The sequence below is a fragment of the Methyloversatilis universalis EHg5 genome (assembly GCF_000378945.1).
Lineage (GTDB): Bacteria > Pseudomonadota > Gammaproteobacteria > Burkholderiales > Rhodocyclaceae > Methyloversatilis > Methyloversatilis universalis_A.
Genome location: NZ_KB900539.1, coordinates 3,223,025 through 3,336,801, shown reverse-complemented (window position 1 = coordinate 3,336,801; position 113,777 = coordinate 3,223,025). Strand labels below are relative to the sequence as shown.

The 113,777-nt window shown below is 67.2% G+C and carries 96 protein-coding genes and 1 pseudogene (2 of these 97 running past the window's edge); 37 read left to right on the top strand and 60 right to left on the bottom strand.

Going from position 1 to position 113,777, the window contains the following annotated elements; genetic code table 11:
- The 3 genes in view from METUNV2_RS0115280 to METUNV2_RS0115270 are tightly spaced (at most 14 nt apart) and all read right to left on the bottom strand, a layout consistent with a single transcriptional unit that may run on beyond the window.
- Positions 1-414, bottom strand: the 5' end (the start) of a protein-coding gene (locus tag METUNV2_RS0115280) for a hypothetical protein (RefSeq protein ID WP_018230345.1). It extends 639 nt beyond the left edge of the window; the window shows 414 of its 1,053 coding nt (coding positions 1-414); it begins with the start codon at positions 412-414; the stop codon falls past the left edge of the window.
- Position 415: 1 nt separating this feature from the next.
- On the bottom strand, positions 416-1,267 hold the full coding sequence (locus METUNV2_RS0115275) for a DUF58 domain-containing protein (protein WP_018230344.1): 852 nt from the start codon (positions 1,265-1,267) through the stop codon (positions 416-418).
- A 14-nt stretch (positions 1,268-1,281) separates the two neighbouring features.
- Positions 1,282-2,301: an AAA family ATPase gene (locus METUNV2_RS0115270; RefSeq protein WP_018230343.1), complete on the bottom strand. Its 1,020-nt coding sequence runs from the start codon at positions 2,299-2,301 to the stop codon at positions 1,282-1,284.
- A gap of 382 nt (positions 2,302-2,683) precedes the next feature.
- On the opposite strand from METUNV2_RS0115270, the gene METUNV2_RS0115265 reads away from it, so the two are divergent.
- From METUNV2_RS0115265 to METUNV2_RS0115240, 6 genes are all read left to right on the top strand, one after another.
- Positions 2,684-3,358, top strand: coding sequence for an FKBP-type peptidyl-prolyl cis-trans isomerase (locus tag METUNV2_RS0115265; protein ID WP_018230342.1), 675 nt, complete (start codon positions 2,684-2,686; stop codon positions 3,356-3,358).
- On the top strand, positions 3,359-5,167 hold the full coding sequence (locus METUNV2_RS0115260) for an autotransporter assembly complex protein TamA (RefSeq protein WP_018230341.1): 1,809 nt from the start codon (positions 3,359-3,361) through the stop codon (positions 5,165-5,167).
- Positions 5,168-5,335: 168 nt separating this feature from the next.
- On the top strand, positions 5,336-7,051 hold the full coding sequence (locus METUNV2_RS0115255) for a type I secretion system permease/ATPase (protein WP_018230340.1): 1,716 nt from the start codon (positions 5,336-5,338) through the stop codon (positions 7,049-7,051).
- On the top strand, positions 7,035-8,333 hold the full coding sequence (locus METUNV2_RS0115250) for an HlyD family type I secretion periplasmic adaptor subunit (protein WP_018230339.1): 1,299 nt from the start codon (positions 7,035-7,037) through the stop codon (positions 8,331-8,333). The genes METUNV2_RS0115255 and METUNV2_RS0115250 overlap by 17 nt, the downstream gene beginning before the upstream one ends.
- Positions 8,334-8,400: 67 nt before the next feature.
- Positions 8,401-12,450 (top strand): translocation/assembly module TamB domain-containing protein, encoded by a 4,050-nt coding sequence (locus METUNV2_RS0115245; RefSeq protein WP_018230338.1) that lies wholly within the window; start codon positions 8,401-8,403, stop codon positions 12,448-12,450.
- Positions 12,451-12,692: 242 nt separating this feature from the next.
- A complete protein-coding gene (locus METUNV2_RS0115240; protein WP_157281435.1) occupies positions 12,693-13,154 on the top strand; it encodes a hypothetical protein in 462 nt (153 codons plus the stop codon).
- Positions 13,155-13,233: 79 nt separating this feature from the next.
- Here the strand turns inward: METUNV2_RS0115240 and METUNV2_RS0115235 are convergent, their stop codons facing one another.
- Positions 13,234-14,223: an IS5 family transposase gene (locus tag METUNV2_RS0115235; protein WP_018230336.1), complete on the bottom strand. Its 990-nt coding sequence runs from the start codon at positions 14,221-14,223 to the stop codon at positions 13,234-13,236.
- Positions 14,224-14,668: 445 nt separating this feature from the next.
- On the opposite strand from METUNV2_RS0115235, the gene METUNV2_RS0115230 reads away from it, so the two are divergent.
- Positions 14,669-14,968 carry a hypothetical protein gene (locus tag METUNV2_RS0115230; RefSeq protein ID WP_018230335.1) on the top strand — a complete coding sequence of 100 codons (300 nt, stop codon included), beginning with the start codon at positions 14,669-14,671 and terminating at the stop codon, positions 14,966-14,968.
- Positions 14,969-15,526: 558 nt separating this feature from the next.
- On the opposite strand, the gene METUNV2_RS0115225 is transcribed toward METUNV2_RS0115230, so the two are convergent.
- A complete protein-coding gene (locus METUNV2_RS0115225) occupies positions 15,527-16,612 on the bottom strand; it encodes an IS110 family transposase (protein WP_026188204.1) in 1,086 nt (361 codons plus the stop codon).
- 146 nt (positions 16,613-16,758) lie between these two features.
- Between METUNV2_RS0115225 and METUNV2_RS19695 the strand changes: the two genes are divergently transcribed.
- The 8 genes and pseudogenes from METUNV2_RS19695 to METUNV2_RS0115185 all read left to right on the top strand — a co-directional run bounded on the left by METUNV2_RS19695 (position 16,759) and on the right by METUNV2_RS0115185 (position 22,991).
- Positions 16,759-17,142, top strand: a complete 384-nt coding sequence (locus tag METUNV2_RS19695) for a DUF5071 domain-containing protein (protein WP_157281432.1) — start codon at positions 16,759-16,761, stop codon at positions 17,140-17,142.
- 71 nt (positions 17,143-17,213) lie between these two features.
- Complete coding sequence (locus METUNV2_RS20370; protein ID WP_026188203.1) at positions 17,214-17,507, top strand: DUF7684 family protein; 294 nt, start codon at positions 17,214-17,216, stop codon at positions 17,505-17,507.
- A gap of 552 nt (positions 17,508-18,059) precedes the next feature.
- A pseudogene (locus tag METUNV2_RS0115210) lies at positions 18,060-18,608 on the top strand (transposase); the annotation flags it as partial.
- A 279-nt stretch (positions 18,609-18,887) separates the two neighbouring features.
- On the top strand, positions 18,888-19,763 hold the full coding sequence (locus tag METUNV2_RS0115205) for a toll/interleukin-1 receptor domain-containing protein (RefSeq protein WP_018230330.1): 876 nt from the start codon (positions 18,888-18,890) through the stop codon (positions 19,761-19,763).
- A gap of 373 nt (positions 19,764-20,136) precedes the next feature.
- Positions 20,137-20,730, top strand: coding sequence for a hypothetical protein (locus METUNV2_RS0115200; RefSeq protein ID WP_018230329.1), 594 nt, complete (start codon positions 20,137-20,139; stop codon positions 20,728-20,730).
- Positions 20,731-20,763: 33 nt separating this feature from the next.
- Positions 20,764-21,591 (top strand): DUF817 domain-containing protein, encoded by an 828-nt coding sequence (locus METUNV2_RS0115195; protein WP_026188201.1) that lies wholly within the window; start codon positions 20,764-20,766, stop codon positions 21,589-21,591.
- Between the two features lie 192 nt (positions 21,592-21,783).
- The gene (locus METUNV2_RS0115190) at positions 21,784-22,374 is read left to right on the top strand and encodes a hypothetical protein (protein ID WP_018230327.1); all 591 of its coding nucleotides are present in this window, start codon (positions 21,784-21,786) and stop codon (positions 22,372-22,374) included.
- Positions 22,368-22,991: a hypothetical protein gene (locus METUNV2_RS0115185; RefSeq protein ID WP_036271213.1), complete on the top strand. Its 624-nt coding sequence runs from the start codon at positions 22,368-22,370 to the stop codon at positions 22,989-22,991. The genes METUNV2_RS0115190 and METUNV2_RS0115185 overlap by 7 nt, the downstream gene beginning before the upstream one ends.
- Before the next feature lie 11 nt (positions 22,992-23,002).
- On the opposite strand, the gene METUNV2_RS0115180 is transcribed toward METUNV2_RS0115185, so the two are convergent.
- Positions 23,003-23,452, bottom strand: a complete 450-nt coding sequence (locus METUNV2_RS0115180; protein WP_018230325.1) for a hypothetical protein — start codon at positions 23,450-23,452, stop codon at positions 23,003-23,005.
- Between the two features lie 67 nt (positions 23,453-23,519).
- Positions 23,520-24,722: an MFS transporter gene (locus METUNV2_RS0115175; RefSeq protein ID WP_018230324.1), complete on the bottom strand. Its 1,203-nt coding sequence runs from the start codon at positions 24,720-24,722 to the stop codon at positions 23,520-23,522.
- Positions 24,723-24,871: 149 nt separating this feature from the next.
- Here METUNV2_RS0115175 and METUNV2_RS0115170 point away from each other — a divergent pair, with 149 nt between their 5' ends.
- Both METUNV2_RS0115170 and METUNV2_RS0115165 read left to right on the top strand, forming a co-directional pair.
- Complete coding sequence (locus METUNV2_RS0115170; RefSeq protein ID WP_026188200.1) at positions 24,872-25,201, top strand: YnfA family protein; 330 nt, start codon at positions 24,872-24,874, stop codon at positions 25,199-25,201.
- A 90-nt stretch (positions 25,202-25,291) separates the two neighbouring features.
- Positions 25,292-26,071 (top strand): SDR family NAD(P)-dependent oxidoreductase, encoded by a 780-nt coding sequence (locus METUNV2_RS0115165; RefSeq protein ID WP_018230322.1) that lies wholly within the window; start codon positions 25,292-25,294, stop codon positions 26,069-26,071.
- A 140-nt stretch (positions 26,072-26,211) separates the two neighbouring features.
- On the opposite strand, the gene METUNV2_RS0115160 is transcribed toward METUNV2_RS0115165, so the two are convergent.
- The 13 genes from METUNV2_RS0115160 to METUNV2_RS0115100 form a co-directional block, all read right to left on the bottom strand.
- A complete protein-coding gene (locus tag METUNV2_RS0115160) occupies positions 26,212-27,375 on the bottom strand; it encodes an OpgC family protein (RefSeq protein WP_018230321.1) in 1,164 nt (387 codons plus the stop codon).
- A gap of 160 nt (positions 27,376-27,535) precedes the next feature.
- Positions 27,536-28,051 carry a Csu type fimbrial protein gene (locus tag METUNV2_RS0115155; RefSeq protein WP_018230320.1) on the bottom strand — a complete coding sequence of 172 codons (516 nt, stop codon included), beginning with the start codon at positions 28,049-28,051 and terminating at the stop codon, positions 27,536-27,538.
- Entirely contained in the window at positions 28,048-30,372 is a 2,325-nt protein-coding gene (locus METUNV2_RS0115150) for a fimbria/pilus outer membrane usher protein (protein WP_018230319.1), read from the bottom strand. The genes METUNV2_RS0115155 and METUNV2_RS0115150 overlap by 4 nt, the downstream gene beginning before the upstream one ends.
- 10 nt (positions 30,373-30,382) lie before the next feature.
- A complete protein-coding gene (locus tag METUNV2_RS19215; protein WP_018230318.1) occupies positions 30,383-31,153 on the bottom strand; it encodes a fimbrial biogenesis chaperone in 771 nt (256 codons plus the stop codon).
- A 1-nt stretch (position 31,154) separates the two neighbouring features.
- Positions 31,155-31,697, bottom strand: coding sequence for a Csu type fimbrial protein (locus tag METUNV2_RS19395; protein ID WP_018230317.1), 543 nt, complete (start codon positions 31,695-31,697; stop codon positions 31,155-31,157).
- A 260-nt stretch (positions 31,698-31,957) separates the two neighbouring features.
- Positions 31,958-32,890, bottom strand: a complete 933-nt coding sequence (locus METUNV2_RS0115135; RefSeq protein WP_026188198.1) for a VWA domain-containing protein — start codon at positions 32,888-32,890, stop codon at positions 31,958-31,960.
- Positions 32,891-32,900: 10 nt separating this feature from the next.
- A complete protein-coding gene (locus tag METUNV2_RS0115130) occupies positions 32,901-33,437 on the bottom strand; it encodes a hypothetical protein (protein ID WP_018230315.1) in 537 nt (178 codons plus the stop codon).
- Positions 33,434-34,516, bottom strand: a complete 1,083-nt coding sequence (locus METUNV2_RS0115125; RefSeq protein ID WP_018230314.1) for a vWA domain-containing protein — start codon at positions 34,514-34,516, stop codon at positions 33,434-33,436. The genes METUNV2_RS0115130 and METUNV2_RS0115125 overlap by 4 nt, the downstream gene beginning before the upstream one ends.
- On the bottom strand, positions 34,513-35,511 hold the full coding sequence (locus METUNV2_RS0115120) for a hypothetical protein (RefSeq protein ID WP_018230313.1): 999 nt from the start codon (positions 35,509-35,511) through the stop codon (positions 34,513-34,515). Before METUNV2_RS0115120 ends, METUNV2_RS0115125 begins: the two co-directional genes overlap by 4 nt.
- 53 nt (positions 35,512-35,564) lie before the next feature.
- Positions 35,565-36,428, bottom strand: a complete 864-nt coding sequence (locus METUNV2_RS0115115; protein ID WP_018230312.1) for a DUF58 domain-containing protein — start codon at positions 36,426-36,428, stop codon at positions 35,565-35,567.
- Positions 36,425-37,447, bottom strand: a complete 1,023-nt coding sequence (locus METUNV2_RS0115110) for an AAA family ATPase (RefSeq protein WP_018230311.1) — start codon at positions 37,445-37,447, stop codon at positions 36,425-36,427. The genes METUNV2_RS0115115 and METUNV2_RS0115110 overlap by 4 nt, the downstream gene beginning before the upstream one ends.
- A 112-nt stretch (positions 37,448-37,559) precedes the next feature.
- On the bottom strand, positions 37,560-38,096 hold the full coding sequence (locus METUNV2_RS0115105) for a DUF1097 domain-containing protein (RefSeq protein WP_018230310.1): 537 nt from the start codon (positions 38,094-38,096) through the stop codon (positions 37,560-37,562).
- A gap of 99 nt (positions 38,097-38,195) precedes the next feature.
- Positions 38,196-38,861: a pyridoxamine 5'-phosphate oxidase family protein gene (locus METUNV2_RS0115100; RefSeq protein ID WP_018230309.1), complete on the bottom strand. Its 666-nt coding sequence runs from the start codon at positions 38,859-38,861 to the stop codon at positions 38,196-38,198.
- 174 nt (positions 38,862-39,035) lie between these two features.
- Here METUNV2_RS0115100 and METUNV2_RS0115095 point away from each other — a divergent pair, with 174 nt between their 5' ends.
- Positions 39,036-39,869: an IclR family transcriptional regulator gene (locus METUNV2_RS0115095; protein ID WP_018230308.1), complete on the top strand. Its 834-nt coding sequence runs from the start codon at positions 39,036-39,038 to the stop codon at positions 39,867-39,869.
- On the opposite strand, the gene METUNV2_RS0115090 is transcribed toward METUNV2_RS0115095, so the two are convergent.
- On the bottom strand, positions 39,859-40,068 hold the full coding sequence (locus tag METUNV2_RS0115090) for a DUF2970 domain-containing protein (protein WP_026188197.1): 210 nt from the start codon (positions 40,066-40,068) through the stop codon (positions 39,859-39,861). The genes METUNV2_RS0115095 and METUNV2_RS0115090 overlap by 11 nt on opposite strands.
- A gap of 129 nt (positions 40,069-40,197) precedes the next feature.
- Here METUNV2_RS0115090 and METUNV2_RS0115085 point away from each other — a divergent pair, with 129 nt between their 5' ends.
- From METUNV2_RS0115085 to METUNV2_RS0115075, 3 genes are all read left to right on the top strand, one after another.
- On the top strand, positions 40,198-41,691 hold the full coding sequence (locus tag METUNV2_RS0115085; RefSeq protein WP_018230306.1) for a sensor histidine kinase: 1,494 nt from the start codon (positions 40,198-40,200) through the stop codon (positions 41,689-41,691).
- A complete protein-coding gene (locus METUNV2_RS0115080) occupies positions 41,688-42,353 on the top strand; it encodes a response regulator (protein WP_018230305.1) in 666 nt (221 codons plus the stop codon). The genes METUNV2_RS0115085 and METUNV2_RS0115080 overlap by 4 nt, the downstream gene beginning before the upstream one ends.
- Positions 42,354-42,958: 605 nt before the next feature.
- Entirely contained in the window at positions 42,959-43,933 is a 975-nt protein-coding gene (locus METUNV2_RS0115075) for an IS110 family transposase (protein ID WP_018230304.1), read from the top strand.
- A gap of 177 nt (positions 43,934-44,110) precedes the next feature.
- On the opposite strand, the gene uvrA is transcribed toward METUNV2_RS0115075, so the two are convergent.
- Positions 44,111-46,951, bottom strand: a complete 2,841-nt coding sequence (gene uvrA, locus METUNV2_RS0115070; RefSeq protein WP_018230303.1) for an excinuclease ABC subunit UvrA — start codon at positions 46,949-46,951, stop codon at positions 44,111-44,113.
- 92 nt (positions 46,952-47,043) lie between these two features.
- Entirely contained in the window at positions 47,044-47,469 is a 426-nt protein-coding gene (gene trxC / locus METUNV2_RS0115065) for a thioredoxin TrxC (RefSeq protein ID WP_018230302.1), read from the bottom strand.
- Between the two features lie 143 nt (positions 47,470-47,612).
- On the opposite strand from trxC, the gene METUNV2_RS0115060 reads away from it, so the two are divergent.
- The 3 genes from METUNV2_RS0115060 (at position 47,613) to METUNV2_RS0115050 (ending at position 50,892) form a co-directional block, all read left to right on the top strand.
- A complete protein-coding gene (locus tag METUNV2_RS0115060) occupies positions 47,613-49,064 on the top strand; it encodes an amidase (RefSeq protein ID WP_018230301.1) in 1,452 nt (483 codons plus the stop codon).
- A 156-nt stretch (positions 49,065-49,220) separates the two neighbouring features.
- Positions 49,221-50,030, top strand: a complete 810-nt coding sequence (locus tag METUNV2_RS0115055) for a LamG-like jellyroll fold domain-containing protein (protein ID WP_157281429.1) — start codon at positions 49,221-49,223, stop codon at positions 50,028-50,030.
- An 85-nt stretch (positions 50,031-50,115) separates the two neighbouring features.
- Positions 50,116-50,892 (top strand): hypothetical protein, encoded by a 777-nt coding sequence (locus METUNV2_RS0115050; RefSeq protein WP_018230299.1) that lies wholly within the window; start codon positions 50,116-50,118, stop codon positions 50,890-50,892.
- A 12-nt stretch (positions 50,893-50,904) separates the two neighbouring features.
- Here METUNV2_RS0115050 and METUNV2_RS0115045 read toward each other — a convergent pair whose 3' ends face one another.
- From METUNV2_RS0115045 to ytfE, 11 genes are all read right to left on the bottom strand, one after another.
- The gene (locus METUNV2_RS0115045; RefSeq protein ID WP_018230298.1) at positions 50,905-51,327 is read right to left on the bottom strand and encodes a BLUF domain-containing protein; all 423 of its coding nucleotides are present in this window, start codon (positions 51,325-51,327) and stop codon (positions 50,905-50,907) included.
- Positions 51,328-51,358: 31 nt separating this feature from the next.
- A complete protein-coding gene (locus METUNV2_RS0115040) occupies positions 51,359-51,799 on the bottom strand; it encodes a hypothetical protein (protein ID WP_026188195.1) in 441 nt (146 codons plus the stop codon).
- Positions 51,793-52,488: a carbonic anhydrase gene (locus tag METUNV2_RS0115035; protein ID WP_018230296.1), complete on the bottom strand. Its 696-nt coding sequence runs from the start codon at positions 52,486-52,488 to the stop codon at positions 51,793-51,795. Before METUNV2_RS0115035 ends, METUNV2_RS0115040 begins: the two co-directional genes overlap by 7 nt.
- A gap of 85 nt (positions 52,489-52,573) precedes the next feature.
- Complete coding sequence (locus METUNV2_RS0115030; protein WP_018230295.1) at positions 52,574-53,353, bottom strand: peptidylprolyl isomerase; 780 nt, start codon at positions 53,351-53,353, stop codon at positions 52,574-52,576.
- Between the two features lie 95 nt (positions 53,354-53,448).
- Entirely contained in the window at positions 53,449-54,186 is a 738-nt protein-coding gene (gene narI / locus METUNV2_RS0115025) for a respiratory nitrate reductase subunit gamma (RefSeq protein WP_018230294.1), read from the bottom strand.
- Entirely contained in the window at positions 54,183-54,881 is a 699-nt protein-coding gene (gene narJ, locus METUNV2_RS0115020; protein ID WP_232415685.1) for a nitrate reductase molybdenum cofactor assembly chaperone, read from the bottom strand. Before narJ ends, narI begins: the two co-directional genes overlap by 4 nt.
- 164 nt (positions 54,882-55,045) lie before the next feature.
- Positions 55,046-56,569, bottom strand: coding sequence for a nitrate reductase subunit beta (gene narH, locus METUNV2_RS0115015; protein ID WP_018230292.1), 1,524 nt, complete (start codon positions 56,567-56,569; stop codon positions 55,046-55,048).
- Between the two features lie 11 nt (positions 56,570-56,580).
- Entirely contained in the window at positions 56,581-60,369 is a 3,789-nt protein-coding gene (locus METUNV2_RS0115010) for a nitrate reductase subunit alpha (RefSeq protein ID WP_018230291.1), read from the bottom strand.
- Between the two features lie 99 nt (positions 60,370-60,468).
- On the bottom strand, positions 60,469-62,127 hold the full coding sequence (locus tag METUNV2_RS20245; RefSeq protein WP_018230290.1) for an MFS transporter: 1,659 nt from the start codon (positions 62,125-62,127) through the stop codon (positions 60,469-60,471).
- Between the two features lie 22 nt (positions 62,128-62,149).
- Positions 62,150-63,397 (bottom strand): MFS transporter, encoded by a 1,248-nt coding sequence (locus METUNV2_RS20240; RefSeq protein WP_018230289.1) that lies wholly within the window; start codon positions 63,395-63,397, stop codon positions 62,150-62,152.
- A gap of 292 nt (positions 63,398-63,689) precedes the next feature.
- A complete protein-coding gene (gene ytfE / locus METUNV2_RS0114995) occupies positions 63,690-64,361 on the bottom strand; it encodes an iron-sulfur cluster repair protein YtfE (RefSeq protein WP_018230288.1) in 672 nt (223 codons plus the stop codon).
- A 204-nt stretch (positions 64,362-64,565) separates the two neighbouring features.
- Between ytfE and norR the strand changes: the two genes are divergently transcribed.
- A complete protein-coding gene (norR, locus tag METUNV2_RS0114990) occupies positions 64,566-66,095 on the top strand; it encodes a nitric oxide reductase transcriptional regulator NorR (protein WP_018230287.1) in 1,530 nt (509 codons plus the stop codon).
- A gap of 24 nt (positions 66,096-66,119) precedes the next feature.
- Here norR and METUNV2_RS0114985 read toward each other — a convergent pair whose 3' ends face one another.
- Together METUNV2_RS0114985 and METUNV2_RS0114980 are read right to left on the bottom strand one after the other, a co-directional pair.
- Positions 66,120-66,800, bottom strand: a complete 681-nt coding sequence (locus METUNV2_RS0114985) for a response regulator (RefSeq protein ID WP_018230286.1) — start codon at positions 66,798-66,800, stop codon at positions 66,120-66,122.
- A complete protein-coding gene (locus tag METUNV2_RS0114980; RefSeq protein WP_018230285.1) occupies positions 66,797-68,704 on the bottom strand; it encodes a type IV pili methyl-accepting chemotaxis transducer N-terminal domain-containing protein in 1,908 nt (635 codons plus the stop codon). The genes METUNV2_RS0114985 and METUNV2_RS0114980 overlap by 4 nt, the downstream gene beginning before the upstream one ends.
- Positions 68,705-68,956: 252 nt before the next feature.
- On the opposite strand from METUNV2_RS0114980, the gene METUNV2_RS0114975 reads away from it, so the two are divergent.
- Positions 68,957-71,662 carry an ATP-binding protein gene (locus METUNV2_RS0114975; RefSeq protein WP_018230284.1) on the top strand — a complete coding sequence of 902 codons (2,706 nt, stop codon included), beginning with the start codon at positions 68,957-68,959 and terminating at the stop codon, positions 71,660-71,662.
- Positions 71,663-71,730: 68 nt separating this feature from the next.
- On the opposite strand, the gene METUNV2_RS0114970 is transcribed toward METUNV2_RS0114975, so the two are convergent.
- From METUNV2_RS0114970 to METUNV2_RS0114935, 8 genes are all read right to left on the bottom strand, one after another.
- Complete coding sequence (locus METUNV2_RS0114970; protein WP_018230283.1) at positions 71,731-72,612, bottom strand: phosphoribosylaminoimidazolesuccinocarboxamide synthase; 882 nt, start codon at positions 72,610-72,612, stop codon at positions 71,731-71,733.
- A gap of 41 nt (positions 72,613-72,653) precedes the next feature.
- Complete coding sequence (gene fba / locus METUNV2_RS0114965; protein ID WP_018230282.1) at positions 72,654-73,718, bottom strand: class II fructose-bisphosphate aldolase; 1,065 nt, start codon at positions 73,716-73,718, stop codon at positions 72,654-72,656.
- Between the two features lie 17 nt (positions 73,719-73,735).
- On the bottom strand, positions 73,736-75,184 hold the full coding sequence (pyk, locus tag METUNV2_RS0114960; protein ID WP_018230281.1) for a pyruvate kinase: 1,449 nt from the start codon (positions 75,182-75,184) through the stop codon (positions 73,736-73,738).
- 45 nt (positions 75,185-75,229) lie between these two features.
- Positions 75,230-76,396: a phosphoglycerate kinase gene (locus METUNV2_RS0114955; RefSeq protein WP_018230280.1), complete on the bottom strand. Its 1,167-nt coding sequence runs from the start codon at positions 76,394-76,396 to the stop codon at positions 75,230-75,232.
- 115 nt (positions 76,397-76,511) lie between these two features.
- Positions 76,512-77,528 (bottom strand): type I glyceraldehyde-3-phosphate dehydrogenase, encoded by a 1,017-nt coding sequence (gene gap, locus METUNV2_RS0114950; RefSeq protein WP_018230279.1) that lies wholly within the window; start codon positions 77,526-77,528, stop codon positions 76,512-76,514.
- A 141-nt stretch (positions 77,529-77,669) separates the two neighbouring features.
- On the bottom strand, positions 77,670-79,691 hold the full coding sequence (tkt, locus tag METUNV2_RS0114945; protein ID WP_018230278.1) for a transketolase: 2,022 nt from the start codon (positions 79,689-79,691) through the stop codon (positions 77,670-77,672).
- A 154-nt stretch (positions 79,692-79,845) separates the two neighbouring features.
- Complete coding sequence (locus METUNV2_RS0114940) at positions 79,846-80,730, bottom strand: phosphoribulokinase (protein ID WP_018230277.1); 885 nt, start codon at positions 80,728-80,730, stop codon at positions 79,846-79,848.
- Between the two features lie 34 nt (positions 80,731-80,764).
- On the bottom strand, positions 80,765-81,859 hold the full coding sequence (locus METUNV2_RS0114935; RefSeq protein WP_018230276.1) for a class 1 fructose-bisphosphatase: 1,095 nt from the start codon (positions 81,857-81,859) through the stop codon (positions 80,765-80,767).
- A 415-nt stretch (positions 81,860-82,274) separates the two neighbouring features.
- Between METUNV2_RS0114935 and METUNV2_RS0114930 the strand changes: the two genes are divergently transcribed.
- Positions 82,275-83,237 (top strand): LysR family transcriptional regulator, encoded by a 963-nt coding sequence (locus METUNV2_RS0114930; protein ID WP_081618549.1) that lies wholly within the window; start codon positions 82,275-82,277, stop codon positions 83,235-83,237.
- Between the two features lie 21 nt (positions 83,238-83,258).
- Here the strand turns inward: METUNV2_RS0114930 and METUNV2_RS0114925 are convergent, their stop codons facing one another.
- Positions 83,259-84,059 carry an inositol monophosphatase family protein gene (locus tag METUNV2_RS0114925; protein WP_018230274.1) on the bottom strand — a complete coding sequence of 267 codons (801 nt, stop codon included), beginning with the start codon at positions 84,057-84,059 and terminating at the stop codon, positions 83,259-83,261.
- A gap of 194 nt (positions 84,060-84,253) precedes the next feature.
- Between METUNV2_RS0114925 and METUNV2_RS0114920 the strand changes: the two genes are divergently transcribed.
- The 6 genes from METUNV2_RS0114920 (at position 84,254) to METUNV2_RS0114895 (ending at position 91,230) form a co-directional block, all read left to right on the top strand.
- Positions 84,254-84,976, top strand: coding sequence for a 16S rRNA (uracil(1498)-N(3))-methyltransferase (locus METUNV2_RS0114920; protein ID WP_081618548.1), 723 nt, complete (start codon positions 84,254-84,256; stop codon positions 84,974-84,976).
- Positions 84,976-86,454, top strand: a complete 1,479-nt coding sequence (gene pap / locus METUNV2_RS0114915; protein WP_018230272.1) for a polyphosphate:AMP phosphotransferase — start codon at positions 84,976-84,978, stop codon at positions 86,452-86,454. Before METUNV2_RS0114920 ends, pap begins: the two co-directional genes overlap by 1 nt.
- Before the next feature lie 70 nt (positions 86,455-86,524).
- A complete protein-coding gene (gene argA, locus METUNV2_RS0114910) occupies positions 86,525-87,847 on the top strand; it encodes an amino-acid N-acetyltransferase (protein ID WP_018230271.1) in 1,323 nt (440 codons plus the stop codon).
- A 19-nt stretch (positions 87,848-87,866) separates the two neighbouring features.
- Positions 87,867-89,930, top strand: a complete 2,064-nt coding sequence (locus tag METUNV2_RS0114905) for a diguanylate cyclase domain-containing protein (RefSeq protein WP_018230270.1) — start codon at positions 87,867-87,869, stop codon at positions 89,928-89,930.
- Positions 89,931-90,015: 85 nt separating this feature from the next.
- Positions 90,016-90,288 carry an oxidative damage protection protein gene (locus tag METUNV2_RS0114900; protein ID WP_018230269.1) on the top strand — a complete coding sequence of 91 codons (273 nt, stop codon included), beginning with the start codon at positions 90,016-90,018 and terminating at the stop codon, positions 90,286-90,288.
- Positions 90,289-90,339: 51 nt separating this feature from the next.
- A complete protein-coding gene (locus METUNV2_RS0114895) occupies positions 90,340-91,230 on the top strand; it encodes a tetratricopeptide repeat protein (RefSeq protein ID WP_018230268.1) in 891 nt (296 codons plus the stop codon).
- Positions 91,231-91,240: 10 nt separating this feature from the next.
- Here the strand turns inward: METUNV2_RS0114895 and phoU are convergent, their stop codons facing one another.
- The 14 genes from phoU to METUNV2_RS0114825 form a co-directional block, all read right to left on the bottom strand.
- The gene (gene phoU / locus METUNV2_RS0114890) at positions 91,241-91,942 is read right to left on the bottom strand and encodes a phosphate signaling complex protein PhoU (protein ID WP_018230267.1); all 702 of its coding nucleotides are present in this window, start codon (positions 91,940-91,942) and stop codon (positions 91,241-91,243) included.
- 56 nt (positions 91,943-91,998) lie between these two features.
- Entirely contained in the window at positions 91,999-92,670 is a 672-nt protein-coding gene (rpiA, locus tag METUNV2_RS0114885) for a ribose-5-phosphate isomerase RpiA (RefSeq protein WP_018230266.1), read from the bottom strand.
- A 16-nt stretch (positions 92,671-92,686) separates the two neighbouring features.
- A complete protein-coding gene (locus METUNV2_RS0114880; protein WP_018230265.1) occupies positions 92,687-93,781 on the bottom strand; it encodes a nucleotidyltransferase domain-containing protein in 1,095 nt (364 codons plus the stop codon).
- A 37-nt stretch (positions 93,782-93,818) separates the two neighbouring features.
- Positions 93,819-94,745, bottom strand: a complete 927-nt coding sequence (locus tag METUNV2_RS0114875; protein ID WP_018230264.1) for an HprK-related kinase A — start codon at positions 94,743-94,745, stop codon at positions 93,819-93,821.
- Between the two features lie 3 nt (positions 94,746-94,748).
- Positions 94,749-95,012: an HPr-rel-A system PqqD family peptide chaperone gene (locus METUNV2_RS0114870; RefSeq protein WP_018230263.1), complete on the bottom strand. Its 264-nt coding sequence runs from the start codon at positions 95,010-95,012 to the stop codon at positions 94,749-94,751.
- Complete coding sequence (locus METUNV2_RS0114865; protein WP_018230262.1) at positions 95,009-95,686, bottom strand: hypothetical protein; 678 nt, start codon at positions 95,684-95,686, stop codon at positions 95,009-95,011. Before METUNV2_RS0114865 ends, METUNV2_RS0114870 begins: the two co-directional genes overlap by 4 nt.
- A 305-nt stretch (positions 95,687-95,991) precedes the next feature.
- The gene (lpdA, locus tag METUNV2_RS0114860) at positions 95,992-97,758 is read right to left on the bottom strand and encodes a dihydrolipoyl dehydrogenase (protein ID WP_018230261.1); all 1,767 of its coding nucleotides are present in this window, start codon (positions 97,756-97,758) and stop codon (positions 95,992-95,994) included.
- Between the two features lie 10 nt (positions 97,759-97,768).
- Positions 97,769-99,175, bottom strand: a complete 1,407-nt coding sequence (aceF, locus tag METUNV2_RS19205; protein ID WP_018230260.1) for a dihydrolipoyllysine-residue acetyltransferase — start codon at positions 99,173-99,175, stop codon at positions 97,769-97,771.
- A gap of 199 nt (positions 99,176-99,374) precedes the next feature.
- Entirely contained in the window at positions 99,375-102,050 is a 2,676-nt protein-coding gene (gene aceE / locus METUNV2_RS0114850) for a pyruvate dehydrogenase (acetyl-transferring), homodimeric type (RefSeq protein ID WP_018230259.1), read from the bottom strand.
- A gap of 409 nt (positions 102,051-102,459) precedes the next feature.
- A complete protein-coding gene (aldA, locus tag METUNV2_RS0114845; RefSeq protein WP_018230258.1) occupies positions 102,460-103,896 on the bottom strand; it encodes an aldehyde dehydrogenase in 1,437 nt (478 codons plus the stop codon).
- Positions 103,897-103,955: 59 nt separating this feature from the next.
- On the bottom strand, positions 103,956-104,423 hold the full coding sequence (locus METUNV2_RS0114840; RefSeq protein WP_018230257.1) for a DUF1097 domain-containing protein: 468 nt from the start codon (positions 104,421-104,423) through the stop codon (positions 103,956-103,958).
- 56 nt (positions 104,424-104,479) lie between these two features.
- Positions 104,480-105,355 (bottom strand): transporter, encoded by an 876-nt coding sequence (locus tag METUNV2_RS0114835; RefSeq protein WP_018230256.1) that lies wholly within the window; start codon positions 105,353-105,355, stop codon positions 104,480-104,482.
- A 62-nt stretch (positions 105,356-105,417) separates the two neighbouring features.
- Positions 105,418-107,130: a methanol/ethanol family PQQ-dependent dehydrogenase gene (locus tag METUNV2_RS0114830; RefSeq protein WP_018230255.1), complete on the bottom strand. Its 1,713-nt coding sequence runs from the start codon at positions 107,128-107,130 to the stop codon at positions 105,418-105,420.
- Between the two features lie 126 nt (positions 107,131-107,256).
- Positions 107,257-107,793: a QcrA and Rieske domain-containing protein gene (locus METUNV2_RS0114825; RefSeq protein WP_018230254.1), complete on the bottom strand. Its 537-nt coding sequence runs from the start codon at positions 107,791-107,793 to the stop codon at positions 107,257-107,259.
- 458 nt (positions 107,794-108,251) lie between these two features.
- On the opposite strand from METUNV2_RS0114825, the gene METUNV2_RS0114820 reads away from it, so the two are divergent.
- A complete protein-coding gene (locus tag METUNV2_RS0114820; protein ID WP_018230253.1) occupies positions 108,252-110,180 on the top strand; it encodes a sigma-54-dependent Fis family transcriptional regulator in 1,929 nt (642 codons plus the stop codon).
- A gap of 149 nt (positions 110,181-110,329) precedes the next feature.
- Here the strand turns inward: METUNV2_RS0114820 and METUNV2_RS0114815 are convergent, their stop codons facing one another.
- Positions 110,330-111,040 (bottom strand): FadR/GntR family transcriptional regulator, encoded by a 711-nt coding sequence (locus tag METUNV2_RS0114815; RefSeq protein ID WP_018230252.1) that lies wholly within the window; start codon positions 111,038-111,040, stop codon positions 110,330-110,332.
- A 109-nt stretch (positions 111,041-111,149) separates the two neighbouring features.
- On the opposite strand from METUNV2_RS0114815, the gene METUNV2_RS0114810 reads away from it, so the two are divergent.
- The 3 genes in view from METUNV2_RS0114810 to METUNV2_RS0114800 are tightly spaced (each overlapping or abutting the next) and all read left to right on the top strand, a layout consistent with a single transcriptional unit that may run on beyond the window.
- Positions 111,150-111,911, top strand: a complete 762-nt coding sequence (locus METUNV2_RS0114810; RefSeq protein ID WP_018230251.1) for a (Fe-S)-binding protein — start codon at positions 111,150-111,152, stop codon at positions 111,909-111,911.
- A complete protein-coding gene (locus METUNV2_RS0114805; protein ID WP_018230250.1) occupies positions 111,908-112,573 on the top strand; it encodes a LutC/YkgG family protein in 666 nt (221 codons plus the stop codon). Before METUNV2_RS0114810 ends, METUNV2_RS0114805 begins: the two co-directional genes overlap by 4 nt.
- A protein-coding gene (locus METUNV2_RS0114800) for a LutB/LldF family L-lactate oxidation iron-sulfur protein (RefSeq protein WP_018230249.1) crosses the window boundary here: on the top strand, positions 112,570-113,777 show its 5' portion. It continues 247 nt past the right edge of the window; 1,208 of the gene's 1,455 nt are visible here — the first part of the coding sequence; the start codon lies at positions 112,570-112,572; its stop codon lies beyond the right edge, outside the window. The genes METUNV2_RS0114805 and METUNV2_RS0114800 overlap by 4 nt, the downstream gene beginning before the upstream one ends.

The window sequence follows — 113,777 nt, the reverse complement described above, 5'->3', positions numbered from 1 at the left end:
TGCGTCGCGCCGCTCGAACCAGTTGCCGGCGCGTTCGAGCGGCGGCAGCGTGGCCGGTTCGATCGGTGCGCCATCATGGTCGAGGGCGATGCGCTGCTCCACCATGTCGCCGATCACGTAGCCGAACGGGCGCGGTGCGATCACCTCCGGCGTGATCGCCGCCAGCACCGGTGTGGCCGGCGCGACGGGCATGTCCGGTGTGGCTGGCGCGGCGGCGGGCGCTTCGTCGCTGGAGCCGGCCGGCTTGCTCAGATCGGTCTGCGGCGGAATGACCGGGCCGGTGGGCTGGGGCGGTGCATCAGCGACTGGAGCGGGGGCGGCATCGGCCGGTCTGGTGTCCTGGGCGCCGGCCGGCAGCGTGCAGGCCAGCGCCAGCAGCGTGCCCAGAAGCCGGAGTGCGGGCAGCGGTTTCATGTCAGACAGCCTCGAAAAAATAGCGTGACAGCGCGTCGGCATCGAAGCGGCCGGTCATGTAGAAGGGGCGGGTACCGCGCGCCGAAAACATCTTGTCCAGCGCTTCGCGCCGCTGCGCGAACGCGTCCTCCCACCGGCGGCGGATCTGCGGCCGCAGCCACAGGCCGCGCCGGCGGCCGGTTTCGATGTCGCGCAGCGCGAGCAGACCTTCGCCATCGGGGGCGCGCGGTTCGGCTTCGTCCCAGATCACCATGGGCACGACATAGGCGTGCGACAGCAGATCGAGTGCGGCCGAGGTCTGGGCCAGCGGCGCGTGGAAGTCTGAGGCGAGGAACACCAGCGCCTGCTTGCCGGCGATGCGGGCACACGCTTCAAGCACACCGTCGGTCGAGGCCTGGTCGGCGCGGGCGCGGCCGAGCGCTTCGGACATCATGACGCCGGCACCGCGCGAATGCATGGGCGCCAGCATGAGGTCGGTGCGCTCCCTGCCGTCGTAGCCCAGCATGCCCAGCGCGTCGCCGGTGCGGAACACCGAATCGCCCAGCGACAGCGCGAACTGCGCCAGCCGCGCCAGCTTGGTGTCGGACGAACCGAAAGCCATCGAGGCCGACACGTCGGCCACCAGATAGACCGGAATGCCGGCGCGCTGCCGGTTCACCCGCACCAGCCAGCGGCCTTCCGGGTCGCGGATGCTGGCGCGCAGGTCGAGCCGGCGCGGGTCCGGCCGGTCGAACAGCGTCTGGTGGGCAATGAATTCCTGGCCGCTGCCGGTGGTCGAGCTGCGGTGGGCGCCCGGGCGCTGGCCGCCGACCCGCATCGGAATGCGGTAATGGAAATCGCGCTGGAAGCTCATGGCGGCAGCCGTGTTCAGGGCGTGGCGACCCGCTCCAGCATCTGTTCGATCAGCGCGTCGGCCAGTTCGGCGCGGCGCAGTTCGTAGACCGGCGTGAAGAACACGCGATGCACCAGCGTCGAGGGCAGTACCGCGCGGATGTCTTCCGGCGTCAGGTAATCGCGGCCGCTGAACCAGGCCACCACGCGTGCGGCGCGCATCAGCATGCCCATGCCGCGCGGGCTGGCGCCAGCGAGGATGAGGCGCGACATGTCGACGCCCTCGATCTGCAGGCCGTATTTCAACGGATTGCTGGTGGCGGCCCAGATGTCCATCGCGTAGCGCTGCAGCGCGTCCGACGCGCTGACCGCGCGCTGGATGGCGGCGCCTATGGTGTTCATCTGCAACCAGTCGACCACGCCCGGCGTCACGGTGTCGATCAGCGCGTCGGTGTCGTGGAAGCGCGGGTCGAACACCAGCGCGCGACGGGTGTCGTCGTCCGACGGCGTCAGCATGCGCAGTTCGAACATGAAGCGGTCGCGCGCGGCGGAAGCCAGTTCGAAGGTTTCTTCCTTCTCCACCCGGTTGCGGTCGGCGAACACAGTCATGTGCGGGAAGCTGTATTCGCGGTTGAAGGCCGACAGCGTGCGTTCGGCCATCGCGCGCAGCAGCAGCGACTGCACCTGCGGGCGGGCGCGGTTGATTTCGTTGAAGAAGAAGGTGGTGAGCCGCTCGCCATGGCGCAGCAGCGGGCCCGGCTCGATGCGCGGCTTGCCCTCGCTGTCTACATAGGTGTGATAGACGAGGTCATTCGGCATCAGGTCCACCGTGCCTTCGACGCGCTCGAAGTCACCGCCGATGGCGCGCGCGAAGGCGCGCAGCACCGTGGTCTTGCCGACGCCGACATCGCCTTCGAGCAGCACGTGGCCGCGGGCGAACAGCGCGACATTGATCAGGCGCAGCGTGTCGTCCTGACCGACGACGGCGCGGCGCACTTCTTCTTCCACGCGCAGCGCGAGGCTGCGCCAGTCCTGGAGGGCTTCCTGGGAGAGCATTAGCGAAGATTCCGGCACGGTTTATGGGACGGGAAAACGCGTCGCAAGATACAAGGTTTGCGCCCCGCCTGCATGTTGCAGTGCGAGTCATCTGTCTCATCGGTAAAGCCGTCCGGCGACCGCCCTGCATATCCTTACGACATGGCCTGCGGGCGTGCCCCGCGCCGCGGCGCGCAGTTGGCGCGGCCGGCCCTTTCCGTATCGCGGCCACCGCCCGTCCACACGCCCTCGGCTTGCCCGGATCCGCCCGCCGGTGCGCGTGGAAAATGCCCGTGGCCGGCGCCGCGTCCGGGCCGCCGGATGCGCTGTTTGTCCTGCAAGAGCGTCCAGACCGCCTGTGGCTGGGTAAACTGCCGACCTTTAACCTCAACAGGTCTGAACCATGACTGCCATCACCACCGAAAGCGGCCTCGTCTACGAAGACACCACGCCGGGCACCGGCCACGAAGCGGCCGCGGGCCAGGAAGTCAGCGTCCATTACACCGGCTGGCTGACCGACGGCCGCAAGTTCGATTCGAGCAAGGACCGCAACGACCCCTTCAGCTTCCAGCTCGGCGCCGGGCAGGTGATCCGCGGCTGGGACGAAGGCGTGGCCGGCATGAAGGAAGGCGGCGTGCGCAAGCTCACCATTCCGCCGCAGCTGGGTTATGGCGAGCGCGGTGCCGGCGGCGTCATTCCGCCGAATGCCACGCTGGTGTTCGAGGTTGAGCTGCTGGCGGTGGTGCGCAACGACGGCGAACTGGTGATCGAGGACGTAACCCCGGGCACTGGCAAGGAAGCGCAGCCGGGTCAGCGCGTTACGGTGCATTACACCGGCTGGCTGACCGACGGCCGCAAGTTCGATTCGAGCAAGGACCGCAAGCAGCCCTTCAGCTTCCACCTCGGTGGCGGTCAGGTCATCCGCGGCTGGGACGAAGGCGTGGTCGGCATGAAGGAAGGTGGCGTGCGCAAGCTCACCATTCCGGCCCACCTGGGCTACGGCCGTCGCGGTGCAGGCGGTGTCATTCCGCCGAACGCGACGCTGGTGTTCGAGGTCGAGCTGCTGAGCGCGGGCTGATTGCGCCCGACGCTGCTCCCTCTCCTGCTGGCCTGCCTGCTGGGTGCCGGACTGCCGGCGCACGGGCAGGAGGCGGTCGACCCTGAAGACGTCCCCGACGCAGCCGACAGCGGCGATCTGCCGCTGCCGGAGGCGCCGCTGGCGGTCGATCACGGCCGGCTGGTGATCGAGGCACCGGACCTGCCCGGTCCGGTGCTCGAAATGCTGGAGCGCCACGCCCGTTCGCTTGAACTGCGCGAGCCGCTGGACGACGAGCGCGCCGAGCGGCGAACGCTGCGCCGGGTGCGCCGCGAAATCACCGAACTGCTGGCGACCGAAGGCTGGTTCAGCCCGCAGTTCGACGTCGTCGGCACGCCACCCGTGCTGCGCATCGAGCCGGGCGTGCGCACCACCATCGCCGCAGTAAATATCGAATTCAGCGGCGAACTGGCCGGCGAGCGGCGCGAACAGGCCGAACGGCGCGAGGCCCTGCGAGCGGGCTGGCGGCTGCCGGCCGGCGAGCCCTTCCGTCAGGCCGACTGGTCCGCCGCCAAACAGGTGCTGCTGGAAGAGCTGACCGCGCGCGACTACGCCTCTGGCGTGATCGCCGACAGCCGGGCCGACATCGACCCGGACAGCGCCCGCGCCGAACTGACGGTGGCGCTGGACAGCGGCCCGGCCTTCCGTTTCGGCGACATCGAAGCCACCGGGCTGGCGCTGCACGACCTCGACCTGGTGAAGCGCTACGCCACGATCCGGGCCGGCGATCCGTATTCGACCGAAGCGGTGCTGGCTTTCGAGCGCGCGCTGCTGGCGTCGCCCTATTTCAGTTCGGTGCAGATTCTGGCCGACCCGGACCCGACGCGCGCCGGCGCCACGCCGGTGCGGGTGGCGGTGACCGAGGCGCCGTCGCGCCGGCTGTCTTTCGGCGCCGGCCTGAGCAGCAATACCGGCTATCGCGGCGAGGTCGGCTGGTCCGACAACAATCTGTTCGGCCAGTCCTGGCTGCTGAACAGTGCGGTGCGGCTGGAACAGCTGCGCCAGATCGCCTTTGCCGACGTGATGCTGCCGCCGCACGCCGATGGCTACCGCGACAGCTTCGGCGTGCTGGCCGAGAACGCCGACATCCAGGACCTGATTACCAAGCGCGTCGGCGTTGGCGTGGTGCGCGCGCGGCTGCGCGGCGACATCGAAATCCGCCACTCGCTGTCGCTGCAGCGCGAACAGCGTGAGATCGACGGGCTGGTGCAGAGCACCCAGCAGTCGCTGGCCGCCAACACCTCCTGGACCTGGCGGCGGGTGGATGACCTGTTCAATCCGCACGACGGCTGGGTGCTCAATGCCCAGATCGGCGGTGGCCTCAAGGGCGTGCTGTCCGACGCCAACTTCCTGCGCGGCTATCTGAAGGCGCAGTGGTTCATTCCGGTCGGCCGGCGCGACCAGCTCATCCTGCGCGGCGAAGCCGGCCTGACCGGCGGCGCCACCGGATCACTGCCGCAGGACTTCCTGTTCCGCACCGGCGGCGCGACCACGGTGCGTGGCTACGACTACCTCGAACTGGGCGTGCGTCAGGGCAGTGCCATCGTCGGTGGCCGCGCGCTCGGCGTGGCCAGCGTCGAATACGTGCACTGGGGCTGGGATCAGTGGGGTGCGGCGGTGTTCGTCGATGCCGGCGATGCCGCCGACAGCCGCAAGGACTTCAATCCGGCCTGGGGCGCCGGCGCCGGCGTGCGCTGGCGCTCGCCGGCCGGCCCGATCGCCTTCGATCTGGCCTACGGCGAGCGCGAACGGCAGTGGCGGCCGCATTTTTCGCTGTCGATCGCGTTCTGATCCCTTTCATGAGCCCCCGCATGCGCCTTCTCCGCCCCGCTTTCGCGCTGACTTCGGGACGGATTGCTTGATGCAATCCGGGCAAGCAGTGCGAAGATGGCAGCCCCGAGAACCGGTGGCAGTCCCTCCCTGCCAGCCCCATTCCTGCGACATGCCCGAGATCACCGCATGAACGCCTTCATTCAGGCCTGCCGCCGCCATCTGTTCTGGGCGGCCGTGTTCAGTCTGGTGCTGAACGTGCTCGTGCTGGCGCTGCCCTTCTACACGCTGGAAGTGTTCGACCGCGTGTTCGCCAGCCACAGCGTGCCCACGCTGGTCATGCTCACGCTGGTCACCACCATCGCGCTGGTCGGCATGACCCTGCTCGATCAGGTGCGGGCGCGCCTGCTCATGTCCTGCGCCTTCGGGCTGGACCGCGCGCTCGGCCCGCAGGTGGTGACCCGGCTGTTCGCGGTGGCCGGTTCGCCCGGCCATGCGGCGCAGACCCAGTGCATCCGCGACGTCGCTACGGTGCGCGGCTTCCTCACCGGCCCTGGCGTCATCGCGCTGTTCGATGCACCGTGGGCGCCGCTCTTCCTGCTGCTCATCTTCGTGTTCCACCCGCTGCTGGGCGTGCTGGCCACCGCCGGCGCGCTGGTGCTGCTGGCCTGTGCCTGGCTCAACAGCCGGGTCACCCGTCACTACAACGAGGTGTCGGCGCGGGCCGGTCGCGCGTCGTCGCAGTTCATGGACGCCTCGGTGCGCAATGCCGACGCGGTGCGCGCCATGGGCATGTCGGCCGACCTCGGCCGCCGCTGGAGCGCACTGAACGACCAGGTGCTGCGCACCGCTGCCGCCTCGCAGGCGGCCGGCGCCCCCTGGACCGGCCTCACCCGTTTCGTGCGGCAGTACCTGCAGGTGCTCATGCTGGGCTGCGGTGCCTGGCTGGTGGTGACCGGCGACCTCGGCTCCGGCGTCATGATGGCCGGCACCCTGGTGCTGGCGCGCGCGCTGGCGCCGGTCGAAGCCATCGTGTCGAGCTGGCGCGGTCTGTTCGAATTCATCGAGGCGGTGGACCGCCTGTCCGTGCTGCTCGACGGCAGCGATCAGGTGCGCGAGCCGCATCCGCTGCCGAAACCGACCGGCCGGCTGGAGGTCGAGGCGCTGTCCATGACCGCCGGTCCGCGCGTGCTGCTGCGCGGCGTGAATTGCGCGCTGCAGCCCGGCCAGCAGATGGCGGTGATCGGCCCCAGCGGCGCCGGCAAGACCGCGCTGCTGCGTCTGCTGGCCGGTATCTGGACACCGGCCGGCGGCGCGGTGCGGCTCGACGGAGCGCGCCTGCAGGACTACCCGGCCGACACGCTGGGTGCCGCCATCGGCTACCTGCCGCAGAACGTCGAACTGTTCCCCGGCACGGTGGCCGAGAACATCGCGCGCATGCAGCCGCAGCCGGACGCCGACGCGGTGATCGCCGCCGCCCAGCTGTGCGGCGCGCACGATCTCATCCTGCGTCTGCCGCAGGGCTACGACACCGAGGTGGGTGAGGGCGGCGCCCAGCTGTCCGCCGGCCAGCGCGCCCGGGTGGGCATCGCTCGGGCGCTGTACGGCCAGCCGGCGCTGGTGCTGCTGGACGAACCGAACGCCAACCTCGACGCCGAAGGCGAAGACGCGCTGGTCGACATGCTGGCGCGGCTGCGCGAGCGCGGCCTCACCGTGGTGGTGGTCGCGCACCGGCCGCGCATGCTGCAGGGCATGGACAAGCTGCTGGTGCTGCGCGAGGGCATGGTCGAACAGTTCGGCGACTACGCCGACATCGCCGCCCGTTTCGCCCGCGGTGCCAAGGTTGCTGCGGTGGGCGAGCGGCCGGCTCAGATCGGAGGAGGCGGCCATGGCCATCGAGCTTGATGCGGGTCTGCCCGGCCTGGCCCGCGAGCGCGTGGTGCGCGCCGGCCTGTGGGTGATCGCCGGCACGCTGGCTGCCATGCTGGTCTGGGCCGAACTGGCGCCGGTGTCCGGTGCGGTGGTGGCGGCCGGCGAGGTGAGGGTGTCGGGCGAGCGCAAGACCGTCCAGCACCTCGAAGGCGGCATCGTGGCCGAACTTAAGGTGGCCGACGGCGACGTGGTGCAGGCCGGTCAGGTGCTGCTGGTGCTGGGCGACGCCCGGGTGGACGCCTCGGTCGATGCGCTGCAGAACGAAATCGTGGCCGAGCGCCTGACGCTGGCGCGGCTGGAATCGGAAAAGCGCGAACTGCCCGCGCTCGCGTTGCCGCAGGACCTCACCGCGCAGGCGGCATCGCCGCGCTACCGCAGCCTGATCGAGGGCGAACAGCGGCTGTTCCAGACCCGCCGCAGCAATCTGCGCGAACAGCTTTCGCTGCTCGAAGCCCAGGCCGGCGAAGCCGAGCGCGAAGCGGGCGAGGTACAGCGCCAGGTCGAGGCCGACCAGCGCGCGGTGGCCGCGCTGCGCGAACAGCTGCAGGCGTCGGAAAAGCTGGCCGAGCAGAAATTCATCCAGCACACCCGGCTGCTTGAACTGCGCAGCAACCTCGCGGTGCGCGAAGCCGACATGGCCGAGCATCAGGCCATGCTGTCACGCACGCGGCAGAACATCGGTGACTTCCGGCTGCGCCGCACCCAGGTGCGCGCCGAATTCGTGCAGCGCGCCACCGACGAAGCTCAGCTGTCCGGCCGCAAGCTGCTCGATCTGCAGGCGCGCCTGCATCCGGCGCAGGACAGCCAGCGGCGCAAGGAGGTGGTGGCGCCGGTGGCCGGCCGCGCGGTGAATCTGCAGGTGCACACGGTCGGTGGCGTGGTGAGGCCGGGCGAACCCATCGTGGACATCGTGCCCGAGGCCGGCGCCCTCATCGTCGAGCTGCGCGTTGCGCCGCAGGACGTGGAAGAGGTGCATGCCGGCCAGCCGGCCGAAGTGCGGCTGTCCGCCTACAACGCGCGCACCACGCCGCTCATGCCCGGGCGGGTCATCTACGTGTCGGCCGACCGGCTGGTCGATTCCGCTCGTGGCATGCCCTATTACGTCGTGCATGTGCAGCTCGATCGCAAGCCGGTCGAGCGGGTGGAGCCGGGCATGCCGGTCGAGGCCTTTCTGCGCACCCGCGAGCGCGGCATGCTCGACTATCTGCTCGATCCGGTCATCAACGTCACCCGCCGCTCGATGCGCGAAAGCTGAGGTGGCGAACCCACCGGCCCGGAGGTGGTCAGCCTCCGGGTATCCGCTGGACTCCGTTTCATGACCGATGACTGAACCGCTTCCGCCCACCTCACTGCCCAGCTCACCGCCCGAACCGCCGGCTGCCCCGTCTCCCGCATCGCCGGACGCCGCGAAGCGCCGGCGGCCCCGGCTGTTCGGGCTCGCGCTGACCGATCTGGCGCTGCTCGCGCTGCCTTTTGCCGCGGGCTGGGGGCTGCTCGCCACCGAAACCGGTCTGCGTACGGTGGCGGCGGTGGCCGGGCGCGCGGTGAGCGGCCTGCAGATCGAGGTCGCCTCCGGCAGCCTGCTGTCATCGCCGCGCCTGTCGCGCGTGCTGCATGACGACGGCAGCACCCGCATCGAACTGAGCGCGCTGGCGCTCGACTGGCAACCGTCCGCACTGCTGCGCGGCCGGCTGGTGATCGACCGGCTGGCGGCGGATGTGCTGCGCGTCGCCACATCGCCCAGCGACGCGCCGCCGACCACGCCGGCCAGCCTCGAACTGCCGCTGGCGCTGCAGGCCCGGATCGATGTCGGCCGCATCGAGGTTGGCAGTTACGGTGCGCCGGCCGCCGAGGCGCTGAAGCTCGGCCCGCTGCAGCTCTCTGTCGATTCCGACGGCAGCGCTCACCGCGTCGGCGAACTGTCGCTCGCCACGCCCTGGGGCGCATTGAGTGGCGAAGCAGGCCTCAAGGGCAGCGCGCCCTTCCCGCTGCAGGGCCGGCTGGCGCTGAAGGCCGAGCAGTACGCGGTCGAGGCGGTGCTGGGCGGCACGCTGGCCGAGCGCACCGACGTCGCGCTCACCGCGCAGGGCCACGGTCTGAGTGGCAGCGCCCGGGTGGCGGCGCGACCCTTTGCCGTTCAGCCGCTGCAATCGGCTGCGCTGGCGCTCGACGCCTTCGACCCGCACAGCCTGCACCCGGCGGCGCCGGCCGGCCGCTGGACGGTGAATGCCGAGCTCGCGCCGCGCGGCGACACGCCCACGCCGCTGGTCGGCCGTATCGAGGCACGCAACGCCGAGCCCGGCCGCATCGACCAGGGCCGGGCGCCGGTCACCTCGGTCGCCGCCGACATCGAAGCCGCACCGGAGGCGGTCGACCTGCGCGGACTGGCGATCGCGCTCGCCGGCGGGGGCGGCATCCGGGGTGATGTGGGCTGGCGGCGCGCCGGCACGCTGCCGCTCGAAGCGCTGCTCACGCTGCACGACATCGACACCGCCGCGCTGCACCGGCAGGGCCTGCGCACCCGCATCGGTGGCAAGGTGGCGGTGCAGGCGTCGGACACCCGGCAGCAGTTCGAACTCACGCTGGACGACCGCGGCAGCAGCCGGCTCGCACTGAAGGCCGAGGGCGCGGTGGACGGCAGCCAGCTCACGCTGGCGTCGGCCCGGCTGGCCGCCCGGGGCGCCGAAGCCACCCTGAGCGGCACGCTGGCGCTGGACGACACGCTGGCGTTCAAGGCCGAAGGCCGGCTGCAGCAGTTCGATCCGTCCGCCTTCGTGAAGGCGCCGGCCGCGAAGCTGTCGGCCCGCTTCGACGCCGCCGGCCGCCTGCGCCCGCAGCCCGATCTGCAGGCCGCGGTCGACATCGAACCCAGCGTGCTGGCGGGTGAGCCGCTGGCCGGCCGCGCTCGCGCGCGGCTGCAGGGGCAGCGGCTGTCCGGCGTCGACATCGCGCTGGACTGGGGCGGCAACACGCTGACCGCGCAGGGCGCGTTTGGTGGGAGCAATGGCGGAAACAAGTCGGGTGGCGCACAGGACGCGCTGGACTGGACGCTCGACGCCCGCCGCCTCGGCGCGCTCAAATCATTCACCGGGCAGACGCTGGCCGGCAGCCTCAGCGGCAGCGGCCGGCTCGAAGGCACGCTGGCTGCACCCAATGGCCGCATGACGCTCGCCGCGCGCGCGCTTTCGCTGGGCAGCCTCGGCAGTGTGGCCAGCGCAGACCTGGCCGCCGAACTGGCGCCGGGCGCCGAGGGCCGCATGACGCTGTCGCTCGACGCGGCCGATCTGCGCGCGCCGCAGCTGCCGCAGTCGGTCGAGCGCCTGAAGGCCGACCTCACCGGCACCCGCGCCGCCCATGCGCTCACGCTGGATGTGCTGGCCGCCGCACCGCCGGCCGAGCGCGGCGACACGCCGGTCAAGCCCTCGCTGAAACTCGCCGCCCGCGGCGGGCTGTCTGCAGGCAGCGACGCCACCGGCCCGGCGTGGTCCGGCACGCTGGACCGGCTGGCGCTGGTACTGTCGTCCGAACTGAGTGCCACGCTGGGCGCACCGGCGCGGCTCGCGGCTTCGCCGCAGGCGGTCACGCTGGAAGGCGCCGGCTTCGCGCTGACCGGCGGCGGCGAACTGACGCTGGCGCGCACCGCCTGGACACCCGAGCGCATCGAAGCCGTCGGCCGTGCCCGCGGCGTGCCGCTGCGGCTGGTGTGGCGCGACCGCGCCGCCGGCATCGCGGTGCGTGCGCCGCTGAAGCTCGGCGCCGACTGGTCGCTGTCCGCACTGCTGGCCGGCGACGAGCGGGTGGAGGGCACGCTGGCGCTGTTCCGCGAGGCCGGTGACGTGGTGGTGTCCGGCGACACCCGGGCGGAGCTGGCGCTGTCGGCGGCACGGGTCGATGCACGGCTGGCCGGTCGCGGTGCGAATGTGCAGGCGGTGCTGGCCGGGCCGGACATCGGCGAAATGAAGGCGGAAATTGCCTTGCCGCTGCGCCGTGAAGGCAGCCTGTGGCTGCCCGACCTCGACGCACCGGTGGGTGGCAAGGCCACGCTGGCCGTGCCTTCGCTGGCCTGGATAGGCCGCACGCTGCGGCTGGACATGAGCACCGCCGGCCGCATGAATGGCGACGTCACGCTGGCCGGCACGCTGCGCACGCCGCGCCTGTCCGGCCGGGTCGATGGCGACGCGCTCGCCTTCGCGCTGGTCGACGCCGGCGTGCGGCTGGAGCGCGGCAGCCTGCGCGCCCAGTTCGACGGCGACCGGCTCACGCTGCAGTCGCTCAGCTTCGAAAGCGACAACCGCCGTCCGCCGCCCGACGCGCGACTCGGCGGCAGCGCGCTCACGCGCCAACCGGGCCGGCTGTCGGCCCGGGGCAGTGTCGCGCTCGCCACCACCGCCGCCGACATCGAACTGGACATCCGCCGCTTCGTGCCGCTGCAGGGCGGCGAACAGTGGCTCATGCTGTCCGGCGACGGCCGGCTGCGCGGCTCGGCGAAGGACGGGCTGAAGCTGCAGCTCGGGCTCAAGGCCGACGCCGGCCTCTTTACCGTGCCCGAACAGTCCGCCCCTGCGCTGGGGGATGACGTGGTGGTCAAGGGCCGCACGGTCGACGAGCCGGCCGGCCCGCCGCTCGGGCTGGCCATCGACATCGACCTCGGCGAGCGGCTCTACTTCAAGGGGCGCGGGCTGGACACCCGGCTCGCCGGCCAGCTCGCCCTGCGCGATGAAGGCCGAGGCCTGCGCGCCACCGGCAACATCCGCACCGCCGACGGCCGCTACCGCGCCTACGGGCAGGACCTGGTGATCGAACGCGGCATCATCAGCTTCCAGGGCTCGGTGTCCAACCCTGGCCTCAATGTGCGCGCCATTCGGCCCAATCTGCCGGTGCAGGCCGGCGTCGAGGTCAGCGGCACCGTGCAGAAGCCGCGCGTGCGGCTGGTGTCCGACTCCGCCATGCCGGACAGCGAAAAGCTGTCGTGGATCGTGCTCGGCCGAGGTCAGGACCGCGCCGGCGGCTCCGACCTGTCGCTGCTCGCCACCGCCGCCAGCGCGCTGCTCGGCGGCGAGGGCGAAGGCGTCACCGGCTCGCTCGCCCAGGCCCTGGGCCTGGACCAGATCGCGCTCACCCAGAGCAGCACCAGCACCGGTCCGCGCAGCCAGGTGGTCAGTTCATCCAGCAGCACCAGCACCGTCGGCGGCCAGGTCGTCAGCGTCGGCAAGCGCCTGTCATCGAACGCCCTGCTCACCTACGAACAGGGCGTGGCCGGCGCCACCAGCATCGTCAAGCTCACCTGGAACCTCACCCGCCACCTCGCGCTGATCGGCAGCACCGGCACCGAACAGGCGGTGGATGTGCGGTACGTGTTCTCGTTCAAGTAGGGCGTCTGCGCCACCGCCGCTTGCTTATACATTCCGTGCATAATTGAATGGAATTTCCTGGGGCTGCGGGCGCCGGTGGGCGGGTGTCCGGTTTCAGTGCTTTTTTCGTAGCGTGAGTAAACGTCGTGTCGAGCGGAGCTCGTTGAAATGCATGTGAAATCCGTTTTCCGGTTTGTTCGCTTATCCGGACAGCGTCCGTCTTATTGGACGAATATGTCGTCCACCTCACGTTAGAGATACCCATGGCACGTCCACATCAACAACAGCGTACAAACCCAACTGACAATCAGGAGTCGCCAGCTAAATCCGAAAATGTTTCTGCTGGCGATTCAATTTGGAAGCAACTACTTATCGCATTGTTTGGCGGCTTCATCGCGGCTGGTACAACCCTTCTCGGGTCCAAGCTTGCGGCAACACAGCAGGAAATTGCCTTCAAGAGTGAGAAGTACTTTGGAGTTCAAAAGGACCTATTGGACAAGCGATTCACGTTGATGGAGCGTTTCATCCAAATCAGCCAAAAAGACATCATCCTGAACTCCCTTGATATGAATGAGCAGCTTCATCTCCTTGACCTTCAAAATTCCGTTAAGACGAAAAATGCTGCTGAAGCTACGAAGAAGATTGCTAGGGAAACGCTGATCAAAGCCACCCTTCCGGGATTTTTCGTCCGTGAGGCAGCAACTCCGAAATTCGCATCGTCATGACATCGAATTTCGGCTCTTTTTCAGCCCCGAATCATCGACCCGAGGCCCTTTCGGGGTTCATCGCCCCGATTTCTCGCCCTCAGGACGCACCTGTCCTGTAGGGCGCGCACAGACTTCTCTGCGACAGCACCAGATTCGCCATCGCGAACAGCACATGCAACTGCGCCGCGTTCTTCGCCAGACCCTTGTAGCGGCACTTGCGATGCCGGAACAGGTTCTTCACCACATGGAACGCGTGCTCGACCTTCGAGCGGATGCTCGCCTTGGCGTGCTCCGCCTGCTCGATGAGTTGGCGTCTCGGGTCCGTCTTGTCCAGCCTCTTGTAAGTCGTACGCCGGCGTGCGATCACGAATTCGGCCGGGCAGTCTTTCAGTTCGGGACGCTTGCCTGCACCCTGGTAACCAGCGTCGGCATGCACGTGCTTCTCCTCACCATGCAGCAGCTTGTGCGTCTGGCTCACGTCGGACGCGTTCGCCGCCGTGGCGGCAAGCGAATGAACGATGCCGGTGTGCGCATCCGTACCGATATGCGCTTTCATGCCGAAATACCACTGCTTGCCCTTCTTCGTCTGGTGCATGTCGGGGTCGCGCTCGCCCTCCTTGTTCTTCGTCGAGGGGGGCGCAGCGATCAAGGTGGCGTCGACGATCGTGCCTTCGCGCAGGATCAGCCCTTGCTGACCGAGCTGTTCGCGGATCAGCGCGAAGATGCGCACCGGCATCTCGTGACGTTCGAGCAGGCGGCGAAATTTCAGCAGCGTGGTGGCATCGGGTGCCTGACGCTCGATCAGGTCGATGCCCACGAAGCGACGCACCGCGATGCTGTCGACGATGGCATCTTCAATTCCTTCGTCCGACAGGCCCAGGCAGTTCTGGCACAGATACATGCGCAGCATCGTTTCCAGCCCGACCGGCGGACGACCGCGCTCGCCGCGGTAGTAGTGCGGCTCGATCAATGCCACCAGCTGCGACCACGGCACCAGACGATCCAGGTCGGTCAGAAACTTCTCCCGCCGCGTCGGCTTGCGGCGCGCCGAGTACTCGAGATCGGCGAAGCTGGTTTGCTGTTTCATCGGGAGGGTTGAGCGTATCGGGATGACTTGGGCATTCTACGGGGACGGGGTTAAATCAGTGTTTCCCTAGCGGAATTCAAGAAACTGAGAAATACAGCGCGCTTAAGGCCGAGTACATCACTGTTATTACGATGGCAAAGGCAATCTTCGGCCCGGAAACCAGGAAGGCAATCGATGCGCTCCTTTCTGCAAGTAATCCAAAGGTATGGAAAGCAGACGCCAAATATGTCGAAAACGTAGCACTCGCGATGTCTAGCGAACTTACATATGGGCTATCTTCCGTGCCAGCCAGTACCCATGCGGAATAGTATCTCTAACCCTGCGTTCGAGGCGACCTGCGCGAAAAGCCGCGCAGGCGCCTCAACTCTACGTTAGAGCTCACATGCCCAACAATTGGCCACGCGCAAGCTATTTCAACTCGGGCACTGCCGCGGCGAGAAATGTCATGCGCGAGCTCGAGCTCGTCGATCGCAAGAATTGGTATGAGCTGTATCGCCGGGTCGAGGACGGAACACACTGGCGCCTTGACGCTGAAGACAAGTTCCAACAGCGCTACCTCGTCCAAATCGATGAACTTGGTGGCTGGGAGTCATTCGACTCTTCGGCGCTAGAGAAGCAGCTTCTGCTGGAGAGTCGAACTGGTCTTGGGTCCGATGAGTGCATCTGCGCCGGCTGCGTCAGTTTGGCCCTTCTTGGGTCAGCCTTTTGCCTCAATCACACCTATGAGCGTGGGGTGCGAAAGTGAGCTCTAACCAGTCGTATATGGACTCCCCCCAAAATCAAGACTGACCGATAGTCTGGTTTTCCCGGGTAGATCACTGGCAGTCGTATATCCGGCATCCGTAGTGGGTTCTGAGTGACCCGTGCCGACATGGAATCTGCGCGGGGCGCGCCAATCGATACAAACGGCACGCATTTCGCTGCCGGAAGAGTTATCGGCGTTCGTCCCCATGGGTGTGACCCGGTTGGCCATGATGGGCGATCTGTCTCGTGGCAAGCGGTGGCGGGAGGGGGTGACTCTGCTCAGGGAGCCACAGCGTATATGGACTCCCCCCAAAATCAAGACTGACCGATAGTCTGGTTTTCCCGGGTAGATCACTTGCAGTCGTATATCCGGCATCCGTAGTGGGTTCTGAGTGACCCGTGCCGACATGGAATCTGCGCGGGGCGCGCCAATCGATACAAACGGCACGCATTTCGCTGCCGGAAGAGTTATCGGCGTTCGTCCCCGTGGGTGTGACCCGGTTGGCCATGATGGGCGATCTGTCTCGTGGCAAGCGGTGGCGGGAGGGGGTGACTCTGCTCAGGGAGCCACAGCGAACGAAGCCCGGTCTGCCTTTCTTGCCAGCCGGGGTTGCGGTTCACCGTAGGCGGTGGCATCGCGCAGCACGCTGTAGCAGATGCGTGCGAGCTTGTTGGCCAGCGCGCATGCGGCCTTGTTGTGGTGGGTACGCGCCTGGATATTCACCGCCCACTGGCGCAGCGCGTCCAGGTGACGGTCGGCCCTGGCGGCGAGCGTGGCGGCTCTGAGGCAGGCACGCGCGCCGTGCGTGAGCAGCATGCGCAGATATTTGTCGCCCTGCTTCGAGATGCGTCCGAGCTTGCGGGTCAATCCCGACGAGTGTTCGCGTGGCGTGAGCCCGAACCAGCTCGCGAAGTGGCGGGCATCCCTGAAGTGACTGACCGAGCCGCCGGTGGCCGCGACCATCGCGGTGGCAGTGAGCAGCCCGATGCCGGGAATGGTGAGCAGCCGGGTGCAGGCTGCGCTCTGCCGCGCGAGCTGCGACAGTTCCTGTTCCAGTCGCGCGATGCGTGCTTCGAGCAGACGGATCTCGTCAAGCAGCAGTTTCATCGATTCGCGGATGAGCGCCGGCAGGGCGCTGTCCGGGTCGGCCAGCAGCCGGCCCATCGTCTCCAGCCCGGTACGGGCGCCGACCGGCACGATGAGGCCGAACTCCCGGCAGAAGCCCCGCAGCGCATTGATGCGCGAAGTGCGCGTGCTCATCCACAGCGAACGGATGCGGTGCAGGCCCTGCAGCGCCTGCTGCTCGACCGACTTCACTCGCACGGGAGTGATGTCGGCATTGCGGGCGGCTTCGAGCAGCGCGAGCGCATCGGCGGCGTCGGTCTTGTTGCGCCGGACGTAGGCGCGCACATAGGCCGCGGGCAGCAGGCGAACCTCGATGCCGCGCGCCCCGAGCCAGCGCGCCCAGTGGTGCGCCGAGCCGCAGGCTTCCATGATGACGAGCGAGACGGCGCGGTTGTTGAAGAAGGCTTCGAACTGGCGACGGTTCAGCCGATGAGATTCGACCGGTTTCCAATCGTCATGGGCAACGACAAGTTGAAATACACTCTTGGCCAGATCCACTGCAACGGTCGTAGCATTCATGAATGGACTCCTCCGTGTGAAGGCCGATCCCCGTTCCCGCGAGCACCGGCTGCGCACATTGGGCGCGCAAAGAACGGGGGAGTCCATCCCATCAATCGAGCGGACATGCCCCGGCAAGCCGGGTCGGGCCTCTCATGTCAAACGCTATGCGTCCTGATTCCGCATTCATTCCACACGACAAGTTTGATCTAGTGGCAGCGAACGCTGCTGCCGGGGCAGACTGGTCGCAGATTGAGCAGGTCGCAGAGCAACTCTTGCAGTGGGTTCAGGACGTCAATTGGCCTGTGGCGAGAGTCTTGGCCCCATTCCTAGCGGGCATCGGTGCACCGCTCGCTCCTCACATCCGTCGAGTATTGGCGGGTGACGACGAAGTGTGGAAATACAGCCTCATTGGATCGGTCGTGGCGCACTCACAAGACCTAGTTCTGGCTCTCCGCTCAGAACTCGAACGCATCGCGTATGAACCAACACCATCCGAGCGTGCTGAAGAAGTTTCCAACATCGCCCGCGAAGCGCTGGGCCAACAGTGAACCAGCCGCATAACCTGTCATTCAAGCGGACCGCCTGCGGCGGCCGCCCAATTTCACGTTAGACCGCAGCAATGCACCATCCTGGAAAGGTTGTCCTCGTATCTACCACCGGGTACTCGCCGGAACGCGGGGATCCTGTGCTGGCCGAACTCGTGGCGAGCAAAGTCAGTTTGGTCTGTGCGGTCGGTCGCGATGCGCCTGCATGGGAAGAGGCTCTGGACTGGCTCTGCACTGATGAACTGCGAAGGTCGAACCATTTGATCGTCACCACTTCCCACCCGGGCGAAACACTGGAAGAGGTGTTGGCGTTCGCGGAGGCGTTCCACACAGAGCAAACGCACGAGGTTGAGGTCTTGTATGTCTAAGCTGGTCTTGGTTGCGCAAAGGCTGTGGTCTAACCAGTTGCTCGAGCCGACTCGCGTCGGCAGGCCGCCGCTCGTGGCTCAGCTTCAACGTTAGACGTCGTGGCTGCCCTCCCGTATCAGCGCCCTGTCTCGGAGGGTGTCTGTTCCTATGACGGAGCGGCTGAGTACCCTGTCTTCGTCATCGAGCAGAACTACGACTACTTTCACGCCATGTACGAGGCTGACGGCATGCTCGAGAGTGGAGAGATGCCTCAACTTAACTCCGAGGGCAAGGCTTACTACTTGCTCTTTGGCGCACTGCCGCAGACTAGGCCCTTTGGCGTTAGCAGCATGGGAACCTTCGCGTCGCTCGCCGAAGCCAAAGGTTGGGCGCAAGAGCACCTCTCGTACTTTGTGCGTTGGCTCTAGTGATGCCGTCTAACCAATCTTTCCAGCGGACTGCCTTCGGCGGCCGTTGAACTCAAACGTTGAGGCTGTAGAAAAAACCCACCCATCCCGCCGCCGTTCACATGCCGTCGTTATGATTGCGCATCGCCTCTCCGGAGCCCTGCGATGCCGCGATTCAAGACGCCCGACTACGGCCTGAAGCTCATCCCGGTCGACTTCGCGCAGCAGGTGCTGCCCGGCACCTTCGAGTTCGCGCTCTGCCATCTGGTGGACAACGACCTCGATCTCTCCACGCTCCGCGCCCGCTATGCCAACGACGCGGGCGGTGCCCCGGCTTTCGATCCGGCAGTGCTGCTCAAGATCGTGCTGCTCGGCTACTCGCGCGGGCTGATCAGTTCGCGCGTCATCGCCACCGCCTGCCGCCACAACGTGCTGTTCATGGCCGTCTCCGGCGACAGCGCGCCCCACTTCACCACCGTCGCCCACTTCGTCAGCCATCTGGGCGATGAGGCCCGGGCGCTCTTCACCCAGGTACTGCTGGTGTGCGACCGCCAGGGGCTGATCGGGCGACAGCTCTTCGCCATCGACGGCGTCAAGCTGCCGTCGAATGCATCCAAGGCGAAGAGCGGCACGCGTGCCGACTTCGAGCGCGAAGCCGCGAAGATGGAAGCGGCCGTGCAGCGCATGATCGGTGAGCAGAATGCGCGCGATGCCGCCGGCTTCGCCACCGTCGAGCCGGTGTTCGGCAATTTGCTGCACAACATCGAAAAGCTCGGGCACCAGGGCTATGCAAATTATGTAAGCTCGCGGGCAGGCCACGACGGCAGCATCGCGCTGGTCACAGGCCACGGCTGAGGTCAGGAGACGACGATGAAACTAAGGTCGGCAGGCTGAAATGATGATGAACGATTTCTATCCGGCCAAGGCCGGCAGCAACCGCTTGCCCCGAGATGGGGATTTCTACAGCGTCGTTAGGTTAGCGGACTTACGCCCATGAAGACCTGCATCTTTCTAAGCCACAACTCTGCCGACAAACCCTTCGCACGCCGCCTTGCGTCAGACTTGGAGGCGCAGGGAGTCGGGTACTGGCTGGATGAAGCCGAGATCAAGGTCGGAGAATCGCTGATCGAGAGGATTCGGGAGGGCATTGATGACGCTGCCTATGTGGCTGTGATCCTCTCGCCCGACTCAGTGAAATCGCTCTGGGTGCAGCGAGAAGTTGACGTGGCAATTAACCAAGAGATTCAAGGGCGCCGCGTCAAGGTGCTGCCGGTCATGTACCGCATGTGCGATCTTCCCGGCTTTCTTCTGGGCAAGAAGTACGCAGACTTTACCGATCCAACCCGATATGAAGCTGCGCTTAAAGAACTCGTGCACAGCGTTGGCGTTGTCTTCAGACGAAATGCGCTCTCGACGACTCGCCCGGCACACAACATTGGAAGCGCTATCGATCAAGCGTGGTCAGTTGGACTGCCCATGCTGTCTCGCCCCTTTCACCGCCCATTTCAGTATATGGGTATGACGGTTACGGCCGTGGCTGCCGCGGTCGGCAGCGAGCCCAATCGTGTTGGAAATATCATTGTCGACTCCGATGAGTGCCACATGCTGCTCGAAGCAGAAGGCAACTTCATCAACTACGTGAGTGTCGATTTAAAGCGTTCTGCGCCACAGTATCGGGATCGTCCGTTCGATCCCGTACCCGCTCTTGGCGCGCTTAGCGTCAACCCGGCCGAACTTGAGCTCGTGAGGTCTGCGACTCACTATCATCACTACAGCGACCATCGCAGGAAGTTGAAGGTTAGTGTCTCTTGTCTGGAGGACGGTGGACCGTTGATGGTCGGGTTCAGCAGTAAGTACTACGGCATGTGAACTAACCTATGACTGGAGGCCGCGGGCGCGACCCTTATTCCTCGCTAGGCTCGAACGTCCTGCGGCGTCTACATCAATGGCGTGCAGGAGGGAATTCCTGCGGTCATTCTGCCCAAAGGCTGTTACCTGGGCTGGCAGCCGTCGTACTCGGGCAACATGTGTTGGCGAATTGGGTAATCTCTCGGGCGGAACGGCCACCGCCGCAAGGGCGCCCAGCGTCAGCCACTGCGCACGTTAGAGGACGACGATGACGCGAAGGTCGGAAGGCTGACGTAATGATGAACGACTTTGAGCCGGCGAAGGACGGAAGTAAGCGCTTGCCCCGAAATGGGGGCTACAGCGTCGTTAGCCCCCTTGATAGGAAGTTCACACAATGTTCGGTCGCCTGTTCAACAAGAAAAAGACTCCGCCCGCTGGCCAGTTTCTCGTCGTACGTTTGAACGCGAGACTTCAGCCGACGCATCGCGGTGAGTTCTTCGAAGATCCACTCGACGCGGTGTTGAAGAAGCACGGGGTCGGTGAAGTTTGCGGTGGCGGAACGATGCAGGCCAAGAGCGGCGAAATTGAGTACTGCGACATCGAGATTCAATTTCCAGCCTCTTCCTCCGATGTGGCTTCTCTGGTTGCATCCACCGTGGAAGCACTGGGCGCGCCGAAGGGATCAAAACTCACGATTGAAGCTTCTGGCGAAGAGTTCGCCTTCGGTGCAACAGAAGGACTGGCCGTCTACCTGAACGGCACTGATCTCCCTGCCGAGACATATCGCGACTGCGACTCAAACCACGTCTATGCCGAGTTTGGTCGGCTCCTGGAGGGCGAAGGCCGTGTCTTGAGCTATTGGCAAGGCCCGCGAGAGACTGCCCTTTACATGTATGGCCGGTCGTTCGACGAAATGAAGGGCCGGCTTTCCGAATTCATCGCGACTTACCCTCTGTGCGAGCAGTGCCGCGTTGAGCAAATTGCATGACCGCGGGCGCTAACCATCGTTCGGCACGGACTGATGCCTGAAGCCTCATTTTCACCTGCCACGGATGCGCGAGCGCGCATCGTCGGGATAGGCGTCGAGTTCCTGCAGTTCACCTGGAAGGAGGCTCAGGCATGCTTGTTTGCCGGGCTGTTCTTTGTCGCGGTTTTCTGCGTTCCGCGGACTGGCGTGCTGGGGCTGCCGCGTTACGATCTGCTGCTGCTGATCGCGCTGGTGATTCAGGGGTGGATGCTCTGGAGCGGCCGCGAAACGCTCGATGAACTGAAGGCCATCTGTCTGTTCCATCTGCTTGGCTTCGCACTCGAGGTATTCAAGACGTCCAGCGGCATCCGTTCGTGGTCCTATCCGGACTTCGCGTACACGAAGCTCCTGGGCGTTCCGCTGTTTTCCGGCTTCATGTACGCGGCGGTGGGTAGCTACATCATCCAGGCGTGGCGGCTGCTGAAGCTGCGGGTCGAACATCACCCGCCGTACTGGATGGCCGGGCTGGTGGCGACTGCGCTGTACCTGAACTTCTTCACCCACCACTTCATCGGTGATTACCGGTGGTACCTGGCCGCCGCTGCGCTGGGACTGTACGCACGGGCGCAGGTGGTCTTCCGGCCGCACCGCGTCGATCGCCGCATGCCGCTGTCACTGGCGCTGGTGCTGATCGGGTTCTTCATCTGGCTCGCCGAGAACATCGGCACCTTCTTCGGTCTGTGGGCGTATCCGCATCAGCTCGGTGCGTGGGCGGCCGTTCATGTGACCAAGTGGAGCGCCTGGTCATTGCTGGTGCTCATGAGCTTCACCATCGTTACAAATCTGAAGCACATCAAGGCTACCGTGCATGTGCCGGCGTGAGTTGGGCCCGAGCGTTTGGCACTTTGCGCTCGTGGGTATGCTTTTTTGATAACCGCCGCCGCCTTCGTCTTGGATGGATGTGGCTTGCCCCCGGGTTTCGCTCCGTATCAATCAATGCGCTCACTTCTCATCGCCGCTGCTTTCCTTGTCTCCCTCAGCGCCTCTGCCCAGACTTCTTTCCCGGAATGGCGCGTGCTGGTGCCCGGCGAATACCACGGCGACGAAGCGCCGGCGCGACCCGGGCCGGGGTGGCTGGCGCTGGTTCCGGTCGGTGGGGTGTGGCGGCTCGAACCCGCGATCGTGCGGGCGACGCGGGTGCATGACCCGGTGCTGGATGCCGAGGGCGACCGGACCGGCATTGCGCTGACCTCCAGTCGCAGCGATACCCTGGTGCTGCTGCGTCTTCCGGATCTGCAGCCGGGCAAGGTCGATACGCCGGCGATGAAGTTCAGTGGCGGTGCCCGGCTCATTTCGCTCGGTGAGGCGCCGCTGAAGCTGCAGTTCAGATCGGACGAGTACGTGATCGAGGGCCGGAAGGCGGGTATCGAGGTGCGTACCGGTGCGATGCGCGCCGTGCTGTCCGATCTTGCCGCCGCGCGGCCGGACAGCGAAGACGCGGCGTCGCTGCTGTGGGCGGGCGATCTGGACCGCGACGGCCGGCTCGATCTGCTGTTTTCCTACAGCGGCTACAACCGGGGCGGCGTGTGTCTTTACCTTTCGTCAGGCGCACCGGCCGGCACGCCGGTCCGGCTGGCGGGCTGCCACGGCGGTGTCGGATGCTGAACCATGGGTTGATGCGCCGGCTCGCGCTCGCACTGCTGGTGTGCGCGGCGTCGTGCGGCCGGTTTGCGGCGGCGGAGGCCACGGTCGATCAGGTGCTCAGCGAACGCGCCGCGGTCGGCGCGCAGCCCCGGGTGTTCCATGCGAGCACACCGGACGGCGATCTCGTGCTGGGCGCGGTGCTGGGCCGCGAGTCGGGACGGCTGCTGGTGCTGCGCAGGAGCACCGCCGGGCGCTACGAGGTCGAGGCAGCCAGCGCCCCCTTCCGCAACGATTTCGGCAGCGGCTATGACCTTGAAGTTGTCGAGCACAACGGCCGGGGACGGTTTTCGATGGACGTGGCGGCGCACTCGACCTGCGGCGTACGGGTGGACACTTTCCGCTTCTACCGCGCGTCCGGGCAGTGGCGCGTGTCCGGCTACGACCGCGAAGATCCTGACGTGCAGAGCTGCGATGTCAATTTTCGCGCCCGGACCTATTCGGCCAATCTGCTGACCGGCCAAGTGGTGGTGACCACATTGCGCCAGGGCAAGGTGGTGGCCGTGAACAAGCGCAAGGCGCGCATCGATGCGCCGCGGCTGGAGGACTTCTCCTTCTCCATCTTCGCGGACGAACCCTGACGCCCTGAAGCCTACTGCACCACGCGCTGTTCGCCCGGCGTGCCCAGTGCGCGATCCAGCTTGTCTTCCACTTCGCCGATGGCGGCGGCCAGCGAGTTCGACGATTCGTTCGACACCTTCTGCAGTTCGACCCGCAGGTCGGCGAACTCCTTGTGCATGGCGCTGCTCAGTTCGGTGAAGCGCGAGGCTTCGGCCTGATCGGCGAGCAGACGCTGTTCGCGCAGTTCCTTCGCATGCCGGCGCGATTCGAGCAGGGTGGAGGTGTGCAGGCTCAGCGTGTAGGCGGCGAGCAGCACCAGCAGCAGCGCAGTGCCGCCGAGCAGGATGATGCCGGCCGGTGCCTGGATGGTGGCCACCAGCAGCGACACTTCGACCGGCATGGCGAGCACATGCCAGTTGGCAATGACGAATGCGGCCAGCAGGCCGAGTACCAGAATGCCCAGTGCGCCGAGTGTTCTCATGGTGTTCTCCTCGTGGGGTGTCGCGTGATTGTCACCCTGGCCGGTGCAGCGCGCTACCGGCGCTGTCCTACGCGGTGGCGGGGGCGGTGCGCACCACCGGCGCTTCGCGTATCGGCAGGTTCACCAGTGCGGCGGCGGCGGCCAGTGCAGCGTCGGCGTACCACATCCACTGGTAGCTGCCGCTGTGCTCCAGCGCCAGCCCGCCCAGCCAGGCGCCGAAGAAGCCGCCGGTCTGGTGCGACAGCAGCGTGAGGCCGAACAGCGTGGCCAGATAACGGGTGCCGAACAGCTTGCCGACCACGCCGGCGGTCGGCGGCACGGTGGCCAGCCAGGTCACGCCGAGGCCGATGGCGAACAGGTAGAAGGTGAGGTCGGTGCGCGGCGACGCGAGGTAGACGAGCACCAGCACCGCGCGCGAGGCGTACATCCAGAACAGGATCACCTTGCTGCGCCAGCGCCCGGTGGCCCAGCCGGCGAACAGGCTGCCGAAGATGTTGGACAGGCCGATCAGCGCCAGCGCGCCGCTGGCCACTTCGGCCGGCAGGCCGCACAGGCCGACCTCGCCCGGCAGATGGGTGATCAGGAAGGCGATGTGGAAGCCGCAGGTGAAGAAGCCCGCGTGCAGCAGCAGATAGCTGCGGTCGCGCATCGCGTCGGCGATGGCGCGGCGCACGCCGCCGTCGGTCGCGCTGTCGGCGTGCTGCGGATGCGGTTCGCGTGCCCGCAGCGCGCGCGCCAGCGGCAGCGCGGCCAGTGCGGCGACGGCCATGGCGTACATCGCGCCCATCCAGCCGACGGTGGTGATGAGCTTCTGCGCGAGCGGTGCGAACACGAACTGGCCGAGCGAGCCGCCCGCGTTGATGATGCCGGCCGCCTGACCGCGCTGTGCGTTGTCGAGCCGGCGCGACACCGCGCCGATCAGCACCGAAAAACTCCCGGCGCCCGATCCGGCCGCGGCCAGCACGCCCAGCGTCACCGTCATGCCGAAGCGGCTGTCCATGAAAGGCGTGAGCGCGCAGCCGGCGGCCAGCACCAGCAGGCCGATGGCCAGGACGCGGCCCGGCCCCCAGCGGTCGGCCACCGCGCCGGCGACCGGCTGTACGGCGCCCCACATGAACTGGCCGATGGCCAGTGCGAAGCTCAGACTGACCACGCCCAGTCCGGTGCTGGTGTTGATCGGCGAAATGAAAAGGCCGGTGGACTGACGCACGCCCATGCTGACCATCAGCAGCAGGGCGGCGCACAGCACGGCGGACAGGGCAGCAGGCATCGGACGACGGGGTGCAGCGAACACCGTTCAGGGAACACCGCCGCACGTTACAAGGAATCGCGCCATGCGCGAAATCCACTGTGCGGTGCAGTTTCGTCCGGCTTTTCTTGTACCTTGCCGACTGAACCGCACAGCCCGGGTACCGCATCTTGAATTTCGTCACGACGACCGCATTGTTTGCAGCAACCGCGGTGGCCGAAATCGTCGGCTGCTATCTGCCCTGGCTATGGATGAAGGAGCGCGCCCCCGCATGGGTGCTGCTGCCGGCCGCCGCTTCGCTGGTGGCTTTCGTGTGGCTGCTGTCGCTGCATCCGACCGCGGCCGGCCGGGTGTATGCGGCCTATGGCGGCGTGTATGTCGGCGTGGCGGTGCTCTGGCTGTGGCTGGTCGATGGCGAACGCCCGCATCTGTGGGACCTCGTCGGCGTGTCGGTGGCGTTGACCGGCATGGCGATCATCATGTTCGCGCCGCGGGGCTGACGCTGCTGCGAGCCCGTGCCGGCGCGGTGCGCCGCGCATCCTGAATCCTGAAGGCGCCGACCGTGGCGCCACGCTTACCAAGGAGTGTCCATGGACCTGCAATTGAACAACCGTCTTGCGCTGGTGTCCGGCAGTACTGCCGGCATCGGCTATTCCATCGCCGAAGCGCTGCTGCGCGAAGGCGCGCGCGTCATCGTCAATGGCCGCTCGCAGGCTTCGGTCGACGCCGCGGTGGCGAAGCTGGGCGCGGGGGCCATCGGCTTTGCCGGCGACCTGGCTACCGCGGCGGCGGCCGAGGCGCTGGCCGCGGCCTACCCGGACATCGACATCCTGGTGAATAACCTCGGCATTTTCGAACCCAAGGCCTTTGAGGACATTCCGGATGCTGACTGGATGCGTTTCTTCGAAGTGAACGTGCTGAGCGGCGCGCGTCTGGCGCGGCTGGTGCTGCCCGGCATGAAGCGGCGCAACTGGGGCCGCATCGTGTTCATTTCGAGCGAGAGCGGCCTGCAGATTCCGGCCGAGATGGTGCATTACGGCATGACCAAGTCGGCCCAGATCGCCATCGCGCGCGGCATCGCCGAAACCGTGGCCGGCAGCGGCATCACCGTGAACAGCGTGCTGCCGGGCCCGACCCGCTCGCGCGGCGTCGAGGATTTCGTGCAGGCGCTGGCCGGCGACAGCGGCCAGACCTTCGAGCAGTTCGAGCAGGAATTCTTCGAGAAGGTGCGCCCGACCTCGCTGATCAAGCGCTTCGCCACGACCGAAGAGGTCGCCGCCATGGTGACCTATCTGTGCAGCCCGCTGGCATCGGCCACCACCGGCGCCGCGCTGCGGGTGGATGGCGGCACGGTGAAGAGCGCGTTCTGATTGCGCGTCGTCGGCTGCCCGGGGCCGCATCGCGGCGGGGCGCCGCTCCCACAAAGAACTCGCGCAGTCCTTTGCCGGAGACCCGTGGGAGCGGCGCCCCCGCCGCGATGGGGCGGTAGCAGTGAAGCGCCCCGTATTCTCTACACCCGGACCGTCGCCACAGCGCCGCCTTGCAGCGAAGCGGTGCGCTGCGGGTTGCGCACCGCGTCCAGCCACCCGGCCAGGGTCAGCATCAGCAGCACGCCGGTCATGCCGGCGCCCAGCTGCACCAGCGGCAGATCGAAGGCGAGCGCGCTGGCGGCATCAGCCAGCGGCGCGAGCAGTACGCTGAGGCAGAACACTTCGAGCGAGTGCCGGCCCATGCAGCGCAGTGCACGCGCCGGTGCGGCTTCAAGCCAGCGCCCCGGACGCAGCAGTGTGGTGGCCACCCAGGCCAGCACCAGGAAGTGGGTGACCCGCAGCAGGTCGAGGTCGGTCTTGCTGATCGGATAGATGAGCGTGGCCACCGACTGCGGCACCACCGCGTCGTGAATGTCCGGCCAGCGCCACGACAGGCTGAGCAGGAAGCAGGCCGAGAGGAAGGTGAGCGCCACCGGCATCACGATGTTGCGGCCGATGCGCCGCTCCAGCGGCCTCAGCCGCAGCAGCGAGCGCGGCCGTGCGCAGCAGGCGCCGATCACGAACAGGAACTGCCAGGCCAGCGGATTGAAGAACCACACGCCCTCGGGTGCGGCCGGCAGGTTGAGGCCGGTGTGCTTTTCCAGCAGCCACAGCAGCCCGGACGGGATGAGCACCCACAGCGGCCGGCGCACCAGCAGCGGCAGCAGACCGGCCATCAGCGTCATCAGCACCACATACAGCGGCAGCGGGTCCATCAGCACCGGCTTGAACTGCATCAGGATGCCGGCCAGCAGCGCCGACTGCGGCTGGTCGAGGAAGTAGCCCAGCCCCATTTCGGTGATGAAGTCGCGGGTTTCCACATGCTCGTTGGCGACGAACACCAGCGTCATCAGCTGGGCCAGCAGGAACACGTGGGCCACGTACAGCACCCAGGCCCGGCGCAGCACGCGCACCGCGGCCGGGAAGAAGCCGTCGAGTTCGTAGCGTCGGCCATAGGCCAGCATGGCGCCGTAGCCGGCGAGGAACACGAACAGTTCGGCCGCGTCGCTGAGGCCGAAATTGCGCAGCGTGGCGTAGCCGAGCGGATTGCCCGGCAGGTGGTCCCAGAACATGCAGACCAGCGCGATGCCGCGGAAGAAGTCGACGCGCAGGTCGCGCGCCGGGGGTACGGAGTGGCGGGCCATCGGAACGGTCTCCGTGGGAGCGGCCGGGGCTGAGCCCGGGCCGGCGGATTCGGTCGAGCAGGAGGTCTGCCCGCGGCGCGTGCGGGGCAGGGCGACGCGGCAGGGTAGCCGAGCCGTGCCGGTTCCTGTGACGCTGTCAGCGGACGCCGACAGGCCACCGTCAGTAACTGACGGTCACCACCACCGTGTCGGCATAGCTGCCCACCCGCACGTCCTGCCGTGCCGGAATGCGGGCGTACACGGTCAGCGGCACCGCCAGCGTACCCGGGCACAGCGGATTGGCGATCACCGTGTTGCCGACGCAGCCCAGACCGCCGGCGGTGACCGTGCCGCCGCTGCCGTCGCCCCATACCAGCAGTCGCACCGACGTCGTGTACAGGTTGTAGCCCATCCGTGCCAGACCGTTGGCCATGCGGCGTTCGCTGAAGCTGCCGTAAGTGCCGCTGCCTATCGCCACTGTGTAGCTGAAGCTGTCCACCGATCCGGTGCCGCCGGTCTGGTTGCAGGTGAGCGTGATCGTGCCGCTGCTGTCGTTCGGCAGCAGCGAGAACACGTCGTAATTGCCGAAGCCGACCGCCGCCCCCGACAGCGCACAGCTCACGCCGGCCCATGCCGGGCCACAGGCCAGATGACAAAGCAGGGCGGGCAGCAGGCAGGCCCGGACGGGAAAGCTCATTCGATCTCCGTGCAGATGAGTACGGTGGCATCGCTGCCGGTGGTGGGGCCGGGAATGTCGGCGCGGCAGCGCCTGCCTTCGCTGTGCACGATGGCACGGCGCGGGCCGTCGATGTCCACGATGAAGGACATGCCGTTGAAACCGACCGGAAAGCGGCTGTCCTCGCCTTCCAGCATCAGCACCGCGCCGGCCGGCACCGCCGACCCGTCGGCACGCCGCAGATACACGGTGGCGCTGCGGCCGCTGCTGACCGCGAAGCGTACCAGCACGCCGCTGCGGAAGCCCGGCGCGGTGTCCATGCGCAGCTGCGTGAACAGCGCGTCCAGCGGCAGCGCGTCGGCATCGATGGAAATGCGGTTGCCCTCGTAGGCACGCAGCCGCGGAATCAGCGCGTAGCCGCGTTCGTCGGTACGCGCCACCAGCTGGTTGTCGACCCGAACGCCGACACCGGCATGGCCGTCCACGCTGACCAGCGCGAAGCTGTCGGTGATGCGCCGACTGGCGAACACGTGGTCGCCGACGAAGCCGAAGCCGCCGGTCAGCCCGAGCCGCAGGCCCGAAGTGCCGCCGGCTTCGGCCAGTTCCACGGTGCCGGCCATGCGCTCGGTCTGCAGCGTCAGCGCGGCGCCGTAATTGCCCTGATCGCTGGCATTGATCCGGTATGCGACGCCGGGGCCGACCGGCAGGCTGCGCTGCAGGCTGGCCGTGGTTTCGACGCTGTGCCGGCCGGCATCGTCCCGCCGGTGGGCGGTGGTGATGCTGGCGTGCACCTGGGTGTCGAGCGGCACCGTGAGCACCGCAAATACCGACAGTTCGCTGACCGGCGACAGCGTGCCGATCACGCTGACCGACAGCGCGGCGCGCCGGCCCATCAACTGCGACCAGGTGGCCGACACCAGTTCGTTGGCCGGGCCCTGCTGCAGCTGCTGGAATACATAGCCGGCGCCGATGCTGCCGTGCTCGCCCAGCGGCAGGCTGGCGCTGGCGGTGGTGCGCCTGCGCAGCGCGTCGCTGGCGTCGTCGGCCAGACCGAGCTGGCGGAAGGCGGTCGACCCGCGTTCGGTCTGCAGCGAGAACGACAGCCCGCTGCGCACGCGCCGCTCGAAACGCGCACCGGTCAGCACGCCGGTTCCGGCGGACGAGTGGCTGCCGGCCACGGTCAGGCCGGCGCTGGCCCAGTCGCCGATCACGCCATCCACGCCGACGCCGATCGCGCCCAGCCCCTGGCCCAGTTCGCCGCGCAGTTCTCCGGTCAGGCCGGACGGCAGGCCGCGCCGGTAGGTGGCGCTGGCCACCGGGTCGTCATAGCGGCTGTCTGTGCGGCCGTAGTTGCGGCGCAGCGCACCGGCTTCGAAGGAGAAATCGTCCAGCCCCGGGCGCAGCAGCAGCGGCGCGGAATAGAAGGTCTGGCTGACCAGCCGTTCGCGTCCCAGCACGTCGCGCACGATGAACTGCATCTGGTTGAGGCCGCTGATGACCGGCACATTGGTCAGTGCGAACGGCCCGGGCGGCACGCTCTGCTGGGCCCGGCGGGCGCTGTTGATGAGCAGGTCAACGGTCGAGGGAACGGCTGCCTCGCCGTGCAGCGTGGGCAGCGGAAAGGTGATGAAGCCGGGCTGGGTCGCGAAATTGGTCGCGTACTGCAGGCCGCCGAAGCGGGCAGCCCGGCCCCAGCTGCCGGCACGCGTGATGGCGTCGCCCACGCGCAGCGAGCGCATGTCGTCCGGCCGGTCCAGCGTCCAGGTGGTGTCCAGGCGCACGGTCTGGCTGCCGAAGGGCGTATGGCTCGCGAACCCGCTACCCACCAGCGCGCCCCAGGGGCCGGAGATGCCGGCTTCCACCACCGCGGCCTGCTGCGTGCTGCCGCCGACATGGCTGCTGCTCAGGTCGTAATTGACGAAGCCGCTGAGCGTGGTCGACAGGCGCAGCGGGTGATCGCGCGCCGAAGCGTTGATGCGGATGGGCTGCAGCGCATCCGCCGGCACATCGATGAACAGGATCTGCCGCGCTTCGTCCAGGCGCAGGCTGGCGCCTTCGATCGCGTGCAGCGGCAGGTAGTCCGTACCGTCCTGGGTGCGGCCGGTGGCCGAGGCCGGCCGCTGCAGTCGCCACTGCGCGAACCGTGCAGCCGGCGCCCACCACTGGTCGCCGTCACCCGCGAGCAGCCAGACCGCGTCGTCGTCGCGTGTGCCATTCACATCGACCAGCAGCAGCTGGGGCGAGGGGTCGGCTGCGTACACGCTGCCGCACAGCCACAGCATGCAGAGCAGCCGCTTCAGTCCGATCCGGCGCAGCGACGCAACGCGATCGGCCAGTCGCATGACATGCCGGTCAGCGCGCCGGGGCACCGATCGTCAGATCGGCTTCCAGCGTGGTCTGGCCAGCCAGCGCCTTCAGCTTCAGCCTTTCGCCGGCGGCCGGCAGCGTCTGGCCATCGGTGGCCTCGATGCGCCAGCTGCGCAGCGCGCCCGGCAATACATAGCGCGGCGTGAAGCGCAGTGGCAGCACGCCGCCATCGCGGGTCTGCCGCAGTTCGAGGCCGTCCAGTCTGAGATGCCGGCTCCCGCTGTTGCGCGCCGACAGCGACAGCGCGCTGCCGTCGTGTTCGAGCGACCACTCGATGTGGCCCGAGGCGGACGCGTCGGCGGGCAGGACGAACACCGGAATGCTGAAGCGCAGCAGCACCTGCAGCCCGGCGGATGAGGACGGTGCCTGCTGCGGCACCTGCTGCACGATGAGGCGATAGCTGGTTTCGACCGCCGATGTGCGCACGCCGCCGGGCAGGCCGATGCGCACGATCTGTTCGCCGCCCGGCGGCAGCGTGAACAGTGGCGGGGTGGCTTTCAGTTCGGCGGCCGGTTCCAGCGTGTCGGTCTGGCTGTCGGCCTGCGTCCAGCGGTGGCTGTCCACCTGCAGTACTGCCGGCGGGCTGCCCGCCGGGTCGTTGTTGCGCAGCGTGAGCGTGGCCGAGGGCTGGGCCGCGCTCAGTTCGATGCGTATCGGATTGATCTGGATGCTGCCCGCCGCCGCCCCTGCGCACTGCAGGCACAGTGCGACAAAAGTCAGCAGCCTGCGCGCTCGGGCGGGTGTTCCGTCGATCACGCTAGAAGGTGACGGTCGCGGTGACCGTGTCGCTGTAGAGCACGTCGGCCGGCACGTCCTGACCCGGGCTGGCGATGCCGCATACGGTGAAGCTCACGGCCGTGATGCTCAGGATGCTGCCGACGGTCAGTATCTGGCCGCCGCCACTGCCCCAGCGCGTGGCATGGGTGGCGCAGCCGGTGCCGCCGGATGCGGCGACAGAATCCGGCTGATACAGGTCGTAGCTCAGGTAGTTGGCTGACAGCGAGGCCTTCATCCGGCGCTGGCCGCCATTCGCGTACAGCCCGTCGTTCAGCGTGACAGTGGGCGTGGAGCCGCTGGTGCAGACCAGCGTGACCGAGCCGGCGGCGGTGGAGGCACCGGCGGACGCCGGGTTGTAGACGCCGAAAGCGACCGGCGTGGTCGCGATTGCGCAGGTGGGCAGCACCGTGGCGCTGACGGCTATCGTTGCGGACGCGTTGCCTGCAGCCATGCAGGCGGGGGCCGCGGACAGCGCGCTGATCAGCAGCAGCGACCTCAGGGGCAGGTGTTTCAGGGTAACCATCTGACGACCTCCATGCGGCAGGCATCTTCCTGCATGTTAGGCGTATACGGTCGTGAACACCAAGCCTGCATATGCCGTCAGCGAATTCATGAAAACCGGGAGGTCCGGTTCGCTGCGCTGCAGCGGCGCTGCCAGGACAGGGCGTGCGGCCGCCCTGTCCGTGTTCTATTTGTATTCGGATCAATGGTTTGCGGTCTTTTTTCGGCGCAAACCGGCTTCGGGCGGCACCCGCGCAAACGGGTGCGTGGCGCCGCTGCTGCTCAGGCCGCCGCTCGGCGGACGCGTTCCGGCCGGAAGCGGATCAGTAGCAGGATGAGTGCCAGCAGCGCCGGCAGCCAGTTCAGGTCGGTCGGCACCGGTCGGCGCAGGGCTGCGCCGTCGTGCTTCATCGCGCGGGCGAGCACGCCGGCATCGTCCAGCGAGGCGTAATCGAAGCCCACCTGCTGGGCGAGGGCGCGCAGGTGAGGCTCGCGCCGTGACGACAGGTGTTCGGCGCCGGGCACGCGGCGACCGTCCGGCAGCACCGCGTCGCGCTGTATCACTTCGCCGGCCTTCCACACGCCTACAGTGCGGCCGTCTTCGTCGCTCTTCGGGATGGGCTGGGGCGCGTCGCCGCCGGCACCCAGTATCCAGCCGCGCACCTCGCCCGGCTTGATGTCCTCGAAGCCCGGCTTGTCGCCGTCGCGCAGCGGCGGTGCTTCCTGGCCGTCGCTGATGAACACCACCTGGGTGCCTTCGCCCAGTTCCTTTGCCGCGCGCACCGACCAGAACACGCCCTTGGCCACCTCGCTGGAATTGCCCCAGCGCATGCGGCCGTCGATATTGTCGAGCGCGGCGACCAGATCGCCGTAGTAGGCGCATACCTCGACCGGTGCGAGCAGCAGCAGGGTGCGGTATTCGGCGAAGCCGGCCCAGCCCACGCGCGAGCCGCAGGGCAGTTCGCGCAGCGCACGCTTCGCCGCCTCGCGCGCGAAGGCGAGCCGGCTGACCGGCTGGCCGTTCACGTCGTAGTCCTCCACGTTCATGCTCTGGGTCAGGTCGAACACGACCACCGTGTCCCAGCTGTCGCGCTTCAGGTCCAGCGGTGGCAGCAGCGCGGCGGTCAGCAGCAGCACCGCCGCCAGCACCAGCGTGCGCGCTTCGCGCTCGGCCAGGCTGCTGAGCAGCCGGCGCAGGAAGGTGGCCATCCTCATCGCACGGCCCTCACGGCAGATCCAGCCGCACGCCCTGCAGCGTGGTGACCACCCGTTCGCGCGGCGCCTGCGAGTCCTCGTCCTCGGCCACCGCTGCGGATTCGATTTCCGGTGCCAGCCACAGTGCGCGTTCCAGGTTGTAGCGCGCCTCCCAGTCGTCCGGCCGGTCGCGCAGCGCATCGCGGTAGCGCTGTTTGGCCAGTTCGATCAGCGGCAGCGCGTCCGACACATTGTTCTCGCCCTGCGCCAGCGCTTCGCGCAGGTGCAGGTTGCCGAGGTTGTAGCGCGCCGCCTGCCGCAGGTCGGCGCGTTCGCCAGCGATCAGCGCCTTCCAGGCGCGGGTGGCGGTTTCGCTGTCGCCACCGCGGTTCAGCGACAGCGCATGCGCGAAGCGCGCTTCGGGCAGTGCGGCTTCCGGCGCGCCGCCGGAGGTGATGGCGGCATTCACGCGCTCGGCCTCCTGCAGCGCATTCAGTGAGTGCAGGGCGAACGCGGCGCACACCAGCGCGGTACCGCCGAACAGGGCATGCAGGGTCAGTCTTTTCACAGCCAGCTCCGCAACAGCAGGGATCGATGGACCAGCAGCAGCGCGCAGCACAGCGCAGCCACCGCGAAGAGGGCGCGGCTGTGATCCTGCCGCGGAATGCGCTCGTCGTAGTCGAGCGGGAAGTTCTGCTGGCGGCCGACTTCGGCCACCGCCTTCGCCAGGTCGTCCGGGTTGTCCGCCTGATAGAGGCGGTAGGTCACCGGCAGCGACTGGAAGAAGCGGTGCAGCGACACTTCGGGCACCGACTCCTGCGCGTAGTAGGCGTTGCGCGTCTCGATCGCCTCGGGGCTGTCGCCGTCGGCGGCCGGCGGCGGTGCGCTTTCTTCGGCACCCAGTTCCGGCGCGTTGAGCGTGCGCAGGTAGAGCCAGTGCAGCGCGATGCGATGCGCTTTCAGCCCCTCGCGGATGTGCTTGCGCGTGGGTTCATCGAGGTGGGCGCCGCCGTCGGTCACCAGCAGGATGATGCGGCTGCCGGTGTAGGCGCGCTGTTCGAAACTGTCGATCGCGCCAGTGAGCGCGCGGCCGACATTGGTGTCGGACAGGCCGCGGCCCATGCCGCCGGCGCGGATGCCGGCCTGCACCACCTCGTCATGCTGGGTGAAGGGCACCACGTGCATCGGGCCGGCGCTGAAGAACATGAGCGAGAAGCGGTCGTCCGGCCGCCGGCCGACGAAGGCCGACAGCAGGTCGCGCGCCACCGCGGACTTCGGTTCGCCACGCGAATCCACCTGATAGAGCAGCGAGTGCGGATCGATGGTGCGCCAGTCGCTCGGCTTCATCTTGGCGTCCATGCTGCGGCTGCGGTCCATCAGAATCATGATTTCGGCGCCGCGGCCAGTGCGCATGACCGTGGTTTCCGGCGTTCCGGGCCCGGCCAGCGCCAGCACCGTGGTGGCGAGGGCCAGCACCGCCAGTGCGCGCCCGGCAAAGCCGGCGATGCGGCCGGCGCGGTCGGCCGGCAGCCAGTCCAGCGTCGGGAAAGCCAGCGTGTCGCGGCGGCGGCGCAGCAGCGGCAGCACCGCGAGCGGCAACAGCAGCAGTGCCCAGGGCTGGGCGAAGTCGACACCGGCGAAGGTCATGATTCGTGCCGCCGTTCGATGCGGGCGAGCGTACGTACCAGCGCGCGCGGCGAACCTGCGGCAGCGCCGCCGTCACCGAAGAAGCGCGCGGCCGAGTCGGCATAGAAGCGTTCGATGTCGGCGCGCAGCGGCGCGAAGTGCGGCGCGCGTTCGAACAGCCGGTGCAGCGAGGCGGGCTGCAGGCTGGCGCCGGCGGTGCGGTCGAAGGCGCGGTGCAGCGCCTGCCAGGCTTCCGGCGCATCGTCCTTCAGCCCGCGCAGCGTGCGCTGCGCCTGGGCGAAGGGCTGGGCGCGGGCGCTGCGCACATTGCGCCAGACCAGCCAGCCGCCCCACGCCAGCAGCAGCGCGCCGGTGAGGCCGCTCCACAGCAGCAGCCGGTGACGCAGCGGCGCGGTGTCGACCGCGGGCGCGCCGCGGTCAGGCTGCAGCGCGTCCAGCCCGTTGCCGGCGAAGGCGGTGCGCGGCGTGAGCGGCGCTGCGCTGAAAGTCCAGGCCGGCACCTGCAGCGGCCCGTCGTCGGTGCGCAGTTCGAAGGCGGGCACCGTGATCGCGGTCAGCGTCTGCGGTGCGTTGATGAGCTGGTAATCCAGCACCAGCCAGCGCCGGCCGTCGGTATCGGTGTCCAGACGCGCCGGGCGGCGCTCCAGCCACACGCCGATGCGGCCCGGGTCCGGCAGCCTGGGCAGGCCGGTGGCGCGGCCGTCGATGGCCAGCAGCACCCGCTGCGTGAGCAGATCACCGACGCTGTGGCCCCAGGCGCGCGGCGGCTGCACCTGAGCGACCGGCCCGGCCGGTGCCGCGGGCGCAGCCTCGACGACCTCCGGAGCAGGGACGGCGCTGTCGGCCAGCGTTTCGGTCGCGGAGGGGGCTTCGGGGGCGGGTGCGGTGGCGCCTTCCACCGGCGCGGCCGCCTGTTCAGCCGTTTGTTCTGCGTTCGCGAGCGGGGTCAGCTGCAGCAGGCTGGCGCACAGCAGTGCGCGGATCAGCGGATTCATGACCGGGGACATTCCGTGGCGTGGATCTGCAGTGCGGTCTGCGCGGGACGTCGTCATGCGCAGGCCTCCATGAAGTAGTCGGACAGGGCGTCGGCGTCGAAGCGGCCGGTCAGCCAGAACGGCCGCAGGTCGTGCGCGGCGAACAGCGCGTTCAGCGCCTCTCTGCGGTCGGCCACCGCGTCGCGCCACTGGCTGCGCAGTTTCGGCCGCAGCAGCAGCGTGCGCCGGACATTGGTTTCGGCGTCGCGCAGCGGCGCGATTGCGTCGATGTGCGGCGGCTCGGTTTCGGCGGCGTCCCACAGCACCATGGGCACGACGAAGGCGTGCGACAGCAGGTCGAGCACCGCGCCCAGGCGGTCCAACGGCCAGTGGAAGTCGCTCACGATGAACACCAGCGCCTCGCGCCCCACCATCTGCTGCACCACGTCTTCCAGCCCTTCGATGCCGCCGGGGGCGGTGTCGCACTGGCGCAGGCTGTCCGCCATCACGTTGCCGAGGCCGCGGCTGAGCGTGGCCGGTATCGTGAGGTCGGCACGCTCTGCATGGTCGAAAGCGCGCAGGCCCAGCGCGTCACCGACGCGGAAGGCGCTGTGCGCCAGCGATTCGACGAAGTCGGCGGCGAGGTCGATCTTGCGCCGGCGTGCGCCGAAGGCCATCGACGCCGATACGTCGACCAGCGCCTGCACCGCTACGCCCACCTTCTGCCGGTTCACCCGCACCAGCCAGTCGCCGGTGATGCTGCGCAGGCTGGCGCGCAGGTCGAGCCGGCGCGGGTCCGGCCGGTCGTGCAGATTCATGTGCGACACGAATTCCTGACCTGCGCCCAGGCTGCTGCCCGGGTGCGAACCCGGCCGCGCGCCGGCGCTGCGGTGCGGCAGCCGGTAGTGGAATTCCTGCACCTGCTCCGCGTGCGTCATCGCGGCGTGGCGATCTTGTCGATGATCTGCGCGATCAGCGCGTCGGCGATCTGCGCGCGACGCATCTCGTAGACCGGCGTGAAGAACACGCGGTGACCCAGCGTGGAGGGCAGGATGGCGCGCACGTCGTCAGGCTGCAGATGGCTGCGGCCGTCCAGCCAGGCCACCACGCGCGCGGCGCGCAGCAGCGCGCTCATGCCGCGCGGGCTGGCGCCGGCGAGGATGAGGCGCTTCATGTCTACGCCGTCGATGCGGATGTCGAAGGCGGCCGGGTTCTGGCTCGCGTCCCACAGGTCCATCACGTAGCGCTCCATCGCCTCGCTGGCGCTCACGCTGCGCTGGATGTGGGCGGCGATGGCATTGAGCTGGAAGGCGTCGATCAGGCCGGGCGACACGGTGTCGATCAGCGCGTCCACGTCGTGATAGGCGGTGTCGAACACCAGCGCGCGGCGCACCGACGGATCGCGCGGCGTTTCCATGCGCAGTTCGAACATGAAGCGGTCGCGCGCGGCCGAGGCGAGTTCGAAGGTTTCTTCCTTCTCGACCTTGTTGCGGTCGGCGAACACCGTCATGTGCGGAAAACTGTAGTCGCGGTTGAAGGCCGACACCGTGCGTTCGGCCATCGCGCGCAGCAGCAGCGACTGCACCTGCGGCCGGGCGCGGTTGATTTCGTTGAAGAAGAAGGTGGTGAGCCGTTCGCCATGGCGCAGCAGCGGACCGGGCTCGATGCGCGGCTTGCCGTCGGCATCGACATAGGTGTGATAGACGAGGTCGTTCGGCATCAGGTCCACCGTGCCCTCGACGCGCTCGAAATCACCGCCGATGGCGCGCGCGAAGGCGCGCAGCACCGTGGTCTTGCCAACGCCGACATCGCCTTCGAGCAGCACGTGGCCGCGTGCGAACAGCGCGACATTGATCAGCCGCACGATGCCGTCCTGGCCAATCACGGCCTTGCGGATCTCGTTCTCGATGCGCAGCGCGGCGTCGCGCCAGTCCTGCAGTTGCTCCTGACTGCTCATGCTGTCTCCCCGGTGTGGAATCGATGTGCGTGTCCGGCGCTGACCGGCCGGCTGCGGGCTGTCGCGCAGTCTAGGCAGTCGCGCACGGGCAAGTTGCCCTGCATGCGCGCGGTCACGCGGTCCGTCCGCTGTCGGCGGCGGGCGCGGACAGCCGCACGATCAGCCGTGCGTTGGCCCAGCCGAACAGGCCGCCGATCAGCAGCGCCGGCGGCAGCGCGACCAGCACGTTGTCGGCGCGCAGCGCGGTCAGCACCGCCGGGTCGAAGCGGCCGGGCACGTCGAGGAAGGCCCAGTTCGCGGCGAAGCCGTAGACGCACACCGGCAGCACCGCCAGCCGCGACCAGCCGGACGCTGCGCTCATCAGGCCGACCGCGGCGCCCACCACCAGCGGCACCCAGACGGTGCCGGGCAGCGCGGTCGGATTGGCCAGGATGGCGAGCGCGGCCAGCCAGCCGGCGAGCACGCCGAATACCGCGTGAGCCAGCACCGCCAGCAGCGCCGACGGCGCATGCTGCATGCCGCCCAGATGGAAGAAGGCCGCCCAGGCGATCACCATGGACCACATCGGCAGCGGTGCGGACTGCATCGAGAAGGTCATCGCGATCGCCAGCATCACGTTGGCGCAGACCAGTGCGGAAAGGGGTTTCATGTGCGGACTCCTTCGGTGGGCGCGCGCCGGCCCCTGCGGCCCTGAGCGGGCTGCATGCGATGGCGTGCGGAAAGGGCGGCGGCGAGGGGCCGCCGCGGTTCAGGTGCGGCCCTGCTGCACCAGTTCGGCGTAGGCGTCCGGCGAAATGACGCCCAGTTCGTCCGCGATGTGGCGGTCGCGTTCGGGCAGCACGTCCTGCAGCCCGTCGATGCGCTTCCACTGCGCCGGCGGCGTCGGGCAGCCCGGCTGCGGCACGTGCTTCGCGTCCTCGACGCGGCGGTAGCGGTGGATGTAGCGCGGGCAGTTGATGAAGATTTCCGCCAGCTTCACCCGCACCACGCATTCGGCGCCGTGAAAGGCGGGCAGCTGCTCCTGCAGCAGCGGATCGTCGCGGCTCACCGTGGCGTCGCCATGCACCCGCACCCGGTGCGGCGTTTCGAAATCGATGAACAGCAGGCCGATCTTCGGGTGGGCGGTGATGTTGCCGATGGACAGGAACATGCCGTTGCCGTCGAAGCTCGGGAATGCGAGCGTGCGGTCGTCGATCACCCGCACGAAGCCGGGCGCGCCACCCTTGTGCGACACCGTAGGGTAGCCGCGGTGGTCGACCGTGGTGAGGAAGAAGAAGTCGCGCGATTCGATGAAGGCGCGGTGTTCCGGCTGTATTGCCGGATGCACGATGAATTCGGCCACCCGGTCAGCCAGCGGCTGCATGCCGTGTTCATCCTGCAGTGCGCGATGCTGCGCCCCGTAGAGCTGGCTCATGTCTCCTCCTGAGTCACGAAAGCTGTCCGATGGTCGGACAAGCGGTTTGTTCAGGCTCTTGTTGTTTGAAGCGGATGCTAGTGTTCATGTCTGTGAGCGGCAACAGGCCGTGGGTACATAGGTGTCCGGATAGCGGACACCCGCTTGCGACGCAGAGCGCACGGAGCACGGAGCATGGCGGAGGCGGACAGCCGGACGAAGCAGGGACGCAGCGCGCAGCATGCGGATGCGGGCGAGGTGCCGGCCGGCAGCCTGCACCGCGCGCGCCTGCTGCTCACCACGCTCGCGCGCGGTTCGCGCCGGGGCAGCGCGCTGACCGAACTGGTGGCGCGCACCGGCCTGCCGCGGGCGACCATCCATCGCGTGCTCGACATGCTGATGGACATGGGCTGGGTCGAACGCGATCCGCTGACCCAGCGCTTCAACCTCGGCCGCGACCTTGCGGCGCTCGGCTATTCGGCGATCAGCCGGCAGCCAGTGGAACGGGCGGCGGCGACCGAACTGAGCGCGCTGGCGGAGGAACTGGGTCAGGTGGTGTTCCTGAACCTGCGCAGCGGGCTGGACAGCGTGTGCATCGGTCGCTACGACCCGCGCTCCGACATACAGATCGGTCGCGGCGATGCCGGCCTGCGCACCGCCTTTGGCGTCACCCAGAGCTGCATCGCCATGATGTCGCGGCTGCCCGAGGACGAGGTGTGGGAGGTGGTGCGCATCAACCTGCCGCGCTACCACCGGGTCGAACGCTATGACGAACTGCGGCACCGCGAAGCCATCGCCCGCGCATTGCGCGAGGGCTGGAGCTGTTTCGACGGCATGGTGCTGGACCGCAGCACCGGCGGCATGGGCGTGCCGGTGTGCGACGCCGCCGGCTACCCGGTGGCCGGCATCGGCACCACCTTCATCAGTGCCTGGCTGGACGAGGCGGGCCGTGCCGACTGCCGCGCACGCATGGAGCGGGCGGCTGCCCGTATTGCGGCGCGCCTGTTCGACCTGCCGCTCAGCGGGTGATGAAGTGCACCGCGGTGAGCAGCGTGCCCACGAACAGCGCGGCGCCGATCACCGCACCGCAGGCGATCTGCAGCGGCGTGAGCTGCACCGTGTCCTGGTCGTGGCCACTGCGCTTGCGCACGCCGAAGAAACTCCAGAACACGGTGGTGGCGATGCGCCAGGGGGTCGGGCGAGCCGGGTCGGGGTGGGTGTGGGTCATGGTGCAGTCCTCCTTCAGCATGGATACACCGTAGCGCAGCGCCGGCTGCCGGCACAGTGACAGACGGCATTCCGTCCGACCGGCACAGATCGGGCAAGTTGCCCCGCGTGCGCGGATAGAATCGGGCACATGAAGCGCGGCACCAATCTCAAACTGACCCTCATGGTGCGCATCACGCTGCTCGCGGTGGTGATCGGCGTGCTGGCGTCGGCTGCGCTGATCTGGCGCACCACCACGCGGCTGCAGGCGGAGGCGGTGCGCAATGCCGATCTGGTGTCGCGGCTCATCACCGACCAGATGTCGCGCCAGTTGAGCGGCCTCGAACTGAACATCGGCAAGCCCGACCTGTCGCGCTTTGCCGAGTTTTCCGAAGTGACCCGGCTGTGCGTGCAGTACTTCGATCTCGAAGGCCGGCTGTCGGCCAACAGCTGTACCGCGGACAGCACGCGGCATCACGCCTACGCGCCCGAGTGGTTCCGCGAACTGATCCGCTACATGCTGAACCGGCGCATCGAGCGCGGTGCCGCCATCGAACAGGATGTGGCAGGCGAACCGGGCGTGCGCGTCGGCCGGCGCGTGCTGTGGTACCAGCCCTACGGCGTCGGTCTGGACGTGGGCCGCGCGCCCGGCCTCAAGATGGGCGAAGTGCTGATCCGGGTCGATGCCGACCGCGAGAGCGGCGCGGTGTGGCAGGAAATCCTGCGTCTGCTGGCCGGTGCTGCGGTAGCGGTACTGGCGTTCAACCTGCTCATTTACCTGTCGATCAGCCGTGCGCTGCGGCCGGCGTCGGCGGTGCTGGACGGCCTCGGCAAGCTTGAACGCGGCGATCTCGATGCGCGCCTGCCGGCTTTCGAACTGGCGGAGTTCGACCGCATCGGCTCGGTGTTCAACACGATGGCGGAAAACCTGCAGCAGAAGACGCGCGACCAGCAGCGTCTGGCGCAGATGCTGCTCACGGTGCAGGAGGGCGAGCGGCGCCGGCTGGCGCGCGAACTGCACGACGAATTCGGGCAGAGTCTGGCGTCCATCAGCGCCGAAGCGGCCTGCGTCGTGAACGAAGCCGACCGGCCTGCGCCGCAGCCGGAGGCGCTGCGCGACAGCGGTGAAACGGTGATGCGCACGGTGAGCCGCATGATGGAATCGCTGCACGGCATCCTGCGCCAGCTGCGCCCGGTCGGTCTGGACGAGTACGGCCTGATCGCCGGGCTGGACCGCATGGTGCGCATGTGGGACGCGCAGGCGCGTGGCCGCTGCCGCTACACGCTGGAGGTCGATGGCGATTTCGCCGATCTGCCGGACGACATCGCGATCAACCTCTACCGCATCGTGCAGGAATGTCTGACCAACGCGGCCAAACACTCGGGGGCCACCGCGGTCGAGGTGAGGCTGGAGCGGCGGCCGGCGCGCGACGACATCCGGCTGCGGGTGATCGATGACGGTGTGGTGCGCGGCCCGGTGCTGGCGGTGACGCAGACCGAGTCCGGCGGCTTCGGCCTGATCGGCGTGAATGAACGCGTGGTGGCGCTGGGCGGCCGCGTGCTGCTGTCGGTGCGCGAACCGCAGGGGCTTGTGGTGGATATCGAAGTGCCGTGGCGACTGGGCACGCAGGTGGAGGCGGCATGAACGGGTTTGCACCGCTGGTTGACGCGCCGGTCGGCATCCTGCTGGTGGATGACCACGCGGTGGTACGCGAAGGCTACCGCCGGCTGATCGAACGTCACCCGCCGCTGCACATCGTGGCCGAAGCCGGGTCCGGCGAGGAGGCCTACCGCCTGTACACCGAACTCGCACCGGATCTGGTGGTGATGGACATCACGCTGCCCGGTGCCAGCGGCATACAGACGCTGCAACGCATCCTGGCGCGCGACCGTGATGCGCGGGTGCTGGTGTTCACCATGCACCGCGACGCCACCTTCGTCGAAAAAGCGCTGGAATCCGGCGCGCTCGGCTATGTCACCAAAAGTTCGCCGCCGGATCTGCTGGTGCAGGCGATACGCGCAGTGCACGCGCGCCGGCAGACGCTGAGTCCGGACGTGCAGGAAGAACTGGCGGCGCTGCGCCGTGCCGGCGTTTCGGGTCGCAATGCACTGGCCGCGCTGAGCGCACGCGAATTCGAAATCCTGCGCATGCTGGTCGCCGCCAAGTCGCGTGAGGACATCGCGGACACGCTGCACCTCAGCCTGAAGACCGTGCTCAACATCCACTACCAGATCAAGTCCAAGCTCGGTGTGTCGACCGATATCGAACTCATGCACGCGGCGCGGCAGCTCGGGCTGATCGACTGAGCGCGTCTGCGGGGCGCTGCTCCCACAAGAACCTCGCACAGTCGGTAGCCCGAGACCCGTTGGAGCGGCGCCTCGCCGCGATAGGGCGTCCGATCAGACACTGTCTTCATGCACGGGCCGCAATCGCGGCGAGGGCGCCGCTCCCACAAGAACTTCGCGCAGACGGTGGCCCGAGGCCCGTGGAAGCGGCGCCTCGCCGCGATGGGGCGTCCGATCAGACACTGTCTTCATGCACGGGCCGCAATCGCGGCGGGGGCGCCGCTCCCACAAGAACTTCGCGCAGTCGGTGGGTCGAGACCCGTGGGAGCGGCGCCTCGCCGCGATAGGGCGTCCGATCAGACGCTGTCTTCATGCCCGGGCCGCAATCGCGGCGAGGGCGCCGCTTGTATGTTCATCTACGGCAAGCGTAGTAGTGGACGCTTGTCGGGCGGAGGGACGAGCGCCGCATCTGACGGCAAGCACGTACAGACAGTGGGAGAGATGTCCCGCCTTCACCCCCGAGCACTGATGAGGAATCCTTCGGACCGCGTCTGACCCGGTACCGACCATATCCTGCAAGCCTGTGCCCAGGTGACCCCGACAAGCCCTTCAACCATAGTCCGGAGGTGCTCATCGTGACAAGTCAGACCGAATCCCCCCGCTTTGGCATCGACGTCTCCAAGCGCTGGCTGGACATCGCCGAGTACGGCCGCTCGCCGGTGCTGCACATCGACAACACCGCCCAGGCCATCCGCGGCTGGCTGCGCACCTTGCCCCCGGGCGTCTGCCACATCGCCTGCGAATCCACCGGCACCTACCACCGCGTGCTGGTCGAGCTGCTCATCGGCGCCGGTCATCAGGTCTATCTGATCGACGGCTACACGCTGTCCAGATACCGCGACACGCTGGGCCAGCGCGCCAAGACCGATCGGCACGACGCGGGGCTGATCGCCCGCTATCTCGCCCACGAAGGGGCGCGTCTGCGCCCGTTCTCGCTGCCGCCCCGTGCGGTGACCGAACTGCGCGCCCTGTTGCGCCGTCGCGCCACCCTGGTGCGTTGCCTGGGCCGCATGCGTCAGAGCATGGAGGAGCTGCCCGGCTTCGCCCGCCAGGTGCGGGCCGTCACCGAGCGGATCCAGGCGCTGATCAAACGACTGGAGCAGCGCATCGCCGCGCTGATCGGCACCAGCGGCTGGGGCGACCCGTATCGACGCATCCTGAAAGTTGAAGGCATCGGCACACTCACCGCCGCCGGTCTGTGCGCCACCTTCCACCGCGCCCCATTCGGCCGGGCCGATGCCTTCATCGCCTTCCTCGGCCTGGATGTGACCGTGCGTCAGTCGGGCACCCAGCGCGCACGCGGGGTGCTCAGCAAGAAGGGCGATGCCGAGATGCGCCGACTCCTCTACAACGCCGCCATGGCCGCCAGCCGATCCAGTACCTGGCAGCCCTTCTACCAGCGCATGCTCCAGCGCGGATTCAGCCGCACGCAAGCGCTGGTCGCGCTGGCCAGAAAGCTCGCACGCATCGCCTTCTCGCTAATGAAGAACGCCTCCGACTACGTCCCTCAACAACACGAAAACGCTTGCGCTCAAACATAGAATCTCCCACAAGAACCTCGCACAGTCGGTAGCCCGAGACCCGTTGGAGCGGCGCCTCGCCGCGATGGGGCCTCCGATCAGACGCCTTCTCCATGCCTGGGCCGCAATCGCGGCGAGGGCGCCGCTCCCACGAAATACGCGCGCTGTCCGTGGCCCGGGATCTGTGGGCGCGGCGCCTTACTTCTTCCGCGTCGTCGCCTTGCGCGGCTTCAGTAGCGGCGCGAGGTAGTGGCCGGTGTGCGAGCGCTCGACCGCGGCCACCTGTTCCGGCGTGCCGCTGGCGATGATTTCTCCGCCGCCGGCACCGCCCTCGGGGCCGAGGTCGATGATCCAGTCCGCGGTCTTGATCACGTCGAGGTTGTGCTCGATCACGACGATGGTGTTGCCGGCGTCGCGCAGCCGGTAGAGCACGCCCAGCAGCATGTCCACGTCGTGGAAGTGCAGGCCGGTGGTCGGTTCGTCGAGGATGTAGAGCGTGCGGCCGGTGTCGCGCTTGCTCAGTTCCAGCGCCAGCTTCACCCGCTGCGCCTCGCCGCCGGACAGCGTGGTGGCGCTCTGGCCCAGACCGATGTAGCCGAGGCCGACCTCGACCAGGGTTTCCAGCTTGCGCGCGACGGTGGGCACCGCATCGAAGAACTCGCGCGCCTCGTTCACCGTCATGCCCAGCACTTCGTGGATGGTGCGGCCCTTGTAGCGGATGTCCAGCGTTTCGCGGTTGTAGCGCTTGCCGTTGCACACGTCGCAGGGTACGAACACGTCCGGCAGGAAGTGCATTTCCACCCGCACCAGGCCGTCGCCCTGGCAGGCTTCGCAGCGGCCGCCCTTCACGTTGAATGAGAAGCGGCCGGGGCCGTAGCCGCGCGAGCGCGCTTCCGGCGTGCCGGCGAATAGTTCGCGTATCGGCGTCAGCAGGCCGGTGTAGGTGGCCGGGTTGGAGCGCGGCGTGCGGCCGATCGGCGACTGGTCGACATTGATCACCTTGTCGAACTGTTCCAGCCCCTCGATCGCGTCGTGCGCTGCCGGCAGCGCGGCCGAGCCGTACAGGTGATGGGCGGCCGCGGTGTACAGCGTGTCATTGATCAGCGTGGACTTGCCGGAGCCGGACACGCCGGTCACGCAGGTGATGAGGCCGAGCGGAATCGACGCGTCGGCGCCGCGCAGATTGTTGCCACGCGCGCCGCGCACGTGCAGCCAGGCGTCAGTCGGCTGGGTGCGCTTCTTCGGCACCTCGATCTGTTTGCGGCCGGACAGGTAGGCGCCGGTCAGGCTGTCTTCTGACGCCTCGATGTCGGCCGGCGTGCCCTGGGCGATCACCTGGCCGCCGTGCTGGCCGGCACCCGGGCCCATGTCGACCACGTGGTCGGCCATTTCGATCGCTTCCTGGTCGTGCTCGACCACCACCACCGTATTGCCAAGGTCGCGCAGCGTGTTCAGCGTGCCGAGCAGCCGCGCGTTGTCGCGCTGGTGCAGGCCGATCGACGGCTCGTCGAGCACATACATGACACCGGTCAGGCCGGAGCCGATCTGGCTGGCCAGACGGATGCGCTGGGCCTCGCCGCCGGACAGCGTTTCGGCTGAGCGGTCCAGGCTCAGGTAGTCGAGGCCGACGTCGATCAGGAAACCGAGCCGCGCCGCGATCTCGCGCATGATGCGGGCGGCGATGGCGGCGCGTGCGCCGTCCAGCTCCAGCGCCTCGAAAAGCTGCTGGCAGGCGCGCAGCGGCAGCCCTGCAAGTTGCGGCAGCGTGTGGCCGCCCACCTTCACGTGGCGTGCGTCCGAGCGCAGCCGCGTGCCCTGGCAGTCCGGGCATACCTTGGTATTGCGGTACTTGCCCAGTTCCTCGCGCACCACCACCGAATCGGTTTCGCGGTAGCGCCGCTCAAGGTTGGGCACAACGCCCTCGAAGGTGTGCTCGCGCACCGTGGTGCGGCCGGATTCCGACAGGTAGCGGAAGGGGATGCGGTCCTGGCCGGAGCCGTTCAGCACCGTGTGCTGAAGCTTCGTGTCCAGCTGGTCCCAGGGCGTATCGACGTCGAACTTGTAGAAGGTGGCCAGACTGGCCAGCAGCTGGAAGTAGAACTGGTTGCGCCGGTCCCAGCCGCGGATGGCGCCGGAAGCCAGCGACAGGTGCGGGTGGGCGACGATGCGGGCCGGGTCGAAGAAGGTGACCATGCCCAGGCCGTCGCAGCTGTGGCAGGCGCCGGCCGGGTTGTTGAACGAGAACAGCCGCGGCTCCAGTTCGGCCACGCTGTGGCCGCACACCGGGCAGGCGAAACGGGCGGAAAACAGCTGTTCGGCGCCGCTGTCCATGTCCAGCGCGATGGCCCGGCCTTCCGCCTGCTGCAGCGCGGTTTCGATCGATTCGGCCAGCCGCTGGCGCGCGTCGGCGCGCACTTTAAGGCGGTCGACCACCACGTCGATCGAGTGCTTGATGTTCTTGTCCAGCTTGGGCAGCTGGTCGATGTCCATCAGCTTGCCGTCCAGCCGCACCCGCACGAAGCCGCGCGAGCGCAGGTCGGCGATCAGTTCGGTCTGTTCGCCTTTGCGCTCGCTCACCACCGGCGCAAGGATGGCCACCCGGCTTTCTTCCGGCATGGCGAGCACCGCATCCACCATCTGCGACACGCTCTGCGCGGCCAGCGGCGCGCCGTGTTCCGGGCAGTGCGGCGTGCCGACCCGGGCGAACAGCAGGCGCAGGTAGTCGTGGATTTCGGTCACCGTGCCCACGGTGGAGCGCGGATTGTGGCTGGTGGCCTTCTGTTCGATCGAGATCGCCGGCGACAGGCCCTCGATCAGGTCAACGTCCGGCTTTTCCATCAGCTGCAGGAACTGGCGCGCGTAGGCCGACAGCGACTCGACATAGCGGCGCTGGCCTTCGGCGTACAGCGTGTCGAAGGCGAGCGAGCTCTTGCCTGAGCCGGACAGCCCGGTGATCACCGTCAGGCGGTCACGCGGGATGTCGATGTTTACGTTCTTCAGATTGTGGGTGCGCGCACCGCGGATGCGTATCCAGTCCATGTTCCGGCCGGGGGCAGGGCAAACCGGGTATGAGAACCCATTTCGACGGGAAAGGCGAGCGGCCCGGAGCGCCCGGGGCGTGCGCGGCTGTTTCAGTTGCGCAGGTGCGACCGCACCCAGCGCACGATGTCGGCCGTGCTCATTGCGCCGGCCTGGCGGGCCACTTCCGCGCCGCCCTTGAACAGCATCAGCGTCGGAATGCTGCGGATGCCGAAGCGGGCGGCGGTCTGTCGTGCCGCCTCGGTGTCGACCTTGGCCAGGCGTACCCGCGGCAACTGGCGGGCAGCGGCTTCGAACTGTGGCGCCATCGCGCGGCAGGGGCCGCACCAGGCCGCCCAGAAATCCACCAGCACCGGCAGTTCGGTGCGACCGACGTAGGTGTCGAACTGCACGTCGTCGAGCGCAAAGGGTTCGGCCGCCAGCAGCGGCGTCTTGCAGCGGGCGCACACCGGGGCGTCGTCCAGACGGTCGTCCGGAACGCGATTGGTGGCAGAACAGCGGGGGCAGGCGATGTGCATGGAGGTGTCCGTATCCGGGGTGACGGCCTGTCACCCATATGAGGGTGGGGGCGGCGAAATCCAGACCCACGGCGCCTGCACGTGCGCGGCCTGCCGGGCGCGCCATCTAGAATGCATTCCGTCGTCTTTCACGTCCGTACCCGATGACCGATACCGCCCTTGATGTCGCCGCCCGCATCGCGCGCGGTGAAACGTCGGCTTCCGACGAACTGGAGCGCTGTCTGGCGCGCATCCGCGACCACAACCCGGACATCAACGCCGTGGTGACGCTGGACGAGGCCGGCGCGCGGGCCGCGGCGGACGCAGCCGACCGGCGGCGCGCCGAGGGTGGCGTACTGCCGCCACTGCTGGGCGTGCCGGTCACGGTGAAGGATTCGTTCGAAACCGCCGGCCTGCTCACCACCAGCAGCCATCCGCCGCTGGCGCGGCATGTGCCGGCGCGCGACGCGGCAGTGGTGGCGCGGCTGCGGGCGGCCGGCGCGGTCATCGTGGGCAAGACCAATCTGCCGGAACTGGCCGGTACGCCGCAATGCTGGAGCCCGCTGTTCGGGCCGACGCGCAATCCCTGGGACCTGGCGCTCACGCCCGGCGGCAGTTCCGGCGGCAGTGCAGCGGCGGTGGCGATGGGTTTCTCGTATCTCGATCCGGGCAGTGACATCGGCGGTTCCATCCGCATTCCGGCCGCCTACTGCGGCGTGGCCGGGCTGAAGGCGACCGAGAACCGCATTCCGCGCAGCGGCCATATTCCGCATCTGCCGGGCGGCCGGCGCAGCGTGCGCCACATGCTGTCCTTCGGCGCACTCGCTCCTTCGGTGGCCGATCTGCAGTGCGCGCTCGGTCTGATGGCCGGCCCGGACGATCTGGACACCGAAGTGCCGCGGGTGCCGGTGCAGCCGGTGGTGCTGCCTGCGCGGCCGCTGCGCGTGGCCTGGTGGGACGACTTCGGCGGTCTGCCGCTGTGCCGGCGCACGAAGGCCGGCTTGACCCGCACCGTGGCCGCGCTGGAGGCCGCTGGCTGCGTGGTGGAACGGCGGCAGCCGGAGGGTTTCGACACGCTCAAGGCGTGGCAGGCCTACGGCTGGCTGGCGGGCACCGAGATCGGTCTCGGCATGCCGGCGCTGGCGCGCAGGCTGCTCTCGGTGACCGGGCGCTTCATCAGCCGGGACCAGCCGCTTGCGCATGCCTTCGTGCAGGGGCTGGCGCTGGATGCGCAGCGCTACAACCGTGCGCTGAACATGCGTGACCGCCTCATCCGCGCGCTCGAGCGCTTTCTGGGCGAATGGGATGTGTGGCTGTGCCCGGTCGCCCCGTCGGTCGCCTATCCGCAGACCCGGCTGGTGTGGTGGAAGCGGCCGCCTGACATTGCGGTCGATGACGCGCGCCTGCCCTTTGTCGAAGGGGCCATCGGGCTGGTGACGCCGTTCTCGCTGACCGGGCATCCGGTGGTGGTGCTGCCGGCCGGCGTCGAGGACGGCCTGCCGGTCGGCGTCCAGCTGGTTGGCAGGCGCTGGCAGGACGAGGCGCTGCTGGCCTGCTGCGGGCAGCTGGAGCCGCTGTTCGGTGGCATGCCCAGGCCGCCGCGACGCGGCGTCTGACGCATGCGGGCCGGACAGTGGCCGCCTCTGCATGTCGATCTTTCTGACACTGCCTGCGATGCGCGCACGCATTCCCCCGAATAATCAGTGTCATGTCACTGTGGTACCGATCTTGCTGTGGCCGCTGTCGTCGATATTCACAGAAAGATCTGGATGATGAGCTTCCGCAGAAGTGTGCTGTCCGTCCTGTCCGTCGCCTCGCTGGGCGTGGCGTCCGCCGCGGTCGCGGCCGATCCGCTGCCGGTCGCGACCTGGCGCTTTGACCAGACGCTGGCCGCCGATCAGGCGGGCGTGCCCGCACTGGGCGTGATCGATCCGCTGGGCCTGAGCGGTTTCGTGCAGGACACGGTGTTCGGCGAAACCCGCTGGGTGTGGCGTTTTGACGGCAACAGCACGCCCAGCCAGCAGGCCGGTCTGCTGGTGAACAGCAGCGGGCTGCTGAACGATGACGACGCCTATTCGATCGACATCGTGTTCAAGTTCGAACCGAACACTTCGAGCTGGGAGAACATATTCGGTGTGTCGAACCGGCAGAGCGACAACGCGCTGTACATCGACCCGGACAACCGGCTGGAAGTGTGGCCGAGCGGCGATGGGCCGACCCGCTTCACGGTCGGCGAATATCACCGCGTGACGCTGACCAATCGCGGCAACAGTACGGTGACCGCCTATATGGACGGCATCTTCCAGTTCGACCTCACCACCACCTCGCTGAACTTCAGTGCCTATGCGTCTGCCAACCCGCAGCGCCTCATCCATTTCTTTGCCGACAATGTGGTGGGCGGCGGCCAGGGCGAATTCGCCGATGGCGCGGTGGCGTCGATACGCCTGTACGACGTCGAGCTGAATGCGGATCAGGTCGGCGGTCTGCCGCCGCTGCCCGCGGTGCCGGAGCCGGCATCCGCGCTGATGATGCTGGCCGGCGCGGCCGTGGTGGCCGGGGCCGCACGCCGCCGTCGCCTGTAAGCGGCGTCGACACCCCTGTCCGCGGGGTACAAGGGCGGCGCGCCGGGACTTACCTTCGGGTCATCACTCACCGATGGAGGTTCCGATGCGCGCTCTTGTCCTGACCGGTCTGCTGGCAGCCCTGCCGGTTCACGCGGAAACCCTGATCGACCTGACGCCGGAGGGCGTCACTGCGCCGAATCACGTGCGCTATCGCGCGCAGTGCTGCGTGGTGTCGGACCGCCCGGATTTCACGCCGCCGATCTCGGGCAGCATGGGCGTGACCTTCAGGCCTTCAGGCGGTGACCTGTGGCTGGAGGACTTCAGCCTCTTCCTGCGCCAGCGCACCGACATCACCGGCCAGCTGAGTGGCTATACCAACAGCGGCGGCACGATGAACTTCCGCGCCTTCATCGGCACCTGGGGCTACCGGGCCGGCCTGCCCGCAGGCTCGTCCGGCGATCTGATCGAGCTGCTGTGGAGCAGTGCGGTCACCACCACCGCACACAACGGTGACATCCAGAAATTCACCTTCGAGCCGGGCCTGCAGCTCGCGGCCAACCAGTGGTATTTCGCCTTCATCAGCCCGGAAGGCCTGCCGCTGCAGCCGCTGCGTACCTATGAAATGCCGGTTTCGTATGACGGCAATCCGGCGGTCACCACCTCGCCCAATCTGTGGATGTACACCTCGCCGAACGACTTCAATACCTTGCTGACCGGCAACTGGACCGCGGGCTGGGGACCGGCCTGGTTCGAAGCCACGCTGCAGGCGGGACCGCCCGCGGTGATGCCTACCGTGCCCGAGGCCGATGGCCGGGCCATGCTGCTGGTGGGTCTGGGCGTGCTGGCGGTGATGTCGCGCCGACGTCTGGCGCGCGCCTGAGGCTGCTTGCGTTCAGCGCATGTTGCGGCTGAACAGTGCCAGCATTTCGCGCGCCAGCCCAGGGCGCGCGCTCAGTATGTGCTGGTCGAATCCGCCCCGGAAAAGCGCATGCGAAGCACCAGGTGGCGACATGTCTTCCGGCCGCAGGCCGCGCACGCCCATGCTCCACCGGCCGAATTCCCGGCTGCTCACCGTTTCCTGCGACAGTTCGATCAACCCCTTGTGGCGGGGGTCTTCGCAGATGCGCGCGTAGCGCGCCTGCAGCACGCCGGCTTCGCCCTCGATCACCTGCAGCACGTTGCCTGCCGAGTGCAGCAGCATGCCGGTGATGTCATCGCGAGCATTGTTGCGCACGCTGGTTTCCAGGATGGCGGACAGCACGGCGGCGCCGTCGGTCACCAGCGTGCTGGTGTAGATGATCTGCAGCAGGGACATCGGAGGCGGAAGAAAGCCGAGAGGCGGTGTATCAGTGACGGTCGTCCGCCTGTGCGGAGAAAGGGCGGATGTGGCGGAAGCCCGCTGGCGCGTGCGACACCACCGAAGAGGCGATCAGCAGCAGCCAGAACAGGCCGGCCGACGACTGCGGCAGCACGATCATGGCGGCAACGCCGACCAGCTTGAGCGGGATGAACAGGCCGGCCAGTTCAACCGCGTGGCGCGGCTTGCTCCATACCTCCAGCCCGTACATGCCCAGACCGGTGGCCAGCATGAGCAGCGCGGCCGCGCGCCGGTATTCGTCGTGACCGGTCAGCAGTGCGCTGCCCACCAGTACCACGCCCACCAGATGCAGCGAGCGCAGCGTGACCATGGCCCAGCGCCGGCCGCGGAAATCGCGGCGGTTGGGCGAGGTGTCGAGGGTGGAGGCGTGCCGGTCGTGCGCGTGCATCGCTGCAGTATGGCTCACCATGCGTCGATCGGGCTCGGTTCGTCGCCGGCAAAGGGCAGGAAGGGGCCGGTGCCGCTGTGTTCGGCGCTGGAGGCGGGCACGAAGGCGCCGCGATGTACGTCGAACACGTGCACTTCGCCGTCCTCGATCACGTAGTGCCAGCCGTGCAGCGCGATGCGGCCGGCGTCCACGCCGGTGCGCACCATCGGGTAATCCATCAGCCGCTCCAGCTGCAGCACGACTGCGCGCTGTTCGGTGCGGCGCAGTGCCTCGTCGGTGAGCTGCACCGGCAGCACCGCCTCGCGGCCGAGGTCCAGCCAGGCATTCAGATTGGGCGCCTCCGCGCTCACGCCTTCGTACAGCGCGCGCACGCCGCCGCAGTGGCTGTGGCCGCACACCACGATGTGAGCCACTTTCAGATTCAGCACCGCGTACTCGATGGCGGCCGAGGTGCCGTGAAAGCCTGCCAGCTGGCCCTGCCGGGTGCTGCCGTCATAGGGCGGCACGAAGGCACCGACATTGCGCACGATGAACAGCTCGCCCGGGCCGGTGCCGGTCAGCAGATAGGGCACCAGCCGGGAGTCGGAACAGCCGATGAACAGGATGGTCGGGTGCTGGCCGTCGCGCACCAGGTGCTGGAAGCGGTCCTGTACGCCGGGAAACGTGTGGTCGTGGAAGCGGCGCAGCCGGGTCAGCAGTTCGTCGGGCATGGTGAATTCCGCTCAGGCGGGGCAGGTCAGCGCAGCGGCGCCCGCACGGGGACTGAAGGGGCGCGCTGCATGACTCATCGCGTGCTCACTGCACCAGCGGCGTGTCGGCCATGTCCATATCCACGCCTTCAAGCCGGGCCTGACCGGCCAGCAGCGCCACGTACTGGCGCAGCGCGGTGGCGAAGCTCTGCTGGCGCAGCGATGCGGCCACCGTGCCCCGCACCTCGTCGAAAGGCTGCACCGTGCCGGCTTCGCGCTCCTGCACGTCGATCACGTGGAAGCCGAAGCGGCTGTGCACCAGACGCGGCAGCACGCCGATGTCCGGCTGGCCGAAGATGGCGCGGGCGAATTCCGGCACCACCTCTTCCGGCGCCAGCCAGCCGAGGTCGCCACCGCGTTCGCTGCTCGGGCAGTTGGAGCACTGGCGGGCGGCTTCAGGGAAGGGGTCTTCGCCGTCGGCGTGCGCGCGCACCTCGATCAGCACCGCTTCGGCGCGGCTGCGCAGCGCGTTCACGTCAACGCCCTGGGTGACCGCGAACAGGATGTGGCGCATGCGCGCGCGCTGGCCCACGGTGTAGCGGCCGATATGGGCGGCATGATGGCGTCGGCAGGCCTCTTCCGACGGCTCCGGCACCTGCACCGCCTGGCCGATCAGCGTGTCGATGGCGACCGCGGCCTCTTCCGAAATCAGACCGTCGGCCGACTGGGTGTCGTCCGCCGACAGCAGGCCGGCCTTCTGGGCGGCCTGGCGCAGCAGTTCGGTGCAGGCGCGGTTGCGCAGCTCGTCCGGCGGCAGGTCTTCGTCGGCGCCGCTGATCGCGATGCCGTTGACCCGGGCGATGCGGCTGTCTTGCGTGGACTGCATGGTGTCTCCTCGTGGTGTCCGTTCTGTCGTGGGCGGCCGCACGGGCCGCTGCACGACTGTCTACCAGATATGCCGTGCCCGCGGCATGCGCGTGGTCAGATGCCGGCGCCCGGCTGGCGCGGCTGGTTGTGGCCGGCCGGCAGGTTGAGCCGGCGTGCGCGCACCACCTGATACGGCCGGAACACGTAGAACACCGACGCGAAGCCGCTCCATACATGCACCAGACGGGTGAATGGGAACACCAGGAAAATGCTCATGCCGAGGAACATGTGGGTCTTGAACACCCAGCCGGCTTCGGCCAGCAGTTCCGGTGCGCCGGCGCGGAAAGTGACGATGCGCTGCGCCCATTCGGCCAGCCGCAGCATCATGCCGCCGTCCAGATGCTGTGCCGACAGCGGGATGGTGGCCAGACCCAGCAGCAGCTGCACCCACAGCAGCAGCGCGATCACGATGTCGCTGGTTTTCGAGGTGGCGCGGATGCGCGGCTCGGTCAGCCGGCGATGCAGCAGCAGCGTGAGGCCGATGAAGCCCAGCGTGCCCGCGATGCCGCCGCTCACCATGGCCACCAGCTGCTTGGCACCGGCGCCGATGAAGTGCTCATAGACGAAGTGCGGCGTCAGCATGCCGAAGAAGTGCCCGAAGAACAGGAAGAGCACGCCGATGTGGAACAGGTTGCTGCCCAGGCGCAGCTGGCCGCGGCGCAGCAGCTGCGACGAGTCGCTCTTCCAGGTGTACTGGTCGCGATCGAAGCGCAGCAGGCTGCCGATGAAGAACACCGCGAGGCAGATGTAGGGGTAGTAGCCGAACAGCAGGTTGTCGAGCCAGGACGTCATGATTGCGCTCCTTGGGTGACCGGGGTCTTGCGAACGATGTGGACGGGGCGGGTGACCGGCTGGGGCGTGCCCGGGCGCGCCTGGCCCTGGGTCGAACAGCCGCCGAAGGCTTCCGGCTCGGCCCAGCTGTCGTCCAGCGCCTCGTCGTCGGCGATCTTCACCGCCTGTGCGCGCTCGCCGGCCAGTTCGATCAGTGCGCCGATCACGCTGGCGTAGCGGCTTTCACGCTTGACCAGCGCGGTGAACAGCGCGTTCAGGATGTGGGTCATTTCCGCCAGGAAGGCGCGCGCCTCCTTCGGCGGCTGGGTGGAGGCGAATTCCAGCACCACCGGCAGGTAGTCCGGCAGTTCGGCCGGGCCCAGGTGCAGACCCGCCTTTTCGTAGGTCTGCGCCAGATCGATCATGGCCGGGCCGCGGTCGCGCGAATCGCCATGCACATGCTCGAACAGGTGCAGCGAGGTCGAGCGGCCGCGGTCGAACAGTTCGACATAGGCCGCCTCGGCCTCGATGGCGTCCTGCCGCTGCAGCAGATCGATCAGCGCATCCAGTTCCGCCAGCCGTGACGCCGACAGCGCCGCCTCGTCGCGCACCGCCTGCGCGATCTGCGGCAGCAGCCCGCGCAGGCCGGCGTCCGGATAGCCGATCAGCAGCGCGCAGGCGCGCAGCGTGTGGGTCATCTTCGGTGGACTAAACACTGAGAGGGTCCTCATGAACGAGTTGGGGAGGACATGCGCACGGTCCGCCAAGCGAAGGGCAATCGGCGCCTGCAGATGGGAACGCGCTGCCCGCCGGGCCGCCCCAAGGGCGAGCGCAGCCCCCTTGGGGGGCAGCGAACGCAGTGAGCGTGGGGGTTCTCATCTCAGACCACCGCCTTGATGGGAATGGTGCGGCGCTTGCTGCCACCGAACAGGCTGGTGTCCGAACTGCCTTCCGAACAGCCGTTGCCGAAGGAGAAGCCGCAGCCGCCGCGCACGTCGAAGGCGTTCTCGGCGTATTCGCGGTGGGTGGTCGGAATGACGAAGCGGTCCTCGTAATTGGCGATGGCCATCACGTGGTACATGTCTTCCACCTCGGCCTGGCTGAGACCGACCTGCTTCAGCGCGGCCACATCGATGCGGTTATCGACATGCTTGGTGCGCTGGTAGGCGCGCATGGCCAGCATGCGTTCGAGCGACCGCACCACCGGCTGGGTGTCGCCGGCGGTGAGCAGATTGGCCAGGTACTTCACCGGGATGCGCAGCTGGTTCACGTCCGGAATTTCGCCATTGCTGCCGATCTGGCCGGCGTTGGCGGCGGCGGTGATCGGCGACAGCGGCGGCACGTACCACACCATCGGCAGCGTGCGGTATTCCGGGTGCAGCGGCAGTGCCACCTTCCACTCCACCGCCATCTTGTACACCGGGCTGCGGCGGGCGGCTTCCATCCACGAATCGGGGATGCCGTCGGCGCGCGCCTGTTCGATCACGTCCGGATCGTTCGGGTCGAGGAAGATGTCGAGCTGCGCCTGGTAGAGGTCGCGGTCGTGTTCGACCGAAGCCGCTTCCTGGATGCGGTCGGCGTCATACAGCAGCACGCCGAGGTAGCGGATGCGGCCGACGCAGGTTTCCGAGCACACGGTGGGCTGACCGGCCTCGATGCGCGGATAGCAGAAAATGCACTTCTCTGCCTTGCCGCTCTGCCAGTTGTAGTAGATCTTCTTGTACGGGCAGCCGGACACGCACATGCGCCAGCCGCGGCACTTGTCCTGGTCGATCAGCACGATGCCGTCTTCCTCGCGCTTGTAGATCGAGCCGGACGGGCAGCTGGCGACGCAGGCCGGGTTCAGGCAGTGTTCGCACAGCCGCGGCAGGTACATCATGAAGGTGTTCTCGAACTGGCCGTAGATGTCCTTCTGCACCTCGTCGAAGTTCTTGTCCTTCGAGCGCTTCGAGAATTCGCCGCCGAGAATCTCTTCCCAGTTCGGACCCCACTCGATCTTTTCCATGCGCTGACCGGTGATCAGGCTGCGCGGCCGTGCGGTCGGCGTCGCCTTCATTTCCGGCGCCGACTGCAGGTGGTCGTAGTCGAAGGTGAAGGGTTCGTAGTAGTCGTCGATTTCCGGCAGGTGCGGGTTGGCGAAGATTTTCATCAGCAGCTGCCACTTGCCGCCCTGGCGCGGCACGATGGAGCCGTCGGCACGGCGCATCCAGCCGCCCTGCCACTTGTCCTGGTTTTCCCATTCCTTCGGGTAGCCGATGCCGGGCTTGGTTTCGACGTTGTTGAACCAGGCGTATTCCATGCCCGGGCGGCTGGTCCACACGTTCTTGCAGGTGACCGAGCAGGTGTGGCAGCCGATGCACTTGTCGAGATTGAGCACCATGCCGATCTGTGCGCGTATTTTCATGTCATCTCTCCTTACGCGTGGGCGGTGTCGGTGGCAGCTTCGCCGTCGAGCCAGTCGACCCGCTTCATCTTGCGCACCACCACGAATTCGTCGCGATTGGTGCCGATGGTTCCGTAGTAGTTGAAGCCGTACGAAAGCTGCGCGTAGCCGCCGATCATGTGGGTGGGCTTGAGCACGATGCGGGTGACCGAGTTGTGGATGCCGCCGCGTGCGCCGGTGATTTCCGAGCCCGGTGTGTTGATGATCTTTTCCTGTGCGTGGTACATGAGCACCATGCCCGGGTTCACCCGCTGGCTCACCACCGCGCGGGCGGTGATCGCGCCATTCACGTTGAACAGTTCCACCCAGTCGTTATCGACGATGCCCGCCTTCTTCGCGTCGTCCTCCGACAGCCAGATCACCGGGCCGCCGCGGTTCAGCGTCAGCATGTGCAGGTTGTCGCTGTAGGTGGAGTGGATGCCCCACTTCTGGTGCGGCGTGATGAAGTTGAGCTGGATCTCCGGATTGCCGTTCGGCTTGATGCCGGCGATCTCGCCGGTGGTCTTCAGGTCGACCGGCGGCCGGTAGCTCACGAAGCCTTCACCGAAGGCGCGCATCCACGGGTGGTCCTGATAGAACTGCTGGCGGCCGGTCAGCGTGCGCCATGGGATCAGTTCATGCACGTTGGTGTAACCGGCGTTGTACGACACCTTCTCGCTTTCCAGACCGGACCAGGTCGGCGACGAAATGATCTTGCGCGGCTGCGCCTGGATGTCGCGGAAGCGGATCTTCTCGTCTTCGCGGTAGATGGCCAGATGCTCGTGTTCGCGGCCGGTCTGCTTGCCCAGCGCCTTCCACGCCTTGACCGCGACCTGACCGTTGGTTTCCGGCGCCAGCATCATCACCACTTCGCAGGCGTCGATGTCGCTGTCGATGCGCGGCATGCCCTTGGTCACGCCCTCTTCGGTCACCAGGCCGTTCAGTTCGCCGAGCTGGCGCACCTCGTCCTGGGTGTTCCAGGCGATGCCCTTGCCACCGTTACCCACCTTGCTCATCAGCGGTCCGACCGCGGTGAAACGCTTGTAGACATTCGGGTAGTCGCGTTCGACCACCGTCATCTGTGGCGCGGTCTTGCCCGGGATGAGGTCGCACTCGCCGCGCTTCCAGTCGGCGACGCCGAAGGGCTGGGCCAGTTCGGCCGGGCTGTCGTGCATCAGCGGGGTCAGCACCAGCTCGCGTTCCACGCCGAGATGGCCGACGCACACCTCGCTGAACTTCTTCGCGAAGCCCTTGTAGATGTCCCAGTCGCTGCGCGACTGCCAGGCCGGGTCGACCGCGGTCGACAGCGGATGGATGAAGGGGTGCATGTCGCTGGTGTTGAGATCGTTCTTCTCGTACCAGGTGGCGGTCGGCAGCACGATGTCGGAATACAGGCAGGTGGTGCTCATGCGGAAGTCGAGCGTCACCAGCAGGTCGAGCTTGCCTTCCGGCGCGTGCTCGTGCCAGCGCACTTCGGCCGGCTTCGCGTCATCCACGCCCAGATCCTTGCCCTGCACGCCGTTGCTGGTGCCCAGCAGGTGCTTCAGGAAGTACTCGTGGCCCTTGCCGCTGGAACCGAGGATGTTGGAGCGCCACACGAACATGTTGCGCGGCCAGTTCTGCGGCGCGTCCGGGTCTTCGCAGCTCAGTTCGAGCGTACCGTTCTTGAGGGCGCCGACCGCATAGTCCTTCGGATCGACACCGGCGGCGCTGGCGTCACGGACCACCTGCAGCGGATTGGTCTTCAGCTGCGGCGCGCTGGGCAGCCAGCCCATGCGCTCGGCGCGCACGTTGTAGTCGATCATGCTGCCCTGCCACTGCGCGGGGTCGGCCAGCGGCGACAGCACTTCCTCGACGCCCAGTTTCTCGTAGCGCCACTGGTCGGTGTGCGCGTAGAAGAAGCTGGTCGAGTTCTGCTGGCGCGGCGGGCGTATCCAGTCGAGCGCGAAGGCGAGCGCGGTCCAGCCGGTCTGCGGACGCAGCTTCTCCTGACCCACGTAGTGCGCCCAGCCGCCGCCGCTCTGGCCGATGCAGCCGCACATCATCAGCATGTTGATGATGCCGCGGTAGTTCATGTCGCAGTGGTACCAGTGGTTCATCGCCGCGCCGATGATGACCATGGACTTGCCACGGGTCTTGTCGGCGTTGTCGGCGAACTGGCGGGCGACCGTGATCACCTGGTCGCGCGGCACGCCGGTGATGCGCTCCTGCCAGGCGGGCGTGTAGGGCGTGTCGTCGTCGTAGCCGGTCGCGCCGCTGTCATCAGGCAGGTTGCGGCTGACACCGTAGTTGGCCACCTGCAGGTCGAACACGGTGGCGACCAGGGTGTCGCGCTTGTCGCCGGCCTTGCCGAGCGCGATGCGCTGCACCGGCACCGTGCGCAGCAGCACGTCGCCGCCGGCCTGCGGGCTGTTCGGGAAATGTTCGTGTTCGGTGCCGCCGAAGTAGGGGAAGGCCACCTGCACGTACTCGACCGGTGCGTTGTCGCCTTCCAGCGCCGACAGCTTGAGCTTCACCTCGCCGCCGTGGCGCGCTTCCTTCGCTTCCAGATTCCACTGGCCGGCGTCGGCGCGGCCGTCCGGGCCCCAGCGGAAGCCGATGGCGCCATTCGGCAGCACCACGCGGCCACCTTCGTCGTAGGCGACCGTCTTCCATTCCGGATTGTTGGCCTGGCCCAGCTTGCCGTTGAAGTCGCTGGCGCGCACATAGCGGTCGGGTACCAGCACGGTGCGGCCGTCCGGCAGCGTGTGTTCCTTCAGCTGCACCAGCATCGGCAGATCGGTGTAGCGGCGCGCGTAGTCGTCGAAGTACTCGCTGCGGTGCTTGAAGTAGAACTCGTTGAGGATGACGTGGCCCATGGCCATGGCCAGCGCCGCGTCAGTGCCCTGCTTGGGGTGCAGCCAGAGGTCGGCCAGCTTGCTGATTTCGGCGTAGTCCGGCGTGACCGCGACCGTCTTCGCGCCCTTGTAGCGGACCTCGGTGAAGAAGTGCGCGTCCGGCGTGCGCGTCTGCGGCACGTTGGAGCCCCAGGCGATGAGGTAGGTCGAGTTGTACCAGTCGGCCGATTCCGGCACGTCGGTCTGTTCGCCCCAGATCTGCGGGCTGGCCGGCGGCAGGTCGCAGTACCAGTCGTAGAAGCTCATGCATACGCCGCCGATCAGGCTGAGGTAACGGCTGCCTGCGGCATAGCTCACCATGGACATGGCGGGAATCGGCGAGAAGCCGATGATGCGGTCCGGGCCGTGCTTCTTGATGGTGTAGACGTTGGCCGCAGCGACCAGCTCGTTCACTTCGTCCCAGCTCGAACGCACGAAGCCGCCGAGGCCGCGCACCTGCTGGTAGTCGCGGCGCTTGGCGTCGTTCTCGACGATGGACGCCCAGGCCTCGACCGGGCCGTGCTTCAGCCGTGCTTCGCGCCAGGTCTTGAGCAGGCGGCCGCGCACCATCGGGTACTTCACGCGGTTGGCGCTGTACAGGTACCAGCTGTAGCTGGCACCGCGCGCACAGCCGCGCGGCTCGTGGTTGGGCATGTCCCAGCGGGTGCGCGGGTAGTCGGTCTGCTGGGTTTCCCAGGTGACGATGCCGCCCTTGACGTAGATCTTCCACGAGCATGAGCCCGTGCAGTTCACGCCGTGGGTGGAGCGCACGATCTTGTCGTGCGCCCAGCGGTCGCGGTAGGCGTCTTCCCAGCTGCGGTCTTCGCCGGTGGCGATGCCGTGCTCGCCCGAGAAGCTTTCCTTCGGGGCTGAGAAGTGGGTCAGTCGGTCGAGAAAGTGGCTCATATGTACTCTCCGGGATGAGTCTTTCGATGGATGTGTCGGTGTGCGTGTCCAGGGCCCGGACCGGTACCGCCTGCGGTGCCGGTCAGCGGGCTGCGGCGGTCAGGGGTTCTTCACGTAGGCGTTCGGCCGCAGGTAGAACCACCAGTTGATGACCAGGCACACCGCGTAGAAGATGGCGAAGCCGTACATCGCCAGTTCCGGCGTGCCCGCCTTGATCTGGGCGCCGATGACGACCGGTGCGATGAAGGCGCCGTAGGCCGCGACTGCGGAGGTCCAGCCCAGTACCGGGCCCGCCTGCTGACGGTCGAAAATGACGCCGATGGTGCGGAAGGTGGAGCCGTTGCCGATGCCGCTGGCGAAGAACAGCACGATGAACAGGCCGAGGAAGAGCGGGAAATACTGTTCCGGCGTGGCCGAGCTGTAGGCCAGCTTCATCACGTAGCCGACCGCGACCGATGCCGCCACCATCACCAGCGAAATGATCTGGGTGACGATGGAGCCGCCCCACTTGTCGGAAATCCAGCCGCCGACCGGACGCACCGCGGCGCCGACGAAAGGACCGATCCAGGCAAAGGCCAGCACGGTCGGCGCGTTCGGGTTGGGTGCGGTGTGCTGCATCACGCCACTGGCATCGGGTACGTGGCTGACGCCGAAAATGACCTTCATCGCCAGCGGCAGCGCCATCGAGAAGCCGATGAAGGAGCCGAAGGTCACGATGTAGAGCACGGTCATCGACCAGGTGTGCTTGTCGCTGAAGATGCGGAACTGCTTCGACACGCCTTCGCGCATCGGCCCGAACGCCGCCAGCTTCATGACGGTGAGTGCCATGATGATGTCAAGCGGAATCGCCACCCACATGTTCAGCAGACCGAGGCCGGTCGGCGCGGGCAGGTAGAGGTAGAGCATGAAGATGGCCGGGATGAAGGCCAGCGTGTACAGGTAGGTGATCTTCGAGAAGGCGACGAGCGGGTTGCCGGTGGCCGGCGACACCGCCTTCATGTTGTTCATGCCGAACCAGCACAGGATGGCGAGCGGCACCAGCGACAGCACCCAGGCGAAGCCGGCGTTCTGTATCCAGGTCGGCGTGCCGGCGGCGATCTTGCCGAAGATCCAGCCGCTGTCTTTCACCAGCGTCATCGGCTCTCCGCCGAAGGCGCCGAGCAGCGGCACGGTCATCACCAGCGGAATGACGATCTGCATCGTGGTGACGCCGAAGTTGCCGAGGCCTGCATTCAGACCCAGTGCGGTGCCCTGCAGCCGCTTCGGGAAGAAGGTGCTGATGTTGGACATCGAGCTGGCGAAATTGCCGCCGCCGACGCCGCACCACAGCGCCATCAGCTGGAACACCCACAGCGGCCAGTCGGTGTGCTGCAGCGCGATGCCGGTGCCGATGGCCGGCGCCAGCAGCATGGCGGTGGTCAGGAAGATGGTGTTGCGGCCGCCGGCGAGCCGGATCAGGAAGGAGGCCGGAATGCGCATCGTGGCACCGGAGATGCCGGCGATGGCGGTCAGCGTGAACAGCTGGTCCTGGGTGAAGGGGAAGCCCAGGTTGAGCATCTGCACGGTGATGATGCCCCACATGCCCCAGACCGCGAATCCGCACAGCAGGGCGGGAATCGACAGCCAGAGGTTGCGGTAGGCGACTTTCTTGCCGGTCGTTTCCCAGAAGGTTTCGTCCTCAGGGCGCCAGTCTTCGACGTCAGGACCGGTGGGGGCGGTCTGTACCGGCTGTTTGCCGGCGTGCAGGGTCGGATTCATGTCGATCTCCGTAAGAGCCGGGTCAGGGCCGGGGGGCCGTGACGTCATCCACCAGCGGGGTGCGGCGGACTTCGGTGAAGTACATCCAGATGAGGGATACCCACACCACGCCGTACATGAGCATGAAGGCGCTGGAGCGTATGCCGGTGAGGTCGAGCAGCACACCGAACAGGATGGGCAGCACGAAGCCGCCGAGGCCGCCGGCCAGACCGACGATGCCGCTGATGGTGCCGATGTTGGCCGGGTAGTCGTTGCTGATGTACTTGAACACGCTGGCCTTGCCGAAGGCCCAGGCGATGCCGAGGATGAACATCAGGCCGGTGAAGGCATAGACGTTCAGGCCGATGTGGAAGGTCTGTTCGCCGGTGAGGGTGACAACGGTGAATTGCGTCTGCGGGTAGGACAGCACGAAGAGGCAGATCCAGCTCACCCACAGCACCCACCAGGTGACGCTGTGCGCGCCGTACTTGTCCGACAGCCAGCCACCGATCGCGCGCAGCACGCCGCCGGGAAGCGAGAAACAGGCGGCCAGCAGCGCGGCGGCGCGGATGTCCAGCCCGTACTCGCCGACGTAGTACTGCACCATCCACAGGCTGAGTGCGACATAGCCGCCGAACACGATGCTGTAGTACTGGCAGTACTTCAGTACGCGCGGGTCCTTCAGCGCCTTCAGCTGGTCACTGAACTTCGTGTTCGATGCCACCAGATGGGCCGGATCGCTGTGGCTGAACAGCCAGAACACGATGACGGTGCCCAGCATGATGGCGGCGTAGACGTGCGGCACCATGGTCCAGCCGAAGGCGACCACCAGCGCCGGGGCGACGAACTTGTTCACCGCAGCCCCCGAGTTGCCGGCGCCATACACACCCATCGCGAAGCCCTGCTTCTCCTTCGGGAACCAGCGCGCGACATAGGGCGTGCCGACCGAGAACGAGCCGCCTGCCAGGCCGACGAACAGGCCGATGGTGAGGAAGTGCCAGTATTCGGTGGCGTAGCCCATCAGCCAGATCGCCGGCACGGTAGAGGCCATCAGCAGCGTCATCACGATGCGGCCGCCGTATTTGTCGGTCCAGATGCCCAGCGGCACGCGCACCAGCGAGCCGGTGAGCACCGGCGTGGCGGTGAGCAGTCCGAACTGGGTGGCGTTGAGGTCCAGCGCCTTCTTGATCGGTATGCCGATCACGCCAAACATCATCCACACCATGAAGCACACGGTGAACGCCAGGGTGCTGACGATCAGCACCGACAGCGCCTGTCCCTTCCTGGTCATGATTCGGTCCTCCCTTTTTTACCTGCGGCGATGGTAGGGAGCGGCGGCAGGGGCCGGAATCCTTCAACGGTATCGTCCGGCCCCTGCGGAAGAACGATGGCGACGGCATGGACATACTCCGGAAGAACTACCCCGGTCGGAAGCTGTGCCGCGCTTGATCGAGGTCAAGCGCGCAAGTCCGCCGGCATGCTGGAAACGGCGCGGTGGCGACTTGCCGGAAAAGGCGGACCGGAATGAAAAAAGGCGCCCGCAAGGGGCGCCAGGGTGGGGCAGGGAGAGAGCGGAAAAGCGGTCAGGCGGCGACGGGCGTGCGCACCTCGAACAGGATGTTGTTTTCCAGATGGATGTGTTCCATCAGGTCGTCACGCAGCTGGCGCAGGCCGGTGTAGAGCGCGCGCCATGTGTTGCAGGCATCGGCCGGCGGCGTGATGTCGTCGGTCAGTGCTTCCAGCGTGCGCAGCGTTTCGCCGTGCTGGTCATGTTCGTGCCGCATCACCGCGATCGGGCTGCCTGCGGTGGCGGGCGAGGTGTGCATCAGCATCGGGAACAGGATCTGTTCTTCCTTCAGCATGTGGGTGGCCAGTTCCTGCAGCATGGATTCGAGATGGTTCGCCAGCCCGAGCGGGCAGTCCGGACGGTCGCCATGCACCTGTTCCACCCGGCGCGCCAGCCGGATCAGTTCCGGCAGCTGTTCGCGGTGACGGTCGTGGAAGCGGCTCAGGATGTGGGCGATCAGCGTTTCGTTGTCCACCGCCGACCAGTCCTGCCCGCCGGCTTCGGCGGAGGCACGCAGCGCCTGCAGTTCGTCCGCGATGCGGTGTGCGTCCAGACCGCGGCGCTCGGCCGCTTCGCCCAGCGTTTTCTTGCCGCCGCAGCAGAAGTCCAGACGATGGGTGTGGAAGATGCGGGTGGCGCCGGGAATGGTACGGGCCAGTTCTCCCAGCGATTGTTCGGTCATGTTCATGGTGGTCGGTCTCCGTGGTCGTGTCTGTCGTCGCCCGGTGCCGGTCACGGTAGGTGGCCGGCGGGCACATGACCCTGTTTCGCAAGATCGGGGCCAGCCTGCGGGTGCTTACAGTTCAGTCACTTGCGTACGAGAGGGGTAATATCGACCCTTTCAGTCAGGGTTTATTTAACCGTGAATGGTGGAAATGACCTCATTGAGGACATGCTGCTGGCCGATCTGGTGAGCGAACTGCCGCACGCGGTCCGGCTGCAGCGTCTGGTCACCAGCCTGCGGGCCGCGTTCGACTGCGGTGCGGTGGCGCTGCTGCGGCTGGACGAGGACGGCCTGCGGCCGGTGGCGGTCGACGGACTGGTGCGCGAGGCACTCGGCCGGCGCTTCATGCCGGCCCACCATCCACGGCTGGCCGCCATCCTGAACCGGCGCGACGTGACCGCCTTCGATCACGACAGCGCGCTGCCCGACCCCTATGACGGCCTGCTGGACACCCGGGTTGGCGAGCCGCTGCCGGTGCATGACTGCATGGGTACGAGCCTGCATGTCGATGGTCAGCCCTGGGGCGTGCTCACGCTGGACGCGCTGCGTACCGGTACCTTCGATCAGGCGTCACGCGACCGCCTGCGCCGATGCACGGTACGGGTGGAGGCGGCGCTGCGGGTGACCCGACTGGAGCAGGAGGTGCATGCCCTGCGCATGGCGCGCGGGTCGGCCGATCGAAGCGTGGATGCCGGCGCGCTCTCCGGCAGCGACGAAATCATCGGTCACAGCCCGGTGATCACCGCGCTGCTGCGCGAACTGGCGGTGGTGGCCGGCTCCGACCTCCCGGTGCTGCTGCTCGGTGAAACCGGCGTCGGCAAGGAGCTTTTTGCCCGCTACCTGCATCAGCGCTCGTCGCGCGTCGAACGACCGCTCATCCATGTGAATTGCGCGGCGCTGCCGGAATCAGTGGCGGAGAGCGAGCTGTTCGGTCATGTGAAGGGCGCCTTTTCCGGCGCCACCACCGATCGGCCCGGCCGCTTCGAGGCAGCCGACGGCGGCACGCTGTTTCTCGACGAGGTGGGCGAACTGCCGCTGTCGATACAGGCCAAGCTGCTCCGTGTGCTGCAGAACGGCGAGATACAGCGCCTGGGCACCGACCGGCCGCGCCAGGTTGATGTGCGCATCATCGCCGCCACCAACCGCACTCTGCGCGACAGCGTGCGCGACGGGCTGTTTCGCGCCGATCTCTATCACCGGCTGTCGGTCTATCCGGCGCCGATTCCGCCGCTGCGCGAGCGCGGCAATGACGTGCTGCTGCTGGCCGGGCATTTTCTTGAACTGAACCGCATGCGCCTGGGCCTGCGCAGCCTGCGGCTGGCGCCGGACGCGGAGCAGGCGCTGTGCAGCTATCGCTGGCCGGGCAATGTGCGCGAGCTGGAGCACGCGATCAGCCGTGCCGCGCTGAAAATGGTGAGCCGGGGGGCGCAGCGCAGCGACATCGTGTCGATACCGGCGTCAGCGCTGGACATCGGTGAGCCGCTGGAGGAGGTGCCGGGCGGCGATGTTCAGCCCGGTGACGGGGATATGGTTACTGGCGGCATACGGCCACTTCGGGTGGTGACCGATGCGGCCCAGCGCGCCCATCTGCGGCGCGCGCTGCAGGCCAGTTCGGGCAACTGGGCGCAGGCGGCGCGCCTGCTGGAGCTGGACTCGAGCAATCTGCACAAGCTCGCGCGCCGGCTCGGTCTGAAGTGAGGCGCGGGCGCCGGCTTACCGCGGCTACACCAGTCCGCGTTCCACCGCGATCACCGCCACCTGCACGCGCGAACTGACGCCCAGCTTGCGCAGGATGTGCTGCACGTGGATCTTGACCGTGGTTTCCGCGATGCCCAGATCGCGGGCAATCACCTTGTTGCTGTCGCCGCGCGAGATGCCGCGCAGGATGTCGGTTTCTCGCGGTGACAGCGCGCCGGCTGCCGGCACGGCCGCATCGACCACTGCAGCCGGTGGCGTCGCCGCCTGACGGAACACCTCGACCAGCTTGCCGGTCATTTCGTCGGCCACTACCGCTTCGCCGGCCATGGCACGGTGGATGGCGCGTGCCAGCGCCTCGCCTTCCATGGTCTTCAGCAGATAGCCGCTGGCACCGCCGCGCAACGCGGTGGCAAGGTCTTCGCCGTCCTCGCTGATGGTGAGCATCAGGATGCGGGCACCGGGGGCGGCCTCGCGCAGCGCAGGCAGTGCATCCACGCCATTGACGCCCGGCAGGTGGTTGTCCAGCAGGATGACGTCAGGGTTGAGCTGCTGCGCCCGTCGCTGTGCCTCGCCGGCGTCGGCCGCGTCGCCCACGATCTGCAGGCCGGGGTCGCGCGAAAGCAGCGCGGACAGGCCGCGCCTGAACAGCGTGTGGTCATCGACCAGCAGGATGCGGATCGGCGTGTGGTCGGCAGCAGTATTCATGAAACGGCCTGCATCGGCGGCAGATCGAGCAGCGTGGGGTCACTGGCCGGCAGCGTGAGCACCACCGACGTCCCTTTTCCGGAGGTGGAGAATACTTCGATCCGTGCCCCGATGCGCGTAGCCCGCTCCTGCATGATGCGCAGGCCGACATGGGTTTCGTCCGGCGGGCCGTCGCCCACCTCGAAGCCGCGACCGTCGTCGCGTACTTCGATGCGCCACTGGGGCTGTTGCTGAACATCCAGCCACACGTGACCGGCCCGGGCATGCTTGCGCACGTTCGACAGCGCTTCCTGCACGATGTGCAGCACCTGGATCTGCAGGTCAGGGGGCAGAGGCATGCCGTGCTCGTTCAGCGTCAGCGTGGTACGCACGCCGCTCTGGTGCTCGAACTTGCGCAGCGTGGCCTGCAGCGCCGCCTCGATGTCCTCGGAATTGGTGCGGGTGCGGAAGTGCAGCAGCAGTTCGCGTACGTCGCCGGTACTTTCGCGCAGGCCGGCATCCAGTTCGTCCAGCATGGCCCGGGTGCCTGTTTCGTCGTGCGCTGACAGGCTGGTGCGCATCATTTCAACCTGCATTTTCATGAAGGCCAGCGACTGCGCGATCGAGTCGTGCAGTTCGTTGGCGAGGAAGTTGCGCTCCTGAGACACCGCAGCCTCGTGCTGAAGCGCGTTCAGTCGCAGGTTTTCCATGCCGCTCGCCAGATGGGTGGCCAGCGCTTCGAGCAGAGAACGGGCCGAGGGCGACAGATCGACCTCGGCGTGGAAAAACAGGTCAACTTCGCCCATCAGCCTGTCCTTCAGCCGGACCGGTACCGAAACCAGGGTTTCAAAGCCGGCTTCGCTGCAATACTGCAACCCCTCGTTTTCCAGCGCCTGAATGGGAATGACACGCGCGAACGGCGGTGCCTTGGGCGAGCCGCAATGGCATTCCTCCGCGCGCAGGCAGCGTTCGCCATCGACCATGTAGGCCGGCAGGCCCTGTGACGCGAGCAGCACGTATCGGCGGTTGGCTTCGTCCGACCAGCGCAGCGCCACGCCGTCGGCCCGCACCGCCCGCGCCACGTAACCGACGAAGCCGCGGGCCAGTTCTTCCAGCGAGCGGGCGGTCGCGATCAGCGAGGTCACTTCGTACAGCGCTTCCAGCCGCTCGCGTTTGTCCTGCAGTTCAGCGGTCTTGGCCGACACCTTGGCTTCGAGGTTGCGGTACATCGCCTGGATCTGGTCGGCCATGTCGTTGAAGCCGTCGGCCAGCGTGCCGAACTCGTCGCTGCTGTTGCGTTCGACCCGGGTGCCCAGGTCGCCCTGCTGTATGCGTTCGAGCGCCTGCTTGAGCTGGCCCACTGGCTCCAGCACGAACAGGTAGCCGATGTAGAGCAGCACGGTGGCACCGATCACGGCGAGCGCCATGGTGGCCAGCTGCAGCAGGTTGAGCAGCGCGGTCCAGCGCGACATGTGGGCTTCGATGCCGGCCACCAGCGCGTCGATGCGACCGGTGAAGCGGGCGGTTTCCTCGCGCAGGCCGTGGCTGTCGGCCGGCTGCACGTCCAGCCAGTGGTGGCGGTATTCCTGCCAGTGCTGTCCGACCGCCTCGAAGCGGGCGCGGATGTCCTCGTCGCGCGGCATGAACAGCGGGCGCTCGGCATCACCCCGGTTCAGCAGGGCCAGACTGCGCTCGAATTCGGCGCTGGCGTCCGGCAGCAGATTGCGTTCGCCGGCCGCCACCAGCAGCGACATGCGGTAGGCCTGCATGCGCATGCGGCCCGCCTCGTTGACTGCCGCCGCACCGCCGTCCAGCTGCCAGGACACCCAGAGCGTGAGCGAGATCGACAGCAGCGCAAGCAGTGCAAAGGGTGCGGCCGCGACGGCAAGCTTGGCACCGAGATTCCAGTGTTTCTGTTTCTGCATGGTGTCGAGTGTAGGAGTTGACGCACCGAATATCGAGCAGTCCTATGCGGCAGCGACAGACCGCGTGTCAGTGGCCAGCCGTGCCACCCGGCACGGTGGAGAACGACGAGGTGCTTTGTCACAGTATGGCTTTGGACTATTCTCTGCCCGGCGTGCCCATCTGTGCACAGGCCGTTCCGGAAGTCAGTGCCGTTCTTCCGCAGCGGTTGTCCCGAGCCCGAAATCTGCTCGCGCATCGCCCTGGAGGAGTGGATGACCTTGCCGCAAGGCCGCCTGTTCCGTCTTTCCGGTCTGTCATGTCATGGCGGTCGCCGTCTGGCGGCCTTCGTGACGGGCGTTGCCGCGCTCTGGCTGCCGGGTGCCGTGCTGGCCATGCCGCAGGGCGTCTGGGTACAGACCGGCTGGTTCGTCTGGTGCGTTGCGTGCGGCTTCTGGCTGTACCGGCGCCGGCCTGCCGCAGTGGCGGCACCGTCCGTGGCCGAAACGCTGCCGGATTCCGCCGCGCCGCTCAGGCCCTCCCTCGTCCAGCCCCTGCCCATGCCTGCCTGCATCATCGATCTGCCCGAGGGCACGATGTGCGAGGTCAATGATTCCTTTGCCCGCTTGCTGGACGAATCCGCCGGAACGCTTGCCGATCGCAGCTTCGTCGGCTTCTGTCTGACGCCGCAGGACAAGCTTCGCATTTCTCAGCTGCTGGCTGACGGCCGCGGTGCCGATGGTCTGGAGCTGCCGCTGCGCCGGCGCGACGGCTCGGTGCGCTGGGTGTCCGCTGCGGCACGGCCGGTCGATCCGGACGCGCCGCGCCAGATGTTGCTGATCGCGCACGACATCACCGCGCAGATGCAGGTCCAGCGCTCGCTGACCGCCAGCGAAGAACGCTTCCGCGTGCTGCTGGGCGCGCTGTCCGAAGCGGTGGTGCTGTACGACGCCAAGGGCGGCATGCTGACCAGCAACCGCACCAGTGAGGACTGCAGCTGGCTGGACGCTGCCCACGCCTGCCTGCGGGATGGGCAGACCGAGGCCAGACTGTATGACGAGCACGGGCATGCACTGGCGCGCGCCATGCATCCGGTCACCCGTTCGCTGGCCGACGGCCTGCCGGCGCGCGACGTGGTCATCGGCGTCGAGGACGCCGGTGCCCAGCTGCGCTGGCTCAACGTGAATACCCAGCCGCTGTTTCATGCCGGCGCCGCCCGTCCGTATGCGGTGGTGGCGTCCTATCTGGATCTGACCGCGCGCATCCGCGCCGAACGGGCGCTGCGTGCCAGCGAACAGCGCTACGCGCTGGCGCTGCGCGGCATGAACGAGGGGTTGGCCGAGTGGATTACCGGCAGTGATCGCATGTACGTTTCGCCCAGGATGTCGCAGATCATGGGCCATGACGCCGGCGGACGGCGCATGCGGGTGCGCGATTTCGTGGCCGGCATCCATCCGGCGGACCGCAGGGCCTGGTCGGCGCTGGTGGCCAGCCACCTGCGTGGCCGCACCGACCACTTCCAGCAGGAGCTGCGCATGCGGCATGCCGACGGCGGCTACCGCTGGTTCCTGCTGCGCGGCGTGGCGCAGCGCGATGCGGCCGGCCGCAGCACCCGGGTGGTGGGCACCGTGGCCGACGTGTCGGTGCGCAAGCGGCTGGAACAGATCGATGTGGCCGAGCGCGAACTGCTGGCGCTGATCGCCGCCGCCGCGCCGCTGGCCGATGTCATGTCACGGCTCGCGGTGCTGGTGGCCGGCCTGATCAACGAGGACGCACGCTGCGCGGTGCTGACCTTTGAACCGGCCGGCGGACTGGGCGTCGGCGTGACCGGGCATGCACTGCCGCAGGCTCTGCATGCCCGGTTGCGTCGTCTGCCGGAAGAGCCCTGTCGCGGCCCGGTGATCGACCGTCTGCGCAACCGGAACACGCTGCTGTACGAAGACCTTCTGTCCGAGCCCGAGCTGGAGAATTGCCGCGAACCGCTGCTGGCCGATGGCCTGCGCGCGCTGTGGGCGCAACCGCTGGTGGCGCAGGACGGTACCGTGCTCGGCTGTCTCGCCATCCTGCACGACCGGCCGTGGCGGCCCGGGCGGGCAGACGAGAACACGGTGGAACGACTGGTCGAGATCGCCCAGTTCGCGCTCGAGCGGGCGCGCGCGGAGCGGCAGGTGCGTGAACTGAACGAAACGCTGGAACGGCGGGTGGCCGAGCGCACCGCGATGCTGGAACAGGCGAATGGCGAACTGGAGGCCTTTTCCTACTCGGTGTCGCACGATCTGCGCAGTCCGCTACGGGCGATCAACGGGTTCGCCCATCTGCTGGCCGAACAGGCCGCCCCGGTGCTGGACGACGAAGGCCGCGACATGCTGGAGCGCATCCAGCGCGGTGCATCGCGCATGGGTCTGCTGATCGACGACATCCTGCATTTTTCGCGCGTGTCGAGGGTGGACATGCTGTGTACCGATGTCGATCTGGACGCGCTGGTGCAGGCGGTGGTGCACGATCTTGCGGAGCAGTATCCGGCTTCCTGCATACAGTTGTCACCGCTCGGCCGGGTCAGCGGTGACCCGGCCATGTTGCGCCAGATGTTCGTCAATCTGATCGGCAACGCGCTGAAGTTCTCGTCGCGCAACACCCAGCCGGTGGTCGATATCTTCGTCGATCGCACGTCGGTGCCGACGGCGCTTTGCGTGCGCGACAACGGCGTTGGTTTCGATCCGGCCTATGCCGACCGGTTGTTCGGCGTGTTCCAGCGCATGCACGGCGCCGAGGAGTTTCCGGGTACCGGGGTTGGCCTGGCGATCGTGAAGCGCATCGTCGAGCGCCACGGCGGGCAGATACGCGCCGAGTCGGCGCCTGGCCGCGGAGCCACTTTCCGCTTCACGCTGGACAGCATGAAAACCGTGGATCAGGCCGATAGCGCGATGACAACCGCCAGCACCCGACCCGGTGCCCGCTCGGTGCCGCGCACCGGCACCTGAGCACCATGAAAAACGGAGCGTGCCGCGCGAGGCGGGACGCTCCGTCCGTGAAGGGGCGGTATGCCGCTTCAGCCGATCAGCCGGGTCAGGGCCTCACGGTACTTGTCACCGGTGCGCTGGATGATATCGGCCGGCAGGGTCGGGCCCGGCGCGGTCTTGTTCCAGTCCAGCGTTTCCAGATAATCACGCACGAACTGCTTGTCGAAGGACGGCGGATTGCTGCCTTCCTGATACTGGTCGGCCGGCCAGAAGCGCGACGAATCCGGTGTCAGCGCTTCGTCGATCAGGATGAGCTTGCCCTCCGCGTCCAGACCGAACTCGAACTTGGTGTCGGCGATGATGATGCCGCGGCTGCGTGCGTAGTCGGCGGCCGCGCTGTACAGCGCAATCGCGGTGTCGCGCACCTGTGCCGCCATGGCGGCGCCGATCAGCGCTTCGGTCTGCGCGTAGCTGATGTTCTCGTCGTGGTCGCCCACCGCCGCCTTGGTGGCCGGCGTGAAGATGGGGGAGGGCAGTTTCGACGCCATGCGCAGGCCGTGCGGCAGCTGCACGCCGCACACTGCACCGGTACGCGAATAGTCGCCCCAGCCGGAGCCGATCAGGTAGCCGCGTACGACGGCTTCGATCGGCAGCGGCTTCAGCCGGCGCACCACGATGGAACGGCCTTCGACCTGATCGCGCTCGTCCGCGGTCACCACCGTTTCCGGCGCGATGCCGGTCAGGTGGTTGGGCGATACGGACGCGAGCTTGCCGAACCAGAAGTTCGAAACGGCCGTCAGCACCTTGCCCTTGCCCGGGATGGGGTCGGGCAGGATGACGTCGAACGCCGACAGACGATCGGTGGTGACGATGAGCATCTTCTCGTCGTCGATCGCGTAGATGTCACGGACCTTGCCACGGGCAATCAGCGGCAGGCTCTTGATGCTGGATTCGAACAGTGCGTCGGCCATTTCTTTTCGGGTATCGCGTTCTTCGGTTCGGCGTTTCGGTTTCAGTTCACGGTCTGCGCGAGCTGGCCGGCGGTGTAGCGGCGGGCCATTTCGTCCAGTGCGATCGCCTTGATCCTGGGCGCCTGACCTTCGCAGCCGAATTCCAGGTAGCGCTGCTTGCACACTGCCTTGGCGGCTTCGCGGGCCGGCTTCATCCATTCGCGCATGTCGAACTTTTCCGGGTTTTCAGCCAGGAACTTGCGCACCGCGCCGGTCATCGCCATGCGGATGTCGGTGTCGATGTTGATCTTGCGCACGCCGTACTTGATCGCTTCCTGGATTTCCGGAACCGGCACGCCGTAGGTCTGCTTCATCTTGCCGCCGTACTGGTTGATGATGTCCAGCAGGTCCTGCGGCACGCTGGACGAGCCGTGCATCACCAGATGGGTGTTCGGAATGCGGGCGTGGATTTCCTTGACGCGGGAAATCGCCAGGATGTCGCCGGTGGGCTTGCGCGAGAACTTGTAGGCGCCGTGGCTGGTACCGATGGCAATCGCCAGCGCGTCCAGCTGGGTGGCCTTGACGAACACCGCGGCCTCTTCCGGGTCGGTCAGCATCTGGCTGTGGTCCAGCTTGCCTTCGGCGCCGATGCCGTCTTCCTCGCCGGCTTCGCCGGTTTCAAGATTGCCCAGGCAGCCCAGCTCGCCTTCGACCGTGGCGCCGATGCGGTGGGCCATCTCGACCACCTTGCGGGTCACGTCGACGTTGTAGTCGAACGAGGCCGGGGTCTTGCCGTCTTCCATCAGCGAGCCGTCCATCATGACCGAGCCGAAGCCCAGGTCGAGCGCGCCCTGACACACCTTGGGGCTGGTGCCGTGGTCCTGGTGCATCACCAGCGGGATATGCGGAAACGCTTCGGTGGCGGCCTGGATCAGGTGCTTGATGAAGGACTCGCCGGCGTACTTGCGGGCACCGGCGCTGGCCTGCAGGATGACCGGAGCGCCGACTTCGTCAGCGGCGCTCATGACCGCCTGAACCTGCTCGAGGTTGTTCACGTTGAAAGCCGGAAGGCCGTAGCCATTCTCGGCGGCGTGGTCGAGCAGTTGGCGCATGGATACCAGAGGCATGAATTTCTCCTGCGAGTTCAGATTACGGTGGAGAGTTGACGATACTCCCCGACCTTGACGATTTTCAGTGTATTGGTTCCGCCCGGAACGCCAATAGGCTCGCCGAAGGACAGCACGATGAGGTCGCCGACCTTTACGGCACCGCTGCGCAGCAGTTCGGCTTCGGCGTCGATCAGCATGCGGTCCCGGTCGGCCTCCGGATCGAGCTTGATCATCAGCGGCGTCACGCCGCGGTACATCGACAGCTTGTAGCGGGTACGCACTTCCGGCGTCAGCGCGTAGATCGGCACGCCGCTGTTCAGGCGCGACATCCACAGCGAGGTGGAGCCGGACTGGGTCAGCGTGGCGATCGCCTTCACCTTCAGGTGGAAAGCCGAGAACAGCGCCGCCATCGCGATCGACTGGTCGATGCGGGTGAACACGCGCTGCAGGAATTCCTGGTCCAGCTTCACCTCGGCCGACTTCTCGGCCTCGACGCAGATGCGGCCCATGGCCTCAACCGTTTCCACCGGGTACTGGCCGGACGCGGTTTCGGCCGACAGCATGACCGCGTCGGTGCCGTCCAGCACCGCGTTGGCCACGTCGGACACTTCGGCGCGGGTGGGCACCGGGCTGCTGATCATGGACTCCATCATCTGGGTCGCGGTGATCACCAGCTTGTTCATTTCGCGCGACACGCGAATGATGCGCTTCTGCATCGCCGGTACCGCGGCGTCGCCCACTTCGACCGCGAGGTCGCCGCGTGCCACCATGGCGCCGTCCGATGCGTCGAGGATTTCCTCCAGCGCCGGAATCGCTTCTACCCGCTCGATCTTGGCGATCAGCAGCGCGTTGGAACCAGCCGCGCGCAGCAGGTCGCGCGCCTGCTTCATGTCGGCGCCGTTCTTCGGGAAGCTCACCGCCACGTAGTCGACATTCAGCGACGCCGCGATCTTGATGTCTTCCATGTCCTTGGGCGTCAGCGCCGGCGCCGACAGACCGCCGCCCTGGCGGTTGATGCCCTTGTTGTTCGACAGCTCGCCGCCGTGGCGCACGATGCAATGGATCTGGGTGTCGGTGACCGCCTTCACGTCCATCACGATGCGGCCGTCGTCGAGCAGCAGCACCGCGCCCGGCTCGACGTCATTCACCAGTTCCGGATAGTCCAGGCCCACCCGTTCGGTGTCGCCCAGCTGGCATTCGATGTCGAAGATGAAGGGCTGGCCGCCCTTCAGCAGCACCTTGCTGCCGGCGAACTTGCCGACCCGGATCTTCGGCCCCTGCAGGTCGGCCATGATGCCGACCGTGCGGCCCACCTTGGCGCAGGCCGCGTGCAGGGTTTCAACGCGCGCACGATGGTCGTCCGCCTTGCCATGCGAAAAATTGAGCCGCACGACATCGACCCCCGCTTCGACCAGGCGGGTGAGGGTGGCCAGATCGCTGGATGCGGGGCCGAGTGTGGCGACGATTTTGGTGAAACGGTGCATGGCTGGGCAGTCTCCTCGTTGTTTTGTATGCGCGTTCTGTAATGGTCAGCCGTTGGCGCGCTTGAGCAGGATGTCGACCGCAGGCAGCGTCTTGCCCTCGAGGAATTCGAGGAAGGCGCCGCCGCCGGTTGAGATATAGCTCACCTGGTCGGCAATTCCGTATTTTGCGATGGCGGCGAGCGTGTCGCCACCACCGGCGATCGAATAGGCCTTCGATGCGGCGATGGCGCGTGCCACCGTTTCGGTGCCGTGACCGAATGCGTCGAACTCGAACACACCGACCGGACCGTTCCACACCACGGTGCCGGCAACCTTCAGCGTTTCCGCCAGCTTCGCAGCGGCCTTGGGGCCGATGTCCAGAATCATGTCGTCGTCGGCCACGTCATCGACCGCCTTGACGGTGGCTTCTGCGTCGGCAGCGAAGGCCTTCGCGCATACGACATCTTCCGGCAGCGGCACGTTCGTTTTCGCCATCACGCGCTTGGCGGCGTCGACCAGATCGGCTTCGGCCAGCGACTTGCCGATCTTCTTGCCGGCAGCCAGCAGGAAGGTGTTGGCGATGCCGCCGCCGACGATGAGCTGATCGACCTTGTCGGCCAGGTTTTCCAGCAGCGTGAGCTTGGTCGACACCTTGGAGCCGGCGACGATGGCCGCCAGCGGGCGGGCCGGCTGGCCCAGCGCCTTGCCCAGTGCGTCCAGTTCGCTGGCCATCAGCGGGCCGGCGCAGGCGACCGGGGCGTACTGGCCCATGCCGAAGGTGGTCGCTTCGGCGCGGTGGGCGGTACCGAAGGCGTCGTTTACCCACACGTCGCACAGCGCGGCGAGCTTCTTCGACAGCGCGTCGTCGCACTTCTTCTCGCCCTTGTTGGCGCGGCAGTTTTCCAGCAGCACCACTTCGCCCGGCGCGACCTGCACGCCATCGACCCAGTTCGCCACCAGCTTCACTTCGAAGCCCAGCAGTTCCGACATGCGGCGCGCGATCGGCGCCAGCGAGTCTTCCGGCTTCAGTTCGCCTTCGGTCGGGCGACCGAGGTGGGAGGTGACCATGACCGCGGCACCGGCGTCGCGGGCGGCGAGTATGGCCGGCAGCGAAGCGCGGATGCGCGTGTCTTCGGTAATGTTGCCGGCGTCGTCCTGCGGCACGTTGAGGTCGGAGCGGATGAACACCCGCTTGCCCTTGAGATCGAGATCGGAAAGTCGCTTGAACTGCATGAGTAATCCTCCGCGCTGTGCGTGATGAGCGTGATCGAACGGAATTTCGGGACGGGGAAAAACGAAGCGGGGCAGGGGCGCACGCGCCCGCACCCCGCTCGTTGGCACCGGATCCTTACTTGGCGCTCATCAGCGCAACGGTGGTGTCCAGCATGCGGTTCGAGAAGCCCCACTCGTTGTCGTACCACGACAGCACCTTGACTAGCTTGCCGTCGGCCGACACGCGGGTCTGGGTCGAGTCGAACACGCTCGAACGCGGATCGTGGTTGAAGTCGATGCTCACCAGCGGCAGCGTGTTGTAGCCGAGGATGCCGGCCAGTTCGCCTTCCGAGGCGGCCTTCAGGATGGCGTTCACTTCATCCACCGTGGTGGCGCGCTTGGCGGTGAAGGTCAGGTCGACCACCGACACGTTGATGGTCGGCACGCGCATCGCGAAGCCGTCCAGCTTGCCATTCAGTTCCGGCAGCACCAGGCCGACCGCGGCAGCGGCGCCGGTCTTGGTCGGGATCATCGACTGGGTGGCGCTGCGGGCGCGACGCAGGTCTTCGTGATAGACGTCGGTCAGCACCTGGTCGTTGGTGAAGGCGTGGATGGTGGTCATCAGGCCGGTTTCGATGCCGATCTTTTCGTGCAGCGGCTTGGCCAGCGGGGCCAGACAGTTGGTGGTGCAGCTGGCGTTCGAAATGACGGTGTCGGTGGCCTTCAGCACGCCGTGGTTCACGCCATAGACGACGGTGGCGTCCACGTCCTTGCCGCCCGGAGCGGAAATGATCACCTTCTTGGCGCCGCCCTTCAGGTGGGCCGAAGCCTTTTCCTTGGTGGTGAAGAAGCCGGTGCATTCCATCACCACGTCGACGCCCAGTTCGCCCCACGGCAGTTCGGCCGGGTTGCGGTTGGCCAGCACGCGGATCTTGTCGCCATTGACCACCATGTAGTCGCCGTCGACGCTGACCGTGCCCGGGAACTTGCCGTGCGCGGTGTCGTACTGGGTCAGGTGTGCGTTGGTCTTCGGGTCGCCGAGGTCGTTGATCGCGACGATTTCGATGTCGTGGCGCTTGCCGCCTTCGTAGTGGGCACGCAGCACATTGCGGCCGATACGTCCGTAACCATTGATCGCAACCTTGATCGTCATTTCAGCAACTCCCTCTCCGTTGGGTGTGGATTCAAGAAAAGTCTTGGATTGTGCGGCGCAGCTTGTGGCTGCGCTGCGCCTAAATTGGCATTTGGAAACGCAAACGCGGCGGATTGCAGAACAATCCCGCCGCGTCGGCGCTTACCTGCCAAGCACTTGTCGTGCCGCCTTCGCCACCGCGTCCGCAGTGATGCCGAAAGCCTTGTACAGTTCGCCCGCCGGTGCCGATTCGCCGAAGTGGTCCAGACCCACCACGGCGCCTTCGAGACCCACGTACTTGCGCCACAGATCGGTCACGCCCGCTTCCACCGCGACGCGCGGAACGCCGTGCGGCAGCACGGTTTCACGCCATGCGGCGTCCTGACGGTCGAATACGCTGGTCGACGGCATCGACACCACGCGCACGGTGATGCCTTCGGCTTCCAGCGATTTCTGTGCGGCCAGCGCCAGCGACACTTCGGAACCGGTGGCAATCAGCACCGCTTCCACCTTGCCAGCCGCTTCGGACAGCACGTAACCACCTCGCGCGATGGCGGCAGTGGTCGCGGCGTCGCGCGGAACGTGCGGCAGGTTCTGGCGTGAGAACATCATCGAGGTCGGGCCGTCGGCACGCTTGATGGCCGATGCCCAGGCAGTCGCCGACTCCACCGTGTCGCACGGACGCCAGACATCCATGTTCGGCATCAGGCGCAGCGTGGCGGTCTGTTCCACCGGCTGATGGGTCGGGCCGTCTTCGCCCAGACCGATCGAATCGTGGGTGAACACGAAGATCTGGCGCACCTTCATCAGCGCGGCCATGCGCAGCGCGTTGCGTGCGTACTCCGAGAACATCAGGAAGGTGGCGGTGTAGGGGATGAAGCCGCCGTGCAGCGCGATGCCGTTGGCCAGCGCGGCCATGCCGAATTCGCGCACGCCGTAGTACAGGTAGTTGCCGCCCGGATTGTCCGCGGAAATGCCCTTGGACCCGGACCACAGCGTCAGGTTGGAACCGGCCAGGTCGGCCGAACCGCCCAGCAGTTCCGGCAGCGCCGGCGCGAAAGCTTCGATGCAGTTCTGGCTCGCCTTGCGGCTGGCGATGTTCTCGGCCTTGCCGTCGAACTTCGCGATCGTGTCAGTCACCGCCTGATCGAAGTTGCCGGGCAGCGCACCGCGCATGCGGCGGGTGAATTCGGCGGCCAGTTCAGGGTGTTCGGCGCTGTAGGCGGTGAAGCGAGCGCTCCATTCCTCTTCTGCCTTCTTGCCGGCCGGGCGGCCGTCCCAGGCGGCGTACACGTCGGCCGGGATTTCGAACGGTGCGTGGGTCCAGCCGATGTGGGCGCGGGCAGCTTCGATTTCCGCGGCACCCAGCGGCGCGCCGTGCACGTCGTGGCCGCCTGCCTTGTTCGGCGAGCCGAGACCGATCACGGTGCGGCAGCAGATCAGCGTCGGGCGTGCGGTATCGGCCTTGGCGGCGCGGATGGCGGCGTCGATGGCAGCGGCGTCATGGCCGTCGACATTCGGAATGACCTGCCAGCCGTAGGCTTCGAAGCGCTTCGGCGTGTCGTCGGCGAACCAGCCCTTGACGTGGCCGTCGATCGAAATGCCGTTGTCGTCATAGAACACGATCAGCTTGCCCAGACCCTGGGTGCCGGCCAGCGAACTGGCTTCGTGCGAAATGCCTTCCATCAGGCAGCCGTCACCGACGAAACACCAGGTGTGGTGATCGACCACGGTATGACCCGGGCGGTTGAACTGGGCGGCCAGCGCGCGTTCGGCCAGTGCCATGCCGACTGCGTTGGCGATGCCCTGACCCAGCGGGCCGGTGGTGGTTTCCACGCCCGGTGCGTAACCGTGTTCCGGGTGGCCCGGTGTCTTGGAATGCAGCTGGCGGAAGGACTTCAGGTCGTCGATCGACAGATCGTAGCCAGACAGGTGGAGCAGCGCGTACAGCAGCATCGAACCGTGTCCGTTCGACAGCACGAAGCGGTCGCGGTCGGCCCAGTTCGGGTTGGCCGGATTGTGCTTCAGGTGATGACGCCACAGCACTTCGGCGATTTCGGCCATGCCCATCGGGGCACCGGGATGGCCGGAATTGGCTTTCTGGACGGCGTCCATCGCGAGGGCGCGGATGGCGCCGGTGATCGGATTGAAGCCTGCTTTCGGAGTGACGGAGGGGGCGTTCATCAAACGGGGTTCCGGCCGGAAAAACCTGCAATTATCCGCGAAAACAAGGACTCACGCCAGCCGTGTTGCGGCGCAAGAGCAGCGCGGATTTGCGGCGGAAAGTGCCCGGAAAGGACGCTGGCAGGGGCGGTGGCCGTGGCGGCGGCCAGCGCGATCAGTAGCGCGCGCGCGCCTTGCGGCCGTTCTCGACCAGCCGCAGGATGAGCGGCGTGAAGATGAGCTGCATCGCCAGATCGATCTTGCCGCCCGGAATCACGATGGTGTTGGCGCGCGACATGAAGGCGCCGCCCATCATGGCGAGCAGGTACTGGAAGTCGATCCCGCGCGGGTTGGCGAAGCGGATCACCACCATCGACTCTTCCGGCGTCGGAATCGAGCGCGCGATGAAGGGGTTGGAGGTGTCCACCATGGGCACGCGCTGGAAGTTGATGTGCGTGTTCTCGAACTGAGAACAGATGTAGTGCACGTACTCCGGCATGCGGCGCAGGATGGTGTCGGTCACTGCGTCGGTGGTGTAGCCGCGCTGTTCGCGGTCGCGGTGCAGCTTCTGTATCCACTCAAGATTGATGATGGGCACCACGCCGATGCGCAGGTCCACGTGCTGGGCGATGTCCACCTTGTCGGTTTTCACCGCGCCGTGCAGGCCTTCGTAGAACAGGATGTCGGTGCCGGGCGGAATGTCTTCCCAGGGGGTGAAGGTGCCGGCTGGCTGACCGTAGGGCGCGGCTTCCGCATCGTTGTGCAGATATTTGCGCACGCGCCCGCTGCCTTCGTTGCCGTACTGGCAGAACAGCGTTTCCAGTTCCTCGAACAGATTGGCGTCGGATCCGAAATGGCTGAAGTGGTCGTTGCCGTCAGCCGCCTCCCGCGCCATGGCCTCCTTCATTTCCTCCCGGTCGTAGCGGTGGAAGGCGTCGCCCTCGACGATGACCGGATTCACCCCTTCCCGCCGGAAGATGTGCTGGAAGGTACGGGTGACCGTGCTCGTGCCGGCACCCGAAGAGCCGGTGATCGCGATGACGGGGTGGCGGGCTGACATCCGGGGTTGTTTCCTGTGGCCGGGGCGCGGTGGCTCAGAAGGCCGAGAACAGGCCGCGCGAATTGAACAGCGGCGAAGTGTATTCGCGATCGAGCCCCTGGTCGCTTTCGTTGTGGTACCGCACGATGCGGCGCACCTCTTCGCGCGAGCCGAAAATGAGCGGCGTGCGGCCCTGCAGGCTGCGCGGCGCCAGTTCCAGGATGCGCTGCCGGCCGGTGGTGGCCTCGCCGCCCGCCTGTTCGATCAGGAAGGCGATCGGATTGGCTTCGTACATCAGCGAAATGCGGCCGGGCGAGGGCGGCTGCATGGTGTCTTCCGGGTACATGATGACGCCGCCGCGGGTGAGCACGCGGAAGGTTTCCGCCACCAGTGAGGCGATCCAGCGCATGTTGAAGTCTTCGCCGCGCGGGCCGGTCTGGCCGGCCAGACATTCTTCGACATAGCGTTTGACCGGCGGCTCCCAGAAGCGCGATTTCGACGCATTGATCGCGAATTCGCTGGTGTGGGCCGGAATCTTCATCTGCGGATGGGTCAGTATGAAGGCACCGATGTCGCGGTCCAGCGTGAAGCCATCCACCCCTTCGCCGGTGGTGAGCACCAGCATGGTGGACGGGCCGTACAGCGCGAAGCCGGCGCACACCTGTTCGGTGCCCGGCTGCAGGAAGTCCGACAGCTGCGGCTCGGCGCCCGGATTGGGCGTGTGCAGCACCGAAAACAGGCTGCCCACCGTCAGATTCACGTCGATATTGTTGCTGCAGTCCAGCGCGTCGAACAGCAGCAGGTACTTGCCGCGCGGCGGCTCGTCCGGTGTCGGGATGAAGCCGTCCAGCCCCTCCGGCGCCAGCGCGGCCAGATGGCCGCCCCATTCGCATTCGCGCTGCATCGCCTCGTTGGCGATGGCGTCGAGCTTCTGGACGACGCGGCCCGACAGATTGATGGCTGCACCGCTGCCGACCGCCTCAAAACTGCCGAGCGAGCCGACCAGTGCGCCCTTGTTTACATGATTGGAAATGATCTTGACTGCGGTGGCCACCGCGTTCAGCAGGCTCGAAAAGATCCCGCTGGCTTGCGGGTGGCGCTGCTGGGCTTCGATGGTGTAACGCGTCAGGGTCTTGCGCCCTTCACTCATGACAGCCTCCTCCGGTCCCGGTGTCGATTCCATCCTAGCCGGAGCATGGGCCGGCTGTCACATGGCTTGCCTGCAGAAGGCGGGGCGGGCCCGGTCGGACCGCGATTGCTGCGCGTGCGGAGCGATGTGTTCCGCTGTATGCAACAGAGTGTGCAATGCAAAAAAATACCCCGGACTCTTGCGAGTCCGGGGTATGAATCCACAAACAAGGTTGTGGAGGAGGAGCCTGTGTCACCTGTCCGTTTTCGTTGAGCTGACAGGGTTTGACGATGATCTGTTCGCTTCGGACAACGCGGGGTCTGCTTCGGTTCCGCTGCGTTTCGTCTGCTGTTGCGGTGCAATATATCTGGATTCAGTCTTTGTTGAAAATAAGATGTTTTGATAGGATCAATCAAACATTCTTATCTGGACTGATATGGCAACGCAGTGGACCCGGGGTGTATCACTTCGACAGCTCAGGATTTTTGAAGCGGTCGCGCGGCTGGGGTCCATTTCACGGGCGGCCGAGGAACTCCACCTGACCCAGCCGGCGGTGTCGATGCAGGTGAAGGCGCTCGACGGCCTGATCGGGCTGCCGCTGATCGAAACGCTGGGCAAGAAGCTGCGGGTGACCGAGGTGGGCATGGAAATCGCCCGCCACGCGCGCTCGATCGAGCATCAGCTGGCCGAAGCCGAAGCGGCGCTGGCGCAGATGGCCACCGGTCATTCCGGCCTGGTGTCGGTCGGTGTGGTCAGCACCGCCAAATATGTTGCGCCGCGCCTGCTGATGGCGTTCCGCGAGCGCTATCCCGACGTGCAGGTGCGCATTTCGCTGCACAACCGCGACGACATCTTCCGTCAGCTCGAAGACAATCTGATCGACGTGGCCATCATGGGCAGGCCGCCGGCGGCGCTTGGCTGTGAAGCGCATGTGTTCGCCGAACACCCGCTGTCGGTGCTGGCCTGCGAGGGCCATCCGCTGGCCGGTGGCCGCACCGTCACCGCCGAAGACCTGGGCAAGGAAGCATTCCTGATTCGCGAGCGTGGATCCGGTACCCGGGTGACCCAGGAAAGCTACCTGGTCGAACAGGGCATACGGCCGGCGGAAATCATCGAACTGCCGAGCAACGAAATCATCAAGCAGGCGGCCATCGCCGGCATGGGTCTGGCCTTCCTGTCCGAACACACCTGCCAGCTCGAGCTGCGCACCGGCGTGCTGTGCCGGATCGCCGCGCCGGGCACGCCCATCGTGCGCAACTGGCATGTGGTGTATCGCGATCGCAAGAACCTGCTGCCGGCCGCGCTCGCGCTGCGTGATTTCCTGATGCACGAGGGCGGGCGGCTGGTGAATTCGCAGGTGGCGCCGGTGCACCTGCCGGTGCATTTCCCCCAGCCGTGAGGACGGACGGGCGCGCGTGATTCAGCGGCCGCCGTGGGCGGACAGCCAGTCCATCCATTCGCGGTAGAGGTCGGCATTGGCGCCGACCACCACCGGTGTCTTGCGGCCGGGTGCCATGTCCAGCGGTTCGCCGTCCAGCATCGAGCAGCGCGCGCCGGCTTCGGCGGCGATCAGGCTGCCGGCGGCGAAATCCCACATCATCTGGCCGCCGTGCAGATAGACATCCAGCCGGGCGGCGGCGATGAAACACCATTCCAGCGCGCTGGAGCCGAAGTTGCGCTGCGAGTAGAAGGGAGACTGGGTGGCGAGTGCATCGCCCAGCGCCTTCGGGATGCGTTTGAAATCTACGCCTGCCACCGCATCCAGCAGGTGGCGGGCCGGCGTGCGCAGCGGCAGCGGATTGCCGTTCAGGAAGGCACCGCCGCCTTCTTCCGCGTAGAAGGCTTCGTCGGTCATCGGGTTGTACACGACGCCGTAACGAGTACGTCCGCCCTGGATGTAGGCGATGGCGACACCGAAGAAGGGAATGCCGTTGACGAAATTGGTGGTGCCGTCGATCGGGTCGATGCACCAGATGCCGTCTTCGCCTTCGTGCCACAGCCTCAACTGCACCGACTCGGGCATTTCCTCGCCCAGCACCGGACGGTCGATGATGCGCGGCAGGCGTTCGATCAGCGCTTCCTGGGCGGCCAGATCGACCACGGTAAACAGGCTGCCGTCGTCCTTCTGATTGCGCTGGGCAGTCAGGAAGTGCGGCATGATCACCTCGCGGGCGACGCTGCGCGCGGTGTCGACGATCTGTTGCAGGGTGGATGAGCTCATGGTCGTCCGTCAGTGTGCCGTGCTTTTGATCCGGATGCACCCCGGCGGCTCGGCGTGGCAGTATCGTTCGCGGCAGTGACCGGTGATCCGGGCTGTCCCGACTGATTACGGCGGCGGCCGCCATCGCCTGAGGAGGGGTTGGCAGGCTTGTCGTGTCGCAGTGGGTGTTCTTGCAGTGCACAAATAATAACACGATGATTCCACGCTTCTTTTGCTCCCTGCCCGATCAGCCCTCCGGCGTGATCGACCTGCCCGCGCCGGTGGCGCACCACATCGAGCGCGTGCTGCGCCTGTCTGCCGGCGATCCGGTCACGCTGTTTGACGGGTGCGGCAGCGAGTTTTCCGCTCGCCTGCTGCGCAGCGGCAAGACGCTGCAGGCCGACATCGGCGGCGAGGCGCGGCCGCAGCGCGAGTCGCCGCTGTCGGTCACGCTGATGCAATGCCTGGCGGCCTCCGACAAGATGGACTGGATCGTGCAGAAGGCGGTCGAGCTGGGGGCGGTCCGGGTGCAGCCGGTGGCCAGCCGGCGCGCGGTGGTGAAACTGAGTGGCGACCGCGCTCAGCGGCGGGTCGAGCACTGGCAGCAGATCGCGGTGTCGGCCTGCGAACAGTGCGGCCGCAACGTCGTGCCCGAAGTGGCGCCGCTGCTGAATCTGCCGCAGGCACTGGCAAGCGCGTCCGGCCGGCGTTTCGTGCTGCATCCCGAAGGTGGCATTCCGCTGAAGTCCGCCGGGCTGCGTGCCGATGAAGCGCTCACCGTGCTGATCGGCCCGGAAGGCGGCTTTGACGACGAAGAGCTGGCAGCCGCCCGGGCGGCCGGCTTCCAGCCGCTCACGCTGGGGCCGCGGGTGCTGCGCACCGAAACCGCCGGCGCGGCGGTGCTGGCCGCACTCAATACCCTGATCGGAGATTTCTGATGTTCGCGTCGCTGTCGCAGCAGGTCGAACCGATGGACGAGGAAAGGCTGGAGCGCGCGGTATCGCGTCTGCGTGCCGATCTGCTCGACGCACAGTATTCGGTGCTGGAACAGGGACGCACACCGGTGGTGGTGCTGATCGCGGGCATTGCCGGCGCCGGACGGGGCCGGCTGGTCAACACGCTGAATGAGTGGATGGACCCGCGCCACATCCGCACCAGCGCCTTCGGCCCGCGCGACGAAGCCGAGCGGCAGCGCCCGCACATGTGGCGCTACTGGCAGGCGCTGCCCTCGCGCGGACGCACCGCCATCATTTTCGAAGGCTGGTACACCGAGGCGATCGACGCCCGGGTGAATCGCCGCATCAAGCGCCACGCCTTCTGGCACACGCTGCACGAAATCCAGCGTTTCGAGCGCATGCTGGCGATGGAAGGTGCGGTGGTGCTCAAGTTCTGGCTGCATCTGGACGCCGATCGCCAGCATGCGCACTTCCGTGAACTGGAGCGCGACAAGGCCACCCGCTGGCGGGTGACCGCCGAGGACTGGCGGGCGCACCGCCAGCACAAGCGCATCTGCAAGGTGGCGGAGGAGGCGATCCGGATGTCGGACACGGTGCATGCACCCTGGAATCTGGTCGATGCGAGCGACCTCGGGCAGGCGGAACTGGCGGTTGGCAAGGTCATCCTGAAAGCGCTGAAGGCGGCGCTGGCCGGACAGCGCCGTAACGCCGCGCCCGCGCTGCCGCCACTTGTGGTGCCGAGCGAACAGCCGGCGCAGTCTGCGCACGCGGCGGGCAAACCCATGAACAAGCACGATTACGAGCCGGAACTGGAGCGTCTGCAGGGCCGGCTCAATCTGCTGTTGCGCCATCCCGCTTTCGCGCGCCGTTCGCTGGCGGTGGCGTTCGAAGGCATGGACGCCGCCGGCAAGGGGGGCGCGATACGCCGCATCACCCATGCGCTGGATGCCCGCAACTACCGGGTGCATCCGGTGGCGGCGCCAACCGAGCACGAACGGCTCTACCCCTGGCTGTGGCGCTTCTGGCGCGACGTGCCGCGTGACGGCCGGGTCGCTCTGTTCGACCGTTCCTGGTATGGCCGGGTGCTGGTCGAGCGGGTCGAAGGCTTTGCAGCCGAACCTGACTGGTCGCGCGCCTATGAAGAGATCAACGCTTTCGAGCAGGAATGGTCAGAGCACGGCATCATCGTCTGCAAATTCTGGCTGCAGGTGAGTGCCGACGAGCAGCTGCGCCGCTTCAACGAGCGCGGTCGTCGCCGTTTCAAGCGTTTCAAGATCACGCCGGAGGACTGGCGCAACCGCGAGCGCTGGGGCGACTACCTGCCGGCAGTGCAGGACATGCTGGCGCGCACCCACACCGAGCGGGCGCCGTGGTCGGTGGTGGTGGCCGACGACAAGTACCGCGCCCGGCTCACCATACTGGAAGCGCTGTGTGACCGGCTGGAATCCGAATTGCAGTGACTTGCACATGGGTCAACGTCAGGACACCTGCTCCGGCTAAAATCGTGGCACATCTCTGACCGGACACCGCATGCACGCCGACCCCGATTCGCGGCGCTTCGTCGCCTGGGTGCGCAGCGCCGCACCCTATATCCACGCCTTCGGCGGCCGCACCTTCGTCATCGCCGTCGGCGGCGAGGTGCTGCAGGGCCCGCTGGCCAATTCGCTGGTGCAGGACTGCAACCTGCTCGCTGCACTCGGCATCAAGCTGGTGCTGGTGGTGGGCGCTCGCCCGCAGATCGAGGAAGAACTGGCGGCCCGCAGCCTGGAAGCCCGCTACCACAAGGGTTTGCGGGTGACCGACGCGCAGGCGATGGAATGCGTCAAACGCGCCAACGGCGCCATCCGCATCGACGTCGAGGCGCTGTTCTCGCAGGGGCTGCCCAATACGCCGATGGCCGGCAGCACGATCGAAGTGGCGTCGGGCAACTTCCTGACCGCGCGCCCGGTGGGCGTGGTCGATGGCATCGACCACGGCTACACCGGCACCGTGCGCAAGGTCGACGTCGAAGCGCTGAACGACGCGCTGGCCGACAGCGACATCGTGCTGATCCAGCCCTATGGCTATTCGCTCACCGGCGAGGTGTTCAACCTCAGCATGGAAGAGGTGGCCGAATCGGTCGCGGTTGCGCTGCAGGCGACCAAGCTCATCTACCTGTGCGACGCGCCGGGCATCGTCGATGAAGCCGGCGAGCTGGTGCCTGAACTGACTGCCGACGAAGCCACGCAATGGCTGAAGGCCGGTCGTGGCATCACCGAAGATCTCGGTCTCTACCTGCCGCGCGCGATACGCGCGGTGAAGCTGGGCGTGGCGCGCGCCCACATGATCGACCGTGACCTGGACGGTGCGCTGCTGCTGGAATTCTTTACCACCCAGGGCGTGGGTACCGTCATTTCGCGCGAACGACTGGCGCGCATGCGTCACGCCGGTGTCGAGGACGTGCCGGCAATTGCCGGCCTGATCGCGCCGCTGGAGGCCGACGGCACGCTGGTGAGCCGCGGCCGTGAGCGGCTGGAGCGCGAGATCGAGCGTTTCAGCGTGCTCGAACACGATGAAGTCATCATGGGCTGCGCCGCCTTCTATCCGTATCCGGAAGAGGAAATGGCCGAACTGGCCTGTCTGGCCGTCATGTCCGAGTATCGCCGGCATGGCTACGGCGAACAGATACTGAGCTATGTCGAAACCCGCGCGCGTGCGGAAAAGATACGTGACCTGTTCGTGCTCACCACGGTGACCGCGCACTGGTTCGTCGAGCGCGGTTTCAAGGAGGCCGGCATCGATGCGCTGCCGCGGATCAGGCGGGAGAACTACAACCCGCAGCGCCGCAGCAAGGTGCTGGTGAAGCGACTGTGACCTCGATGGAGCCCCGCGCATGCTCCGCCTGCTGAACCGCCGCATCGGCGTGCTTCAGGGGCGGCTGATCGCGTCGGTCCTGCTGCTGGCGCTGCTGTCCGGAGGCGTGCTGGCCTGGGCCTGCAGTCAGCTGACCGTGCAGCTGGTGGCGCGCGAGGCGGTGCGGCTGGACTATCTGAGCGCCGACATGCAGTCGCGCCTGAGCGGCCTGGTGGGCGGAGATCCCGCCCGTCTGGCCTCCGAACTGGGCACGCTGCGCCGGCTGGGCCAGCTGGTCTATGCCGAAGTCAGGGATGAGGGTGGGCGGGTGCTGGTGGCCGACGGCGGTCCGGCTGCGCTCGGTTCGCCGCACGCCGACCTGCAGGCCGCACTCGACGCCGGGCGCGGTCGTTACGAAATGCGGATCGAACTGCTGCAGCCCGGCCGTCGTTCGCCGGTGGGTGTGCTCAGGGCTAGCGCCGATCTGTCGGGTCTGGAAACATCGCTCGAGCTGCTGCGCGGCGGTGCTGCCGGACTGGCCGTACTGGTGCTGGTGCTGCATGCCCTGCTGATGCGCTGGGTGCTTGGCGGCGTGCTCGATGGCGTGAGTGCGATCGAGAACCGCGCGGTCGCCCTGCGCCGGGCCGAGGACGTGGCGCCGCTGCCGGTACGGGGTGACGATGCGCTGGCCCGGCTCACCCGTGCCTTCAACCAGATGGTGCAGGCGCTCGACGAGCGGGTGACCGCGCTGCGTAAGAGCGAATCGCGTTTCCACGCGATCGCCGATTTCACTTTCGGCGTCGAAGCCTGGTTCAGCCCGCAGGGCCGGCTGATCTGGGTGAATCGCTCGATCGAACGGGTGACCGGTTACACGCCGCTGGACTGTCTGCTGGCCGAAGACCTGTCTTCCATGCTCATCCACGAGAAGGACCGCCGCATTTTCGCCGCGCGGGCGAGCGACGCGCTCGCTGGCGCCAGTGGCGAGAATTTCGAGGTGCGGCTGCTGCATCGGGAGGGGACGGTGGTGTGGGTCGCGCTGAACTGGCAGCCCATCTACGACGAAGGTGGCATCTGTCTCGGCGTGCGGGTGTCCGCCGACGATATCCAGAGCCGCAAGGAAGCGGAACTGAAGCTGCTGGACACGGTGACTGCGCTGCGCCGGGAGCAGGGCCTGCGCGACTATTACCTGACGCGCAGCGAAGAGGAACGTTCGCGGCTGGAGGCGCTGCTCGACCTGATCAATCTCGGCGTGCTCTTCGTTGATCGCGACGGCCGGGCGCAGCACGCCAACCGCATGCTGAAGTCCATCTGGGGCTTCGCCGCCGACGAGAACCTGTCGGGCATGCGGGATGCGGTGCTGATCGATCGCACCGCGAGCATGCGGGCGGACGAGGAGGGCTACCGCGAACAGGTGAAGAAGGTGCTCGCCTGCCGCACACCGACCGAGCCGCAGGACATTCCGCTGCGCGATGGCCGCATCATCCGGGAGCAGTCAGCGCTGGTGCCCTCGGCCTCGCCCGGCCGCTTCCTCGGTCGGGTGTGGATCTACGAGGACGTGACCGCCGAGCGGCGGGCGGCCGAAGCGCTCGTGAACATGGCCGAGCGCGATCCGTTGACCAATCTGTACAACCGCCGCCGCTTCCACGAAGAACTGGAGCGCATGATTGCCGAAGCCGGTCGTCGCAAGACCCAGCTTGGCCTGCTCATGTTCGACCTGGACGGCTTCAAGCCGGTGAACGACCTGTTCGGCCATCAGGCTGGCGACGAGGTGCTGGTGCGGCTGGCGCGCGACGTCGGCGCCATCATCCGCCGCAATGAAATGTTCTTCCGGCTGGGCGGCGACGAATTCGCGGTGCTGGCGCCGGATACCGACGAACAGGCGCTGACCGGCCTGGCTCGGCGCGTCGGCGACAAGGTGGCCGGCATGGTGTTCGAGTTCAACGGGCGCAGTACCCAGGTCACCACCAGTACCGGCATCGGCATCTATCCGCTGCACGCGCACAGTGGCGAAACGCTGCTGACGGCAGCCGATTCGGCCATGTACGCCGCCAAGAACGGCGGCAAGAACGCTTTCCGGATGTATGAACGCAAACACGGCACCTGAGCGGCGCCTGCATCGGCGTGACGCCGGATGCTCGGCGCGGCCTTAGAATCCGTCTTTCAACGAACACGCTTTTCAGGAGTTTCAGATGGCACGCATGGTCAATTGCATCAAGCTCGGACGCGAAGCCGAGGGGCTGGATTTCGCGCCCATTCCCGGCCCGCTTGGCGCCCGCATCTATGAATCGGTATCCAAGGAGGCCTGGCAGCAGTGGGTGAAGTACCAGACCATGCTGATCAACGAGAACCGCCTCAGCCTGATGGATGCGCGCGCCCGGAAATACCTGGCGGAACAGATGGAAAAGCACTTTTTCGGTGAAGGTGCGGACCAGGTCACGGGCTTCGTTCCCCCGTCAGCCTGATCGAAACAGTTCTTCACGGGCGGGAAAAAATCCCCGTGATAGCTTCGCGCCATGACTGTGACCACCCGTCGATCCAGCCTGCTGCAGGGAGCGCGTAGCTGCCCTTACTGCCTCAGCACCAACACCAAGGATTCCAGCTGGAAGAGCTCCGACGAGAAGGCGGGGCGCTTCTGGCTCAAGCCTGTCCGCTGCCGGAACTGCCACAAGCGCTTCGTCCGTTTCCGCCGGCTGCCGCTGGCGCTGGTGGGCGGTGCGCTGGCGGCCGGTCTGGCGAGCGCGGTGGTGGTCACCTTCCGTGGCGTCGATACACGCAGTCAGTCCGAACACGAAAAGCTGATCGCGGAACTGGAGCCGATGGAAGCCGAGCGCGCCCGCGCGCACACCGGTGATCCGGAGGCGCAGTACAGCTTCGGCATGATGCTGTCGCAGGGTGGCACCGGCAAGGCCGAGGATCTGGCCGAATCGATACGCTGGCTGGAGCGGGCCGCGGAACAGGGGCATGTCCGGGCGCAGTACGAACTGGGGCTGGCTTACAAGCTGGGGCGCGGCACGCTGCAGGACTATGCGGCAGCCGGCAAGTGGTTCACCAGCGCGGCCCGCAATGGGCATGTCGGCGCCCAGTACCACATGGGGCGGCTGCATCGGATCGGCGAAGGGGTGCCGGCCGATCTGGTGCGTGCCTACGCCTGGTTCAACCGCGCTGCGGCCCAGGGCCACGGTGCGGCACGCGGTGCGCGCGACGAGATCGCCGCTTCGCTGAAACCGGAACAGCTGGCGCAGGCGCAGGAACTGTCGCGCGCCAGTTCGATGCCTGATGTGGAACAGCCGCTGCCGCCGGCTGCACGCAAGGGCGCGGAAAAGGCTGCGGCGGAGCGTATGGCCGAAGCACCGGTCGACGCCGGCGAAAAAAAGGCCGGCGCCCAGCCGGCCTTGCTGCGCTGAACCGAACCGTTCAGTCGCTGGCCGCCGCCGCTTCCATCGCGGCCAGCCCGCCGTGGCGCACGTCGGTGCCCTTCACCATGAACACCACGTACTGCGCCATGTTCTTCGAGTGGTCGCCGATGCGCTCGATCGCCTTGGCGATGAACAGCAGGTCCAGGCCACAGGAAATGGTGCGCGGGTCTTCCATCATGAAGGTGATGAGCTGGCGCATGATGGACTTGAATTCGGCGTCCACCTCCTTGTCCTGACGCACCACCTCGGTGGCGCTGCCCACGTCCATGCGCGCCAGCGAATCCAGCGTGCGGCGCAGCATGTCCACTGCCAGTGAGGCGGCGTGGCGCAGTTCGACCCGCGGTACGAATACCGCGTCCGATTCCAGGATGTGACGCCCCATCTTGGCGATCTTCTTCACCTCGTCGCCGATGCGTTCGAGGTCGGTGATGATCTTGACCACCGACATGATGACGCGCAGGTCGCTGGCCGCCGGCTGGCGCTTGGCGATCAGGTGGATGCAGGCGTCGTCCAGCTCGACCTCCATCGCATTCACCTTCTTGTCGTTGGCGATCACCTCTTCGAGCATGGGCAGGTTGCGCTCGATCACGCCACGCATCGCATGCTCGATCTGCTGCTCGATCAGGCCGCCCATCTGCAGCAGCCCGGTGCGCACGCCTTCGAGTTCGTGGTCGTAACGCTTGGAAATGTGTTCGCTCATGGCGGTGGTCCGTCTAACGATGAGGGGCGGCGCGCCCTGGGCGGGCGCCGGGTCTGTCAGGCATGCAACGTGCGGACGCCGTCCGGCGACGACACGAGCGCAACATCGGCGCGGCGGCGGGCGAACAGACCGTTGGTGACGGTGCCGGTCAGGTGGTTCAGTTCGGTTTCGAAGGCGGCCGGGTCGGTGATCTTCAGGCCGGCCACGTCGAGGATGAGATTGCCGTTGTCGGTCACGAAACCTTCGCGCAGCTTCGGAATGCCCCCCATGCGGGTCAGTTCGCGGGCGACCAGAGCAAGCGCCATCGGAATCACCTCGACCGGCAGCGGGAAGCGGCCCAGCACCTCGACGCACTTCGAGTGGTCGGCGATGCAGACGAAACAGTCGGACGCCGCCGCGACGATCTTTTCGCGCGTCAGCGCCCCGCCGCCGCCCTTGATCAGGTTGAGACCGGGATCGATCTCGTCGGCGCCGTCGACATAGACCGGAATGCGCCGGCCGGAGGCGATGGCCTCGTCCAGCGACAACACCGGAATGCCGTGGCTGCGCAGGCGCGTCGCGGACGCTTCGGAGCTTGCGATCGCTCCGCTGACCGCAATCTTCTCGGCGGCCAGCAGGTCGATGAAATGGTTGGCGGTCGAGCCGGTACCGACGCCGAGCAGTTCGCCCGGCACCACATGGGGCAGGGCGGCGCGCGCCACCGCGATCTTCAGTTCGTCTGCAGTCATGAAAGGAGTCCTGGGTTCAGCCGACCCGGGCTTCGTCGTGGATGAAGGCCTTGTACGCGAGGTGCGGGATCAGCAGGTGCAGAGGCATTCTAAGCCAGTGGCTGCGCGCGTAGAGAATGTGCCGGCGTGCGCGGCGCCAGGTCGAGTCGCTGCTCGGGTGCAGCGCATACATCGAAGCGTCGATCAGGTGATCGGTCAGCGCACCGGTCCAGCGCCGGCCGAGGCGGCGGTCGCACTCCTCCGCGATCGCCTCCGGCACCGCGGTGCCGAACACCCGGCGCGCGAAGCGCAGTGCAAGCAGCACCGGGTATTCGAGCTGATGTGCCCGAGCCTGCGGCAGCAGATGCGCCCAGAAACCCTCTTCGACCGAAAATTCGCCGATCAGGCAGTGCAGGTCGTACAGATCGCGCAGACCTTTCTGCAGCTCGCCGTAGAACAGGTGGCAGGCGGAATGCATGACCATGTCCACCGGCGACAGCACGCGGAAGATGTCCGGGCAGTGCGCCACCTGCACCGGTCGCGCATCGGCGATCAGCCGTGCCGGATCGGGAATGTGGCCCGAGGTCGGCGGCACGATGGTGTGGTGCAGGTCGATCACCGTGCCTCGGGTGAAGTGCTCGATCGGCGGCAGTTCGTGCATCCATTGCCGGTAGTAGCGCTGGTCGTAGGCGTTCAGGTGGGTCGGACGCCAGCCGCGGCGGAACAGCGCGCCTTCGGCCGGGTCCAGGCTGGCCTTGGCCACCATCAGGTCGATGTCGCCGAACAGCCGCGAACGCCCTGCGCGCAGGCCGGCCACCGCATAGGCGCCGCCTTTCAGCAGCACCACCGGCTCGCCGAGTACGGCCAGGGCACTGGCGATGACCGCCAGTTCGAGCTGCAGTGACTGCCGGTGCAGCGCCGCGATGCGCAGCGCGGCGTCGAGATGGAAGCGTACCGGCTCGGGCACCGACACGGCGTCGCCGGCGTCGCGCAGCACTTCCGCCAGCTGGCCGAGCAGGTCGCTGGTGCGTGCCTGGCCGATCAGCGCTTCCCAGTCGCGTGCGTTGAAATCTGCGGTGATGCCCGGCTGGGCAAGGGTGTTCGCCAGATGCCTGTCTGTTCGTCTGTTCATCGCAGCGGAAGGGAATTGCGGGGCGGTACGCCCGGTGTCATGCCGGGCGGGAGCAGATCGATTCCAGCGCCGGTACGATCTGGTCCAGCGAGCCGTAGCGCGCAGTGTAGCCGTCGCAGGCCTCGACCAGACGCCCCATGGCCTGAAAGCCTGTCACGCCCAGGCGCGGGTAATTGAAGGCATTGCTCACCAGTGACATGAACATGCGCGCACGCCCCATGGGCTGGACCGCACATTCGCTGCCGGCTTCGAACTTGGGCAGCACCACCCAGCGCGGCTGTACCCGGGTCAGCGCCTCTTCGACGCTGGTGCGTGGCGGCTTCAGATGAGCCACCGTGCCCTTGGCGGTATCGTGGGCCATCGGGCCGATGACCGGATCACCGGGCAGCGCGCGCACGATGTCTATCGAGCGGTTCTTCAGGCTGACCGGGCGCGGCAGCGGCAGCAGCAGGCCATCTTCCAGACCGACCATGGCCAGTTCGTCCGACAGCAGGCGCCAGCCGCGCAGCGCCAGACCGGCGCACAGCGTGCTTTTGCCCGATCCGGGCGGCGCGGCGAGGATGAGACCCTGACCGTCGCGTTCGAGCACTGCGGCGTGGATGATGAGGTAATGCTGGGCGTGATTGGTGAATACCCAGTTCAGCCCCCATTCCAGCATGGCGAAAGCCTGATCGCCGGGCAGAGGCTTGAACGGCTGCATGCCTTCGAAGCGGAACAGCGACTGCGGCCGCACGAACTTGCGCAGCCCGTCTCCACGCCCGACTTCTACCGCGTAATCGCAGAAGCGGTCATCGTCGGCGAGCCGGTAATCGGCGTACAGCGTGGCCAGACCTTCGGCCACCTGAGCGTGACGGGAACGGATACTGGTTACGAAGCGGCCGATGTGCAGTCGCAGACCGTCGGGGCTGACCAGACGATCGTGCAGCGCGCTGCGGGAGAGGGAGGAAAGCGGGGCGCCGGACATCGCTCAGTCCTTGCGCCTGATCAGCCCGTGTTCTGCCAGATCGTCGAGCAATGCAGCGAGCGATTCGGTGTCGGGCGCATCCGGCAGCGCCGCCAGCGTGGCGGTATCGGCCGCGCCGTCACGCAAGCGCTCGATGACCTGACCGGCGAGCGGCGACAGAAGGGTGGTGGAGGTTTTGAGTGCGTCGTAAAGCACGCAGCCATCCTCCCAGTGGAGGATGGATACCAGCGGAGCGTGGGGCAGTGTCCAGCAGCTGTCCAGGCTCATACCTGGATCGGGGATTCCTGGCTGCCGTTGCACCACAGGTTGGGATAGGACGAATAGAAGGCCTTGAAGCGGTCGCTGAATTCGGTGGTGAGCGAGCCGGTGCCGTTGATGAAAGCCGTCTTGAACACCGAAATCACGCCACTGGCGGTCTGCATGTCCGTAAACGGGAAGCGGTCACCATAGAACTGCGCGTTCAGCAGCGCGGCAACCGCATGGAACGCGACGTTGCGCATCGAATTGACCTTGTTGCTCGGGCACCAGGAGCCGAGTGCGGACGTGGTCTGATCCACGGCCTGCTGCAGCGTCACGTTGCCGGAGACGTAGAAGCTGCAGCCGAACACGGTGTTGAACTTCGCGGTTTTCAGGTAGGGACTGAAAATGCTCACGTTGTCCCACAGCGCGCTGCCGTTCTGGTTGCTGCTCTTCCAGTAGCCGGGGCTGCAGCCGCAGGGGCGCGGGGTGCCGGCGTTCGACAGATTGCCCGACGCGATTTCCGAACCGGTGCAGGTGCCCCACACGCTGGTGCCGAAAGCCGAGCGGCTGGTCACCGACAGCAGCACGCCGGCGCCTGCGACACCGCCGGTGGCGATCTTGCGGCGCCCGGCATCTACCGCCGGCGCCGAGGTCTGCGCGTCGCTTTCGACGGTCGGAGTGTTCTGGTCACGCTCGTTCATATTCGTTTCACCGAAGGGCTGTTGCCGCGGATGTTATCGCGCCTGACCGGACTGATACGCCGACTGTTTCACGACGGCAGGAAAGCGGCAGGGGCAAGGCGGTGTATGGATGGATGCGTTCGATAAAGCAAAAAACAGGCCGTCGGGAGTTTTTCCGTGCAAGCCAATGATTGGAAGTGTGTTTTCACATTTTTTCAATCGATTGGCCGCGGTGCCGGGGCAGCACTGTAAATTCCGCCGACGCCGATCCGGTTGCACCCAGGGGAGCGGCCGGATCGGCGGAGCCTCTGGCTCGGTGTCGTGGCTCAGCGTCGGGCCGGCGGCAGGTCGGTGCAGCTGCCTTCGGCCACTTCCGCTGCCAGGCAGATGGACTCGCCCAGCGTCGGGTGCGGATGGATGGTGTGGCCGATGTCGACCGCGTCTGCGCCCATCTCGATCGCCAGAGCGACCTCGCCGATCATGTCGCCGGCCGAGGTGCCGACGATGCCGCCGCCGACAACGCGGTGGGTTTCCGCGTCGAAGATGAGTTTGGTGAAGCCCTCATCGCGCCCGTTGGCGATGGCTCGTCCACTGGCCGCCCACGGAAACTTGCCGACGGTCACCGTGCGGCCCTGTGCTTTCGCCTCGTCTTCGGTCAGGCCGACCCAGGCGACTTCCGGGTCGGTATAGGCGACCGACGGAATCACCGTGGCGTCGAAGTGGCGCTTGTGGCCGGCGATCACTTCCGCCGCGATATGGCCTTCATGCACTGCCTTGTGCGCCAGCATGGGCTGGCCGACGATGTCGCCGATGGCATGGATGTGCGCGACATTGCTGCGCATCTGGCTGTCGACCGGGATGAAGCCGCGCTCGTCCACGCGCAGGCCGGCCGCTTCGGCGTTCAGCTTGCGACCGTTTGGCGATCGGCCGACCGCCACCAGCACGCGGTCGTAGGTCTGCGGTTCGGCCGGTGCACTGGCGCCCTCGAAGCTCACCCTGATGCCTTCGGCCGTCGCTTCCGCACCGGTCACCCGTGTGTTCAGCATGACGGCGTCGAAGCGGTGGGTGTTCTTCTTCTCCCACACCCTGGCCAGATCGCGGTCGGCGCCCTGCATCAGGCCGCCGGTCATTTCGACCACGTCGATGCGGGCACCCAGCGTGGAATAGACAGTGGCCATTTCCAGCCCGATGATGCCGCCGCCGATCACCAGCATCCGTTTCGGGATGTCGGCCAGCAGCAGTGCGCCGGTCGAGTCGACGACGCGCGGGTCGTCCGGCATGAAGGGCAGCTTCACCGCCTGGCTGCCGGCGGCGACGATGCAGTGGCCGAACTTCAGCACGGTCTTCTCGCCGGTCTCCGCCTTACCGTCGCCGGAGGTGAGGGCGATCTCGACATGGTTCGGATCGATGAAGCGGGCGGTGCCGCGTACCACCTTCACCTTGCGCGCCTTGGCCATGCCGGCCAGACCGCCGGTCAGCTTGCCGACCACCTTGTCCTTCCAGCCGCGCAGTGCGCCGATGTCCACCTCGCGCGCGCCGAACTTGATGCCGTGCGCCGCCAGCGCCTCGGCCTCGTCGGCCACCGCCGCCACATGCAGCAGCGCTTTGGACGGAATGCAGCCCACGTTCAGGCAGACGCCGCCCAGCGTGGCGTAGCGCTCGACGATGACCACGTCCAGGCCGAGGTCGGCGGCGCGGAAGGCGGCCGAATAGCCGCCAGGGCCGCCGCCGATCACCAGCACCGCGCAGCTTTCATCGACCTTGGCCGGTGCGCTGCCGGTGGCCGGGGTGGGCGCGGGGGCGACGGCCGATCGCGGCGGGGGCGCCGCTCCCACGGGTGCTGCTTCGGCTGCGTCGGCGGCTTCCATCGTCAGCACCACGCTGCCTTCAGATACGCGGTCGCCGACCTTCACCTGCAGTTCGACGATGCGGCCGGCCTGCGGCGCGGGGATGTCCATCGTGGCCTTGTCGGACTCGAGCGACATCAGCGGCGCGTCGGCCGCCACGGTGTCGCCCGACTTCACCATGATTTCGATGATGGGCACGTCCTTGAAGTCGCCGATGTCGGGAATTTTTACAGTCAGTGTGCTCATGGCTGTCCCCTTACATCAGCACGCGACGCATGTCGGCCAGCAGCGCGGCGACATGGGCGTTGAAACGGGTGGCGGCCGCGCCGTCGATCACGCGGTGATCGGCGGTCAGCGACAGCGGCAGGATGAGCCGCGGCTGGAAGGCCGAACCGTCCCACACCGGCTTCATCGTGGTGCGGCTGACGCCGAGGATGGCGACCTCCGGCGCATTGATGATGGGCGCGAAACCGGTGCCGCCGAGGCCGCCGACGCTGGAAATCGTGAAGCAGGCGCCCTGCATTTCCGCTGCGCTGAGCTTGCCGTCACGGGCCTTGGCCGCCAGTTCGCCGCATTCGGCGGCCAGCTGCGCCACGCCCTTTTTGTCGGCGTCACGGATGACCGGCACCACCAGCCCGCCCGGGGTATCGGCGGCGAAACCGATGTGGCAGTACTGCTTCATGATCAGCGCCGGCTCTTCGGCCTGCAGGTCGATCGAACTGTTGAACTCGGGGAATTTCTTCAGCGCCGAGCACACCGCCCTGATGATGAAGGCCAGCATGGTGAGCTTGACGCCGGCCTTGGCCTGTTCCGCGTTGATCTGCTGGCGGAAGGCTTCGAGCTCGGTGACGTCGGCGTCTTCGTGATAGGTGACCGCCGGGATCATGGCCCAGTTGCGTGCCAGGTTCGCGGCCGACAGCTTGCGGATGCGTGACAGCGGCTTGCGTTCGATGTCGCCGAACTTGGTGAAATCGACCTTGGGCCACGGCAGCAGATCCAATCCGCCGCCGCCGGTGGCCACCGGCGCAGCGGCCGGCGCCTGCAGCGCGCCCTTGACGAAGGCATTGATATCTTCGCGCGTGATGCGGCCTTTCGGGCCGCTGGCTTTGACGCGGGCGAGATCGACCCCCAGTTCGCGCGCATAGGCGCGCATCGACGGGCTGGCGTGCGCCTTCTTGCCGCCCACCAGTTCGGCCGCGATGTCGGCGGCGCTGGGCAGCGCGACTGCGCCAGCGGCCGGCGTGTAGTCGCCACGGGCCGACTGGGTTGTTGCGGCGGGGGCAGCGCCGGCGGCTGCCACTGGAGCGGCGACCTGTGCGGCGGCGACAGCCGCTGACGGAGCCGGGGTCACGGCTGCCGCAACAGGCGCCGGAGTGGGTGCAGGTGAGGGCGCTGGCGCGGCGGCGGGGGCAGCGGCGGGCGCCTCGCCCACCTCCATCGTGCCGATCACGCTGCCCTGCGACACGCGGTCGCCGACCTTGACCGTGATCTGGCCGATGACGCCGGCGTGCGGCGCCGGAATGTCCATCGTGGCCTTGTCGGATTCGAGTGATACCAGCGGCGCGTCGGCTTCGACGCGGTCGCCGGGTTTGACCATCACTTCGATGACGGGGACATCGGAGAAATCGCCGATGTCGGGTACTTCAATATTGATCGTGCTCATTCAAGCCTCGCATTCGGGTGCGGTCGCGCAGCGCGCGCCCGCGGTGTGCGGCCGCGGGCGACGCGGCCGGTGCATGTGTTCCGGCTGACACGCCCGGGGCGTGCGAAGGGCGTTCCGGCTGCCGCGGACGGAACCTGACGGTTCTGCCTCCGCGTGCATCCGGCCCCTCCGCGCACTCCCCCGGCGCGCCCGCCACAGCTCAGACGTACAGCGGGTTCGGCTTGGTCACGTCCAGACCGTAGCGCGCGATGGCTTCCGCCACCTTCGCGCGGTCCAGCGCACCGTCGTCGGCCAGCGCCTTCAGCGCGGCCACCGTCACCCAGTGTCGGTCCACCTCGAAATGCGAGCGCAGCGCCTCGCGCGTGTCCGAGCGGCCGAAGCCGTCGGTGCCCAGCACCACGTACTGACGCGGCACCCAGGCGCGGATCTGTTCGGCGAACAGGCGCACGTAGTCGGTCGCCGCGATCACCGGCCCGCGCGTATCGCGCAGCTGCTGTTCGACATGCGACAGCCGCGGCGTGTCGGCCGGGTGCAGCAGGTTCCAGCGTGTGCAGTCGGCGCCGTTGCGGGCCAGTTCGGTGAAGCTCGGGCAGGCCCACAGATCCGATTCCACGCCCCAGTCGGCCTTCAGCAGTTCGGCGGCGGCGATCACTTCGCGGAAGATGGTGCCGCTGCCCAGCAGCTGGGCGCGCGGGCCGTTCGAAGCGGCGCCGCGGCGGAACAGATACATGCCCTTCAGGATGTCGGCTTCGGCACCGTCCGGCATGGCCGGGTGCTCGTAGTTCTCGTTCATCACAGTCAGGTAGTAGTAGATGTCTTCTTGGTTGGCCATCATGCGGCGCAGGCCGTCCTGCACGATGACCGCCACTTCGTACGAGAAGGTCGGGTCATAGCTGATGCAGTTCGGCACCATGCCTGACCACAGGTGGGAATGACCGTCCTCGTGCTGCAGGCCTTCGCCATTCAGCGTGGTGCGACCGGCGGTGCCGCCGACCAGGAAGCCGCGGGCGCGCTGGTCGCCGGCCGCCCAGGCCAGGTCACCGATGCGCTGGAAGCCGAACATCGAATAGAAGATGTAGATCGGTATCGTCGCCACGCCGTGCACCGAGTAGGCGGTGGCAGCGGCGATCCAGTCGCTCATCGCGCCGGCTTCGTTGATGCCTTCCTGCAGGATCTGGCCGGTCTTCGACTCCTTGTAGAACATGAGCTGGTCGGCGTCCTGCGGCACGTACTTCTGGCCTTCCTGGTTCCAGATGCCGATCTGGCGGAACATGCCTTCCATGCCGAAGGTGCGCGATTCGTCCGGCACGATGGGCACCACCCGCTTGCCGATGTGCGGGTCGCGCAGCAGGATGTTCATGATGCGCACGAAGGCCATTGTGGTGGACAGTTCGCGGCCGTCGCCTGAGGCCTTCAGCAGCGCGTCGAAGGCGGACAGCGGCGGTACTTCGAGCGGATCGGCCTTCATCCGGCGCTGCGGCAGGTAGCCGCCGAGCGCCATCCGGCGCTCGCGCATATAGGCCACTTCCTTCGAGTTCTCGTCGAACTTCAGATAGGGCAGCGATTCCAGTTCGCTGTCCTTGATCGGCAGGTCGAATCGGTCGCGGAATTCACGCAGCGATTCCAGATCGACCTTCTTCTGCTGGTGCGAAATGTTCTGCGCCTCGCCCGAGCCGCCCATGCCATAGCCCTTGATGGTCTTGGCCAGGATGACGGTGGGCTGGCCGGTGTGGTTCACCGCCGAGTGGTAGGCCGCAAATACCTTGTGCGGATCATGTCCGCCGCGGTTCAGACGGAAGATGTCGTCATTGCTCCAGTTGGCGACCATGGCCGCCAGTTCCGGATACTTGCCGAAGAAGTGCTCGCGCACATAGGCGCCGTCACGCGACTTCATGGTCTGGTATTCGCCGTCGACCACTTCCATCATGCGCTGCGCCAGCAGCCCGGTCTTGTCCTGCGCCAGCAGCGGGTCCCAGTAACTGCCCCACAAGAGCTTGATCACGTTCCAGCCGGCGCCGCGGAAGTCGCCTTCCAGTTCCTGGATGATCTTGCCGTTGCCGCGCACCGGGCCGTCCAGGCGCTGCAGATTGCAGTTCACGACGAAGATGAGGTTGTCGAGCTTTTCGCGGGCGGCCATCGCGATCTCGCCCAGCGTTTCCGGCTCGTCGGTTTCGCCGTCGCCGATGAAGCACCACACCTTGCGGCCTTCGGTGTTGGCGATGCCGCGGTCCTGCAGGTATTTCATGAAGCGGGCCTGGTAGATGGCCTGCAGCGGGCCCAGGCCCATCGATACGGTCGGGAACTGCCAGAAATCCGGCATCAGCCACGGGTGCGGATAGCTTGAAAGGCCCTTGCCGCCGACTTCCTGCCGGAAGCTGTCGAGCTGCGCCTCGTTCAGGCGGTCCAGCATGAAGGCGCGGGCGTAGATGCCGGGCGCGGAGTGGCCCTGGAAGAAGATCAGGTCGCCGCCGTGGGTCGGGCTGGGCGCATGCCAGAACCAGTTGAAGCCCACGTCGTACAGCGTGGCGCTGGACGCGAAGCTGGCGATGTGGCCGCCGACATTGGTGTCCTTGTTCGCGCGCAGCACCATGGCCATCGCATTCCAGCGGATGTAGCTGCGGATGCGGTGCTCGATCTCGTAATCACCGGGCGCCGGCGCCTGCTTGCCGACCGGAATGGTGTTCACGTAGGCGGTGGTGGCCGAGTACGGAATGTTGATGCCGGCGCGGCGCGCCAGTTCGGTCAGCCGCTCGATCAGGTAGTGCGCACGCTGCTCACCGGCGTGTTCGATCACGCCTTCCAGCGCGTCGAGCCATTCCTGGGTTTCGACGCCGTCCGGGTCGGAAGCGAGCAGGGGATTGGGTAGTGCAGACATCCAGGGTTTCTCCTCTTTTTTGATCGAGCTGCTCGATCAAATGCACCGCCGATGCACAACCCGGCCGGGGCATGGAGCCCGCCCGGGGTCGTCAGCGTGCCGGGCGAGGAGATGCTCGTCCGTGGCGCCTGTCCGTCTGCGCATGGGTGATGCAAGTGTCGACAGCTCTGAAGCGGCAGCGGGTAGCTGCCATGGCTACGCCGATCGCAGGGATCGCCCGCGTCGACGTGTCGCAATTATGGACACCCCCCGGATTTGCCGCCAGTGGTGGAAAACCGAAATCCGCCGGAAAACGGCAAAAAAAGCGGGCGCCCGGAGGCACGGGCGCCCGCAACCGAGGAGAAACGAAAGGTCTTCTACAAGACCCGGGGCGAACATGACGGGTGCGAGGCGCTGCACCCGTCACGCATCAGCCGTGCTGGATGTAGGCCACCTGGGTTTCTGTGTACTCGTACAGCCCGTGCTTGCCGTCGGCGCCACCGATGCCCGACTTGCGGCGGCCGGCGTGGAAGCCCTGCATCGCTTCGAAGTTCTCGCGATTGACATAGGTTTCGCCGAACTGCAGATCGCGGATCGCGCGCATGGCCGCATTGAGGTCGCGGGTATAGACCGAGGAGGTCAGGCCGTATTCCGACGCGTTGGCGTGGGCCACCGCCTCGTCCAGATCGTCGACCAGCTGCACCGGCAGCACCGGGCCGAAGATTTCCTTGCGCATGATGTCCATGTCGGCGCGGCAGTTGATCAGCACGGTGGGCTCGTAGTGGTAGCCGGACGCGCGGTCGGCGACGCGGCCGCCCAGCACGCACTGGGCGCCGTCGCGTTTGGCCTGTTCGACCATGGCGGCGACCTTGTCCAGACCTTCCTTGTTCACCAGCGGACCCATGTCGACGCTCTGATCGGCGATCGGATCGCCATAGCGGGTCGCGGCCATCTTCGCGGTGAGCTTGGTGATGAATTCGTCGGCCACCGCGCGCTGCACGTAGATGCGTTCGGCGCAGTTGCACACCTGCCCGGTGTTGATCACGCGCGAGGCGGTGATCGCGGTCGAGGCGAGGTCGAGATCGGCGTCGGCCAGCACGATGGCCGGCGCCTTGCCGCCCAGTTCCAGATTGACCCGGGTGAGGTTACGGCCGGCCGCCTGCATGATGCGGCTGCCGGTTTCGACGCTGCCGGTGAAGCTCACCATGTCGATTGAGCTGCTGCCGGTCAGCGCGGCGCCGGTGGTTTCACCGCGGCCGCCGACCAGATTGAACACGCCGCGCGGCAGTTCGGCCGCATGCACCAGCTTCGCGAACAGGAAGGCGTTGAGCGGTGTTTCCTCGCTCGGCTTGATCACGATGGTATTTCCGGTCACCAACGCCGGCGCCATCTTGCGGGCGATCAGGAAGAGCGGGAAATTCCACGGCAGGATGCCGGCGACCACGCCCACCGGCTTGCGCAGCAGGAAGATGCTTTCGCCCGGGCGGTCGCTGGTGAGCACCTCGCCCTCGATGCGGCGCGCCCATTCCGCCATGTAGTCCAGATAGTCGGCGGTGAAGTCGACCTCGACCCGCGCCAGACCAAGGGTCTTGCCCTGTTCCAGCGTGAGCAGGCGCGCCATCTCTTCGCGCACGCCGCGCAGGCCTTCGGCCACCTTGCGCAGATGCGCCGCGCGCTGGATGGCCGGCAGCTTCGCCCACTGCGGCTGGGCGGCGCGGGCGGCGGAGATCGCGCGCTCGACTGCGGCGACACCGGCTTCGGGCACCGTGTCGAGCAGCGCGTGGGTGGCCGGGTTGAACACTTCGATGCGGCTGGCGACGTCGCTTTCGTCGAAGCGTCCGTCGATGTAGTTGTGATGGGTGGTCATTCCAGAGTCTCCTTGGTGTGTGATCGGAAGCGGTGATCGGGGTGGTGCACTGCGCGGGTTCAGGCGGCGCGTGTCATGCGCTTGCCGAAGGATTCGGACAGGTAGCCGAAAGTGAGGCCGGCGACCCAGGTCAGGCCGACGAACAGCGCCTTCTCGAAGGTGTCGCCGGTGGCGCCGAAATAGGTGGCGGCGCCGAGGAAGGCGGCCGGCGTGTAGGACAGCGCAGCCACGTCGGCCATCGCCACCAGCACGAAAGCCAGCACCGCGACCAGCAGCGCCAGCGCCGGCAGGCTGCCGCCGGCCAGCGCGACCAGCCACATGGTGCCGGCGGTCAGCACGACGCCGGCCAGTGCGGCGAAGGCCGACTTGCCCAGCGCCTGACTGCCGCCGCCAGCGGCGAAGAAGGTGGCCCAGGCGACGAAGCCTATCCACGGGTTGAGCTGCAGGTTCGGCATGCCGATGCTCAGGCAGACCCACAGTGCGACCAGCAGGGCGATGCTCAGTGCGAGTGCGTGCAGCAGTTTCATTTGAAGCCTCCTTGAAGGAGGCCGGCGACGTGCCACAGCACGCCGCCGGCCGGGGGTTACCAGACGTAGGCGTACTTCACGTTGATGCTGTTGTTGACCGGCCGGTTCTCGCCTTCAATGCCGTGCGAGTAACGCAGCGCGATCGACTGGTTGCCGTAGTAATGGAACATCACGCCGAGCGAACCATCGAAACCCCACGAGTCACCGGCGCCATTGCGGCCGCTGATGCGCTCGTAGTCGACACCGGCGAACGGTTCCAGCCAGTCGTTCACGCGGTAGCCGAAGCGGTTGTTGGTGTGCCACAACATGCCCGGGCGGGTGCCGTCGTCCTTGCGGCTCTGTGCGACGAAGCCGAGGTCGCCGGTCCATGCGATGCGATCGGTCAGCGGTGCGTACCACAGCAGGCTGGACAGGTTCTTCCAGTTGGTGTCGCTGACGTCCTTGTCGCCGATCGGCACCTGCAGGAAGGTCTGGAAGCCGAGCGTGGAACCGGGCGTCGGCTTGTACCAGATGGCGGCACCGGTGATGGTGTCGCCAAAGCCGCTGATGTGGCGGGTATCCGGGTTGGGAGAATTGCGGTCCCGGATGCCCACCGTGGGCTGGATCACCTCAAACGCCAGACCGATGTTCCGGTTGGAGTCCGGTGTCCAGAAGCGCACGTATTTCGACAGGCCGATGATCTTCTGCGCGCTGCTGCCACGCTGACGATCGCCGTCGCTGTCGAACAGCCGGCTGTCGCGCTGCACGGTGGCGTACTGCACGAACACATTGAACGGCTGGTCGAAATTGACCGGCAGGTCGTATTCGTGCGGACCGATCACATCGAAGGTGGTCTGTGCCGAAGCGCTGCCGGACAGCAGCGCGAGGGCACAACCGAATGCGGAGACGACAGTCTTCGCGGCGCGGGTGGGAGTGATGGCAAAGGTGTTCATGGATGGATGTCCTTGTTATGTTTTTTCAGCCGGGCGCGCGGTGGGTCGGGCGCCCTGGCGGGTCACTTCCTGGGCAGCTTGAACACCCAGATCACGCCGCCCTGCGGCACCGTGGTCTTCTTGTCGAGCACCGCATTGAAAGCACCCTGCATGCGTTCGGCATCAACACCCCAGCCGGACTGCACCGCGATGTACTGTTCGCCGTCGACCTCGAAGCTTGAGGGCACGCCGGTCACGCCCGAATTGGTCGGGAATTCCCACAGCAGCTTGCCGGTGCTGGCATTGAAGGCGCGGAACTTGCGGTCGTTGGTGCCGCCGCCGAACACCAGATTGCCGGCGGTGGTCATCAGCGGGCCCCAGTTCATTTCCGGATAGGTGTGGGTCCACACCTTCTTGCCGGTCTTCAGATCCCAGGCCTGCACTTCGCCGATATGCACCTTCGACTCCGGCGTCATGCGCACATTGGTGAGCACGTTCTCGATCGACACGCCGAGGTAGAGCTCGCCCTTGTTGTACTTGACCGGTTCGCCGGTCAGTTCCGAGCACAGATTGTTCTGCGCCGGGATGTAGAGCAGGCCGGTGTGCGGGTTGTAGGCCTCGGGCGGCCAGTCCTTGCCGCCCCACAGCGAGGGGCAGAAATTCACCGTCTTGCCGGTGGCCGGGATGCGCGCCGGGTCGTAGGTCGGGCGACCGGTCTTCGGGTCGAGCTGGGTGAATACGTTCTGCGTGACATAGGGCCAGGCATTCACGTAATTCACCTTGCTGTCGGTGCGCTCCAGCATCCACAGATAGCCGTTGCGGCCGGCGTGCACCAGCGACTTCACCTTCTTGCCCTTGTGCTCGAGGTCGATCAGCAGCGGGGCGGATACCTCGTCCCAGTCCCACGAATCATTGTGGTGGTACTGGTGGTAACCCTTGAGCTTGCCGGTGTCGACGTCCAGCGCCAGCACCGAATTGGCGTACAGGTTGTCGCCACTGCGGGTGTCGGCCATCCACGGGCCGGCGTTGCCGACACCCCAGAAGGCGAGGTTGGTGTCCGGGTCATAGGTGCCGGTGATCCACACCGAGCCGCCGCCGCGCTTGTAGGTGTCGCCCGGCCAGCTGTCGCCACCGGGTTCGCCCGGGCCGGCGATGGTGTAAGTGCGCCAGGCTTCCTTGCCGCTGTCGGCGTCGAAGGCGGCGACGAAGCCGCGGATGCCGTATTCGCCGCCCGAGCTGCCGATCATGATCTTGCCCTTGGCGGCCAGCGGCGCCAGCGTCATGTAGTAGCCGGACTTCCAGTCGGCCACCGCGGTCTTCCACACCTCTTTGCCGGTCTTGGCGTCGAGCGCGACCAGGAAGGCGTCGGTGGTGGCGATGTACACGCGGTCACCGTACAGCGCGACACCGCGGTTGGTCGGGTGCAGCTGCTGCAGCTCGTCCGGAATGGTCTTCTTGTAGCGCCAGATTTCGCGGCCGCTCTTCGCTTCCAGACAAATGACCTGGTTGTTCGGCGTGGCGACGAACATGTAGCCGTTGTTCACGATGGGCGGCGCCTGATGCCCTTCGGTCATGCCGGTCGAGAAGGCCCAGGCCAGCTGCAGCTTGTCGACGTTCTTGTCGCTCACCTGCTTGAGCGGGCTGTAGCCCCAGCCGGCGTAGTTGGCGCGGTACATCAGCCAGTTCTGCGCTTCCGGCTTGTTCAGCCGCGCGTCGGTGACCGGCGCGTAGGCGGGCAGTGCCGCCGTGGCCGCCAGCGGCGCGAGCAGTGCCGCCGCGAGGACGGTCCGCTTCATCGTGTTTCTCATGCTTCCTCCTGTGTTGTAGGGCGAAGATGTGGTCGCGCTTCGTGGGCGCGGCCGTTGCTGCAGCCCGGACGCTTCGCCTTGTGACGCCCGGGCGGTGTGAAACGCGTATCCGGGTCAGCCCTTGCGTACGCCGGGGGCCGAGCTGAAGCTGCCGGCCACCACCAGTTCGCCGTTCTCGCTCTTCAGCGGCAGCCAGGGCAGGGCGCGGCCGGCCGGGCCGGCGGTGACCGTGCCGGCCTTCAGCGGGTCGAACTTGGAGAAGTGGCAGAAACAGAACATGGCGCCGCCATTGGCGTCCCATTCGCTGACTTCGCAGCCCTGGTGGGTGCACACCGCCGAGTAGGCGAGCACGCCATCGGCGCTGCGGGCGCGGGTTTCGGCGTCGAGCGCTGCCGGGTCGAAGCGCATCAGGATGACCCGGCCGAGCCGGCTGCCGTCGCGCAGCAGCGCGTCGTCCGCGGCGAAGGGCAGGGCGCGCACCGGCTTGCTGGCGAGCGGAATGTCGGTCGCCTTCAATGGCTGTGGCGCGCCTTCGTCGTCCATGCGCACCAGGCGGTCGCCCGGCTGCGGCGGCAGGTCGGCCGCTTCGTTGGCATGCGCGCTGCGCACCGTGCCGCCGAACAGGGCGGTCACCGCCAGCGCGGCCTTCATCGCTTCGCGTCGTGACTGGCAGCAGCCGCTTCCGTGATCGGGGGTGACACTCTTTTTCGGGTTGTCCTGCTCCATGCTGTCCTCGCTGTTGGGCTGATGCGGGGAGCCAGGCAGCGAGCACCGTGCCAGCGTCGACAGCGCGCCGCCGGATGACGTCGGCGTGCGGGGGCGACCGGGCGCAAAGCGTCCTGCAATGCGGAATGCGGCGGAGAACGGTGGGCGGTCTTCCCGGTTGTTGCGCTGCAGCGACTGCGCTTCCTCATCCCGGGACAGTGAGATGGCGTCTCACTCGAAGTGAGACAAATCCTTGTATTTCATGGGCTTGCGAGGGTGCTTCCGTTGTGCGCCGCAGCAGCGGTTGTGCTTGAAGCGTGTCGAAACGCTCTCCTACACTGTCGCGAAAACAGCCGGTGCACTGCACCCGGCGATGATGTCGTACATACGGAGGAGGAAAGGCCATGCGATTCAGAGATGCGTTTTCGCAGCACATGAGGCAGGTCGGCGCGCTGTCGTCGCCACGCGGCGGCGAATTGCTGGTGCCGGGTCAGGACCGCATCGCCGAGTCCTGGCGACGTTCGATGGAACAGCACCGGGTCGATCCGGAAATGCCTGCTTCGCCGCGCATCCTGAGCGCGGCCGAGGTGCGTGAGCGCTGCGGCCGCATCGAGCCTTTCCTGCAGCTGGCCCGGCTCGGCGTGGGCAAGCTGCACAGCCAGATCAAGGACGCCGGCTACTGCGTGCTGATGACCGACGCCGAAGGCAGCACGGTGGATTTCCGCGGTCAGCCATCCGTCGACCACGAGTTCCGGTCGCGCGGCTTCCGTGTCGGAGCCTGCTGGTCGGAACGCGATGAAGGCACGTGCGGCGTCGGCACCACGCTGATCGACCGCGCGCCCATCCTGGTGCACAAGGGCGAGCACTTCCGTGCCTACAACATCGGCATCACCTGCAGCGCCGCGCCGGTGTTCGGCCCGGACAATGACGTGGTGGCGGTGATCAATGCGTCGGCGCTGGCGTCGCCGGACGACCGGCGCAGCCAGTCGGTGGTGTTCCAGCTGGTGGCGCAGAACGCGCGCTTCATCGAGAACGCCTGGTTCATCGAAGCGAACCGCCACCGCTGGACGGTGCAGATCGCCGGCGTCGGCCGCGGGCTGGACCCGGAGCGCAGCTACCTGCTGGCGCTGGACGAGCGCGGCCGCATCGTGCAGGCCAACTTCCTCGCCCATGTCGAACTGCTGGAATACGCTGGCCCGTTGCCGCGCGCCTTCCACGAGGTGTTCGACCTGAGCGCCGACGAACTGCTGCGCGCCGCGCACGACCGGCCGGGCATGCCGGTGGGGCTGCGCCGCCTGAGCAGCGGCCACGTGCTGTCGGCGGTGGTGCGGGTGCCGGAGCAGCGGCGGCAGCCGCGCCGGGTGGTGCAGGGCCGGCACGATTTCTCGACGCTGGCGGCCGGAGACACCCGCATCGCCAGCGACATCCAGCGCCTGAAGCGCATCGTGAACAGCCGACTGCCCATTCTGCTGCTGGGCGAAACCGGCGCCGGCAAGGAAGCGTTCGCGCACGCCATCCACGCGCAGAGCGAGCGGCGCGACCAGCCCTTCGTCGCGCTGAACTGCGCGGCCATTCCGGAAAACCTGATCGAGAGCGAACTGTTCGGTTACCGCGAGGGCGCGTTCACCGGCGCCAAGGCGAAGGGCGAGGCGGGCAAGATCCAGCTGTCCAGCGGTGGCACCCTGTTCCTGGACGAGATCGGCGACATGCCTCTGCCGCTGCAGACCCGGCTGCTGCGGGTGCTGGCCGAGGGCGAGGTGCTGCGCCTGGGTGGTACCGAGCCGGAGAAGGTGGACCTGAACGTGGTGTGCGCAACCCACCGCGACCTGGAGGCACTGGTGGCCGCCGGCCGCTTCCGCGAAGACCTGTACTACCGGCTCAACGCCGCCACCTTCACGCTGCCGCCACTGCGCGCGCGCAGCGACCGACGCCAGGTGCTGCAGCAGGTGTTCGACGAGGAATGCGCGGCAGCCGGCCGCGACATCGCGCTGCCGGACGAACTGGCCGACGAGCTCATGAGCTACGCTTGGCCGGGCAATATCCGGCAGCTGCGCAACACGCTGCGCTATGCGGTCGCGGTGTGCGAATCGGATGTGCTGTCGCGCCTGCACCTGCCCGACAACCTGCTGCGTGCGCTGGACCAGCCGGCACCGTCGACCGCCGAGCCGCGCAGCGAAGCCGAGGCGGACGAGCGCCGCCGCATCATCGAGGCGATGGAAGCCAGCGGCTGGCGCGCCACCGAAGCGGCCGCGCTGATCGGCATGCCGCGCGCCACCTTCTATCGCCGGCTCAGCCGATACGGCCTGGGGCGCGGGCGCTTTCCGAGCCGCTGACGCAGCGCATCGCGGGCGCAGTCGGGGTCAGAAGACCCCTCCCACAGAATCCGGCTCGGGCCACGAGGCGGGAGTGCTTTTGTGGGAGCGAGCTTGCTCGCGATACGGCTGCTGCAAGCCGCCAGCTTCGATAAGGACCGCCGTCGCGATCAGGGCACCACGCGCGCCGCATCCGACGCCAGCCGTGCCCGCACGAAGTCGATGTGCGCGTACATGGTGTCGCGGGCGCGATCCGGGTCGCGCCCGCGTATCGCCTCCCACAGCGCGAAGTGCTGCTGCCACAGCGCCTCGGCCACCGCCCGGTCGCCATAGCGCAGGCCCGCCTGGTTGTGTGCGATGTGCTCGCGGTGCATGGCCAGCAGATTGGCCTGCAGATAGCCGAACATGCTGTTGTGGGCGGCCGCGGCGATGCTGCCGTGCCACACCGAATCGAGCAGCACCTCCTGTGCCTCGTCATCGTCGCGGCGCGCGCGGCGCAGCCGGTCGATCACGCCGCGCAGCGTGGCGAGGTCGGCGCGGCTGGCGCGTTCCGCCGCGAACTGCGCCGCAGCGCCCTCGAGCACGCGCCGGAATTCCAGCATGTCGCTGCCCAGATGCGGGTGCTCGGCCAGCAGCTGTCGCCAGGGCGACGCCAGCCCGCCGTGCAGCCTTTCGGTTACATACACGCCACTGCCGACCCGGGTGGCGAGCAGACCGCGCGCGGCCAGGCGCTGTATCGCCTCGCGCAGCGTGCCGCGCGACACCCCCAGTTCTTCGGCCAGTGCGCGCTCAGCCGGCAGGCGGGCTCCGGCCGGGTAATGGCCGTCGAGCAGGCGGGCTTCCAGTGCGCGGGTGGCGCGGTCGGCGGCGGAGACAGGCATGGCGGCATCGCTCTGAATTGGTCCGACCAATTTTGCCTGAATGCGGGCGCTCGCGATCATGCGCTCCCATCACGCTGCCCGCCCCGGGTCGCGACCACCGGAGTTCCCGATGCACGCTGTCCGCCCGCCGCGCCCCGATCAGGTCTATCTGTTCGGCACCTGCCTGATCGACCTGTTCGTGCCCGAAGCCGGGCTGGACGCGGTGCGTCTGCTCGAACGCGAAGGGCTCACCGTGCATTACCCGCCGGCCCAGAGCTGCTGCGGCCAGCCGGCCTTTACCAGCGGCAATCCGGACGAGGCGCGGCGGGTGGCGGCGGCGCAGATCGCGCTGTTCGACCAGCCCTGGCCCATTGTCGTGCCCTCGGGCTCCTGCGCCGGCATGATGCGTCACCACTGGCCGACACTGTTCGACGACGATCCGGCGCTGCAGGCGCGCGCGCGCGACGTGGCCGGCCGGGTGCATGAACTGGCCGGCTTTCTGGTCGAGGTGCTGGCGGTCGACTATTCCGCTGCCGGCGGCGAGCCGGTGACCGTGGGCCTGCACACCTCGTGCAGCGCCCGTCGCGAAATGGGTACGCGGGTGCACGGCGTGCAGCTGCTGTCCGCACTGCCCGGCGTCACGCTCGACACCCACGCCAGCGAATCGGAATGCTGCGGCTTTGGCGGCGTGTTCTCGCTCAAGCACGCCGACATTTCCGGCGCCATCGTGCGCGACAAGGTGGCCAGCCTGTCGGCGGTGTGCGACCGTTTCGTGACCGCGGACTGCGGCTGCATGCTCAACATCACGCATGCGGCCGAACACCAGGGCCGGCCCTTGCGGGGCGAACACATCGCCACCTTCCTGCGCCGCCGGCTGGAGGGCGCGGCATGAGCGCCCGTGACCGCATCCTGGCGCGGCTGCGCGCCGCCGAACCCGGTGCGCCGGTCGCCCCGCCGGATGTGGCCGGCTACTACGCGCAGCGTCCGCGGCCGACCCCGGCCGAACGCCTGAACCAGCTGTGTGTGCGGCTGCGTGCGTCGCGCGTCGACGTGAAACTGGCCGGGCCGCACGACTGGGCGCCGGTGGCGGCCGGGGCGCTGCAGCAGCGCGGCGTGCGCCGGCTGGCGCTGGGCACCTGCGCACGCGCGGCCACGCTGGCCGCGGCGCTGCCGGACACGGTCGACACCGTGTGCTTCGACGGCGCGATCGAAGGCTGGAAGCGTGAGCTGTTCGAAACGGTCGACGCCGGCTTCACGCCGGCGTCGGCCGGCATTGCGGCCACCGGCGCACTGCTGCTGAATCACGGCGGTGCGCTGCCGCGTACGCTGTCGCTGGTGCCGCCGGTCAGCCTGGTCTGCATCGACGCGCGCGACCTGTACGACGACCTGCACCACGCCGCCAGCGCGCAGCGCTGGGCCGACGACATGCCGACCAACCGGGTGCTGGTGTCCAGCCCGTCGCGCACCGCCGACATCCAGCAGACGCTGGCCTATGGCGCGCACGGTCCGCGCGAACTGATCGTGCTGGTGATCACCGACGGAGAGACCGCATGAGCGCGCAGCCCCTGCATTTCGTATCGCCGGCACAGTTCCGCGGCCGGGTGAGCGAGGCGCTGGCCGACGACGGCCTGCGCGACAACTTCCGCAGCGCCATGCACTTCCTGCGCGACAAGCGGGCCAGCCAGTTTCCGGACCCGGTAGAAACCGAGGCGCTGCGCGATCTTGGCGAGGCGGTGCGCAAGCACGCGCTGGCCCATCTGCCGGCGCTGCTGGAAAAGCTGGAAGCGAATCTGCAGGCGCGCGGCGTCGAGGTGCACTGGGCGGACACGCCGGACGAGGCCTGCGCCATCATCCACCGCATCGCCACCGAAGCGGGTGCGCGGCGGGTGATCAAGGGCAAGTCCATGGTGAGCGAGGAGGTGGAGCTGAACCACTACCTCGAGGCGCGCGGCGTCGAGTGCCTGGAATCGGACATGGGCGAGTACATCGTGCAGCTGGCCGGCGAGCGGCCGTCGCACATCGTGATGCCGGCCATCCACAAGACGAAGCAGGACATCGCCCGCCTGTTCGAGCAGAAAATCCCGGGTGTCGGCTATACCGAAGATGTCGATGCGCTCATCCACACCGGACGGCAGGTGCTGCGCGAGCGCTTCATGCAGGCCGATATCGGCATTTCCGGCGTCAATTTCGCGATCGCCGAAACCGGCACGCTGTGGCTGGTCGAGAACGAGGGCAACGGGCGTCTGTCGACCACGGTGCCGGACATCCACATCGCGATGATGGGCATCGAGAAGGTGGTCGATACGCTGGAACATGCGCTGCCGCTGGCCAGCCTGCTGCCGCGCTCGGCCACCGGCCAGGCGGCGACCACCTATTTCAACCTGATTTCCGGTCCGCGCCGGCCGGGTGATCAGGACGGGCCCCGCCGCATGCACCTGGTGCTGCTCGACAACGGCCGCAGCCAGGCCTACGCCGATGCCCAGCTGCGCGCGACGCTGCAATGCATACGCTGTGGCGCCTGCATGAACCACTGCCCGGTCTATGCGCGGGTCGGCGGCCATGCCTACGGCACCACCTATCCCGGTCCGATAGGCCAGATCCTGTCGCCGCACCTGCTCGGGCTGGAGGCAAGCCGCGACCTGCCGACCGCCTCCAGCCTGTGCGGCGCCTGTGCCGAGGTGTGTCCGGTGCGCATCCCCATTCCGTCGCTGCTGATGCGGCTGCGCACCGAAGCCAACCGGGCGCCGGGCGCGGCGGT

What these genes read in the sequence shown, in the direction of transcription:
- METUNV2_RS0115275 (WP_018230344.1), bottom strand. Translation starts at nt 1,267, where the DNA reads ATGAGCTTCCAGCGCGATTTCCATTACCGCATTCCGATGCGGGTCGGC.
- METUNV2_RS0115270 (WP_018230343.1), bottom strand. Translation starts at nt 2,301, where the DNA reads ATGCTCTCCCAGGAAGCCCTCCAGGACTGGCGCAGCCTCGCGCTGCGC.
- METUNV2_RS0115265 (WP_018230342.1), top strand. Translation starts at nt 2,684, where the DNA reads ATGACTGCCATCACCACCGAAAGCGGCCTCGTCTACGAAGACACCACG.
- METUNV2_RS0115255 (WP_018230340.1), top strand. Translation starts at nt 5,336, where the DNA reads ATGAACGCCTTCATTCAGGCCTGCCGCCGCCATCTGTTCTGGGCGGCC.
- METUNV2_RS0115250 (WP_018230339.1), top strand. Translation starts at nt 7,035, where the DNA reads ATGGCCATCGAGCTTGATGCGGGTCTGCCCGGCCTGGCCCGCGAGCGC.
- METUNV2_RS0115245 (WP_018230338.1), top strand. Translation starts at nt 8,401, where the DNA reads ATGACTGAACCGCTTCCGCCCACCTCACTGCCCAGCTCACCGCCCGAA.
- METUNV2_RS0115240 (WP_157281435.1), top strand. Translation starts at nt 12,693, where the DNA reads ATGGCACGTCCACATCAACAACAGCGTACAAACCCAACTGACAATCAG.
- METUNV2_RS0115235 (WP_018230336.1), bottom strand. Translation starts at nt 14,223, where the DNA reads ATGAAACAGCAAACCAGCTTCGCCGATCTCGAGTACTCGGCGCGCCGC.
- METUNV2_RS0115230 (WP_018230335.1), top strand. Translation starts at nt 14,669, where the DNA reads ATGCGCGAGCTCGAGCTCGTCGATCGCAAGAATTGGTATGAGCTGTAT.
- METUNV2_RS0115225 (WP_026188204.1), bottom strand. Translation starts at nt 16,612, where the DNA reads ATGAATGCTACGACCGTTGCAGTGGATCTGGCCAAGAGTGTATTTCAA.
- METUNV2_RS19695 (WP_157281432.1), top strand. Translation starts at nt 16,759, where the DNA reads ATGCGTCCTGATTCCGCATTCATTCCACACGACAAGTTTGATCTAGTG.
- METUNV2_RS20370 (WP_026188203.1), top strand. Translation starts at nt 17,214, where the DNA reads ATGCACCATCCTGGAAAGGTTGTCCTCGTATCTACCACCGGGTACTCG.
- METUNV2_RS0115205 (WP_018230330.1), top strand. Translation starts at nt 18,888, where the DNA reads ATGAAGACCTGCATCTTTCTAAGCCACAACTCTGCCGACAAACCCTTC.
- METUNV2_RS0115200 (WP_018230329.1), top strand. Translation starts at nt 20,137, where the DNA reads ATGTTCGGTCGCCTGTTCAACAAGAAAAAGACTCCGCCCGCTGGCCAG.
- METUNV2_RS0115195 (WP_026188201.1), top strand. Translation starts at nt 20,764, where the DNA reads ATGCCTGAAGCCTCATTTTCACCTGCCACGGATGCGCGAGCGCGCATC.
- METUNV2_RS0115185 (WP_036271213.1), top strand. Translation starts at nt 22,368, where the DNA reads ATGCTGAACCATGGGTTGATGCGCCGGCTCGCGCTCGCACTGCTGGTG.
- METUNV2_RS0115180 (WP_018230325.1), bottom strand. Translation starts at nt 23,452, where the DNA reads ATGAGAACACTCGGCGCACTGGGCATTCTGGTACTCGGCCTGCTGGCC.
- METUNV2_RS0115175 (WP_018230324.1), bottom strand. Translation starts at nt 24,722, where the DNA reads ATGCCTGCTGCCCTGTCCGCCGTGCTGTGCGCCGCCCTGCTGCTGATG.
- METUNV2_RS0115165 (WP_018230322.1), top strand. Translation starts at nt 25,292, where the DNA reads ATGGACCTGCAATTGAACAACCGTCTTGCGCTGGTGTCCGGCAGTACT.
- METUNV2_RS0115160 (WP_018230321.1), bottom strand. Translation starts at nt 27,375, where the DNA reads ATGGCCCGCCACTCCGTACCCCCGGCGCGCGACCTGCGCGTCGACTTC.
- METUNV2_RS0115155 (WP_018230320.1), bottom strand. Translation starts at nt 28,051, where the DNA reads ATGAGCTTTCCCGTCCGGGCCTGCCTGCTGCCCGCCCTGCTTTGTCAT.
- METUNV2_RS0115150 (WP_018230319.1), bottom strand. Translation starts at nt 30,372, where the DNA reads ATGCGACTGGCCGATCGCGTTGCGTCGCTGCGCCGGATCGGACTGAAG.
- METUNV2_RS19395 (WP_018230317.1), bottom strand. Translation starts at nt 31,697, where the DNA reads ATGGTTACCCTGAAACACCTGCCCCTGAGGTCGCTGCTGCTGATCAGC.
- METUNV2_RS0115135 (WP_026188198.1), bottom strand. Translation starts at nt 32,890, where the DNA reads ATGAGGATGGCCACCTTCCTGCGCCGGCTGCTCAGCAGCCTGGCCGAG.
- METUNV2_RS0115125 (WP_018230314.1), bottom strand. Translation starts at nt 34,516, where the DNA reads ATGACCTTCGCCGGTGTCGACTTCGCCCAGCCCTGGGCACTGCTGCTG.
- METUNV2_RS0115120 (WP_018230313.1), bottom strand. Translation starts at nt 35,511, where the DNA reads ATGAATCCGCTGATCCGCGCACTGCTGTGCGCCAGCCTGCTGCAGCTG.
- METUNV2_RS0115115 (WP_018230312.1), bottom strand. Translation starts at nt 36,428, where the DNA reads ATGACGCACGCGGAGCAGGTGCAGGAATTCCACTACCGGCTGCCGCAC.
- METUNV2_RS0115110 (WP_018230311.1), bottom strand. Translation starts at nt 37,447, where the DNA reads ATGAGCAGTCAGGAGCAACTGCAGGACTGGCGCGACGCCGCGCTGCGC.
- METUNV2_RS0115105 (WP_018230310.1), bottom strand. Translation starts at nt 38,096, where the DNA reads ATGAAACCCCTTTCCGCACTGGTCTGCGCCAACGTGATGCTGGCGATC.
- METUNV2_RS0115100 (WP_018230309.1), bottom strand. Translation starts at nt 38,861, where the DNA reads ATGAGCCAGCTCTACGGGGCGCAGCATCGCGCACTGCAGGATGAACAC.
- METUNV2_RS0115095 (WP_018230308.1), top strand. Translation starts at nt 39,036, where the DNA reads ATGGCGGAGGCGGACAGCCGGACGAAGCAGGGACGCAGCGCGCAGCAT.
- METUNV2_RS0115090 (WP_026188197.1), bottom strand. Translation starts at nt 40,068, where the DNA reads ATGACCCACACCCACCCCGACCCGGCTCGCCCGACCCCCTGGCGCATC.
- METUNV2_RS0115085 (WP_018230306.1), top strand. Translation starts at nt 40,198, where the DNA reads ATGAAGCGCGGCACCAATCTCAAACTGACCCTCATGGTGCGCATCACG.
- METUNV2_RS0115080 (WP_018230305.1), top strand. Translation starts at nt 41,688, where the DNA reads ATGAACGGGTTTGCACCGCTGGTTGACGCGCCGGTCGGCATCCTGCTG.
- uvrA (WP_018230303.1), bottom strand. Translation starts at nt 46,951, where the DNA reads ATGGACTGGATACGCATCCGCGGTGCGCGCACCCACAATCTGAAGAAC.
- trxC (WP_018230302.1), bottom strand. Translation starts at nt 47,469, where the DNA reads ATGCACATCGCCTGCCCCCGCTGTTCTGCCACCAATCGCGTTCCGGAC.
- METUNV2_RS0115060 (WP_018230301.1), top strand. Translation starts at nt 47,613, where the DNA reads ATGACCGATACCGCCCTTGATGTCGCCGCCCGCATCGCGCGCGGTGAA.
- METUNV2_RS0115055 (WP_157281429.1), top strand. Translation starts at nt 49,221, where the DNA reads ATGAGCTTCCGCAGAAGTGTGCTGTCCGTCCTGTCCGTCGCCTCGCTG.
- METUNV2_RS0115050 (WP_018230299.1), top strand. Translation starts at nt 50,116, where the DNA reads ATGCGCGCTCTTGTCCTGACCGGTCTGCTGGCAGCCCTGCCGGTTCAC.
- METUNV2_RS0115045 (WP_018230298.1), bottom strand. Translation starts at nt 51,327, where the DNA reads ATGTCCCTGCTGCAGATCATCTACACCAGCACGCTGGTGACCGACGGC.
- METUNV2_RS0115040 (WP_026188195.1), bottom strand. Translation starts at nt 51,799, where the DNA reads ATGGTGAGCCATACTGCAGCGATGCACGCGCACGACCGGCACGCCTCC.
- METUNV2_RS0115035 (WP_018230296.1), bottom strand. Translation starts at nt 52,488, where the DNA reads ATGCCCGACGAACTGCTGACCCGGCTGCGCCGCTTCCACGACCACACG.
- METUNV2_RS0115030 (WP_018230295.1), bottom strand. Translation starts at nt 53,353, where the DNA reads ATGCAGTCCACGCAAGACAGCCGCATCGCCCGGGTCAACGGCATCGCG.
- narI (WP_018230294.1), bottom strand. Translation starts at nt 54,186, where the DNA reads ATGACGTCCTGGCTCGACAACCTGCTGTTCGGCTACTACCCCTACATC.
- narH (WP_018230292.1), bottom strand. Translation starts at nt 56,569, where the DNA reads ATGAAAATACGCGCACAGATCGGCATGGTGCTCAATCTCGACAAGTGC.
- METUNV2_RS0115010 (WP_018230291.1), bottom strand. Translation starts at nt 60,369, where the DNA reads ATGAGCCACTTTCTCGACCGACTGACCCACTTCTCAGCCCCGAAGGAA.
- METUNV2_RS20245 (WP_018230290.1), bottom strand. Translation starts at nt 62,127, where the DNA reads ATGAATCCGACCCTGCACGCCGGCAAACAGCCGGTACAGACCGCCCCC.
- METUNV2_RS20240 (WP_018230289.1), bottom strand. Translation starts at nt 63,397, where the DNA reads ATGACCAGGAAGGGACAGGCGCTGTCGGTGCTGATCGTCAGCACCCTG.
- ytfE (WP_018230288.1), bottom strand. Translation starts at nt 64,361, where the DNA reads ATGAACATGACCGAACAATCGCTGGGAGAACTGGCCCGTACCATTCCC.
- norR (WP_018230287.1), top strand. Translation starts at nt 64,566, where the DNA reads ATGCTGCTGGCCGATCTGGTGAGCGAACTGCCGCACGCGGTCCGGCTG.
- METUNV2_RS0114985 (WP_018230286.1), bottom strand. Translation starts at nt 66,800, where the DNA reads ATGAATACTGCTGCCGACCACACGCCGATCCGCATCCTGCTGGTCGAT.
- METUNV2_RS0114980 (WP_018230285.1), bottom strand. Translation starts at nt 68,704, where the DNA reads ATGCAGAAACAGAAACACTGGAATCTCGGTGCCAAGCTTGCCGTCGCG.
- METUNV2_RS0114975 (WP_018230284.1), top strand. Translation starts at nt 68,957, where the DNA reads ATGACCTTGCCGCAAGGCCGCCTGTTCCGTCTTTCCGGTCTGTCATGT.
- METUNV2_RS0114970 (WP_018230283.1), bottom strand. Translation starts at nt 72,612, where the DNA reads ATGGCCGACGCACTGTTCGAATCCAGCATCAAGAGCCTGCCGCTGATT.
- fba (WP_018230282.1), bottom strand. Translation starts at nt 73,718, where the DNA reads ATGCCTCTGGTATCCATGCGCCAACTGCTCGACCACGCCGCCGAGAAT.
- pyk (WP_018230281.1), bottom strand. Translation starts at nt 75,184, where the DNA reads ATGCACCGTTTCACCAAAATCGTCGCCACACTCGGCCCCGCATCCAGC.
- METUNV2_RS0114955 (WP_018230280.1), bottom strand. Translation starts at nt 76,396, where the DNA reads ATGCAGTTCAAGCGACTTTCCGATCTCGATCTCAAGGGCAAGCGGGTG.
- gap (WP_018230279.1), bottom strand. Translation starts at nt 77,528, where the DNA reads ATGACGATCAAGGTTGCGATCAATGGTTACGGACGTATCGGCCGCAAT.
- tkt (WP_018230278.1), bottom strand. Translation starts at nt 79,691, where the DNA reads ATGAACGCCCCCTCCGTCACTCCGAAAGCAGGCTTCAATCCGATCACC.
- METUNV2_RS0114940 (WP_018230277.1), bottom strand. Translation starts at nt 80,730, where the DNA reads ATGTCAGCCCGCCACCCCGTCATCGCGATCACCGGCTCTTCGGGTGCC.
- METUNV2_RS0114935 (WP_018230276.1), bottom strand. Translation starts at nt 81,859, where the DNA reads ATGAGTGAAGGGCGCAAGACCCTGACGCGTTACACCATCGAAGCCCAG.
- METUNV2_RS0114930 (WP_081618549.1), top strand. Translation starts at nt 82,275, where the DNA reads ATGGCAACGCAGTGGACCCGGGGTGTATCACTTCGACAGCTCAGGATT.
- METUNV2_RS0114925 (WP_018230274.1), bottom strand. Translation starts at nt 84,059, where the DNA reads ATGAGCTCATCCACCCTGCAACAGATCGTCGACACCGCGCGCAGCGTC.
- METUNV2_RS0114920 (WP_081618548.1), top strand. Translation starts at nt 84,254, where the DNA reads ATGATTCCACGCTTCTTTTGCTCCCTGCCCGATCAGCCCTCCGGCGTG.
- pap (WP_018230272.1), top strand. Translation starts at nt 84,976, where the DNA reads ATGTTCGCGTCGCTGTCGCAGCAGGTCGAACCGATGGACGAGGAAAGG.
- argA (WP_018230271.1), top strand. Translation starts at nt 86,525, where the DNA reads ATGCACGCCGACCCCGATTCGCGGCGCTTCGTCGCCTGGGTGCGCAGC.
- METUNV2_RS0114905 (WP_018230270.1), top strand. Translation starts at nt 87,867, where the DNA reads ATGCTCCGCCTGCTGAACCGCCGCATCGGCGTGCTTCAGGGGCGGCTG.
- METUNV2_RS0114900 (WP_018230269.1), top strand. Translation starts at nt 90,016, where the DNA reads ATGGCACGCATGGTCAATTGCATCAAGCTCGGACGCGAAGCCGAGGGG.
- METUNV2_RS0114895 (WP_018230268.1), top strand. Translation starts at nt 90,340, where the DNA reads ATGACTGTGACCACCCGTCGATCCAGCCTGCTGCAGGGAGCGCGTAGC.
- phoU (WP_018230267.1), bottom strand. Translation starts at nt 91,942, where the DNA reads ATGAGCGAACACATTTCCAAGCGTTACGACCACGAACTCGAAGGCGTG.
- rpiA (WP_018230266.1), bottom strand. Translation starts at nt 92,670, where the DNA reads ATGACTGCAGACGAACTGAAGATCGCGGTGGCGCGCGCCGCCCTGCCC.
- METUNV2_RS0114880 (WP_018230265.1), bottom strand. Translation starts at nt 93,781, where the DNA reads ATGAACAGACGAACAGACAGGCATCTGGCGAACACCCTTGCCCAGCCG.
- METUNV2_RS0114875 (WP_018230264.1), bottom strand. Translation starts at nt 94,745, where the DNA reads ATGTCCGGCGCCCCGCTTTCCTCCCTCTCCCGCAGCGCGCTGCACGAT.
- METUNV2_RS0114870 (WP_018230263.1), bottom strand. Translation starts at nt 95,012, where the DNA reads ATGAGCCTGGACAGCTGCTGGACACTGCCCCACGCTCCGCTGGTATCC.
- METUNV2_RS0114865 (WP_018230262.1), bottom strand. Translation starts at nt 95,686, where the DNA reads ATGAACGAGCGTGACCAGAACACTCCGACCGTCGAAAGCGACGCGCAG.
- lpdA (WP_018230261.1), bottom strand. Translation starts at nt 97,758, where the DNA reads ATGAGCACACTGACTGTAAAAATTCCCGACATCGGCGACTTCAAGGAC.
- aceF (WP_018230260.1), bottom strand. Translation starts at nt 99,175, where the DNA reads ATGAGCACGATCAATATTGAAGTACCCGACATCGGCGATTTCTCCGAT.
- aceE (WP_018230259.1), bottom strand. Translation starts at nt 102,050, where the DNA reads ATGTCTGCACTACCCAATCCCCTGCTCGCTTCCGACCCGGACGGCGTC.
- aldA (WP_018230258.1), bottom strand. Translation starts at nt 103,896, where the DNA reads ATGACCACCCATCACAACTACATCGACGGACGCTTCGACGAAAGCGAC.
- METUNV2_RS0114840 (WP_018230257.1), bottom strand. Translation starts at nt 104,423, where the DNA reads ATGAAACTGCTGCACGCACTCGCACTGAGCATCGCCCTGCTGGTCGCA.
- METUNV2_RS0114835 (WP_018230256.1), bottom strand. Translation starts at nt 105,355, where the DNA reads ATGAACACCTTTGCCATCACTCCCACCCGCGCCGCGAAGACTGTCGTC.
- METUNV2_RS0114830 (WP_018230255.1), bottom strand. Translation starts at nt 107,130, where the DNA reads ATGAAGCGGACCGTCCTCGCGGCGGCACTGCTCGCGCCGCTGGCGGCC.
- METUNV2_RS0114825 (WP_018230254.1), bottom strand. Translation starts at nt 107,793, where the DNA reads ATGAAGGCCGCGCTGGCGGTGACCGCCCTGTTCGGCGGCACGGTGCGC.
- METUNV2_RS0114820 (WP_018230253.1), top strand. Translation starts at nt 108,252, where the DNA reads ATGCGATTCAGAGATGCGTTTTCGCAGCACATGAGGCAGGTCGGCGCG.
- METUNV2_RS0114815 (WP_018230252.1), bottom strand. Translation starts at nt 111,040, where the DNA reads ATGCCTGTCTCCGCCGCCGACCGCGCCACCCGCGCACTGGAAGCCCGC.
- METUNV2_RS0114810 (WP_018230251.1), top strand. Translation starts at nt 111,150, where the DNA reads ATGCACGCTGTCCGCCCGCCGCGCCCCGATCAGGTCTATCTGTTCGGC.
- METUNV2_RS0114805 (WP_018230250.1), top strand. Translation starts at nt 111,908, where the DNA reads ATGAGCGCCCGTGACCGCATCCTGGCGCGGCTGCGCGCCGCCGAACCC.